General features: G+C 35.6%; 108 protein-coding genes and 1 rRNA gene (1 of these 109 running past the window's edge). 32 read left to right on the top strand and 77 right to left on the bottom strand.

Going from position 1 to position 115,343, the window contains the following annotated elements; translation table 11 throughout:
- The 17 genes from LKACC16343_RS09915 to LKACC16343_RS09835 all read right to left on the bottom strand — a co-directional run.
- Window positions 1-306, bottom strand: partial view of an ABC transporter permease gene (locus LKACC16343_RS09915; RefSeq protein WP_056953255.1) — the 5' portion only. It extends 2,217 nt beyond the left edge of the window; the window shows 306 of its 2,523 coding nt (coding positions 1-306); the start codon lies at window positions 304-306; the stop codon falls past the left edge of the window.
- A gap of 3 nt (window positions 307-309) precedes the next feature.
- The gene (locus LKACC16343_RS09910) at window positions 310-1,011 is read right to left on the bottom strand and encodes an ABC transporter ATP-binding protein (RefSeq protein WP_056953253.1); all 702 of its coding nucleotides are present in this window, start codon (window positions 1,009-1,011) and stop codon (window positions 310-312) included.
- Window positions 1,012-1,103: 92 nt separating this feature from the next.
- Window positions 1,104-1,868, bottom strand: coding sequence for a CPBP family intramembrane glutamic endopeptidase (locus LKACC16343_RS09905; protein ID WP_056953251.1), 765 nt, complete (start codon window positions 1,866-1,868; stop codon window positions 1,104-1,106).
- Window positions 1,869-2,301: 433 nt separating this feature from the next.
- Window positions 2,302-4,245 carry a M13 family metallopeptidase gene (locus LKACC16343_RS09900; protein WP_056953250.1) on the bottom strand — a complete coding sequence of 648 codons (1,944 nt, stop codon included), beginning with the start codon at window positions 4,243-4,245 and terminating at the stop codon, window positions 2,302-2,304.
- A gap of 130 nt (window positions 4,246-4,375) precedes the next feature.
- On the bottom strand, window positions 4,376-6,319 hold the full coding sequence (locus LKACC16343_RS09895; RefSeq protein WP_234032532.1) for a M13 family metallopeptidase: 1,944 nt from the start codon (window positions 6,317-6,319) through the stop codon (window positions 4,376-4,378).
- Window positions 6,320-6,478: 159 nt separating this feature from the next.
- Window positions 6,479-8,416, bottom strand: coding sequence for a M13 family metallopeptidase (locus LKACC16343_RS09890; RefSeq protein WP_056954027.1), 1,938 nt, complete (start codon window positions 8,414-8,416; stop codon window positions 6,479-6,481).
- A 384-nt stretch (window positions 8,417-8,800) separates the two neighbouring features.
- Window positions 8,801-9,265, bottom strand: coding sequence for a universal stress protein (locus LKACC16343_RS09885; RefSeq protein ID WP_025084749.1), 465 nt, complete (start codon window positions 9,263-9,265; stop codon window positions 8,801-8,803).
- Window positions 9,266-9,282: 17 nt separating this feature from the next.
- Complete coding sequence (locus LKACC16343_RS09880; RefSeq protein WP_056954025.1) at window positions 9,283-10,503, bottom strand: carboxylate--amine ligase; 1,221 nt, start codon at window positions 10,501-10,503, stop codon at window positions 9,283-9,285.
- Between the two features lie 304 nt (window positions 10,504-10,807).
- Complete coding sequence (gene asnB, locus LKACC16343_RS09875; RefSeq protein ID WP_056953247.1) at window positions 10,808-12,703, bottom strand: asparagine synthase (glutamine-hydrolyzing); 1,896 nt, start codon at window positions 12,701-12,703, stop codon at window positions 10,808-10,810.
- Window positions 12,704-12,715: 12 nt separating this feature from the next.
- Window positions 12,716-13,885: a metallophosphoesterase family protein gene (locus tag LKACC16343_RS09870; protein ID WP_056953246.1), complete on the bottom strand. Its 1,170-nt coding sequence runs from the start codon at window positions 13,883-13,885 to the stop codon at window positions 12,716-12,718.
- 117 nt (window positions 13,886-14,002) lie between these two features.
- Window positions 14,003-14,527, bottom strand: a complete 525-nt coding sequence (locus tag LKACC16343_RS09865; RefSeq protein ID WP_056953245.1) for a GNAT family N-acetyltransferase — start codon at window positions 14,525-14,527, stop codon at window positions 14,003-14,005.
- A gap of 68 nt (window positions 14,528-14,595) precedes the next feature.
- Window positions 14,596-15,270, bottom strand: coding sequence for a hypothetical protein (locus LKACC16343_RS09860; RefSeq protein WP_056953244.1), 675 nt, complete (start codon window positions 15,268-15,270; stop codon window positions 14,596-14,598).
- Window positions 15,260-16,081, bottom strand: coding sequence for an ATP-binding cassette domain-containing protein (locus tag LKACC16343_RS09855; protein ID WP_056953243.1), 822 nt, complete (start codon window positions 16,079-16,081; stop codon window positions 15,260-15,262). The genes LKACC16343_RS09860 and LKACC16343_RS09855 overlap by 11 nt, the downstream gene beginning before the upstream one ends.
- Window positions 16,081-16,569: a hypothetical protein gene (locus LKACC16343_RS09850; RefSeq protein ID WP_056953237.1), complete on the bottom strand. Its 489-nt coding sequence runs from the start codon at window positions 16,567-16,569 to the stop codon at window positions 16,081-16,083. Before LKACC16343_RS09850 ends, LKACC16343_RS09855 begins: the two co-directional genes overlap by 1 nt.
- Window positions 16,570-16,900: 331 nt before the next feature.
- A complete protein-coding gene (locus tag LKACC16343_RS09845) occupies window positions 16,901-17,446 on the bottom strand; it encodes a DNA-3-methyladenine glycosylase I (protein ID WP_056953229.1) in 546 nt (181 codons plus the stop codon).
- A 47-nt stretch (window positions 17,447-17,493) separates the two neighbouring features.
- A complete protein-coding gene (locus LKACC16343_RS09840) occupies window positions 17,494-17,982 on the bottom strand; it encodes a universal stress protein (RefSeq protein WP_056953222.1) in 489 nt (162 codons plus the stop codon).
- A gap of 83 nt (window positions 17,983-18,065) precedes the next feature.
- Window positions 18,066-19,175, bottom strand: coding sequence for a glycerate kinase (locus tag LKACC16343_RS09835; protein WP_056953216.1), 1,110 nt, complete (start codon window positions 19,173-19,175; stop codon window positions 18,066-18,068).
- Between the two features lie 65 nt (window positions 19,176-19,240).
- Between LKACC16343_RS09835 and LKACC16343_RS09830 the strand changes: the two genes are divergently transcribed.
- Complete coding sequence (locus tag LKACC16343_RS09830) at window positions 19,241-20,044, top strand: tyrosine-protein phosphatase (RefSeq protein WP_056953214.1); 804 nt, start codon at window positions 19,241-19,243, stop codon at window positions 20,042-20,044.
- Between the two features lie 956 nt (window positions 20,045-21,000).
- Here the strand turns inward: LKACC16343_RS09830 and LKACC16343_RS09820 are convergent.
- Genes LKACC16343_RS09820 through LKACC16343_RS09810 form a run of 3 tightly spaced genes read right to left on the bottom strand, consistent with a single transcriptional unit; the run spans window position 21,001 to window position 23,629 of the window.
- On the bottom strand, window positions 21,001-21,756 hold the full coding sequence (locus LKACC16343_RS09820) for an ABC transporter ATP-binding protein (RefSeq protein ID WP_082604550.1): 756 nt from the start codon (window positions 21,754-21,756) through the stop codon (window positions 21,001-21,003).
- Complete coding sequence (locus tag LKACC16343_RS09815; RefSeq protein WP_056953210.1) at window positions 21,704-22,654, bottom strand: ABC transporter permease; 951 nt, start codon at window positions 22,652-22,654, stop codon at window positions 21,704-21,706. Before LKACC16343_RS09815 ends, LKACC16343_RS09820 begins: the two co-directional genes overlap by 53 nt.
- A 9-nt stretch (window positions 22,655-22,663) precedes the next feature.
- Window positions 22,664-23,629, bottom strand: coding sequence for an ABC transporter substrate-binding protein (locus tag LKACC16343_RS09810; protein WP_056953208.1), 966 nt, complete (start codon window positions 23,627-23,629; stop codon window positions 22,664-22,666).
- A gap of 461 nt (window positions 23,630-24,090) precedes the next feature.
- Between LKACC16343_RS09810 and LKACC16343_RS09805 the strand changes: the two genes are divergently transcribed.
- Window positions 24,091-25,293, top strand: a complete 1,203-nt coding sequence (locus LKACC16343_RS09805; protein ID WP_056953206.1) for an MFS transporter — start codon at window positions 24,091-24,093, stop codon at window positions 25,291-25,293.
- Between the two features lie 47 nt (window positions 25,294-25,340).
- Window positions 25,341-25,730 (top strand): winged helix-turn-helix transcriptional regulator, encoded by a 390-nt coding sequence (locus LKACC16343_RS09800; RefSeq protein WP_054643462.1) that lies wholly within the window; start codon window positions 25,341-25,343, stop codon window positions 25,728-25,730.
- Window positions 25,731-26,198: 468 nt separating this feature from the next.
- Here the strand turns inward: LKACC16343_RS09800 and LKACC16343_RS09795 are convergent, their stop codons facing one another.
- The 5 genes from LKACC16343_RS09795 to LKACC16343_RS09775 all read right to left on the bottom strand — a co-directional run bounded on the left by LKACC16343_RS09795 (window position 26,199) and on the right by LKACC16343_RS09775 (window position 33,061).
- On the bottom strand, window positions 26,199-27,836 hold the full coding sequence (locus LKACC16343_RS09795) for a BspA family leucine-rich repeat surface protein (protein WP_056953204.1): 1,638 nt from the start codon (window positions 27,834-27,836) through the stop codon (window positions 26,199-26,201).
- Window positions 27,837-28,012: 176 nt separating this feature from the next.
- Entirely contained in the window at window positions 28,013-28,198 is a 186-nt protein-coding gene (locus LKACC16343_RS09790; protein ID WP_025085405.1) for a hypothetical protein, read from the bottom strand.
- A 442-nt stretch (window positions 28,199-28,640) separates the two neighbouring features.
- Entirely contained in the window at window positions 28,641-30,992 is a 2,352-nt protein-coding gene (locus LKACC16343_RS09785; protein WP_056953203.1) for a phosphoketolase family protein, read from the bottom strand.
- 100 nt (window positions 30,993-31,092) lie between these two features.
- Window positions 31,093-31,821, bottom strand: a complete 729-nt coding sequence (locus LKACC16343_RS09780; RefSeq protein ID WP_056953202.1) for a GntR family transcriptional regulator — start codon at window positions 31,819-31,821, stop codon at window positions 31,093-31,095.
- 250 nt (window positions 31,822-32,071) lie between these two features.
- On the bottom strand, window positions 32,072-33,061 hold the full coding sequence (locus tag LKACC16343_RS09775) for a choloylglycine hydrolase family protein (RefSeq protein ID WP_056953200.1): 990 nt from the start codon (window positions 33,059-33,061) through the stop codon (window positions 32,072-32,074).
- A 152-nt stretch (window positions 33,062-33,213) separates the two neighbouring features.
- On the opposite strand from LKACC16343_RS09775, the gene LKACC16343_RS09770 reads away from it, so the two are divergent.
- The gene (locus LKACC16343_RS09770; RefSeq protein ID WP_056953198.1) at window positions 33,214-34,158 is read left to right on the top strand and encodes a Dyp-type peroxidase; all 945 of its coding nucleotides are present in this window, start codon (window positions 33,214-33,216) and stop codon (window positions 34,156-34,158) included.
- Window positions 34,159-34,237: 79 nt separating this feature from the next.
- Here LKACC16343_RS09770 and LKACC16343_RS14335 read toward each other — a convergent pair whose 3' ends face one another.
- Complete coding sequence (locus LKACC16343_RS14335; RefSeq protein ID WP_156638761.1) at window positions 34,238-34,411, bottom strand: hypothetical protein; 174 nt, start codon at window positions 34,409-34,411, stop codon at window positions 34,238-34,240.
- A 63-nt stretch (window positions 34,412-34,474) separates the two neighbouring features.
- The gene (locus tag LKACC16343_RS14330) at window positions 34,475-34,627 is read right to left on the bottom strand and encodes a DUF6095 family protein (protein ID WP_156638760.1); all 153 of its coding nucleotides are present in this window, start codon (window positions 34,625-34,627) and stop codon (window positions 34,475-34,477) included.
- A 190-nt stretch (window positions 34,628-34,817) separates the two neighbouring features.
- Here LKACC16343_RS14330 and LKACC16343_RS09765 point away from each other — a divergent pair, with 190 nt between their 5' ends.
- Window positions 34,818-35,927: an SLC13 family permease gene (locus LKACC16343_RS09765; protein ID WP_056953197.1), complete on the top strand. Its 1,110-nt coding sequence runs from the start codon at window positions 34,818-34,820 to the stop codon at window positions 35,925-35,927.
- 160 nt (window positions 35,928-36,087) lie between these two features.
- Here LKACC16343_RS09765 and LKACC16343_RS09760 read toward each other — a convergent pair whose 3' ends face one another.
- Window positions 36,088-36,639, bottom strand: a complete 552-nt coding sequence (locus LKACC16343_RS09760; protein ID WP_056953194.1) for a ClbS/DfsB family four-helix bundle protein — start codon at window positions 36,637-36,639, stop codon at window positions 36,088-36,090.
- 240 nt (window positions 36,640-36,879) lie between these two features.
- Between LKACC16343_RS09760 and LKACC16343_RS09755 the strand changes: the two genes are divergently transcribed.
- From LKACC16343_RS09755 to LKACC16343_RS09740, 4 genes are read left to right on the top strand one after another with little or no spacing between them, the layout of a single operon-like run.
- Window positions 36,880-37,887, top strand: coding sequence for a LacI family DNA-binding transcriptional regulator (locus LKACC16343_RS09755; RefSeq protein ID WP_056953193.1), 1,008 nt, complete (start codon window positions 36,880-36,882; stop codon window positions 37,885-37,887).
- A gap of 56 nt (window positions 37,888-37,943) precedes the next feature.
- The gene (locus LKACC16343_RS09750; RefSeq protein ID WP_056953191.1) at window positions 37,944-39,620 is read left to right on the top strand and encodes an alpha-glucosidase; all 1,677 of its coding nucleotides are present in this window, start codon (window positions 37,944-37,946) and stop codon (window positions 39,618-39,620) included.
- Window positions 39,613-41,556, top strand: coding sequence for a sucrose-specific PTS transporter subunit IIBC (locus tag LKACC16343_RS09745; protein ID WP_056953189.1), 1,944 nt, complete (start codon window positions 39,613-39,615; stop codon window positions 41,554-41,556). Before LKACC16343_RS09750 ends, LKACC16343_RS09745 begins: the two co-directional genes overlap by 8 nt.
- 44 nt (window positions 41,557-41,600) lie before the next feature.
- Window positions 41,601-42,224, top strand: coding sequence for a GyrI-like domain-containing protein (locus tag LKACC16343_RS09740; RefSeq protein ID WP_056953186.1), 624 nt, complete (start codon window positions 41,601-41,603; stop codon window positions 42,222-42,224).
- 231 nt (window positions 42,225-42,455) lie between these two features.
- Here LKACC16343_RS09740 and LKACC16343_RS09735 read toward each other — a convergent pair whose 3' ends face one another.
- From LKACC16343_RS09735 to LKACC16343_RS09690, 10 genes are all read right to left on the bottom strand, one after another.
- Window positions 42,456-43,877, bottom strand: a complete 1,422-nt coding sequence (locus LKACC16343_RS09735) for a C69 family dipeptidase (RefSeq protein ID WP_056954021.1) — start codon at window positions 43,875-43,877, stop codon at window positions 42,456-42,458.
- Window positions 43,878-43,973: 96 nt separating this feature from the next.
- On the bottom strand, window positions 43,974-44,735 hold the full coding sequence (locus LKACC16343_RS09730; RefSeq protein WP_056953184.1) for a DUF1828 domain-containing protein: 762 nt from the start codon (window positions 44,733-44,735) through the stop codon (window positions 43,974-43,976).
- A gap of 2 nt (window positions 44,736-44,737) precedes the next feature.
- On the bottom strand, window positions 44,738-45,175 hold the full coding sequence (locus LKACC16343_RS09725) for a DUF6978 family protein (protein WP_056953182.1): 438 nt from the start codon (window positions 45,173-45,175) through the stop codon (window positions 44,738-44,740).
- Window positions 45,176-45,231: 56 nt separating this feature from the next.
- Complete coding sequence (gene sdaAA, locus LKACC16343_RS09720; RefSeq protein WP_056953180.1) at window positions 45,232-46,098, bottom strand: L-serine ammonia-lyase, iron-sulfur-dependent, subunit alpha; 867 nt, start codon at window positions 46,096-46,098, stop codon at window positions 45,232-45,234.
- 11 nt (window positions 46,099-46,109) lie between these two features.
- On the bottom strand, window positions 46,110-46,781 hold the full coding sequence (gene sdaAB, locus LKACC16343_RS09715) for an L-serine ammonia-lyase, iron-sulfur-dependent subunit beta (protein ID WP_056953178.1): 672 nt from the start codon (window positions 46,779-46,781) through the stop codon (window positions 46,110-46,112).
- Window positions 46,782-47,232: 451 nt separating this feature from the next.
- The gene (locus LKACC16343_RS09710; RefSeq protein ID WP_056953176.1) at window positions 47,233-48,660 is read right to left on the bottom strand and encodes a C69 family dipeptidase; all 1,428 of its coding nucleotides are present in this window, start codon (window positions 48,658-48,660) and stop codon (window positions 47,233-47,235) included.
- Between the two features lie 41 nt (window positions 48,661-48,701).
- Window positions 48,702-49,058, bottom strand: coding sequence for a PqqD family peptide modification chaperone (locus LKACC16343_RS09705; RefSeq protein ID WP_056953174.1), 357 nt, complete (start codon window positions 49,056-49,058; stop codon window positions 48,702-48,704).
- 12 nt (window positions 49,059-49,070) lie between these two features.
- A complete protein-coding gene (locus LKACC16343_RS09700; RefSeq protein WP_056953172.1) occupies window positions 49,071-50,987 on the bottom strand; it encodes an OPT/YSL family transporter in 1,917 nt (638 codons plus the stop codon).
- 717 nt (window positions 50,988-51,704) lie between these two features.
- Window positions 51,705-53,024, bottom strand: a complete 1,320-nt coding sequence (locus tag LKACC16343_RS09695) for a PTS sugar transporter subunit IIC (RefSeq protein WP_056953170.1) — start codon at window positions 53,022-53,024, stop codon at window positions 51,705-51,707.
- A 36-nt stretch (window positions 53,025-53,060) separates the two neighbouring features.
- Entirely contained in the window at window positions 53,061-54,443 is a 1,383-nt protein-coding gene (locus LKACC16343_RS09690) for a glycoside hydrolase family 1 protein (RefSeq protein WP_056953168.1), read from the bottom strand.
- Window positions 54,444-54,603: 160 nt separating this feature from the next.
- Between LKACC16343_RS09690 and LKACC16343_RS09685 the strand changes: the two genes are divergently transcribed.
- Window positions 54,604-55,329, top strand: a complete 726-nt coding sequence (locus tag LKACC16343_RS09685; protein ID WP_056953166.1) for a GntR family transcriptional regulator — start codon at window positions 54,604-54,606, stop codon at window positions 55,327-55,329.
- Window positions 55,330-55,432: 103 nt separating this feature from the next.
- On the opposite strand, the gene LKACC16343_RS09680 is transcribed toward LKACC16343_RS09685, so the two are convergent.
- On the bottom strand, window positions 55,433-56,455 hold the full coding sequence (locus LKACC16343_RS09680; protein ID WP_056953164.1) for an LCP family protein: 1,023 nt from the start codon (window positions 56,453-56,455) through the stop codon (window positions 55,433-55,435).
- A 153-nt stretch (window positions 56,456-56,608) separates the two neighbouring features.
- Between LKACC16343_RS09680 and LKACC16343_RS09675 the strand changes: the two genes are divergently transcribed.
- A complete protein-coding gene (locus tag LKACC16343_RS09675; RefSeq protein ID WP_056953162.1) occupies window positions 56,609-57,085 on the top strand; it encodes an isochorismatase family protein in 477 nt (158 codons plus the stop codon).
- 63 nt (window positions 57,086-57,148) lie between these two features.
- Here the strand turns inward: LKACC16343_RS09675 and LKACC16343_RS09670 are convergent, their stop codons facing one another.
- From LKACC16343_RS09670 to LKACC16343_RS09660, 3 genes are all read right to left on the bottom strand, one after another.
- Window positions 57,149-57,418, bottom strand: a complete 270-nt coding sequence (locus LKACC16343_RS09670; protein ID WP_056953160.1) for a hypothetical protein — start codon at window positions 57,416-57,418, stop codon at window positions 57,149-57,151.
- Window positions 57,419-57,533: 115 nt separating this feature from the next.
- Window positions 57,534-58,091 (bottom strand): magnesium transporter, encoded by a 558-nt coding sequence (locus tag LKACC16343_RS09665; protein WP_056953159.1) that lies wholly within the window; start codon window positions 58,089-58,091, stop codon window positions 57,534-57,536.
- A 544-nt stretch (window positions 58,092-58,635) separates the two neighbouring features.
- A complete protein-coding gene (locus LKACC16343_RS09660) occupies window positions 58,636-58,959 on the bottom strand; it encodes a thioredoxin family protein (RefSeq protein ID WP_082604548.1) in 324 nt (107 codons plus the stop codon).
- A gap of 165 nt (window positions 58,960-59,124) precedes the next feature.
- On the opposite strand from LKACC16343_RS09660, the gene LKACC16343_RS09655 reads away from it, so the two are divergent.
- Window positions 59,125-59,394 (top strand): metal-sensing transcriptional repressor, encoded by a 270-nt coding sequence (locus LKACC16343_RS09655; protein WP_056953154.1) that lies wholly within the window; start codon window positions 59,125-59,127, stop codon window positions 59,392-59,394.
- A 261-nt stretch (window positions 59,395-59,655) separates the two neighbouring features.
- Here LKACC16343_RS09655 and LKACC16343_RS09650 read toward each other — a convergent pair whose 3' ends face one another.
- Together LKACC16343_RS09650 and LKACC16343_RS09645 are read right to left on the bottom strand one after the other, a co-directional pair.
- Window positions 59,656-60,357 (bottom strand): VIT1/CCC1 transporter family protein, encoded by a 702-nt coding sequence (locus LKACC16343_RS09650; RefSeq protein WP_056953153.1) that lies wholly within the window; start codon window positions 60,355-60,357, stop codon window positions 59,656-59,658.
- A gap of 15 nt (window positions 60,358-60,372) precedes the next feature.
- Complete coding sequence (locus LKACC16343_RS09645) at window positions 60,373-61,062, bottom strand: VIT1/CCC1 transporter family protein (RefSeq protein ID WP_056953152.1); 690 nt, start codon at window positions 61,060-61,062, stop codon at window positions 60,373-60,375.
- A 199-nt stretch (window positions 61,063-61,261) separates the two neighbouring features.
- On the opposite strand from LKACC16343_RS09645, the gene LKACC16343_RS09640 reads away from it, so the two are divergent.
- The 5 genes from LKACC16343_RS09640 (at window position 61,262) to LKACC16343_RS09620 (ending at window position 64,714) form a co-directional block, all read left to right on the top strand.
- On the top strand, window positions 61,262-61,726 hold the full coding sequence (locus LKACC16343_RS09640) for a Fur family transcriptional regulator (RefSeq protein WP_056953150.1): 465 nt from the start codon (window positions 61,262-61,264) through the stop codon (window positions 61,724-61,726).
- Window positions 61,719-62,141: an arsenate reductase (thioredoxin) gene (arsC, locus tag LKACC16343_RS09635; protein ID WP_056953147.1), complete on the top strand. Its 423-nt coding sequence runs from the start codon at window positions 61,719-61,721 to the stop codon at window positions 62,139-62,141. Before LKACC16343_RS09640 ends, arsC begins: the two co-directional genes overlap by 8 nt.
- A gap of 196 nt (window positions 62,142-62,337) precedes the next feature.
- Window positions 62,338-63,243 (top strand): metal ABC transporter solute-binding protein, encoded by a 906-nt coding sequence (locus LKACC16343_RS09630; RefSeq protein WP_056953145.1) that lies wholly within the window; start codon window positions 62,338-62,340, stop codon window positions 63,241-63,243.
- A gap of 3 nt (window positions 63,244-63,246) precedes the next feature.
- The gene (locus tag LKACC16343_RS09625) at window positions 63,247-63,912 is read left to right on the top strand and encodes a metal ABC transporter ATP-binding protein (RefSeq protein ID WP_056953142.1); all 666 of its coding nucleotides are present in this window, start codon (window positions 63,247-63,249) and stop codon (window positions 63,910-63,912) included.
- Between the two features lie 4 nt (window positions 63,913-63,916).
- A complete protein-coding gene (locus tag LKACC16343_RS09620) occupies window positions 63,917-64,714 on the top strand; it encodes a metal ABC transporter permease (RefSeq protein WP_056953140.1) in 798 nt (265 codons plus the stop codon).
- Between the two features lie 160 nt (window positions 64,715-64,874).
- Here the strand turns inward: LKACC16343_RS09620 and LKACC16343_RS09615 are convergent, their stop codons facing one another.
- Window positions 64,875-65,306: a Fur family transcriptional regulator gene (locus tag LKACC16343_RS09615; protein ID WP_056953137.1), complete on the bottom strand. Its 432-nt coding sequence runs from the start codon at window positions 65,304-65,306 to the stop codon at window positions 64,875-64,877.
- A gap of 176 nt (window positions 65,307-65,482) precedes the next feature.
- Here LKACC16343_RS09615 and LKACC16343_RS09610 point away from each other — a divergent pair, with 176 nt between their 5' ends.
- From LKACC16343_RS09610 to LKACC16343_RS09585, 6 genes are all read left to right on the top strand, one after another.
- Window positions 65,483-66,175, top strand: a complete 693-nt coding sequence (locus LKACC16343_RS09610) for a response regulator transcription factor (RefSeq protein ID WP_056953135.1) — start codon at window positions 65,483-65,485, stop codon at window positions 66,173-66,175.
- A complete protein-coding gene (locus LKACC16343_RS09605; RefSeq protein WP_056953133.1) occupies window positions 66,172-67,551 on the top strand; it encodes a sensor histidine kinase in 1,380 nt (459 codons plus the stop codon). The genes LKACC16343_RS09610 and LKACC16343_RS09605 overlap by 4 nt, the downstream gene beginning before the upstream one ends.
- Window positions 67,552-67,992: 441 nt before the next feature.
- The gene (locus tag LKACC16343_RS09600; RefSeq protein WP_056953132.1) at window positions 67,993-69,480 is read left to right on the top strand and encodes an AMP-binding protein; all 1,488 of its coding nucleotides are present in this window, start codon (window positions 67,993-67,995) and stop codon (window positions 69,478-69,480) included.
- Window positions 69,481-69,498: 18 nt separating this feature from the next.
- Window positions 69,499-70,308 (top strand): ABC transporter permease subunit, encoded by an 810-nt coding sequence (locus tag LKACC16343_RS09595; RefSeq protein ID WP_056953122.1) that lies wholly within the window; start codon window positions 69,499-69,501, stop codon window positions 70,306-70,308.
- The gene (locus LKACC16343_RS09590; RefSeq protein ID WP_411762975.1) at window positions 70,278-71,033 is read left to right on the top strand and encodes an ABC transporter ATP-binding protein; all 756 of its coding nucleotides are present in this window, start codon (window positions 70,278-70,280) and stop codon (window positions 71,031-71,033) included. The genes LKACC16343_RS09595 and LKACC16343_RS09590 overlap by 31 nt, the downstream gene beginning before the upstream one ends.
- A gap of 102 nt (window positions 71,034-71,135) precedes the next feature.
- A complete protein-coding gene (locus LKACC16343_RS09585; protein ID WP_056953117.1) occupies window positions 71,136-71,546 on the top strand; it encodes a protein-export chaperone SecB in 411 nt (136 codons plus the stop codon).
- Window positions 71,547-71,593: 47 nt separating this feature from the next.
- On the opposite strand, the gene LKACC16343_RS09580 is transcribed toward LKACC16343_RS09585, so the two are convergent.
- The 8 genes from LKACC16343_RS09580 to LKACC16343_RS09545 form a co-directional block, all read right to left on the bottom strand.
- A complete protein-coding gene (locus LKACC16343_RS09580; protein WP_056953114.1) occupies window positions 71,594-72,127 on the bottom strand; it encodes a helix-turn-helix domain-containing protein in 534 nt (177 codons plus the stop codon).
- A 153-nt stretch (window positions 72,128-72,280) separates the two neighbouring features.
- The gene (locus LKACC16343_RS09575; RefSeq protein ID WP_056953112.1) at window positions 72,281-72,814 is read right to left on the bottom strand and encodes a helix-turn-helix domain-containing protein; all 534 of its coding nucleotides are present in this window, start codon (window positions 72,812-72,814) and stop codon (window positions 72,281-72,283) included.
- Window positions 72,815-72,921: 107 nt separating this feature from the next.
- Window positions 72,922-73,599 carry a CPBP family intramembrane glutamic endopeptidase gene (locus LKACC16343_RS09570; protein WP_056953110.1) on the bottom strand — a complete coding sequence of 226 codons (678 nt, stop codon included), beginning with the start codon at window positions 73,597-73,599 and terminating at the stop codon, window positions 72,922-72,924.
- Window positions 73,600-73,762: 163 nt separating this feature from the next.
- Window positions 73,763-74,278, bottom strand: coding sequence for a helix-turn-helix domain-containing protein (locus LKACC16343_RS09565; RefSeq protein WP_056953109.1), 516 nt, complete (start codon window positions 74,276-74,278; stop codon window positions 73,763-73,765).
- A 79-nt stretch (window positions 74,279-74,357) separates the two neighbouring features.
- Window positions 74,358-75,335 carry an aliphatic sulfonate ABC transporter substrate-binding protein gene (locus LKACC16343_RS09560; protein ID WP_056953107.1) on the bottom strand — a complete coding sequence of 326 codons (978 nt, stop codon included), beginning with the start codon at window positions 75,333-75,335 and terminating at the stop codon, window positions 74,358-74,360.
- A complete protein-coding gene (locus tag LKACC16343_RS09555) occupies window positions 75,332-76,849 on the bottom strand; it encodes an AMP-binding protein (RefSeq protein WP_056953105.1) in 1,518 nt (505 codons plus the stop codon). The genes LKACC16343_RS09560 and LKACC16343_RS09555 overlap by 4 nt, the downstream gene beginning before the upstream one ends.
- Complete coding sequence (locus LKACC16343_RS09550; RefSeq protein WP_056953104.1) at window positions 76,806-78,005, bottom strand: acyltransferase; 1,200 nt, start codon at window positions 78,003-78,005, stop codon at window positions 76,806-76,808. Before LKACC16343_RS09550 ends, LKACC16343_RS09555 begins: the two co-directional genes overlap by 44 nt.
- 253 nt (window positions 78,006-78,258) lie before the next feature.
- Window positions 78,259-78,984, bottom strand: a complete 726-nt coding sequence (locus LKACC16343_RS09545; RefSeq protein ID WP_056953102.1) for a GntR family transcriptional regulator — start codon at window positions 78,982-78,984, stop codon at window positions 78,259-78,261.
- Between the two features lie 143 nt (window positions 78,985-79,127).
- On the opposite strand from LKACC16343_RS09545, the gene LKACC16343_RS09540 reads away from it, so the two are divergent.
- Both LKACC16343_RS09540 and LKACC16343_RS09535 read left to right on the top strand, forming a co-directional pair.
- On the top strand, window positions 79,128-80,498 hold the full coding sequence (locus LKACC16343_RS09540) for a glycoside hydrolase family 1 protein (RefSeq protein WP_082604546.1): 1,371 nt from the start codon (window positions 79,128-79,130) through the stop codon (window positions 80,496-80,498).
- Between the two features lie 15 nt (window positions 80,499-80,513).
- Window positions 80,514-81,833, top strand: coding sequence for a PTS sugar transporter subunit IIC (locus LKACC16343_RS09535; RefSeq protein WP_056953100.1), 1,320 nt, complete (start codon window positions 80,514-80,516; stop codon window positions 81,831-81,833).
- A 56-nt stretch (window positions 81,834-81,889) separates the two neighbouring features.
- Here the strand turns inward: LKACC16343_RS09535 and LKACC16343_RS09530 are convergent, their stop codons facing one another.
- The 14 genes from LKACC16343_RS09530 to LKACC16343_RS09470 all read right to left on the bottom strand — a co-directional run bounded on the left by LKACC16343_RS09530 (window position 81,890) and on the right by LKACC16343_RS09470 (window position 99,812).
- Window positions 81,890-83,479 carry an ATP-binding cassette domain-containing protein gene (locus LKACC16343_RS09530; protein ID WP_056953098.1) on the bottom strand — a complete coding sequence of 530 codons (1,590 nt, stop codon included), beginning with the start codon at window positions 83,477-83,479 and terminating at the stop codon, window positions 81,890-81,892.
- A 220-nt stretch (window positions 83,480-83,699) separates the two neighbouring features.
- On the bottom strand, window positions 83,700-83,885 hold the full coding sequence (locus tag LKACC16343_RS14570; protein ID WP_234032614.1) for a fibronectin type III-like domain-contianing protein: 186 nt from the start codon (window positions 83,883-83,885) through the stop codon (window positions 83,700-83,702).
- Window positions 83,886-83,897: 12 nt separating this feature from the next.
- Complete coding sequence (locus LKACC16343_RS09525; protein ID WP_234032613.1) at window positions 83,898-85,925, bottom strand: glycoside hydrolase family 3 N-terminal domain-containing protein; 2,028 nt, start codon at window positions 85,923-85,925, stop codon at window positions 83,898-83,900.
- A gap of 21 nt (window positions 85,926-85,946) precedes the next feature.
- Window positions 85,947-87,212: a PTS sugar transporter subunit IIC gene (locus LKACC16343_RS09520; RefSeq protein ID WP_056953096.1), complete on the bottom strand. Its 1,266-nt coding sequence runs from the start codon at window positions 87,210-87,212 to the stop codon at window positions 85,947-85,949.
- Between the two features lie 101 nt (window positions 87,213-87,313).
- On the bottom strand, window positions 87,314-88,165 hold the full coding sequence (locus LKACC16343_RS09515; RefSeq protein WP_056953094.1) for a helix-turn-helix domain-containing protein: 852 nt from the start codon (window positions 88,163-88,165) through the stop codon (window positions 87,314-87,316).
- A gap of 139 nt (window positions 88,166-88,304) precedes the next feature.
- On the bottom strand, window positions 88,305-89,639 hold the full coding sequence (locus tag LKACC16343_RS09510; protein ID WP_056953092.1) for a PTS sugar transporter subunit IIC: 1,335 nt from the start codon (window positions 89,637-89,639) through the stop codon (window positions 88,305-88,307).
- Between the two features lie 171 nt (window positions 89,640-89,810).
- On the bottom strand, window positions 89,811-91,148 hold the full coding sequence (locus LKACC16343_RS09505) for a PTS sugar transporter subunit IIC (protein WP_056953088.1): 1,338 nt from the start codon (window positions 91,146-91,148) through the stop codon (window positions 89,811-89,813).
- Between the two features lie 181 nt (window positions 91,149-91,329).
- Entirely contained in the window at window positions 91,330-92,229 is a 900-nt protein-coding gene (locus LKACC16343_RS09500; RefSeq protein WP_056953078.1) for an ROK family protein, read from the bottom strand.
- A gap of 1 nt (window position 92,230) precedes the next feature.
- Window positions 92,231-93,667, bottom strand: a complete 1,437-nt coding sequence (locus tag LKACC16343_RS09495; protein ID WP_056953069.1) for a 6-phospho-beta-glucosidase — start codon at window positions 93,665-93,667, stop codon at window positions 92,231-92,233.
- A gap of 47 nt (window positions 93,668-93,714) precedes the next feature.
- On the bottom strand, window positions 93,715-95,091 hold the full coding sequence (locus tag LKACC16343_RS09490) for a PTS sugar transporter subunit IIC (RefSeq protein ID WP_056954016.1): 1,377 nt from the start codon (window positions 95,089-95,091) through the stop codon (window positions 93,715-93,717).
- Window positions 95,092-95,232: 141 nt separating this feature from the next.
- The gene (locus tag LKACC16343_RS09485) at window positions 95,233-95,976 is read right to left on the bottom strand and encodes a MurR/RpiR family transcriptional regulator (RefSeq protein ID WP_054643512.1); all 744 of its coding nucleotides are present in this window, start codon (window positions 95,974-95,976) and stop codon (window positions 95,233-95,235) included.
- A gap of 1 nt (window position 95,977) precedes the next feature.
- Window positions 95,978-96,796, bottom strand: coding sequence for an SDR family NAD(P)-dependent oxidoreductase (locus tag LKACC16343_RS09480; protein ID WP_056953062.1), 819 nt, complete (start codon window positions 96,794-96,796; stop codon window positions 95,978-95,980).
- Window positions 96,797-96,926: 130 nt separating this feature from the next.
- The gene (locus LKACC16343_RS09475) at window positions 96,927-99,263 is read right to left on the bottom strand and encodes a glycoside hydrolase family 65 protein (protein WP_056953050.1); all 2,337 of its coding nucleotides are present in this window, start codon (window positions 99,261-99,263) and stop codon (window positions 96,927-96,929) included.
- Window positions 99,264-99,569: 306 nt separating this feature from the next.
- Entirely contained in the window at window positions 99,570-99,812 is a 243-nt protein-coding gene (locus tag LKACC16343_RS09470) for a helix-turn-helix domain-containing protein (protein WP_056953042.1), read from the bottom strand.
- Window positions 99,813-99,957: 145 nt separating this feature from the next.
- On the opposite strand from LKACC16343_RS09470, the gene LKACC16343_RS09465 reads away from it, so the two are divergent.
- The gene (locus LKACC16343_RS09465; protein WP_056953033.1) at window positions 99,958-100,194 is read left to right on the top strand and encodes a helix-turn-helix domain-containing protein; all 237 of its coding nucleotides are present in this window, start codon (window positions 99,958-99,960) and stop codon (window positions 100,192-100,194) included.
- Between the two features lie 89 nt (window positions 100,195-100,283).
- Here LKACC16343_RS09465 and LKACC16343_RS09460 read toward each other — a convergent pair whose 3' ends face one another.
- The gene (locus LKACC16343_RS09460; protein WP_056953031.1) at window positions 100,284-100,790 is read right to left on the bottom strand and encodes a hypothetical protein; all 507 of its coding nucleotides are present in this window, start codon (window positions 100,788-100,790) and stop codon (window positions 100,284-100,286) included.
- A 579-nt stretch (window positions 100,791-101,369) separates the two neighbouring features.
- Here LKACC16343_RS09460 and LKACC16343_RS09455 point away from each other — a divergent pair.
- The 5 genes from LKACC16343_RS09455 (at window position 101,370) to LKACC16343_RS09435 (ending at window position 107,247) form a co-directional block, all read left to right on the top strand.
- Complete coding sequence (locus LKACC16343_RS09455) at window positions 101,370-102,386, top strand: ABC transporter ATP-binding protein (RefSeq protein WP_034543831.1); 1,017 nt, start codon at window positions 101,370-101,372, stop codon at window positions 102,384-102,386.
- Window positions 102,383-103,357, top strand: a complete 975-nt coding sequence (locus LKACC16343_RS09450; RefSeq protein WP_056953029.1) for an ABC transporter ATP-binding protein — start codon at window positions 102,383-102,385, stop codon at window positions 103,355-103,357. Before LKACC16343_RS09455 ends, LKACC16343_RS09450 begins: the two co-directional genes overlap by 4 nt.
- The gene (locus LKACC16343_RS09445) at window positions 103,357-104,316 is read left to right on the top strand and encodes an ABC transporter permease (protein WP_056953027.1); all 960 of its coding nucleotides are present in this window, start codon (window positions 103,357-103,359) and stop codon (window positions 104,314-104,316) included. Before LKACC16343_RS09450 ends, LKACC16343_RS09445 begins: the two co-directional genes overlap by 1 nt.
- Before the next feature lie 15 nt (window positions 104,317-104,331).
- Window positions 104,332-105,285: an ABC transporter permease gene (locus LKACC16343_RS09440; protein WP_056953025.1), complete on the top strand. Its 954-nt coding sequence runs from the start codon at window positions 104,332-104,334 to the stop codon at window positions 105,283-105,285.
- A gap of 141 nt (window positions 105,286-105,426) precedes the next feature.
- A complete protein-coding gene (locus LKACC16343_RS09435) occupies window positions 105,427-107,247 on the top strand; it encodes an oligopeptide ABC transporter substrate-binding protein (protein WP_056953023.1) in 1,821 nt (606 codons plus the stop codon).
- A 125-nt stretch (window positions 107,248-107,372) separates the two neighbouring features.
- On the opposite strand, the gene LKACC16343_RS09430 is transcribed toward LKACC16343_RS09435, so the two are convergent.
- From LKACC16343_RS09430 to LKACC16343_RS09420, 3 genes are all read right to left on the bottom strand, one after another.
- On the bottom strand, window positions 107,373-107,969 hold the full coding sequence (locus LKACC16343_RS09430; protein ID WP_056953021.1) for an NAD(P)H-binding protein: 597 nt from the start codon (window positions 107,967-107,969) through the stop codon (window positions 107,373-107,375).
- A gap of 11 nt (window positions 107,970-107,980) precedes the next feature.
- Window positions 107,981-108,436, bottom strand: a complete 456-nt coding sequence (locus tag LKACC16343_RS09425) for a flavodoxin (protein WP_056953019.1) — start codon at window positions 108,434-108,436, stop codon at window positions 107,981-107,983.
- Window positions 108,437-108,703: 267 nt separating this feature from the next.
- A complete protein-coding gene (locus LKACC16343_RS09420) occupies window positions 108,704-109,321 on the bottom strand; it encodes an NAD(P)H-binding protein (protein WP_056953017.1) in 618 nt (205 codons plus the stop codon).
- A gap of 192 nt (window positions 109,322-109,513) precedes the next feature.
- Between LKACC16343_RS09420 and LKACC16343_RS09415 the strand changes: the two genes are divergently transcribed.
- Window positions 109,514-110,083, top strand: coding sequence for a sugar O-acetyltransferase (locus LKACC16343_RS09415; RefSeq protein WP_056953015.1), 570 nt, complete (start codon window positions 109,514-109,516; stop codon window positions 110,081-110,083).
- A gap of 48 nt (window positions 110,084-110,131) precedes the next feature.
- On the opposite strand, the gene LKACC16343_RS09410 is transcribed toward LKACC16343_RS09415, so the two are convergent.
- The 6 genes from LKACC16343_RS09410 to rrf all read right to left on the bottom strand — a co-directional run.
- Window positions 110,132-111,193 carry a baeRF8 domain-containing protein gene (locus LKACC16343_RS09410; RefSeq protein WP_056953013.1) on the bottom strand — a complete coding sequence of 354 codons (1,062 nt, stop codon included), beginning with the start codon at window positions 111,191-111,193 and terminating at the stop codon, window positions 110,132-110,134.
- Between the two features lie 97 nt (window positions 111,194-111,290).
- Complete coding sequence (locus tag LKACC16343_RS09405; RefSeq protein WP_056953011.1) at window positions 111,291-112,883, bottom strand: cation:proton antiporter; 1,593 nt, start codon at window positions 112,881-112,883, stop codon at window positions 111,291-111,293.
- A gap of 150 nt (window positions 112,884-113,033) precedes the next feature.
- Window positions 113,034-113,879 carry an aldo/keto reductase family protein gene (locus LKACC16343_RS09400; RefSeq protein WP_056953009.1) on the bottom strand — a complete coding sequence of 282 codons (846 nt, stop codon included), beginning with the start codon at window positions 113,877-113,879 and terminating at the stop codon, window positions 113,034-113,036.
- Between the two features lie 65 nt (window positions 113,880-113,944).
- The gene (locus LKACC16343_RS09395) at window positions 113,945-114,487 is read right to left on the bottom strand and encodes a GNAT family N-acetyltransferase (protein WP_056953008.1); all 543 of its coding nucleotides are present in this window, start codon (window positions 114,485-114,487) and stop codon (window positions 113,945-113,947) included.
- Window positions 114,488-114,589: 102 nt separating this feature from the next.
- A complete protein-coding gene (locus LKACC16343_RS09390) occupies window positions 114,590-115,099 on the bottom strand; it encodes a DoxX family protein (RefSeq protein ID WP_056953006.1) in 510 nt (169 codons plus the stop codon).
- Window positions 115,100-115,258: 159 nt separating this feature from the next.
- Window positions 115,259-115,343, bottom strand: a 5S ribosomal RNA gene (gene rrf / locus LKACC16343_RS14725); the annotation flags it as partial.

Here is a 115,343-nt window from a genome sequence, read left to right as displayed (position 1 = left end):
CAGGGCAATCGCAACTTTAGATTTGCCACCCATGACATATTTGAATTTAGTTGTTTCAGCCTTAGCTCCCGCAACCTTTTCAGCCAACTGGATATCCTTTTTTCCAAAACCAGTCGTCGACAAGACTTGTACATCTGACAAATTCTTATCGGCAACCGTTTTATTCAATGAATCATTCAAACTAGGTCCTGTTGCTTTGACACCGACAAAGATCAATACACCTAGCATAATGATTAGGATAATCGCAATAAATCGTCCTTTGGCTTTGTTGATACTGCGCATCATATTTTTCGTTAAAGGTTTCATGATTTACCACTCAATATCTTTCACTGGTGTCGGTGTCTGATTATCTTCAACTGATTGAACTTTTGCATCATGAATCCGAATCACGCGATCAGCCATCTTGGCCAATGCTGAATTGTGGGTAATGACGATTACTGTTTTATTGTTCTTATGACTAGCATCCTGTAAGAGCGTCAAAACTTGCTTACCTGTCTCATAATCCAAAGCTCCGGTTGGTTCATCACATAACAGTAACTTGGGATTCTTGGCTAAAGCACGGGCTATCGCAACACGCTGCTGTTCCCCACCAGATAATTGAGAAGGAAAATTATCGATTCGATTACCCAAACCAACAGCTTTCAAAGTATCGGTCGCATCTAGAGCATCTTTAACAATTGCCGAAGCCAGTTCAACATTCTCTTTTGTTGTTAAATTAGGAATCAAATTGTAAAACTGAAAAATAAAGCCAACATCGTTACGACGATAGGTAGTTAACTCACGTTCGGAAAACTTTGCAATATCCGTACCATCGATAACAACTTGACCATCGGTTGGTGTATCCATTCCACCTAAAATATTTAAAACAGTCGATTTACCAGCACCACTAGGTCCCAGAATGACTGTCAATTTACCTTTATCGACATCAAACGTCAATTTGTCATTGGCGACAATCGTTGTTTCTCCCATTTGGTACTTTTTCGATTCATTCCTCACTTCGATATATGCCATACGCTCTCACCTTTCTTAATACATCTATTATAGTGGAAAGCGAATACATCTTTAAGGTAAAAATCTACAAATTATTTTATAGAAAAAGATTATTAAATCTTAATCTCACTATGTTTTTTAAAATGAAGATTATTTAGTTTCAATTGTAGGAATGCAATTAAAGAACAAATAGCAAAGATCACTAATGTTATCAAGAGAAACTGGACAAGCTGTTGTTTTGGAAATAAGGATTCAGCCGTTGCTGTACTTTTTGAAAAGAGCATTGGTAAATCATCAAAGATATGGAACATAATTGCTAATGACAAGTTATGTGTCTGATTGTAAAGCACTCCGTACAACATTCCTGAAGCGGCTGCCACTATCATTTGAGCTACTACGACCCATTTATTGGTTACATTGAACATATTTCCAATATGAATCAATCCAAAACTAACTGAACTTATCAGGATCACTAAGAATGGCTTCGAATGTAAAATTTTTTCTAGTTGTGCCATCAACAAACCACGATAGACATATTCTTCACCAATTCCAATTAACAACACGGTCAGAAATACACTCCACCCTGCTTTGGGAAATCCTAAATTATTGAATTTTCCAAAAAATAACATAAATACTAATAATGGAATCATATTCAAAACTTGTTTGAGAATATGGTCTGTATTGAAGAATGTAACTTTTAATTTCCAGAATTTAAGATTGCAGGTCACCGCAATCAAGATAAGTAATGCATCCAAAATTATTTGTGCATATTTTTGATCAAACTTCACAATCGGATATATTGCATCAACTATTAAAATCGTAACTGGTACTAACAAAATAATTAGAACGACTGATAACCAATCTTGTTTATGACTCATTTTCCCTACCTCCGTATTTGTTACCTTTAAGATAGATCTCTGTTAGATTGGTTGGAAAGTTATATCTTGAGTGTGCGAATTTTTGCTCTTGAATATAAAAAAAACGATAAAACTTTTATTTGTTTTATCGTTCTTTTTCTTAGTTGGTTGGATGTTCTGTTTTAAATAACTATGGTTCTATGCTTTATAGTGAAAACGAGCTACGCAGGCCAGATTCCTGTGCTTTGCCTGACTTCACGAACTGTCTGCTACGCAGCCAATTCGCAAAGTCCTGCAAATGCTCAGAATCTAAACGGGCCTGCTTCGCTCTCTATTGAAACGAGCTGCGCAGGGGCAACTCCTTCCGGTTAAGTCAACTTTCTCTGCCGGCACTTCGTTGCCGACTGAGAAAGTAGTCTTAATCCTCGGGAGCTGACCGCTCCTGCTTCGCTCTCTACCAAATATTTATTCTCTTATCTTCATCTAACCACATGCCATCTCCTGGTTTAACATCGAATGCATCATAGAATTCATCTAAATCCTGTGACATGACATTTGCACGTAATGGTTGTGGTGCGTGGACGTCTGTTGCCAACAATCTTTCATTATATTCTGGTGTTGCTTTGAACCGCCATGATTTAGCCCATGTGATGAAGAATTCTTTAGGACTATAATCGGCATCCATTTTGGCCGCTTCGATTGCACAACGTAGGCCTCCGACATCAGCGATATTTTCACTAACGACTAATTTACCATTAACCTCGCCTCCAGAGAATGGTATGTCATTGAATTGATCTATCATCTGTTGCGTTAACTTTTCAAACTTAGCGTAATCTTCCTTAGTCCACCAATTCTTCATATTGCCGTACTCATCAAATTTGGCACCATCATTATCGAAAGCGTGTGAGATTTCATGGGCAAATGTTGCTCCGATTCCACCGAAGTTCTCACTGGTTGTTTGTTGCAAACTATAGAATGGTGCTTGCAAAATTCCGGCTGGGAAGGTGATGTCATTTCTTGAAGGATCATAACAAGCGTTGACCATTTCTCCAGGCATCAACCAAACTGTACGATCAACAGGTTTGCTAAATTTATTTAATTCATTTTGACGAACAGTTCGATCAATTTGCGTAATGTTGTTATATAAGGATTGCGACTCATCAATCTTTAATTGCTTGAACACTTCTTGAATCTTGTCAGGATATCCAACTTTGATCACGATTTTGTTTAATTTCAAAATGGCTTTGTCTTTGGTTGCTTGACTGAGCCAGGTATTATCGGTCAATCTTTGTTTATAAATACCAATCATACGTTCAACCATGCCACGAACATCAGCTTTAGCTTTTTCACCAAAATACTTTTTACCATAATAAATACCAATAACTTCATCAAATTTGTCTTCAGCCAAATGGTAAGCAAATTTAGTCCTGTTTTGTAATTCTTTGGCTCCACTCAAAGCTAATTCGTATTCACCAGTTACTTGTCGGAAATCCTCATCCAGATATTCACTATTGGCTACTAAATATCTAACCAACATCCAAGCCTTCAAATTTTCAAAGGTATCGTTGTTTACTAATTTATCGAGATTCTTTAAAAATCTAGGTTGTACGATAATTACTTTTTCTGGTGTGGCATTGATTTGACCGACTACTAATTGTTTCAAATCTATATTTTCAGATTTAGTAACAAACTCTATAAATGGCATTGGGTTATAAATTTTGGAATACTCAGCCCATTCCTCAGAGGTTTTAACGATTGGAACTAAGGACTTGTCGAAGGCCAAAGCCTTATCAACTGCTTCTTTAGCTGACTCTTCTGAATAACCTACCATTGTCAAAAGTTTATTAGCTACTTTGGCATATTTAGCCAATAGCTTCTTACCTGATTGATTGTCCTCTGCATAATAAGTGTTATCAGGCAAAATCAAATCTATCCCATCAACGTAGGCAGCATTGTGCTTTGTATCCTTCATATCGGCATCAATCCAAATATTAGTTGGCAAAAAGAAGTTATCTTTTCCAAAATCAGCCAACTGATGATTCAAATCTTGCAAACTCGTTAAGTCCTCAATTCTTTGAAGATCATTCAAAATAGGTTTCTCATGTAATTTCTTTAAAAACTCAGTGTTTTTAGCGAGGCGATACAATTTGATAGCTTGTAAAAACTCGTTTCCTTCAACCTCAGACTCATTTTCAGCTAATTGTTGAAAGTCATCCATTAATTCCTTTTCAATCTTTATATCCAGATCCATTGAGGCACCGGCGCTAGATTTATCTGCTGGAACTTCGGCCTTTTCTTGCCAAGCACCATTAACGGCTAAGTATAAATTATCCTTATAACTAGTCTCTTTACCGTCAGTTAAATCTCCGGCTCCACCCATAATCTTACTTGTTAACATACTTTCACCCCGCGTTTTGATTTAGTAAATACTATAGCACTCATTTTAATATTATTAAAATTAATTTAATAATCAAAAAGTCGACAAATGAAATTTTTAATTTCACTCCTCGACCTTTATAACATAATTTTTACCAAATATTAACTCGCTTAGCTTTATCTAACCACATGCCATCTTTTTCAGTAACATCGAAAGCATCATAGAATTCATCCATATTTTGTGCTTGGACATTGGCACGTAATGGAGCTGGCGCATGGACATCCAAAGCTAACAACATCTCATCTAATTGCTTTGTTGACTTGCTTCTCCATACACGAGCCCAGTTTGTAAAGAATTCCTTGGCGTTATAGTCGTTTTCACCCTTAGCAGCCTCCAACGCACAACGTAAGCCACCAACATCAGCAATATTCTCACTAACAATCAACGTTCCATTAACCTTTTTCCCAATATAAGGAATACCGTTAAATTCATCGATCATTTTTTGAGTTAATTTCTTAAAGGTTGCATAATCTTCCTTTTTCCACCAGTTATTGATATTTCCTAACTCATCGAATTGAGCACCATTATTGTCAAAAGCATGAGAGATTTCATGAGCAATAACAGCACCGATACCACCAAAGTTTTCACTACTTGTTTGTTGCAAACTATAGAATGGTGCTTGCAAAATTGCAGCTGGGAAAGTAATGTCATTTCTCAACGGATCATAACAGGCGTTAACCATATGTCCAGGCATTACCCACTTGTCACGGTCAACTGGCTGATTAAGTTTACTCAATTCATCTTCATTCTTAATCTTATTGATTTGAGCCAAATTGTCATACAAAGAAGCATTTTCATCGACTTTAAATTTACTGAAGATAGCTTCAACTTTGTCTGGATAACCAATTTTTAGAACCATCTTCTTAAGTTTCAAAACGGCTTTTTTCTTAGTATCTTCACTCAACCAATCATTGTTAGAAAGGCGTTGTTCATAAACTCCAATCATCTTTTCGACCATTTGATGAACATCAGCTTTAGCTTTTTCACCAAAGTATTTCTTACCGTAGTAACTACCGACTACTTGGTCAAGATTCCTTTCAGCCACATGATAAGCAAATTTATCACGGCTCAACAATTCCTTAGTACCACGCAAGGCCAATTGATATTCGCCAGCTGTTTGACGGAATTCTTCATCCAAATCATTAGCTTTGGCAAATAAGAATCTCACTAACATCCATGATTTAACATTTTCAAATGTATCAGCATTAACCAACTTATCAAAATTTTCCAAATATCTAGGTTCACGATTAATAACTTTTTGAGGTGCCACTCCTACTGAATCGACAACCAATTTCTTCAAATCCAAACTAGATGACTTAGTAACGAATTCAGCAAAATCCATTGGGTTATAAGTTTTAATATCATCAGCCCATTCTTCGGGTGTTTTAACGATTGGAACTAATGTCTTATCAAAAACTAAAGCTTGCTTAACAATCTTTTGTGAATCTTCAAGACTGTAGCCAACCATCGCTAATAGATGGTTAACAACTTGAGCATACTTTTCTAATAATTTTTGCCCTGATTCATTACCGTCGGCATAGTAAGATTGATCAGGCAAAATAAGATTAGCACCTGTCAGATAAACCGCGTTCTTTACAGTATTCTTCATATCCATATCAACGCTTAGTTGTAATGGCAAGACAAAGTTATTCTTCAATAAATCAACAAAATTATCACTTAAATCTTCTAGATTATTTAATTTAGCGATCTTACGTAGATCATTCATGATGGGACTTTGATGATACTTGTGTAATTTCTCTGTGTCGTTTGCGACTTGATAAAGTTTAACAGCTTGTAGTAACTCACTGTCATCAATCTTGGTTTCATCTTTAACTAATTCATGAAAATCTTTGATCAGTGTTTCTTCAACACCCTTAATCAAATCGTAAAATCCACCTGTACTAGGACGATCATTAGGAATAACAGCCTTAGCCTGCCAAGCACCATTAATAGCCAAATACAAATTATCCTTAATATCTGTTTCTTTAGGGGCTAAAATATCTCCAGCTCCACCAACGATTGTTTTATTTAGCAATTCATTCACCCCACCAATTGATTTTGGTAATCACTATAGCACTTATTAGATATCATTAAAATATTTTTAATTATAAAAAATAGGCATAAGCCGCAGCCTATACCTATTTATCAATAATTGTATTTTATTTAGACAAATTGTCTTGACGATTTTCTAATTTTACCAGATGTTAACACGTTTATTGGCATCTAACCACATACCATCTTTTTCAGTAACATCGAAAGCATCATAGAATTCATCCATATTTTGTGCTTGGACATTGGCACGTAATGGAGCTGGAGCATGAACATCAATTGAAAGGAACATTTCTGTCAACTGTTTTGTTGACTTGTTTCTCCAAACGCGGGCCCAGTTGATGAAGAAGGCCTTAACATCAAAGTCACTTTCACCTTTAGCAGCTTCTAAGGCACAACGAAGTCCACCGACGTCAGCGACGTTTTCACTAACGACCAATTTACCATTAACCTTGTGACCGGCATATGGAATACCTTCGAACTCATCAATCATACTTTGTGTAAGTTTCTTGAACTTAGCATAGTCTTCATCAGTCCACCAGTTATTCATATTACCGTATTCATCAAATTGAGCACCATTGTTATCGAAAGCATGTGAAATTTCATGAGCAATAACGGCACCGATACCACCAAAGTTTTGGCTACTTGTTTGGTCCAAACTATAGAATGGAGCTTGCAAAATAGCAGCCGGGAAGGTGATGTCATTTCTTGATGGATCGTAACATGCATTAACCATGTGTCCTGGCATCAACCATTTTGTACGGTCAACTGGTTCATGATATTGATCCAAGTTATGTTGAGCAATTGCTTTTCTAATTTTAGAAACATTATCGTACAAGGAATCATTTTCGTCGATTTCAAATTTATTGTATAAATCATCAATCTTATCTGGGTAACCAACTTTGATAACAATCTTATCTAGTTTGACAACGGCCTTTTTCTTAGTATCTTCACTCAACCAAGTATTTTCAGAAAGTCTTTGTTCGTATACAGCAATCATTTTCTTAACCATACTGCGAACGTCTTCTTTAGCCTTTTCACCAAAGTACTTCTTACCGTAATATGCACCAACTACTTCACTGAAAATACTTGCAGCGAAGTTATAAGCATACTTAGTTCTGTTCTTTAATTCTTTAGCACCACTGAGGGCCAAATTGTATTCACCGATTACTTGACGGAATTCTTCATCAAGGATTGAGGCATTACCAGTAAGGAATTTAACCATCATCCAGGCTTTAATATTCTCAAAAGTATCAGCGTTAACAAGTTTGTTCAAGTTTGCCAAGTATCTTGGTTCAGTTACAATAACCTTTTTAGGTGTGTCATTAACTGAATCAACTACTAAACTCTTCAAGTCTAAAACATCAGATTTAGTAACGAATTCGTCAAAATCCATTGGGTTATAAACTTTGGTATAGTCGGCCCATTCCTCAGAACTCTTAACGATAGGAACTAATGACTTATCGAATTCCAAAGCTTTTTCAACGATTTCTTTAGCCTCATCCAACTTGTAGCCGATCATTGAGAGCAAACGTCCTGCAACATCAGCATATTTAGCCAACAATTGTTTACCCGATTCATTCTTTTCATCATAGTAAGTCTTATCGGGCAAGATCAAACCAGCACCATCGATATAAACAACATTTTTGGCTGTATCTTTCATATCAGCGTCGATACTAATATCGATTGGTAAAGCGAAACCATCTTTTGATAATTGAGCTAAGTTATCCCCTAAATCTTTAACGTTGCTCAAATCAGTAATACGTTGCATATCTTTCAAAATTGGTTGTTGATGGAACTTGCTTAAATGATCCACATTATTAGCAAGACGATATAATTTCACAGCTTGAAGCAAACGAGGATCGTCAACTTCACTTTCATTATTTGCAAATTCATGGAAATCTTTCATAAGAGTCTTTTCAACACCCTCATCAAGATCCGTAAAACCACCAGTACGAGATTTGTCAGGTGGAATCGTAGCCTTTTCCTGCCAAGCACCATTGACAGCTAAGTATAGATTATCTTTATAATCGGCGGGTTTAGCATCAATTAAATCCCCTGCACCACCGATAACTTTATTCATTAACAAATTTGTTCACCGCCTATTATTTTTAAAGACTACTATATCACTAATTACTTTTTATTAGAATAATTTTCATTTTTATCATTTCAAAAAAAATATAAATATGACGTGAAATATAATTTTTTTCGTCTAAAAAAGCTCAATGTTACGGTTACCTTCTTGATAACTGCTTCATTGAGCTTTTTTGATGTTTACTACTTTTTTTATAGTAGATTAAATTGCTTCTATTCTGATAAACCATTGTTCTACTATGAATAGTGGAAACGAGCTACGCAAGGGTAACTCCTTCCGGTTAAGTCAACTTTCTCTGCCGGTGCTTCGTCACCGACTGAGAAAGTAGTCTTAATCCTCGGGAGCTAACCGCCCTTGCTTCGCTCTCTATTTTTATCTAATAACACTAACAGAAACGCCAGCGCTATTCACAATCTTCGAAGCTTGTGAACCGATTGTATTACGGTTACGATTCTTCTTTTCAACACCAACAATTACTAGGTCAGGTTGGAACTTAGGAATAACCTTATCTACAATAACTGTTCCGGGTCCACCTTCTGTTACCATCATGTGAACATCTTTAACGCCATATTCTTTAGCTTTTTGACCATAAACTTCAAGAAGTTCTTTGATCTCTTCTCGACGTTCTGCTAGTACTTCTGGGTCTAGCGATTGAAAAATATTCAAGTCACCTGTTTCCAATACGGAAACAATACCTAGCTCGGAGTTATAGTGTTTAGCTAACGAACAAGCATAATTAAAGGCATTTTTTGATGACTCAAAATCATCTGAATCGACACAGATTAAAATTTTGGAATACTCAATTTTTCTAACTTTGTATTCTTTTAATTCATCCATATATTAAGCCCCCTCGGTTATTTAAAGTCGCGTCCTTTATTCTCTTGGAAGTATTTGTCAAATCTCTTAACATAATTGTGGAACATGTATGTCAAAAGTAACCAACGTCTAAAGGAGTTGTCTTTGTTATAGAAAACAGTTGTTCCAACGCGGTCTTGCTTGATTAATTCATCAGCATATTTAGTAGCATCATTATCAGCTGCATACTTATTGAAGACCTTGACTGGTACACCTAACCACAATTTATGTTGTGCTTTGTTCTTGTTGGCATAAACTGTTGGTTCGTTTTCTAAACTACCCTCAATATAATCTTCCACTACATATTTAGCAAGATTATAGCCATTGAGCGTAACAAAGAAACTACTTCTTCCTTGACGCAAGTTGATTTCAAAGAATTTGAAAGTATTATCACGAGAATCAAACTTCATATCAAAGTTGGCATAGCCTGTAAATTCAATATCCTCAAGGAATTTTTGAACTTGATCATAGACATCCTGATTGAACTCAGGAATGATAGCTACGTAATTACCAATTGATTGTGGTGTAGGATCTTCCAAAATTGGATGGCCTAAACACATCATCTTAACATGGTGATCTTGGTCAACATAAGCGTTGAGCACACGCATGTTAGAATCATCCCCAGGAATAAAGTCTTGGAGAATCAAATCAGATGTATAACCATTATCATAAATCTTACCAACAATAGTCATATATTCTTCTTGAGAGTGAATTATGAAAGCCTTTTTACGACCTTCAAAATGAATATCCAACCATTCCACACTGTTTGCTGGCTTCAAAGCCACTGGGAGATCAAATGGAACATCAAGATCATTCTTATTCTCATACATATCTTTTGTAATGATTTTTGTTAGTGGATGAGGTAAACCATGTTCATCAGCCACATGATAGAAACTCTCTTTATTATTCAATGATTTTAATAAATCATAATCGACATAAGGGCATACAAATGTCTTGGATAACTCTTCCTTATGTTTACTAATAAGTTCGGCATAACCATCCCCACAACCAATTAAAACAACTGGTTCTTCATGGTTTTGGTAAACTTTAGCAATTTCACGCATTTTTTCAATGAAAACAGGGTCTTCAGAAAAGCCTGAGTAAAGAGTCAAATCTAAGATTTTTGTATATCTTGTTGGTGCCAATTGGATTTCGGCATAGGCTTTAACAGTGCCCCCATAGAGTTCATGGAAAGCACGTGCCATTCCGTAAACATTCATATCACTACCCAAGAGAATGGGCGTGAATTTTTTTCCTGATTCAGTTTCGATAGGGATCAACCTCTTACTATATTAATTCTATTTTTAAAATTACACACATTTCACACAAAATTATACCATACTCAATTTAGCACAACGAGAGCGTCATTTATATTAAATCCGAGAGGCTTATTATTTTCTTAAATTATTATACTAATTTTATGAGTATCGAAATGAAAGACCGCAAACTCATCAAGCTGAATTTGCGGCCTTTTTTGTTCGTGTTGCTGTGATAATTAGATCACATTATTTTTATTTTCAAATATTAATTTACTAAAACTTTAGGATCAACATCTGGCTTCTTACCATCATCAATAAAGAAGACTTTATACCAAATCAAGAATGTGTAAATTGTCCAAACTTTACGGCGATCGTCGTTTTCACCACGGTAACAACCATCAAGCATCTTCAAAATAGCATCTTGATCGAAGAATTCAGCGGCAAAGTCAGCACTGAATAGATCACGGAATTGTTCGTAAACTTCCTTAGTCTTGATCCAGTCACGAATTGGCACTGGGAAGCCAAGTTTCTCACGTTTAGCCCATTCCTTAGGTAAAGCACGTTCAGCGGCTACACGTAAAGCATACTTACTATCTTTACTATTCAAAAGATACTTAGTAGGAATACCGGCAGCTACCTTAGCAACTTCTTTATCCAAGAATGGTACACGTAATTCCATGGAGTTAGCCATACTCATACGGTCGGCTTTAAGCAAGATATCATTTGACATGAATTGGTGAAGATCAAGATATTGCATCTTCTTAACTTCATCGTTATAACCACTAACCTTGCTATAACTTCTCATAACGATATCTTTAACAGAACGTGACTTCTCAAATTCGGGTTTAACCAAGTCAGCGGCTTCTTTTTCATTGAAGATCTTAGCTTGTCCAATAAAGAATTCTTCAGCTTTAGCAGTTGATTCATACAAATGTAAACGGCCTGGGAAATTAGGTAATTTCTTCAAACCATGAGCCAACTTGTACTTAACACCTTTTGGTAAGTGTTTCAAATCTTCCGCTACAACACGGATAACCTTTGAATGTGAGTGGAAACCATAATTTGCATAACCAGCAAACAATTCATCGGCACCTTCACCAGAAAGAATAACCGTTACATCTTTACTTGCTAACTTAGTTAAAAAGTAAAGTGGTATACATGAAGGATTTGAATCTGGTTCATCCATATAGTATTGAATTAGAGGAATTGACTTGACCGCTTCCTCTTTTGTAACGATACCACGTGTGTTTTCTAGACCTAATTTGTCAGCCAACATCTTAGCTGCAGTACCTTCTTCATATGTACTTGTATCAAAATCGATTGAGTACGTATGTTGTGGTTTCAAAACAGCTGTAACATAACTTGAATCAACACCACTAGATAGTAATGAACCTACTGGTACATCACTGATAGAGTGTTCATTAACTGATTCACGAATAGATTTGTCAATTCTTTTAACAGTTTCTTCAAATGACAAATTATTCTCTTTGAAGGACATATCCCAGTACTTCTTGATGCTTAGTTTGCCATTCTTATATGTAAAGTAGTGACCTTCAGGAATTCTGAAGACGTTCTTAAAGAATGTTTCGTTCAAAGCTGAATATTGGAAAGTCAAATATGGCTTCAAAGCAGCTTTGTTTAATTCTTTCTTGAAGTTTGGTTCTTTCAAGAAGGATTTGATTTCTGAACCAAAAATAAATGTACCTTCACGGTTGTAATAGTAAAGTGGCTTGATACCAAAGAAATCTCTAGCACCGGTAATGTCACCAGTCTTTAAGTCATAAATTACGAAAGCAAACATTCCACGAATCTTCTTAAGTAAACCTTCAATACCCCATTCTTCAAAACCATGTAGAAGAACTTCAGTATCTGTATCAGTTGTAAAGATGTGTCCTGCTTCTTTCAAATCTTTTCTAACATCTTTGTAATTGTAAATTTCACCGTTAAAAATAACAGCTTTTGATCTATCTTCGTTGTAAATAGGTTGCATACCACTACTAATATCAATAATACTCAAGCGGCGGAAACCTAAAGCAGCGTCGCCATCCAATAATTCACCAGAACTATTTGGACCACGATGCTTGATCGTATCCATCATAGCCTCAATTACAGGTTTCTTGTCTGTAATGTTTTTATCTACGAATCCGACAATTCCACACATAAAAATTCTCCCTTATATTTCAAAACTTACATATCTTGTAGCGGCTCCGTAACCGAAAATTTGTAAGCGCAATTTGTTCGGGTCGATATTAATGAAATAGCCCGCTAATTCTGAGATTTCATTATAACGTCTGTCCCACTTCTTGTTATAGTCAGTTGTTAAACCATGTTTCTTACCCATTAAGGCCGAACAATTTAATATTATATGATTAATTTCAGAAACTTTGTAGTTTTTTTCATAATGCATATGACCACAAATATAAGTTGTTACCTTAGAAATGCCCGTAGACGAGAAATCATAGCGTAAATTTACTCCAAAATCTCCTGTTAATTCATTTTTTAATTGGCCAGAAGTTTTGTTGTTGAAGCTTACTAATAGTTGTTGAACCAAATCACCATTAAAATTCAAAGCGCTCCGGCCACTTGGACTAACAATATTAGCATGCCCCATTACAATAACATGTTTATCAATAGTATTTTCTAAGATTTTCACCAAATCTTCTAACTGTTGTTCTCTGACGCCACGAACTTTCTTAAAATCATATTTCTTAGAACCATTACTAAGTATATAAGGAATATCGCTAGTATCAATAAAGACGATTCGTATATCGCCCTTGTCATACCAACCAACTTTAGATACTGGATTTAGTCTAAAAATATCTGGTTGTGCAAAATTATACTTTGTTACTAATGAGTCATAATCATCTCGTTGAAATGACGCTGAACTGAAAAACTTGTGTTCATCGTACTTGTCATTCTCATCATGATTACCTTCAAGAAGATAGAACGGTGCCTTGCTCTTTTGATAATTTTCAACAGCAAATTGTAATAGCCCTCGACTGATCTCAGGTTTATCACTTCCATCAATTAAATCTCCCAGATGGACATTTAAGTCCAAGTTGACAGCATCACTAACATTATTAGCTTCAATAATATGACGTGCACCATTGATACCGTAATAAGACGCACTGGCAATTGCTTTAGCATGTGTGTCGGTTAGTACGGACAACGTTACTGTATCACTAGTAACATTTGGCTTTACGTTATTATCATAAACGCCCTTTATATAATCAACAACGAAAGGACGTGGCTTTAGCCGCTTCAAAAACATATCAGTGTGTGCTGATATGAATTCTGATGGCTTTGGTGTCAACATTCTGCTTGCAATATTTTTGATTTTCAATTTTATGATCTCCAATATCCCATACTCTGGAAACAATTATAGTAAAAAAACCATCTCACGATGGTCTCATTATGGCTCAATTATATATCAAAGATATGAAAAATAATCCTTTGACGCTTACTTTAAGAGAATTTGATAAGCTTTTCTAATACCATGATCTTCATCCATCGTAATAGTTCCTTTTTCAACGAATCCATTACTTGTAATGACATGTTGCATTACCAAATTGTCAGGGTGAGTGTCAATTCTGACATCACTGTAACCTAGGTAATGTGAGATTGTTAATAGTTGTTGAATCAAAGCGGCTGAAAGATGTTGTCCTTGATGGCCTGGTTCAACAGCTATTCGGTGAATAATGGAATAAGTTACATCTGAATTTTTCGACCATGACCCTGAAGTCATATCCTGATAATTCTTATCGTAACCTTGTTGCAAAGCAGCTACTCCAACTACCTCACCATCTAGTATTAAAACATAACTTATATCTTCTTGAATATCTTGTTCTAGGATTTTCTCATCGGGATAACCCACTTGCCATTGATCAACGCCACGGTCCCGTAGGGTTCTTTTGGCGCCACCGATGATATCAATAATTCTTGGCAAATCGTCAACTGTGGATTGACGTAAATAAATATTGCTCATAAAATTTTGCCTCCTCACTTCATCAGGATATTAAAACAAAAAAGAATACCTCATTGCAATAGTTTTGTTCAACTTTTCTTATTTTTTTTATAAATAAACCAACTAATAACAAATAATATTAAAGCGTATAAAAAAGTTTGTCCCGCTAAAGGTAACAATTTAACGATGGAAGTATTACTATGCAAACTAATAATCATTCTCGAGAGAGGTGGAAATATCACCTCAATATTCTTAAAGATGCTGACGACACTACCTGACAAGGCCAAATAAACAAAGATTAATGTTCCAATTTGTCCCAAGCTAGAGTGTTTCTGCCATTGAATTTTGAATAAAGCCGCAATTGAACTGCCTAAAAATCCTACAGAAATCAAGGATACTATTCCAACAACATCTAAAAATATATCTTTACAGAGAATTAAACTAAATATAAAAATCAATATTCCTGAAATTATATTTAAAATTAATGCCGTCAAAAACTGACTGATGGCCTCTGACCAGTAGCTGTTCACTTTTTGTTTTAAATAATGGTTATAAACTTTATCATTATGATACAAATTCATCGTTGTAAATAATGATAAAAAAAATGTCCCCATTAATAATAGGCTATATTTCTCATGATAATCAATACTTAATAGATGATCTGCAGTTAATCCAAAAACAATAATGGAGAACAACAATGTTAAGTATAGAAAGTCTTGAAAAACAAATTGCAAATAATTTTTTAACAATACTTTAATTTTCAATATCATGTGCCTCCTCAAATTGATAATTGAGGGCAATCATTTTACCGATAATAGCGTCCTTTTGCTCTAAAGGAACCTTCATTTCTACTACCCCATTAGCATTTCTTGTCATATAGTCGACCAAGTCATGCGTTAAAGCGATGGAATTGTGGTGAACACTGAAGAATAACTGACTATTTTTAGTTTTTAAACTTTGTAGTTGATGCAACCTACCATTTTCGAAACGGTAACTATTATCTAAAATTTCAGATATTTCACCATTCTGCTCAGTTCCTGCAAGCAATATTCCCGAACTATTATCTTTTAAATCCTGTAACATACTTAACATGTTCTGAATTGTCTCATCACTTTGAAAAGCAAAAGGTTCGTCTAACAACAAAACATTGGGATGACCAACTACGGCTGCTAAGAAACTAACTCGACGTTTTAATCCTAATGAAAGTTGATCAACCGTCCTATCTAAATATGGTGCCAATTTCATATAAGTAACCATGGCATCCAATTGATCCTTCCGAACAGCTAAACCTTTAGACAGACGTCTGATATCTTCAAGATATTTGCGAACCGTCTGTTCAATGATTTGAGGATCATTTTGTGGCATATATCCAATTCTGACGCCAGGAGTGTATTCAATTTTGCCGCTATCGGCTTGTTCATAATTTGCGATTGTTTCTAAAAGCTGTGTTTTACCACTACCATTTTCGCCACTAATACCAACTATCTCATTTTGAGATAAAGAAAAAGCTACATGCTTAAATGCAAAGTAGCCCTCTCGTTGCAATGATAAATCATTGACTGATATTAATTCCATTATTGCCATTCCTCAACAGCATGTGCTGCTAGTCCGATTGAAAGGATTGCATCTTTAGAAACTGAATTTCTAACATCAGCGACAATGGTATTGTCATAAACTGCTCCGATAACGGTAAATGCAAAACTGACCAAATTGATGTCGGTCTTAACCTTATAATCACCACTTGCATATGGATCTTCATGGTTATATGTAAAGTTGATCTTGTGACCAGCCAAAGAACCATCGACATGGTTAACTTGTACTCGATCATGTAGTTCACTAAGTTTATGATCAGGGTTTTGCAAAGTTAAACGGTGGTCAGATTCATTTTGGTAATAATCGTCTTCGGTCATATCAAAATATTCTTTAATCGGTTTTCTTAAAACCTCAAGTGAATCTAAAATGTCATACACTGCTTGTGCGTCAAATTTTTGTGATTTATCTTCAATATCTTTTCTATCTTCATAAAGCTTTTCGGCTAATTTACTAATAGTCTCAGAATTCATAATCATCCTCCGTCTTTAATGGTTCTTTCTTGTATGGTTTGTTTAGGATTCCGTCTCCCGCTCGTTCCCAACTAGATAACGTTTTTTATTGCTTACCTCAAATAACTCAGAAAAAACAACAAATAGAAATATTTACTAGTCCGGAGCAAAAAGCTGATTGGCTCAGTAGTGAGATTCTCCTCAGCAATTTATTGCTGAGGAGAAGACCGAACTTGAAGACAATTTGAACTTCAATTGGCTCCAAGTCGTGTCCATTACGTTCCAGCCAAATCAGATTTTTGCGGAGGACGGCATATAAAGAAAGAACCCCTTAACACCATTATACTAATTTCTACTTGTAATTACAGGAGTCTATATGGTCATTAATGACTCCCACAGCCTGTAAAAACGAATAGATAATCGTTGGCCCCACAAATCGAAAGCCGCGTTTTTTCAAATCTTTACTGATCTGCTGTGACAATTTAGTTTGAGCAGGCATTTCGCTCATATCACTATAATGATTAATTATTGGTTTATTATCAACAAAATTCCAAATATAATCAGAAAATTTTTCATCTTTTTGATGCATTTCTTGAATTACACGAGCATTGCTGATCGAAGAATCGACTTTCAAGCGATTACGAATAATACCTTTATCCTGTAACATTGAATCTCGTTTTTCTTGATCATATGATGCCACTTTGTCTATTTCAAAATTATCATACGCCTGACGATAAGTCTCACGTCGTTTAATAATTGTCGCCCAAGATAATCCTGCTTGAGCACCTTCTAGTGTCAACATTTCAAAAAAGTAGCGTTCATCACGGCTAGGTTTGCCCCACTCATTATCATGGTATGCCTGCATTGCTTCAGAGCTATTAGCCCACTCACATCTCATCTTTTTCTCCAAACTAAAAAAGCTGGCAACCGCCAGCCTAATATAAATTATTTTTTCTTTTTATCAGTAAATCTTTTATTATCGATATCTGTTCTAACGATAATAACATCAGTTCTAGCATTTCTTGTAACATATTCAGAAACTGAACCAACTAATAAACGTGTTACAGCATTCATACCTGTTGAACCAATCATAATCAAGTCATTCTTGTATTCTTCAACGAATTCTTGAGAAATAACTGTCTTTGGTTCACCGAAACGAACGTGGATATCAATGTCTTCTTCTTTGAAGCCATCTTTAACAGCACCATCTTTTAATTCTGTAAGATACTTTTGCGCATCTTCGGAAAGTTGATAGATAACATCACCATTCAACATACCACCATGTAAACCGATGAATTGCTTTGTATCTAAGACTGTTAAAACATCGATGTGTCCACCGTTCATTTGTGCAACTGTTACGGCCTTTTTAAAAGCCATTTCTGCTTCTTTTGATCCATCTACAGGAACCAAAATCTTCTTATAGTCTTGTTCCATAATTCAATCCTCCAATGCGCTTATTGAATACCTTCTAATGTAAGATTAATGCATTCATATATTTTATTCAATAATTTACAAAATTATTTGAAAGCCATCAATGTCCGTGCTAACTGATTTGAAACAGATTCATAGTTCTCAAACATCGTCATTTCATCATCATACTCTGTCATCTGAGTTGAAAATATCCCTGTAAAAAGTTGTTCATAGCTTTGAAAGTCATCAACAAAATTATTACATAAGGCAAATGTCGGAACTTTTTGAGCTCCGGCAATTCGACTCAAGTGATACAACATATCATCATGCATTGCTTCACGTGAAATTTTATCGGTAGCGGTAATTAAAATATTTGCGGAACGAATTGTTTCTTCCATTCCTGTAACCTTTGCTACCCATTCAAATGATGACCTAGAAATTCGTGCATTAATCATTGCAAAAGCCCCAGCCAAAGTCTTAATCGAGTCAGAATGAGGCATTGGGTGTATATCTAAATTATACTTCTGATTCATTTTTTCAGTGATAAAAACTAAATTATCTTCCAAAAAACTTTCTTGTGCTTCATTCAAATATTCAACATTATCCGATAATTTACGACTTGAATAATTCAATAGAACGGTCAACCGAGTTCTTCCACCCAAAAGTTGATAAACATCTTCCATATCAATACGAAAGGCATTGATCAAAGGATTCTCACCTTCAGGAATCAGTTGTCCATTCTCATCATAAATTTTGGCTCCCAAAGCTTGTAAAGCTCCTAGACCACCATCAGCTACAGCCGTTTTTCCTAAACAGAGTACAATATCTTTAATTCCATTCGTGACTGCATCCATGATAAATTCGCCTAATCCATAACTTGTCGCATGAAACAAGTCGTTTCGGCTTTTATTTTTTGCTAAATCAACCCCAACTACTTGCTCTGAATCCATAATAGCGGTAAGTTGACTACCGATCTGGGTAACGAGATAACGTCCCATTCGATTTTCCCAAAAAGCATCAAAATAAGAAACTTCATCCCAATGCCCACCAATAGTATGCTCTATTAATGCTGGCATCCCATCTTTACTGTCAGTGACGGGCATGGTAATTATTTTTGCATCCGGCATAGCACGCGAGATGCCACTATAAATGGCCTGACCAATTTTAGTTGAGCTAATGTTTTTACTATATTTTCCAGGTGCAATAATAAACTTCATAATGGGATGACTCTTCCTTTTTGATATAATGATTATTAGAAAAATATGCAGAGGTAGTTAAAGGTATGGTTGAAAATAATAAGCGCGTTCTAAACCTTGAAAAAGGTGTCAATTTTCGTGAACTAGGTGGCTATGAAACCGTTGAAGGTAAAACAATTAAGTTCCACAAAGTTCTCAGATCAGCTGGTTTAAGTGATCTATCCGACAACGATCTTAATTTTTTAAGCAATTATGGTTTAAAGTATGATGTCGATTTCCGTTCACACGAGGAAGTAAACGATAAACCTGATCGTATTCCTGACGGTGCGGAATATGTCTTTGATCCTGTTTTTGAAGCCGATGAAACCGAAGCTTCTAAAGTTCAAAATGATAGTTTTATTCCCGAAATTGGTGGCGACCCTACTAACGGTTTTCATCATATGAAAGACGTTTATCGTGATATTATCACAGGTGACCAAGCGAAAGGCGCATATCGAACATTTTTTGATAAATTATTAACTAATGACCAAGAAGACGATGTTTTGCTCTTCCATTGCAGTGCCGGTAAAGATAGAACTGGTATGGGAGCTGTCTATCTATTAACTGTTCTTGGCGTTCCTATGGATGAGATCAAGAAAGACTACTTACTAACTAACAAGGCCAATAAAGGATTTGTTGACAATTTGATCTTAGACCTTGAAAACAAAGGTTACACTGACAAAAATGTTTTAAGTTCCGTACGTGATTTGATGACGGTTCATACTGATTATTTAGCAACAGCTGAAGATGAAATCGCCAAAATGTCTGGTAATATAGACAATTATATCAAAGATGAATTACAGGTAACCCCTTCTGAAATAAGAGATTTGAAGAAAATCTACTTGAATTAAGATTCAATCTTCTAATTTTCAGAATATTGTTATCACATTTTCTTCACATTTAGTGTTTAATATGTAGTTTGTAAGTTAAAGGAAAGCAATTGAGCTTAACTTACATCCCCCCTTTTTAAATATAGAAAACTAAAATAGATAAAAATCTCATAATAAAAAATATAATTCACTTTTCCTCCCTGATTTGTGAATTTCCCTTAAAACTAAAAACAACTACTGTTCCCCTGCAGCGGTTGTTTTTTTGTTTGATTGCAATTAAATACTAACTGATATAACTGAAACATGCCGTCGTCCGCAAAAAATCTGTGGGCCACTGGAACGTGGTGGACACGACTTGAAGCTAATAATTCCGCACTTTGTGCGAAATCATGGATCTCCAAGTTCGGTCTTATACTAACCTTGCTACGCAAGCTAAGTATAACTTCACCACTGAGGGGCCACAGATTTTTTACTACCGACTGTATCCTTGTTTCTAATATTATCAAGCAAAATTGCAGTATTTTGATAACCTCAACTCGACACAAGTTCAAATAGAATTTTTGAATCAAAAAACGGCCTCCATTAAGTATTCAAGCCATATATGTTTGAATACTTAATGAAGGCCGTCCTTATTTACTATTTAAACTTTCCAATAATTAGGATTTAATCCCCAGTAATAAAAAAAATTTACGTCATAGTCAAATTTAAGTAAGGACTCTAACTGGTTGCCATTATTTATTTCAAAAAATTAGAAGGAAGATAATAAATAGAGTCGTTTATCAGTCTGGAGTAAAAATTGAAAATGCGGTCAGTTGTGAAATCATTGTTAGCGGCTCTGCCGGTTACAATGAAGCTGATCTTGGAGATCCATTATTTTACACACAAAGTGTAAAATAATTAGCTTCAAGTCATGCCCACAGCGTTCCACCGCATTTTCAATTTTTGCGGAAGATGGCCTATTTATGTCCCCCATCTCTTTACTCAAAAGCTTGTAACAATTCAGCCTTATCCAAATTATCCTTTTGAGCACCGCTGACATCTAGTTTAATTTGTCCATCTTGTACCATGATCAGACGATTACCATACTTCAAAGCATCTGACATTTTATGCGTAATCATCATTGTTGTTAACTTTTGTTCTTTGACGATACTGTCAGTAATTGCCATTACTTCTTGACTAGTCTTCGGATCTAGCGCTGCCGTATGCTCATCTAGTAATAGTAATTTAGGTTTACTTAGAGTTGCCATTAGAAGCGACAAGGCTTGGCGTTGCCCTCCGGATAGATATTTTACTTGTGTATTCAAGAAGTTTTCTAAACCCATGTTGAGTGTTTTCAATAAGGCTAAATACTTCTCTTCTTCAGCTTTTTTCTGATACCACTTTAGACTGATTGTTTTCGTGTGACTTTGGGCCAAAACTAAATTTTGCATCACTGTCAAATCTCCAGCGGTTCCCATCTTGGGGTCCTGGAAAACTCGTGACATCCAACGTGATCGATAAGCTACTGACTTCTTGGAAACATTATGATTCACCAAATCAATTTCTCCCGCATCAGCACTTAAGGTTCCAGCGATGGAATTCATCAAAGTGGACTTTCCGGCACCATTATTTCCAATAACTGAAATGAAGTCGCCTTCGTAAACATTTAAATTAATATTTTCCAAAACGTGACGTTCGTTTCTAGTCCCGGGAAAGAACACTTTTTGCAGATGTTTTACTTGTAATATTTCCATCTTCTTCGGCCTCCATTTGTGCTAAATACTTTTTCAATTGGCGTTTAGTTCTAATTCGATTCTGAATAATTGGTACGCAAATAATAATAATCAGAATTATCGCTGATAAAATTTTCAAATCATCGGCTGGGAATCCTAGGCTCATCGCAACTGTCAAAAGAAAACGATAAACAATGGCACCTAAGACCATCGCTGACAATCTAACCAAAATATTGTTACCTCGTAGGAAAATTTCTCCGACTAGTACTGAGGCTAACCCAATAACGATGGTTCCAATCCCCATACCGATATCAGCGTAACCGTTGTTTTGTGCAATCAAGGCACCTGATAAGGCAATCAATCCGTTAGAAATCATGTAACCAAAAATAATCATCCCATCAGTATTAATACCATTGGCAGCGGACATATTTTTATTATCACCAGTTGCCATCAGTGACAAACCTAAACGAGTTTTGAAGAGCCAGTAAAGTACTGCCATCACAATAATAACTACGATGATTCCTAACATGATAGTTTGCATATCAACTGTCAAACTAGCTGGCATATAGCCTGTTAAAACTTTTTGAGTCAAAAGTGGCACATTGGATTTTCCCATGATGTGCATATTGATAGAATACAATCCGGTCATCGTCAAAATTCCGGCTAATAGTGAGGGAATCTTCAATTTAGTATCGAGAATTCCGGTAATCAACCCGGCCACACACCCTGCCAAGAAACCAACAATTGTTGCAGTAATAGCCGATTGACCTTTGATCATCAAGCTAACAGTAATAGCTGCTCCAAAGGGAAAACTTCCTTCAGTTGTCAAATCCGGTATGTCTAAAATTCTAAATGTAATGAAGACACCAATTGCTAGAGGCGCCCACAATAAACCTTGTCCTAAACTAGATATAATCATTTTTATCACCTATGGTTTCGTAATTTTACTTGGATCGATGCCGATAGCCTTAGCATTAGCCTTGTTAACGTAAAGTCTCAAAGTATGTGAAGTTTCAACAGGCATATCTTGAGGCTTCTTTTTATCGATCAAAATCTTGTAAGCCATCTTGGCAGTTTGTTTACCTAAATCATGGTAATTGATTCCGTATGTAGCAACACCACCATCTTCAGCCATTTCAATTGAACCTGTAACAACTGGCAATTTAGCCTCACGTGCTTTTTTACCGATTGTCTTCATAGAACTAGCCATTAAGTTGTCAGTTGGTAAGTAAATTCCAGAAACTTTATCAGCCATTCCAGATAATGCACTGGCAACATCATTAGTACTTGTGACACTAACCACATTCAATTTAAGATGATGATTCTTAGCATATTCCTTAACCATTTTGACCTGCAAAACTGAGTTCTCTTCAGATGAGTTGTACATAACACCAATTGGTTTAGAACTCTTAGTCAAAGTTGTTAACAGTTTGACTTGTTTATCCACGGGACCCAAATCTTTGGTACCAGTAACATTCGTTGCTGGCTTACGATCATCTTTTACCAATCCAGCACTCTTCAAATTAGTTACCGCTGTAACAACGATTGGAGTTGATTTAGTTTTCTTAGCAAGTGCTTGTGCTGAAGGAGTTGCGATTCCTAAAATCAAATCGTTCTTCTTTTGTGTTAATTGTTGAGCCATTGAATTTAAATTGGCCTGATCCCCTTGGGCATTTTGATAATTGTAATTAACTTTCATTGATTTATCGTGTTGTTTAATTTCTTTACTTAATTCTTCTTTGAACCCTTTACGTGCCTCGTCCAATGAACCATGAGGTACTATTTGCAAAATTCCCACATTGATTGTTTTCTTGTCTGCAGCTGAATTATTAGCACATCCTGCTAGAATAACTGCTGCCATAATTGTCATTAATCCGATTAAATATTTTTTCATGAAAAACCCTCCTGAGAATATAAAAAAACCAGCTAGATTCGTATTGAATCTAACTGGTTTGCCCGGGCGCAATTTATCTCCAGATAGATTCAACCCGTATCTATCTGGCTTCAAAGACATGTTTAATAGCTTTAGCCAATCAATAGATACGAACACGTACGCGTTCGCATCCAGAGACTGAATACAAACGCTATCTAAAGAAAAAGCTAAAGGCAAATTGATTATTCAAATGTGACAACTGTTTACTAATTTTCATAATAAAGTTCTCCTCGTTTGCAATTTACAGTCTCTAGTTAAACATTCAAAAATTAATATGTCAATAAGTTTATTAAAAAAATCTAATTTAGCCTTTACAGGTACTTTTTAGTACCTACTGTACTTTAAAGTACGTAATTGTTTATTTCTCCCAACCACATATAATGATTCACATACTCATTATTCGCTGTAGGAGGAAAATAATTATGAATAAAAAAGTTTCATCAACTTGGATACTTTTATCATTGGCTATCAGTGCCTTTGCTATCGGATCTACTGAATTTATCAGTGTAGGAATCATGCCACTATTAACTAAAACATTTGGTATCTCACTTGCACAAGGAGGCCTAACCGTTTCTATCTATGCTACCGGAATCATGTTTGGCGCTCCCATTTTAGCTTTGATCACTAATCGTTGGGACCGTAAAAAATTATTGATTGGTATCATGATTAGTTTCATCATCGGAAATACTTTAGCTGCCCTAGCACCCAGTTTTGCCATTCTTTTAGCTGGCCGTGTTATTGCCGCTCTTTCCCACGGAATTTTCATGACAATCGCATCATTGATTGCCGCTGACGTGGTAGCACCTAACAAACGTGCTTCAGCTATTGCTGTTATGTTTACCGGCCTAACAGTTGCCACAATTACAGGTGTTCCACTAGGAACTTTTATTGGTCAAACTTTTAACTGGCGAATGTCCTTTTTCTTCTTAGTAGCCTTAGGACTAGTCGGTTTGATCACAAATATCATCTTAGTACCAAATGAACTACCATTACCAAAACCAACTAGTATCAAAGGTATTTGGAAGATTCTCAAACAACCTCAATTACTCTTGATTTTGCTTATCACAGCCCTAGGCTATGGAGCAACTTTCCCCGTTTACACTTATCTAACAACTATCCTGAATAAAAATATGGGCTGGTCAGAAAGTGCCATTGTCATCATCTTGATTTTTTACGGAGTCGCTGTTGCTATTGGTAATACTCTTGGTGGAAAATGGGCTAACAAAAGACCTCTAAGCGCTCTTTTGAAAATGTTCCTTGGTTTAGGAATTGCCTTACTGATCACTCGTTTGGTTATCAATTTTCACTTCTTAGGCTTACTAGCCATTCTTTTATTAGGTCTATTTGCCTTTATGAACGTTCCTGGCTTGCAGTTATACATTGTTCAATTAGCTGAAAAATACACGCCTAACGAAGTCCCATTGGCTTCTGCGTTAAATATTTCAGCCTTCAACGTAGGAATCACTTTAGGTTCAACTATTGGAGGACAAGCAGTCGCTCATAATCAACTTATTAATACACCTTGGTTAGGAATTGCAATGCTAGTAGTTGGAATTATTCTGATTGCTGTTCTTATGAAAATGGAAAACAGTCCTGAAGTCGAACCAGAAGTAGAAAATTGCTAAGACTAAATAGTGATGTTAATATACAAATACTAAGGAGGATGGTTTTTATGAAACAAGCAATTTATAACATTGGCGTTGAAGATACAATGAGAATTATTGGTGGCAAATGGAAACCAATAATTCTTTGCCATCTCAAACATGGCATCATGCGAACTGGAGAATTGCGTCGAGCCATCCCAAATATCACTCAAAAAATGTTAACTCAGCAATTAAGAGAATTGGAAGACGACGGTATTATCAATCGTAAAGTTTACAGTCAGATTCCACCAAAGGTCGAGTATTCTTTAACTGATTACGGCGAATCACTCAACAAGATTCTCGAAGATCTTTGTGTTTGGGGCGAAAAAGATATCGAACGTCGCAAGCAAAAAGGTGAAAATATCATCTTACTGAACAAAGAGGACGTATCCGCAGATCCACTTCCCTATGCAGATTAAGGTTAAATATGCCGGCCTCCACAACAAGAAAACTTGGCTGGAACGCCATGGATCTTCAAGTTTGACCTTTATCTAAGCAATAAATTGCTAAGATAAATTTCATGGCTGAGCCAATTTTCTTGTTGCTCCGACCTAAATATTTATTCTATCCAAATTTAATATTCTAAATTTTTAATCCAAAATAATAGCACCTATTCTGAATTTCAATCCCTACTAAAAAGTAAAGATTGCTGTTCTAGAATAGATGCTATTATTTGTTTTTTGAGCTGATTGAGATAAAGAATAAAACACGTTCACTAGTCGGTAGCAAAATTTCCTGTAGACCCTCAGTGGTAAAATTTGCCTTAACGATTTATCGTTTAGGCAAAGACCGGACTTGGAGACAATTGTGATTTTCAATTGGCTTCAAGCCGTGTCTACCACATTCCAGTGGTCTACAGGAGATTTTGCGGACGACGGCAGTTAAACTCATTTTACAATCGTAACGTCTGTTGTAGGGACGAACTCATTTGTTGCTACTCGATAGTAAGTTTTTCCATCTAAATATGCTAAACGATCTACCTGCCAACTTGTTTGAGCTGAAAGATTTCTTTGAGGTACGGTCTGTCCTTGTGCATCAACTAGTTCATCATTTTGATTGCCTGTTTGCACGATAAATGTTTGAGGCTGATAAACATAAACATCATCATCCTTAACCCATTTGTCAGTTGCCACACGATAATAAGTGGAACCATCTTTCATACGTCTGTCACTCAACCAGTTTGTTTGTGAGGTCAATTTATCTGTTGTTTTCTGAGCATTATCATTATAAATTTCAACCTTTTTATTAGGTAGTGTCGTTACTAGATGGCTCACGGAGCTTACCTGCCCTCTTGAGATACTTTTCTTATAAATTACCCGTTCTGGTAAGGAAACGATGTAACGGCCCTTAGTAGCCTGCAATTTAGCTACATTAACTGTGAATGTAATTAAACTTTTATTAACTTTATAGCCACTTTTTTGCGGAATTTTAATTGTTAGAGTCGCAGTTCCGTTTTTGAGTGTTCCCTTAACATTCTTATTGACCAAATGTTGATTGAGATTATTAGGAATATTAACGTCAAACACTGCTAAGTTTTTAGCACTACTTGCAATTCCTACGTATCTTGCCTTAATTAATTGCTCACTCTTAACAACACGTTTATTACCATTCTTATCAGTAATCAACCATGTTTGTAAATTATCATTACCATTCTGATCTTGACCCAGATATGAATGTTTAAGTGAAAAATTAGGTGACAGAACCATTCGTTTTAAATTAGTTCCTGACAAAAGTCCAGTTGCTTTGACTTGTTTATTATCCCAATGACTAAAATCTAATTCTTTTAAATTCCTGGCGCCACTGAACATATGATTCATTTTTTCAACATTAATGATATTCCAATTAGAAATATTCAACGTCTTTAATTGATCAACTCGCATAAACATATCCGACATATTTTTCACATTAACAACATTCCAGTTGGAAACATTCAAAGACTCCAGTTCAGGATTAGAACTGAACATATTCTTCATATTCAAAACATTACTAGTATCCCAGTTAGTGACGTCGATCATAGCTAATCCGGTGTTATTGAACATGTAACTCATATCCATAACTCCAGAAACATCCCAAGTCGAAACATCAACTGATTTCAGACTACTTAAGCCATCAAACATATGACTCATATCTTTTACATTGCTAGTATTTAATCTATCGGCATTTTTGATTTCAATCAATCCAGAAGTTCCATCCAGATTATTTCCCAAACCTGTGAAAAGCCAAGATGAATCCTGTGGCAAATAAACATTTCCATCAAAAACGATTCTCTTTATATCCTGCTTTTCGTCAGCAAATTTAACTTTAGAATATTTAGTTTCATCAACTGCTAAACTTTTTCCCAAAGAACCACTAGCAAGGGTTCCTGACTTGATGTGTAAAACATCATCATTTGAGATGTACCACTGACTCGTTCCATCGACACCAGCATATTTAATGCTACTAAGTGTCACATTTGTATCGTCTAAATTAATCGGATCTGTCTGCGCTTGAACTTCAGTAGCATTGGCAAAAAATCCCAGAGCCATAAACAACCCCAGTGAACTAATCAAAATACTTAATTTGTGTCCCCTATTCAAATCATTTCAGCCCCTTCTTTTAATTAAAATTATTATAGCACCATATATTTTTGATAATAGTGAGTTTTTTCAAGACAAAAAAAGGAAGCCCATTTGGACTTCCTTAATTTACTAGTACTATTTGATTAAATAGTATATTTGAATGTGTGATGTTTTGAAATTCTATCTTCTGAGTATACTGCTAAAGCAATTAGTGCTAAACCAGCAACTGGAATGGAGTATCGGCTTTGTAAAACGAATAAAATCATTAATAACATGGCCACTACCGCCATTAGTGCAACTTTCATGAATTTTACGTTTCTTGTTGTCATAATATCCACCCCTTAAGTGTTCTTTCTCTTTTTTCCATAGATGATAATATCATGGTAAAAAGTGATTTACAACCCATCAGATCAGTACTTACAGCCGTTTTCAGAGTTCTATTTTTCTTTCTAATAAACCGTATTATTATCTTAGAAAAAATTAAGGTTAGAACTCTACTGCGACTAGGATTTCAGAAAACATTCAAAGTTTTCTAAGATATTTTCTTTTGAATATTAAAATTAAACTTATTCAATTATTTTTAAATTTATTTAGTCTATAAGTGCTGGTGTGACGGTCTTTACAAACAGTTGTTAACAATCCGTGAACACTTAATTATTATTGTTAACTTATATTCTTTTTAATTTCATTCATAATTTTTCAAAAAAAGGACTAGGCAATCAAAATATGATTACCTAGTCCCAATTTCTTAATGTTCAACGATTAAATATTTTATTCCCAAGTCCAGTTTCTTACTTCTGGCAAATCATCACCGTATTCACGGATGTACTTGTTGTGTTTATCAACAATAGCTTCCATTTCGTCAGCAAAGTCGCTAGCACCGTCGCCTTGTACAGCAACAGCAGCTTCTTCAGCCAAGTGGAATCTATCCATCTCATTAACAACACGCATGTCGAATGGTGTTGTGATATCACCATTTTCACGGTAGCCATGAACGTATAGGTTGTGATTTGCACGGTCAAAGAAGATATCTTTAATGATGTCTTCGAAACCATGGAAGGCAAACAAGACTGGCTTGTCAACTGTGAAGATTGAGTTGAATTGTTCATCAGTTAAACCACGAGGGTCTACTCTTGGTGATCTCAACTTCAATAGATCAACAACGTTGACGTATCTAATCTTAATTTCTGGTTTTTCTTTTCTTAGAATACTGATAGCAGCCAATGATTCAAGGTTAGGTTCTGTACCAGCAGAAGCGATAACGATATCAGGATCACCGTTGTCATTTGATGCCCAGTCAATAACCTTAAGTCCCTTATCAGCCAACTCTTCACCTTCCTCAATTGAGTAGAATTGAGGTCTTGGTTGTTTTGAAGTTACCAATAAGTTGATCTTTTCTTGGTCATCCAAAATCTTAGGCATAACAGCAAGCAATGAGTTTGTGTCAGCTGGGAAGTATTCACGGATGTATTCTGGTTTCTTTTCAGCCAAGTGAGTAATGATACCAGGGTCTTGGTGAGTGTAACCATTATGATCTTGTTGGAAAGCAGTTGATGTAGCAATAACGTTTAGTGAAGGATACTTGTTTCTCCAGCTCAATTCGTTAGCTTTTCTTAACCACTTGAAGTGTTGTGTCAACATTGAATCAACAACTCTTAAGAAGGCTTCGTAACTTGCGAACATACCATGACGACCTGTCAAAGTATAACCTTCGTTAAATCCTTCAGCTTGATGTTCTGAAAGTTGTGAATCAATAATACGACCAGCTGGTGCTTCGTATTGATCATTAGGTTCATGAACAGGTTCCATCCATTGACGAGGACTTGCTTCAAATGCACCATACAAACGGTTAGACATTGTTTCATCAGGCCCAAATAGTCTGAAGTTGTCAGGATTATCCTTGATAACACCGTTCAAATATTTACCTAATTCGATCATATCTTGAGCATTTGTTGCACCACGCTTGTCAAAGTTCAAAGCGTAATTCTTGTAGTCTGGTAATTTAAGAGGTTTTGGATCAACCCCACCATTAACGATTGGGTTCATAGCCATTCTGCTTTGACCCTTAGGTGTAATAGCAGCGATTTCTGACTTCAAAGTACCATTTTCATCAAATAATTCATCTGGTTTGTATGATTCCAACCATTCAACCAATTTGTCTGCATGTTGCATATCATTTTGGTCAACAGGAATTGGAATTTGGTGAGCTCTGAATGAACCTTCAATAGGTTCGCCATCCCATGTCTTTGGACCAGTCCAGCCCTTAGGTGCACGGAAGATGATAACAGGCCACTTAGGCATCTTAGCTTCTGAAGCTGGATGTTTTCTAGCTTCTTCTTGGATACTCTTGATCTTTTCGATAGCAGCATCAACAGTCTTAGCCATTTCTGGATGCATCTTTTGAGGATCTGTTCCTTCAACGAACATTGGATCCCAACTCATACCTTCGAAGTACTTAGTTAGATCTTCATCACTCTTACGTGACAAGATTGTTGGGTTAGAAATCTTGAAACCATTTAGATTCAAGATTGGTAAAACAGCACCATCATCAACAGGGTTAATGAAGACATTTGAGAACCATGAAGCAGCCAATGGGCCAGTTTCAGATTCACCATCACCAATAACTACTGCAGCGATTTCGTCAGGATTATCAAGAATTGCACCAACACCGTGTGATAGAGAATAACCTAATTCTCCACCTTCATGCATTGATCCTGGTGTCTCAGGGGCAGCATGAGATGCAACACCACCTGGGAATGAGAATTGCTTGAAGAGTTTTTGCATACCCTTAGTATCTTCTGTAATTTCAGGATAAGTTTCAGTATAGCTTCCATCCAAGTATGAGTTGGAAACCATAACTTGCCCACCATGACCAGGGCCTTCGATATAGAACATCTTTAGTCCGTACTTGTTAATAGCACGGTTCAAATGAGCATAAATAAAGTTTTGACCAGCAATAGTTCCCCAATGTCCGATTGGATGAACCTTAACATCACTAGCTTTTAATTCACGTCTTAATAAAGGATTATCTTTTAAATATAATTGTCCAACAGAAACATAGTTGGCTGCACGCCAATATTTATCAACTAAACTTAAATATTCTTTTGATGAGTAATCAGTCATTACCAGCACACTCCTTAAGTTTTTACAATGTAATCATAACTAGTTTTTAAGTAAAAGTCAACCACTTTTATAATTGGTTCGACCCAATTATTGTAAATGCTTACTTATTACCTAGATCAACAAACGAATCATACTTAAAGTACTTGTAATGAAGCTTCATTGTTGAGAATTCAAATGGAGTTCCATCATCTAGGAAGAAAATACCTTCCATGAGACCTACTGGTTCATTAGCTGACAAATTCAACAATTCCTTGCCCTCTTCATCAGATGGTTGCGCTGAAATTGTTAAGTAAGTTTTATTAACTTCTTTTCCTAACTCAGACTCTACATAATTAAAGATAGATTCGGAAGCAATTTGCTCAGACAATTCCGGAGCCAACTTAATAGGAATATAACCTGTTTCGATCATGAATGGAACATCGTCCAAAAAGCGTAAACGTTCGAATGAATAAACAAATTCACTTGGCTTTAAAAACAAATTGTCTTGCAAGTCCTTATCAGGATGAACAACATCGAATTTTAGTACCTTTACCCCTGGCTTTTGTCCGTTTGCATTGAAACTATCAGTGATACCCAAATTCTTACCACTATAGCTGAACGACGAACCTTGTTTCAAATATAAGGGATTAACAAAAGTACCCGAGCCACGCTTTTTAAAAATAATTCCTTGATCAGCCATTAATCCTAAAGCACGTTTGATAGAACTTCGACTGACGCTATAACTTTCAGCAAGAGAACGTTCATCGGGCAAGCGCATATCTGAATATTCACCGTCATCAATTGCCTTTTTTAAAGATGTAATAATTTTTTGATAAACTAAATCTGCCATAATTTTCCTCGTTTCATAAATTGGAACGACCCAATTTCATACATGGTAACTATCTTTCGAATCCAGTATACCTTATAATCAGTCTTATTTACATACCAGAAAAATATTGGTCTCTTGTTTTTTTACTTACTTTCCGATATTGCTGGAATATGATCGTTAATTTTAATAAAAAATGTCCACATCAACCAATATAATATCGATTGATATGAACATTTTTTAGTTGAGAATATACTCTCAAATTTTTGACCTATTAATTTAATGCTTCGAATTCTTGATCTAAGTTAACTGGGAATTCTTTTGGTTCTTTTTGATTTTTAATCAAATCATCAGTCATCTTAACTGAATAAACTTTACGATTACCATAAGGCACAAAGTACATGGCACGGTTAGTCATATCAAGTACAGTTTGATATTGAGTATAACTTGATTCACCATTAGCCTTGATATTAACGCCACGAGGAATTGTTACACTATCGAGCATATGCAAAATAGTATTAACAGCTTGATGACTGTCCTTAGGTGTTTCAGTATTTTGACGCATGAAAGCTGTTCTAACAAATCTATCAACGGCAGTGTAACCACCAGGCAATCTGAAGGTACCATTTTGACCTAATGGAATAACTTCTTGGTCACCAAATGTTTTTGCAGAAAAGTTAGTTGTTTGAGCGCCTAAATAATTAGCCAAGTTAGTCTTATGCCAATTGTAGTCCGGTGTATTAGTCATAACTCCAACTTTATCTTCTTGAAGAGTTAGACCATTTCCTTCTGGTTCAAGGATGTAAGTGGCGCCAGTAGCGTCACTAAAAATCCAGTGTAGTGGTTGATTCTGTTTCATAACACCACGATCTGATTCGATTAAATGAACTTGTTTGAGATTCTCTTTCAAATCTTCAATTGATTTATTATTACCCAAAGCCCAGAGGATAAATTCTTCGGCAACCAGATTCATTTCACCTTCAACGGGGTCTTTGTCATATTTAGCAGCATTGGCAAAATACAATTCAGCGGCTGACAAACCGTATTCATTGAAACCATCAGCCACCATGTAATTAGCACCATACTTAGCACCCGTTCCCATGACAGCGTATTTGCTGTTATATTCTTTCTTATCATATGAAGAAACCCATTGATAATTTTCTGGTAAAAATGTTGGACGACCATTCAATTCAAAAGCAAAATCCATTGTTCTGGCTAAAAATTTTGAACCATCCAAAGCTTCGAGACTAAGACTAGTACACATATATTATTCTTCCCTTCAACGACCTTATTAAAATTATTATTATCTTAATTTTTAACATTATCAAGAATTTTATTTTACGAATTTTAATAATAACTACTTTTTGAATAGTATGATAAGCTGACTGTATAAACAGATTTTCTGGAGGTAGATTCATGACTGTAGATATTAAAAAAGCCCAAGACGTGTACAAAGACGCTGGGGAAAGTGTTATTTTTACAACATTGATGTTGAAGCATGACGATTTAGAGGCTGACCGCGACGCCATTGCTGAATTTTCCGATATGTCTAATTCAATTATCAACAGTATGCGGATTCGTGACCCCGAAGCTCAGGCACATATTGCTTGGGGATTTGGATCAGATGCATGGGATTATCTTTTCCCAAATGCTCCAAAGCCAAAAGAACTAGAAAACTTTAAAGAAATCAAGGGACCTAAATATACGGCCGTCTCGACGCCTGGTGATTTATTCATTCATATTCGTTCCAAAAAAATGGCTGTTTGTTATGAATTAATGGATCAATTCATGGAAATTTTACGTCCTATTACAACTGTTGAAGACGAAACTCACGGTTTCAGATATATGGAAGGACGTTCTATTGTCGGTTTTATCGATGGAACCGAAAACCCTGCTGGCATCGAATCAATGGATTACACTCTAATTGACGAAGAACAAGATCCCGAATTTACCAACGGTTCCTATGCTTTTGCTCAAAAGTATATCCACAATATGGATGCTTGGAAAAAGTTAAAGACTGAAGATCAAGAAAAAGCTATTGGTCGTCACAAATTCTCTGATCGTGAATTAACTGATGAAGAGAAGTTACCTAATGCTCACAATGTCGTTTCTAAAGATGAAGAAGGTGGTGTTGAACACAAGATTGTCAGAATGAATGTGCCATTCTCAGATCCAGCTAAAGACGTAACTGGTACCTACTTCATTGGTTACTCTAAAGATTTTGCAATTACTAATCGTATGTTAACTAATATGTTTACTAAGAGTGACCGTTTGTTAGACTTCAGTACTCCAATTACCGGTAATTTATTCTTTATTCCTTCTAAGACTACCTTAGAAAAAATTGCTGACGGCGACTACTAGTGTTCCCTGTGAAACATTTATGAAACAAAAAAGGAATCATTTCCATTCATTTGGAGATGATTCCTTTTTTGACCTCATTTTAGTTTGTATACTTCCACAAACGTCTAACAAATAGCAATGATAGTAAAAACATCAACGATCCAGAAAATACTAAGGAAGCTCTGCCCAAAATAAATGCGGGATCGACGGTCATTTCAATCATGCTTAGAATGATTGAAACTAAAACCAGAAGAGCTGTCTTTTTTAGAATCATGGAAATTACCTCCCCTATTTGATACGACTAGATTATATCAGTCTCATGTCCACTTGGCATTATTTATTTTGGGAAGATAAAATAAATACCTGCGAAAAACAAAACTAAGCCCGCAGCAAGGAGTGCATAATAAACTACTTCTTTTTTTGCCTTGAAAGAAACCGCCATGACAGCAATCCCCACAATGAATAGTAAGATTGATAAAATTATTTGCATATATTAACACTCCTTATAATTGATATTTAGTATACTTAGGTTATGATATATTATGCTTTTCATCTAAATAATTTTTATATTATTTAACTTTTCAAAAATATTTCGTCGAATTTTACATAATTATCTTTTTTAACTCTACTTTTATCTTTATACTAGATAGGGTACTTCTTTTTTGTAGGGGAAAACATAAATGGCTGTATTAAAACGTGTATTTTCAGATAAGGTGTTATGGATAGCTGGGGCAGCAGCAATTCTAACATCGATCTTTATTAGTCCACCTCAATTGATGGATATTAATTGGAAGACACTTGCTTCACTATTATCTATGATGATTATAATCCAGATTTATGACTATTTGGACTTTCTAAAATATTATGCCGCGTACATGACGCATAAAGCGAAAACTACACGTCAAATGATATTCATGTTAGCCTCTTTAGCATTCTTTGGAGCTATGTTCTTAACTAATGATGTTACAATTTTAACCTTAGTTCCTTTATTTTACCAACTATCTAAGCATATTAAAGTAAATCCAATTTTCCCAGTCATTATTATTACTATGGCTGCTAACCTTGGTAGTATGTTTACACCGTTTGGTAATACTCATAATTTATTCCTGTTGACGCATTTCAATCTAGGAATCAAACAATTCTTTATCATGTCTACACCGATAACGATTGTCACTTTCCTAGCAATTTTTCTCTCAACTCGTTTTTTCGCTAAAGATCCAATTGAATTAACTGAGTTGCCTGCTGTTGAATTAAACATTCCAAGTTTAACCTTAACAGTCGCTGTCACAGTGATTATTTTTTTGGGAATTTTTTCTGTAATTCCTATGTGGGGTTCTTTGATTGCCGCAATATTGTTAGTCATCTTTATCAATCCGCATATTCTTGAATCGGTTGATTACTCAATTGTCTTGATCTTCATGTGTTTCTTTATTGCCGTTGGTAATATCAATCGTGAACCAGCAATTGTTAATAATTTGCATCAATTTTTGCAAACAAGAACAAGCACATATTTAACTTCAATCATTACTAGTCAATTCATTAGTAACGTGCCAACCACAATTTTAGTTTCCAAGTTCTCCAAATTCGTCCATGCTATTTTCTTAGGTACGAATATTGGTGGTCTTGGTACTGTAGTAGGTTCATTGGCTAACTTGTTGGCTTTCAAACAATATCGATTTTTCTTTAAGAAAAATCCAGGAAAATACTTATTGTATTTCACAATAATCAACTTTGCTATGTTGATCATTATTGGAACAATTGGTTATTTCCTAATAGATTTCGGATTGTAAAAGTCATTCAAGTGGATGGCTTTTTTATTATCGTTATTTTTCGAACCTTACAGGAAAAATTAGAAGTAAAACAATGATCCTTGCTGTGGAGAACAACATACTTAGACAAAAAAAGGTCCACATCAACTATATAAAACCTAGTCAATACGGACTTTCTTAATTATGAATTAACGGTACTCTTATCTCTTAAATTAAAGTTCTTCCATTTTCTAACTTGACGACTGTAATTATTAAATGGTGAAACAGCGTTGATTCTGATCCACTTAGCAACAGGCCACATTGCTTTAGTTGTAGCCCACTTGCGTTCGCCTGGCTTGAACAATTCATCATGTGACATCTTGTCGACCCATGAAATAAGTTCGTCTACAGTGCTGCTTAGTTCTTCTTTCTCATTAGCTATGCCATCTGAACCATATTTGATATTGAAATCATGATAAAGCTCACGCATTTGATCCCATTTATATCCAGGAGTTGGAGTAGTGATCTTTTCCCCACCAGCTTCAGCTTTTTCCCATGACAAAATCATATTAATCCATCCGACTTGATATGAGAGCATTTCACGTGGAGTCTTATCCACTTGCTCAATTCTTTCATCGGCAACATCATCTGTTATACCCTCATATTCATCAATGAACTTATGATAACTCTCTTTAATTTGGTCTATTAGTTCTGCGGAATTTTTATATACCTGCATACCTTCGCTACCTTTCATTGATTTTAAAACTCAAACGAAAACATCCCAATGTCTATTATAGGCCTGAAATTGTCACTTTGGGTAAAAAAAGCTCATGATATAGCAAAAAAATAGTGAGAAAGCGTTTTAATTGTGGTATATTAAAAAGTTATACAAAAAATTGATGATTTTTCACATAAATGAAAGCGCTTGACATTTTAATTTTTTCTGTTAAATTAATACATGGAATCGATTCCATTAAACGAAGGATAGATATAAATGGCAACTATTAAAGAAATCGCAAAAAAAGCCGGTGTCGGTGTAGGAACTGTTTCCCGTTATCTCAACGATCACCCCTATGTTTCTGAAGACAAACGTAAAAAAATTCAAAACGCAATTGATGAATTAGATTACACACCTAGTGCTATCGCCACTCAACTACGTTCTCAATCAACTAAAAATATCGGTGTACTTGTTTCAAGATTGGCTAACCCCTTCTTTGCTGAATTATTTGATTCAATCGAAAGAAAGCTCAATCTATATGGATATCAAGTATTAGTCTCACAAACACATGACGATTCGGCTGCCGAACAACGTTTTTTGGATCAATTAAAGAACCATCAAGTTGATGGCGTCATCCTTGCCTCTGTGGAAAATCATGAATTGGTTCGTTCTTTTGCCCAGACTTATCCACAAAAGGTAATCCTATTAAATGAAGAAAACAAATATCAGGATATCCAATCTGTCACCCTTAACCATTATCAGGCTACGCTTGATGCTCTGAATTACCTCTTCACTCAGGGACATCATCACTTCGCCTATATCACTGGTGGTAACTATGCCGTTAAGAGTCACGGATATTCTCGAACTAAGGCTTTTCAAGACTTTTCTAAGCAACATCAACTTCCCATCAATCAGGATTGGCTCTTTTCTCAAAAGCATACTGCTGCTGATGGTCAGGAAGTTGCCCGCAGTCTCATTAAAAATTCCAATAATACTTTGCCAGATGCAATCTTCACTAACTCTGATGAGGTCGCAATTGGCCTAATCGATGAATTACAAAAAAATAATATTTCGGTTCCTAAGGATATTGCAGTTATAGGTTATGATGATCAACCATTCGCTCGTTTCGCAGCTGTTCCCCTAACAACTATTAGACAACCAATTAACGCTATGGCTAACAAAGCTGTTAACATCTTGTTGAAAAATCTAACCGGTCAAGATGTTCCTGAAGATATTACTAATGAAGATTTGAAATTAAAATTGATAATTCGAAAAAGTGCCTAAGCATTTTTTTATAACTAATATGGAATCGATTCCATATAACAATGGAGAAATTATTTATGATAACAACAAACAATAATTGGTGGAAAAAAGAAATTTTTTACCAAATTTATCCCGCCTCATTTAAAGACTCAAATAACGATGGTATCGGCGATATTCGAGGTATCATCCAGGAACTACCAAAAATTCATACTCTAGGAATCACAACTATCTGGTTATCTCCCGTTTATCAATCACCAATGGTCGATAACGGTTATGATATTTCAGATTACAAGTCCATCAATCCAATGTTTGGGACTATGAAAGATTTAGATGAGCTAATTCAAAAAGCCAAAGATTTGAATATCAAAATTATTATGGACTTAGTACTCAATCATACTTCTGACCAGCACTATTGGTTCCAAGACGCCATCAAAAACTCCGACAGTCCTTATCGTAAGTTTTATATCTTTAAAGAAGGTAAAAATAATTTACCACCTAACAATTGGCGTTCCAATTTTGGAAAGGGTTCTTCTTGGACATTAGTACCCGGTGAAACCAATCTTTATTATCACCACGTTTTTTCTAAACAACAACCCGATTTAAACTGGGAAAATAAAGAATTACGATTCGCACTTTATGACATGATCAACTGGTGGCTTAAGAAAGGTATCGCCGGTTTCAGAATTGACGCGATTACCTTCATCAAAAAGGATCAAGATTTTGCTTCAATTACACCTGATGGCAACGATGGTTTAGGCAAAGTTAAGCGTAAGGCCGAAAATCGTCCCGGCATTGATGTTTTTCTAAATGAGTTGAATGAACACACCTTTAAACCAGCTAATGCTGTAACAATTGGTGAAGCTAGTGGCGTTCAATACGACCAACTAGATAAATTCATTGGTAAAAAAGGTTACTTCTCAATGATTTTTGATTTCCATTACGCCGACATTGATGTCCGTTCTGGATCAGAGTGGTATCACCAAACCAACTGGACTGCCCAAGAACTAAATGATGCCATTATTAAGAGTCAGTTGGCCATTCAGAAATACGGATGGGGTGCTAATTTCTTAGAAAATCACGATCAACCACGAAGTATCAGCAAGTACATTAAGGATCCCACTTATCGTAATAAGATTGGTGCTAAAGCCCTAGCAATGCTCTTCTTCTTTCTTAGAGGCTGTCCTTTCATCTACCAAGGTCAAGAATTAGGCGTTCAAAACGCACAGAGAACTTCCATTGAACAATTCAACGACATCTCTAGTCCTGATAACTATTATCGAGCTATTGAGGAAGGTTTCAGTGTTAAAGAAGCTCTAAAATTTGTCAATGATCGTTCTCGTGACAATGCCCGTCTGCCATATCCTTGGAGTAATGGAATCAATGACGGTTTCAATACTGGTCACAAAACTTGGATTGGCTTAAACAAACATGATCCAGAAACAAATTGGCAGACTGAAGATAAAGATGAAGCATCAATTTTGAATTTTTATCGTACAATGATCAAAATTAGACAGACCTCATCACTTAAAGATGACCTATTGAATGGTGAATTCCTTCCAGTCAAGAATTCCACTCCAAGTGTTATCGCTTATCAACGTGGCCAGCACGCACAAGTATTCGTCAACCTTAGTTCTCAAGTTACGCAAATTCAGCTTCCCCAAGGTAAAGTTCTTTTAAACAATTATTCGGATTTAAAATCAGAGGAATTGCTTCCTTATCAAGCAGTTCTCATTGAGGTGAATAACCATGGCTAAAGATTATAGTAAATTAGCACAACAAATCGTTGACCTTGTTGGCGTCGACAATATTGAATCTGTTACACATTGCCAAACAAGATTACGTTTTGTTGTTAAGAATCGTAAACAAATTGATGATAAAAAAATTGAAAATCTCGATCTCGTCAAAGGTGTCTTCTTTGGTTCAGGTCAATATCAAGTTATTATCGGTACAGGTTTAGTCAACGATGTCTATGCCGCAATCGATAAATTAGGTACTGTTAACGCCATTTATGGAAAAGATGACGTCGATACTACAGATAACGACGATAATTCCAATAAAACTAAATTACAAAGATTCATGGCTATGTTGTCTGGTATTTTCATCCCTATCATTCCTGTTATCGCCGCAACCGGTCTTTTCTTAGGACTCCAAAGTGCCTTCACTAATGCTCAAGTTTTAAAATTATTCGGTGCTGTTCCATCTGATATTCCTGCCAATGTCAACACTGTAATATCAGTTTTAACTGGAACTGTCTTCTCATTCTTACCAGCTTTAATTGTTTGGTCCACTTTTAGATACTTCAAAGGAACTCCTATCATCGGTATTGTCATTGGACTAATGCTTGTTTCACCTAGTCTACCTAATGCCTATGATGTTGCTGGCGGTAGTGCTAAAGCTATCATGCTTTTCGGCCACATTCCCGTTATTGGTAGTCAAGGTTCTGTTCTAACAGCTTTAGTTGCTGGTTTCATTGGTGCTAAAATGGAAAATTACTTCCACAAACATGTACCAAACGTTTTAGATCAAATCATCACGCCCTTCTTAACCATGCTTTTAACTTTCGGTATCATGATTCTTGGTGTTGGACCAATCGTTCACTGGATTGAAAACCTTATGGTTGCTGGTGTTGAAGGTGTCATTGATTTACCATTCGGTATCGGTGGTTTCTTAATTGGTGCTGCTTATCCACTAATGGTTTTAGTTGGTATTCATCAAATGATGATTGCCATCGAAACATCACTTCTAGCCGCTACTCATTTGAACCCACTAATCGTTTTGGAGGCCATGTACGGCTTTGCTAACGTTGGTGTTGCTCTAGCTATGATTATGAGAACTAAGTCTAAAAAAGCCAAGGCAACCTTTGTTGGAGCCTTCTCATCACAACTATTCGGTGTTTCTGAACCAACACTTTTCGGTATTCTCATTAGATACAACTTCAGACCATTAATTGTCACAGTCCTTACTAGTGGTTTCGGTGCAGCTATTCTAAGTATCTTCAAAGTAGCTGCCAACTCTTATGGATTAGCCGTTGTACCTTCTTATCTAATGTACATTTACGATGCTCGTGATTTAATTATTTACACAATCGTTTCATTATTAACTGTTGTAGTAGCCTTCGTTGCTACCAACATGTTTGCCATTCCAAAAGAAATTTTAGTAGCTGACACTAAAGACAAAGATCCGATTCAAGACAATACAGTTTATGCACCTATTGATGGTCAAACTGCTGATTTAAAGACTGTTAACGATCCCGTTTTCTCATCTGGAATGATGGGTGAAGGAATTGCTATCAAACCTAATGCAACTGGAAAAATTAATATCTACGCTCCTCAATCAGGTAAATTAAATGTTGTAGCCGAAACTGGTCATGCTTATGGATTAACCACCGACAGTGGCATAGAAATATTAGTTCACATCGGCATTGATACAGTTTCCTTAAACGGTAAAGGTTTCACTACCGCCGTTAAAATGAATCAAGAAGTCGTTAAAGGTGATCTACTTGGTACTTTCGATCCTAAAGTCATTCAAGATAAAGGCTTAGACGATACAGTCATGGTCATTATTACCAATAGTAAAGATTATTTCCGTATCGAATCTGAACCTGATGAAACTATTAGTAACGGCTCCGCTTTGATTGCTTTACAACAACAAACAGAAACATCACAAACACCATTGGCTACCCAAGGATAAAAGTTTAAAATACATTTTAAATAGTCTTTTGGAGGCCAACTATTATGAAATACGAATGGCGCAAACAGGAAAAAGAATTATATTCAACTAAAAAGAATCCTCAAATTTTATCGATTCAAAGTCAAAGGTTCACCTCTCTACATGGTGTTGGCAATCCTAACGGCCCAGAATTCAGTAAAAAAATTCAAACACTGTATCCCGTAGCCTATGGTATTAAAGCGGCCTATAGAAAATATGCAATCGATAAGGATTTAGAATTTGATGATTATGTAGTTTTCCCATTAGAAGGTGCCTGGTCTTTAACTACTAAGGGTCAACAATTAGATCACTTGGACAAAAACGAATTTAGCTATGATATTATGATCCGTATTCCCGATTTTGTGCCGGATAATGTAGTTTCTACGGCTTTAGAGACTGTTAGAGAAAAGAAGAATCCTTCAGAGTTAGATAAATTAGAAATCAAAACTTATCCTGCTGTGGAAGTGGCGCAAGTTTTGCACGTAGGTAGTTACGATGACGAACCCGCTAGTTTTGAAAAAATTGATAATTTCGTTTCTGAACAGAATAAACAACGTGCTTCGAAAATTCATCGTGAAATCTATTTATCAGATGCTCGACGTGTAGCACCAGATAGATTAAAAACCATTTTACGTTATCAGATTAAGTGAAATTTTCATTCAAAATAGCCCAGTACGATGACCATCATATGGTTGTCATACTGGGCTATTTTGTTGTTATTTCTAATTTTTATTGTAGAAACGGGCCTGCCGCACTCTCTATTGAAATGAGCTACGCAGGGGCAACTCCTTCCGGTTAAGTCAACTTTCTCTGCCGGCACTTCGTTGCCGACTGAGAAAGTAGTCTTAATCCTCAGGGGCTAACCGCCCCTGCTTCGCTCTCTAAAGATTTGGATCCATCTTGAATGTTAACTTACTTAACTCTGTTCCTTGTGTAACTAAATCGGCCAAATGGGCTCTAGTAGCCTCATTAAAGTGTTTAGCAATGATTTTATTCTGGTCAGTCAAATAGTCTGTTAAAGCAGTTCCTGAAAGTTTCTGAGATTCCTTATCTACTTCTGCTATTTTTTGACGTGCCCATTGAGCTAATTCTTTTTGATAATCCAAATTTGGTTCAACGAATTCTTGATAGTGGCTTTCCACAACAAACTCTAAAGCTGTGTATAACCAATAAGCACTATCTAAGTTCATTGTTTCCGGCACAAAACTGTACGATTCATCAATTGCATTGGCATTGGTAAAGAATGGCACATAAGCACTAAAACAAGGCATCCCTAACCCTTTCCATTCAACTGCTTGATTACCTGTATCTGTATCACGCATTTGTAAAATATGTGAATTCATTGTTCTTGATAAACAAATAGCACGATAACGTTTCTTATCTTCTTCACTACCACTGCCCAAAGGATCAAACTTAGTTTCATTATAATGTGAAGCTAGGATAGCTTGAATATCTTCAATAGCAATCTTCTTTTCTGGTTTTCTTAAAAATGGCAAATTAGATGATTCTGGATTTTGTTCAATGGATGGATTCAACATTTTTTGACCATACCAAACACGTGGTGTGTTGTAATGGCGATCCTTCTTAGTGTCAGTTCCAAAAATATGTCTGAAATTCCAACCGTCAAAATCAGGATTCAAATTGTTTTTTTCAACAAACTCTTGAATACCTTCGGACCACATATAATTCTCTGGATCGGAAAAATCAATTTTTTCAATACCAATTTGATTAGCGGCTACGGCGTAAGAATCATCAGGAATACGAATAGCAACCCAATGGTGTCCTGTAGCAATTTCCATATACCAAATATCATCTTTATCAAAAAATTCAACACCATTACTCTCGGTAGAGCCATACTTTGCAATCAAATTGCCCAAATATTGAACACCTTTACGTGCAGAATCAATGTAAGGCAAAACTAAAGTAGTCATGGAATCTTCAGCTACTCCATTTTTAATCAAAGGATCATAGGCCAAAACTTTTTCGTTGGCAGTAACACTTTCAGTTGCGCTCATTCCTACATTCTTTTCGTTGATACCATCTTCTTCGTAATAGCCCTCGTCCTGATTTGCATCTGGAGAAGTTGTATAACGATAACCAGTTTCTGGCAATTCAACCGTTAACTTATTGTAGGGTGAAACGTAAGTCTCATGGCGATTTTGAACCGCCTTTTGTACATAAAATTTCTTAGGCCAATTTGCCACAAAGTTATCTTCGTTACGAGCAATGTAATTAGAGCCGTCAATTGAGGCTTTTTTGCCGACCATAATTGAAGTACAAGCCGCATGTGTATGTCTTTTCATTAATAAATTTCCTTCCATTAAAAAATTTTCTTATATAATAGTTTACTTCTGAATAACTAAAAAAGCTGAAAGATTTTCTCTTTCAACTTTAAAAATCTATTTAAGCGCCATTATTTTGGATTTATCTTCCCACGAAATTAATTTTAAATCATATCGTTGAGCTATATTAATGCTTTTATGACTAGGACGTGATACTTGGGAATTGTATATAATAACAAATTCTGAATTGCTTAAATTATACTCCGAGCCAGTGGCAATATCTCCATACATGGCACCGGCCATGGCTATTGTAGAAAATGAAGAAGTATTAGTAAAATTGATAAATCTAAATGGACGATTACCTTTTAGTGGAATAGTATAATCCACTACATAGTTATTTCCACTTTCACCATAGGGCCTATAGGTTTTCAATCCACCAAAGTCATTTTTTTCAAAGAATTGATAGACATCTGATTTAAAAAAACTTGTGTAATTCTCTTTACGAGTCATCAATAAATCATCAATCCGAATTATTGCCTGCATTAAACGTTGTTTCATTTCAGGAAATTCTATCTTATCCCCCATAACAAAAAGTTCTTTATTAACACACTGCACATTGTAATTATTTAATATACTATTTAAATACTTCTTTCTAACAATCGTATCAAAATTTATTCCCATCATTTCCAAATCACCAATTGTATCAAAATCATCCGTCAAAGTTATTTTTCCATCGGAGTTTGAAGAAACATAAATGGTTATATTATCTCCTATCGAATTGGTAAATGGCGTAACTATTTCCTGACTACCATTTAATTGTTCAATAGAATATTGTCCTTTTAACCAATTCAAATAGTCGTCTACTAGCGAAGAATCCATTATTAATCTTCCTCCTTTACAAAAACAACATTGTCTAATTTGATTTTATTATAAGTGAAAAACACTTCTAAGTCTTTCTGGAAGTCCAAGGAATTATTTATAATCTCATTGAGCGGAAATGGAAGTTCAGATTCTTCAACAAACTCGCACTCAAAAATATTTTCAGCATTGAATATATGTAAGTGAGGTGTTGGATATCCATGATGAGGTTTACCTATAATATCAAACCTCATCATATTCCCATCGCTAGAATTTATCATTAAGGATAATTTTCTTTTTTTATGTCCTTTACAATTCATAACAATAGTAAATTTTTTTCTTATATCAAATAAGCCACGAGCAAGATAGCTTTTTTGCTTATTAACATTTGCTAACCTCACTTTAGGCTTATTTAACACTTTATCTAGATTAAATAATTTATTATATGTATTTCTATCCACAAATAGACTCCTAAAATATAGTAGATTTTTGTACACCATTAATAAATTACGTTTTTTTATTCACCAAAGATTTCTTTTTTCAACTTCAAAGCTGTTGGTGTTGTTGCTAAACCGCCTTCAGCTGTTTCTTTAAAAATAGAAGGCATTCTTTGTCCAACTTGATGCATAGCCTCAACTACTTCATCAGTCGGTATAACACTTGCGATTCCCGCTAAAGCCATATCAGCTGAAATCATCGCTTGAGAAGCTCCTAAAGCATTACGTTTAACACAAGGAACTTCTACCAATCCCGCCACAGGATCACAAACTAAACCCATCATATTCTGTAAAGTAATAGAAATAGCTTCAGCTGCCATTTGAGCTGTTCCACCTTTAGCACAAACCAAAGCAGCTGATGCCATTGCGGCAGCGGAACCTACTTCAGCTTGACAACCCCCTTCAGCACCAGCAATCGATGAATTATTTGCAATCACTAAACCAAAGGCTCCTGCGGTAAATAGAAAGTCAACTTGTTGGTCACGAGTTAAATGAAGTCGATCTCTAGTCGCTACTAGAACACCGGCTAAAACACCAGCACTACCAGCAGTTGGTGTTGCACAAATCAAGCCCATTTTGGCATTAACCTCATTAACAGCTACTGCATTACGAACAGCCTCCAGGATCGGTTCACCGCTCAAGAAGTCCCCTTTTTCAATGTAGGCGTTCATCTTTTTAGCGTCGCCACCAGTTAATCCAGTTACTGATTTTACACCAGCAACACCTTCTTTAATGGAATTTTCCATAACTTCCAAATTACGTTCCATCGTTGAACGGATGAATTCTTTACTACGATCAGTATTTTCCATTTCCGTTTGTACCATTAAGTCAGCGACAGAATCGTAATCAGCACTTTGTTTGACTAATTCTTTAATTGTATAAAACATTAGTGTTACCCCTATTCAAAATATGTGGCATTATCGACATTTGGCAATGCACATAATTTCTGTAAAATTTCATCACGTTGACGACGTTCATCGACCTCAATAATCATGATAGCTTTTTCACCTTTGGAAGCACGAGTAACTGTCATGGTTCCGATATTAATATTAAAGTTTGAAAAAACATCAGTAACTTTAGCAATCATCCCTGCAACATCCTGATGCACTGTAATATAAGTTGGTGTTCCCAAACTAAGTGACATCTTAAAACCATTGATTTCTGAAATCTGAATATTTCCTCCACCAATAGAAACACCTGTCACGGTTAAATCATGATCACCTTTAACCAATTTAATTTTGGCAGTGTTAGGATGATCAACTTTTTCACTCTTTGGGACAAAGGCAACTTTGATTCCTTGCTCATAAGCTATTTTCAAAGAATCCGCTAATCTCTTATCATCTGGTTCCATCCCCAGAAGTCCACCGACCAGAGCAACATCGGTTCCATGACCTCGATAAGTCTTGGCAAAGGATTCATACAAATAAATGGTTACTTTATCAGGTTTTTCACCAAAAATATCATGGACAACTTTCCCGATTCTAGCAGCACCCGCAGTATGTGAGCTACTTGGTCCTACCATGACTGGTCCAATTATGTCGAAAACACTTTTAAAACGTAATTCTTTCATATAAATTACTCCCGATTAACTATATTATTTATAAGTTTACATTTTTTAATTGTTAAATATATCACTATTTTATTACGATTTGTATTTTCTGAAAAAAAGCGACAAATGTTTGATTCAACATTTGCCGTTTTTTCGTTATTTAGTATAGAATGACTATTCTTTTACAGAGCCTTTTTATATTTACGATTTTTTTATTTTGGATTGAAGGATTTTGATATGTTATGAATTTCTTGGTTCTGTCCGGGATTGTTGGTTTTGTTGGGAATAATCATTGTTCTACTTTTTATGGATTTGGTTCTTTCTTTTATAACCATGGTTCTATGTTTGATAGTGGAAACGAGCTGCGCAGGCCAGATTCCTGTGCTTTGCCTGACTTCACGAACTGTCTGCTACGCAGCCAATTCGCAAAGTCCTGCAAATGCTCAGAATCTAAGCGGGCCTGCTTCGCTCTCTAAAGATTTGGATCCATCTTGAATGTTAACTTACTTAACTCTGTTCCTTGTGTTACCAAATCTGCTAGATGTTTCATTGTCTCTTCATTGTAATGTTTTACAATTTCATGGTTTTGCTCTGTTAGGTAATCTGTTAGGGCATCTCCTGTCATTTTGACTGCTTTTTCATCTACTGCTGCAATCTTTCTTCTTGCCCATTCTGACAATGCTTTTTGATAATCTAGGTTTGGTTCTACGAATTCTTTGTAGTGACTTTCTACTACCATTGCTAAGGCTTCATACATCCAATATGCACTCTTTAGATCCATCTTCTCTGGTGTGTAGCTGTATGACTCATCAATGTCATTGGCATTTGTAAAGAATGGTACTTGTGGGCAGAAGCTTGGAATTCCGAATCCTGTCCATTCTACTCCGGCTGCTCCATTCTTATCTGAATCTCTCATTTGAAGGATATGGGAGTTGGCTGTTCTTGATAGTGAAATAGCACGATATGTCTTCTTGTCATGTTCACTACCACTGCCTAGTGGATCGTATTTTGTTTCGTTGTAATGTGACTTCAATAGATATTGAATGTCTTCTACAGCAATCTTCTTTTCGGCTTTTCTGATAAATGGTAGTTCTGCTGACTCTGGATCTTGTTCAATTGATGGGTTCAAATAACGTTGTGCAAACCATACTCTTGGTGTGTTGTAATGATGGTCTTTTTCGGTATCTGTTCCAAAAATATGTCTGAAGTCCCAACGGTCGAAGTCTGGATTCAAGTTATGTTCTGATACAAATTCTTGGATTCCATCGGCCCACATGTAATTGTCAGGATCGTTGAAGTCGATATCTTGAATGGCTACTTGGTTAGCGGCTACGGCATAGCAGTCATCAGGAATACGTACGGCAACCCATTGATGTCCTGTTACTACTTCCATGTACCAAACTTCATCTTTGTCATTGAATTGAAGTCCATTACCTTCAGCAGAACCATATTTAGCAACTAATCTACCAAGATATTTAACTCCATCACGTGCTGAGTTAATGTATGGCAAAACTAAGGTTGCAAGTGAATCTTCAGCTAGTCCATTCTTTACGTATGGATCAAAAGCTAAAACTTTTTCATTAGCGTAAACACTTTCAGTAGCACTCATACCAACGTTCTTTTCATTGAAACCATCTTCTTCGTTAGGTCCTGTACTTTGGTTGGCATCAAGTGTTGACGTGTAACGATAGCCACTTGTAGGATATGGTGCTGTCATCTTGTTATATGGTGAAACATAAGTTTCGTCACGTCCAGAAACAGCTGGTTGAACGATGATACGTTTTCTATAAATAGCATTCAATCGATCTTCATTTCTTGAAATATAAGTTGCTCCATCCATCGAAGCTTTCTTACCAACCATGATTGATGTACATGCTGATAATTCAATACGATCTGTCATTTTAATATCCCCCATTAATAAAAATTATGATTATTTAATTATTATGATACTCGTTCTATTAGGTGATCGACACTCTCAATTTGCTGCAGGAACAAAATCAATCTTGTGTAACGATACTTATCGGCGTCTGGAAACTTTTCAGCAAGCTCTTTTCCGATTTCGTAAGCATTGCGACGTCCATTAACCTTAGTAAAAACATAGCTACCATATTCATCCATCTCTAAATAAGATTTTTCAGGAATATGCATGTGTAACTTACGGAAAAGCTTCTGAATCGGATGATTCTGTTCGCGAACAATTGTTACAATTCCTGCTTTTTTCTTATAGGTAACTTCAGGATTCTTCTGAAATACCATGTGTTTCAAATCTTCTTCAGTTAATTCTGGACGTTTAGCCATCTCCATCGCCCCTTACTTATTTGTTTCCTTCTTGATATTTAACAATGGAGCTACGATAGCAATTACTAAGATTGCCAACAAAATCAGTCCCATTTCGTTACTACCGGCAAATCCAGCTGGAGCTTTATCTCCAAGCACACCGGTCACATGTAGAATAATTCCGATTAAACCAATAATTGAACCACCAGCAATTAAACCTGATGATAAACTGACACCACTTTGGATACGTCTGTCTTTTAGAGCCTTATCTTTTGTAACTTTATCAATCAATAATTTGATTAAGGCACCAACTAAAATAATTGAAGTTGTTGAGATTGGTAGATAGAATCCTAAAGCAACAGTCATAATTGATAGACCTAACATCCAGCAAACAATAGCCATGACAACACCGATAATAATCATGATCCAAGGAAGATTTCCTGACATGATACCAGTTGTCAAAGTGGCAATTAAATTAGCTTGTGGTAAACCAAATGGTGGATTTGAACCTGTAATTTTTAATTGAGGTTCAAGAAGTACAGTCGTTCCGACAACCACGATGACACCAATCATTGCAGCAACCATGAAATACTTCATCATTTCATTCTTGTTGCCACCAATGACATAACTAACTTTTTGAGTCTGCATATAAGCACCACCAACTGAAATGGCAGTAACAATGAAGACTCCAAATAATAGAAGAATTTGATTATCTGCATTACTCTTCCATCCGAAGATAACGAAGACTAATGTCATGATAACTAGTGAAGCAATGGTCATCCCTGATACTGGCGCATTTGAACAACCAATTGTTCCAGCCAATCTAGCGGAAACAATTACGAATAATAGTGCCAAAATAATAGAAAGAATACCGCCTACAATAGCCATGGCGATGTTGCCAGAAATGAAGAATCCAACAACAAAAATTGCAATAACAGCAATAACTAATGACCAAATACCTAACATATTACGATCATCACTGCCACCATTTCTAGCATTCAAAGTTTTCTTGATTGATGTGACGATAACAGGAATCAACTTAATGGCTCCGACAATACCACCACAGAGCATCATACCGGCACCAATGTATTTCGAATAAGAACCGGCAACTTGGTCAACACCCATTTGATTTACAGCAATTGTCACATCGTTCCAATCTTTAGCATTGTTAGTTGCCATTTGAGTAAAGTTAGCAATTAATGGCGTTATAGCAAAGTTAGATAGAATTGAACCAGCAAACATCGTTAAAGAAACATCTAGTCCAACCACGAATCCAATACCAGCTAACATTGGATTGACTTCAGTCGACATCTTCCAACGATAGAAAGAATTACCAACATAAGTGATTACACTATTAACCCAACCAAAAACTTGAGTTGTCAAAAGTGTCAATAAACCACCAATTCCAAAACCAATTCCCATAAATTTCAAGGAATCCCCTCCGGCTTCGGAGGCAACCAAAGCTTCAGAAATAGCCATAGATTCTGGATAAACTAATTTTCCGTGTTCTTCAACTACCAAGTAGTTTTCAACCAGTGAAGCCGTTCCGATTGCAAACAGTACAGCCAAAGCCCCAACTAAAACTCCGGCAATAAAGTTGACCCGGCCACCAATAATGATAATGGCAGGTAAAACATAAATCATTCCACTGGCAATAGATTCACCACCACTGGACATTCCTTGGAGTAAATTCTTACCCAGCATGCCTTTCTTTTTAGCAAAGGCGGCAATAAGTCCAGAACCAATAATTGATCCTGGAATCCCCGCAGCAACGGTTAATCCAGCTTTCATACCAGAATATGCTGTTGAAGCGGCAAAAATAACTGCTAGTATGGCACCCATAATCATAACGACTGAGCTGCCACCGTGATTATCTTTATCAGTCACATACGGTACATATTTTTCACCCGATACACCACCGTAAGCGGACTGAGATAAACTCTTTTTCATCTCGATACCTCCCCTTAAGTCAACTTATGCTATCCCAAAACCACTAGGGGAAAACACTTGACTCTTTTGTGATAATTCCAATTATTTATAGAAGGTTCTTCATAGCCTTTATTCATAAACAACACCTATGAGTATTAATTTCCTCCTTTTTTCTGTCGATTCATTTTCATGATAACGGTTACATTTGCAAAAATCAATAGAATTTTGTGACATAGCTCACATTAACATTTCAAACATAAACAACACTTTTTCAGAGTGTTCACAGTTAGTAAACACTTGTCTTTCCTATTTAGCATAGGGTTTGGCGCTTGTCTTTTATTAATCATGGTCTAAGAATTTTAATTTTAAATATACGTATATTAGCTTTTTACTAATAAAGCCATATTTATCACAAACTTTTTCATAAATTTCTGGTCTGTTGTTTTCATATCTATTTCTTCAAAGAATATGAATAAAGTACCTCTATGATTTGACTAATCATTAATTAGTTTGAGAGTTTCATTATATATACAAAACTTTGTTCATTTTTTAAGGTGTACTTTTATTAATAATTAGTGTCATGAAACTGACTTCTTATCTATCTATTATTAGCATTCACTACAGATGGCATATTAATTTCACACATTATCCACCAAGTTAATTAACTTTTTTAAACAAAAAAATACTCTATGAATTTTTAAATTCATAGAGTATAAGTTAAGTGATTAAAACATCTAATTAAGCTTCTTTGACGTCCATATCTTGGTTTTCCTTTGAAAGAACCTTATCGTTGATCATAACGAATGGAATGTATACTAGAACGCCTAATACAAAGGTGATCAGTTGAATAACAACAGCACGCCAGTCACCAGCTGTAGCTAGGAAAGCACTGAATCCAATTGGCGTAGTCCATGGAACTTGAATAACACAAGGGCTCATCCAACCTAATACAGTTGTTACATAACTAATTACAAGACCCATAACAGGTACAAGTACGAATGGAATAGCTAGTGAAATGTTATAAACGATTGGGTAACCGAAGATAACAGGTTCGTTGATGTTAAAGAATCCAGGTGCAATTGATAATTTAGCAACGTTCTTAGTTACGGCACTGTGTCCAACTAGGAATGTAGCAACTAGTAAACAAAGTGTTGAACCGGAACCACCCATCAAACCATAAGTTTGAACTTGGGAAACGTTGATGATATTAGGAATTGCTTTACCAGCGTTGTATGCGGCAATATTTTGTGTAATATTGATGATCAAAAGTGGCTCTAGAATTGAACTGTAAATAACTGATTGGTGAATACCGAATAACCAGAGTAAGTTACCTAGTGAGTAAAGAATAATAACTCCCCAGATACCTGTTCCGATATGACGAAGTGGTTCTTGAATGAATGTTGTGATCAAATTGATCAAGTTCATTCCTGATAAATTGTAAAGTAGTGCTGAAATAATAGCTGAACATGATAAAACGATGATCATAGGAATCAAAACATCGAATGACTTACCAACAGCTGGTGGAACATTTTCACCTAAGTGAACTTGTAATTTCTTAATTCTAGAAATTCTGACAAAGGCCTCAGTAGCAATCAAACCAACGATAACACCGGCGAACATTGCCCCTGTACCTAAGTTAGTAAATGGTAAAACAGCTGAAACATCGACTGCTTTTTTAGCACCATCTGGAATCAATTTAACTGTGTTTGGCATCATTGTTACCAAAGCAGACATTGATACTAATGCAGCAGAAATTGGATTATCAAAGCGTCTGTTTTTAGCTAAGCAGTAACCAATCATAGCTGCAATTAAAATACCTGAAATATTTAGTGTCGCATTACTCAATAAGGTTCCCCAATATTGAACATGCAATAATGTCTTACCCTTGAAAATCCAAGTAAAGACTGTGTTATTTAATAGAACCGCTAATCCAGCAAGGATATAAAGCGGCATGATAGTGGCAAACGCATCACGTAATGAACGTAAATGAATTTGGGCACCCATTTTGGCTGCAAATGTTGCAAATTTATCCGCAGCTTTTGAATTCTGTAATGACATACTTTCGCCCCCGAAAAAGTTTTTTAAATCAATTACTTACTTCAAATCTGATAAATCACCCCCATTAGTCTCAATAACGTGCTTCAACCACCAATAACTCTTCTTTGGCACACGTTTCATATCCTTAAGATCATGGTTCGTACGGTTGACGTAAACAGTTCCGTAACGCTTGTCCATATTTCCACTTGAACTAGGAATATCAATTAACCCCCATCCCAAGTAACCTAAGACTTCAACGCCGTCTTCAAAGATTGCGTCTTCCATAGCTTGAATATGGTCACGATGATATTTAATACGATAGTCATCCTCAATTTCACTGCCATCGAATTCTTCACGAACACCGATTCCATTTTCAATTGGGAACATTGGTACACCATATTCGTTGTAGACTTTTGTCAAAATATCTCTGAAGCCTAATGGATCAATTTGCCAACCAAATTCTGATATCTCCAAAAATGGGTTCTTCTTAACACCTTTATCAAGGTAATAATTAGGAAGTGTTCCTTCAGGAACCATTTCAGAACTGATCGTATCGCTACGGTAATAACTGAAAGCAATGAAATCAGATGTTACCTTGATCAAAACTTTGTCATCGTCCGGTTGGTAGTCCATATCAATATGATGATTTTTAACAAAGGTCAAAACTTCATTTGAATAACGTCCATAAACGAATACGTCCAACAAATTACGGTTAAGAAATTCATTGATTTGACGCGCGTACAAAATATCTTTAGGATTTGGTGATGCTGGATAAACCTCACTGTATGCCAACATCCCACCGATTAAACAATCAGTATTCTCATGAATGTAATTAGCTACACCAGCATGAGCTAACATAACATGATGACTGATTTGATATAATTCGTCGTCAGTTTCGTCACCCTTTAAATAACCGGCAATTCTGAAAGCTTCACTCATGGAATAAAGATTTTGTTCATTAAACGTAATCCAATATTTTACACGATCACCAAAACGTTTAACCATTTCAGTACTATAACGAACAAATGCATCCACTACATGACGTGACAAAAATCCATTATATTTCTCAGCCAGATTCAATGGCATATCGAAATGATACAAACAAATCATCGGTGTAATGTTCTTTGCTAACAAGGCATCAATTAATTTATTGTAAAATTCAATACCCTCTTCATTGAAATCACCATCGCCAGTAGGATTTACACGACTCCAAGAAATTTGGAAACGATAGCAGTTCATCCCTTGCTTAGCCATCAAATCAAAATCTTCATTGTAACGATGATACTCATCAATAGCATCGTGCCAATCGGAAGAATTCTCTGTAGCAGGTCTTACATCATAAACGGATTTACCTTTACCATCGACATTCCAAGCACCCTCAGTTTGCATACTTGAAGTTGAATTACCCCAAAAGAAGTTTTCCGGTAATTTATTTGTCATTTTTTTCACCCCACGTTTTTTGAATACGTTTACAGTATACAATATTTTTTCATCATGTAAACACTTTATTTTGAAAAAGTATATACTTTTAAATTAAAGCGAAAAACTTTTATTTTAATGCTAAACTTAGGACGAAGAGTGAGTTTTAGGAGAAGATATCATGGCGTACAAATATAAGGAAGTTGCTGACGGTTTAAGAAAAGAGATCAATTCCGGAAAATACGCACCCGGGGAATTGATGCCCGACCAAAACCAAATTGCAGCAGATTACAATACAACAAGAATTACCGTTCATAAGGCACTACAGCTTTTAATAGTTGAAGGTATGGTCTATTCAAAGCGTGGCTCTGGAACTTTCGTAAAAAAAGATTACGAACCGGGAAAAAATTCCAGTAAATTTGGAAAGGTTTCACCCATTGATAAGCCATTTGGTGCTACTTTAACTAACCAAGGTAAAAAAGTTACCAGTAAAGTTCTCGAATTATCGGCTCGCATTCCTACTGCTAAAGAAGCTGACCAATTAATCATTGCACCAACCGAGCCAGTCTATGTTATTCGTCGTGTACGTTTCGTTAATGGTGAAGTCTTCGCGTATGAACATACTATTATGCCTACTTCCATTACGACGTTGACTAAAACTGTCCTTGAGGGTTCAATCTATGCCCATCTTCAAAAAGATGGTTTAAGTATTGAGGGCTCACACAGAATCATTAGTGCCGGGGCCGCTACTGAAGAAGACGTTGAAAATGGTATTGCTACTAAAGTAGAACAACCTGTCCTAGTTATCCGTCAATTAAGTTATCTTGACGATGGCCAGCCATTCGAAATTTCTGAATCTCGTTTCCCTTACAAAACCAGTTCAATCACTGCCGATATAACGCTATAAATAATTTAAAAATAAAAAACGACATCTATTACAAGAATTCAATTTTCCATATTAAGGTACCGGAAGATTATATTCTAAATAGATGTCGTTATTTTTTGTTTTCTTAATAAGTACTATCAGTATAATGCGTAGTATCTAAACCAAATGTATCATAGTCAATATCATCTTCATCTGCGAAGAATTTTTTATTTTTAGCATTCAGTTTTGTTTCAGTATTACTCAAAGTTTGAGGTTCCAAACCTAGGTTATCTCTCAAATTATTAGAGGCATTTTGCATAGTTGAAGTTGGTAAGATTTGATAAGAACTTTGATTGATCCAAGCCGTTTTCCCTTGAATCTGATTAAAGTCCATATTGTCAGCACTACTATGATATTTCATAATAATCTCATCGATTTCTTTTGAAGTTAAATCTGTGCTTATATCCTTACCTAAATCCTTAATCAAATCTGGAATCTTCACTAAGTATTTTGGTGATTCTAATTTATCAACAACCGCTTTTAAAACTTGTTGCTGTCTAACTTGACGACCATAGTCACCACGTGGGTCTTGATAACGCATTCGAGCATAAGTTAATGCTTGTTTACCGTTCAAATGATGTGTTCCTTTAGGAATCGTTATACCGTCAAAAGAAACCTTCAAATCACTTTTAACCGTTACACCGCCAACAAAGTCAACTGTCTTCTTCAATGCATCCATGTTGATTGCAACGTGATAATCAACTGGCACACCTAGTAAACTACCAACTGTGTTTTTAGCCATATCGGACAAACCAATATTGTATGCCGCATTGATTTTTTGAACATTCTTTTGCTTATCGCCGACCATTTCAGCCAAAGCATCACGTGGAATCGAGTAGGCAACGGTATTCTTTTTCTTTGGATTCAAAGTCAATAACATCATTGTATCCGAGTTACCACGATCAACACGACCGTCAGCCCCTGTATCAGCCCCTAGAAGTAAGATAGAAAACGGCTTACCTTGACTGATCTTCTGCGAGACACTGGTTTTATTTGTATCCAAAGAATTCAACGCTTGTTGAGTCCGGTAGACGAAAACTCCCCCTATCGCCAAAACAATGACAAGAATTACACCTATAATAATAGAAACTATTTTTAATTTTTTCATTTTTTTACCTTAAAATTTATTATTCCCCATTATAAAACGAATTAATCACAGTCGCCAATTTTTTAATGCGATGAAAAGCAACGGATATCGCTTCCATATTGATTACGTTAATGTTAGTCTCAAGTTATAAAAAAACTTTAAGGAAGTGGTCTTATGCCAAAAATGGCGGAAGCACTTTTAGTTATAGATATGCAGAAAGCTCAACAATATAGTTACAATTTCAATAATCTGATTAATAATATCAATCAACGTATCAAAGAATATCGACAAGCTAATTTGCCTATCATTTTTATTCAGCATCACGACCAAGACCTAGAACGTGACAGTGATTTGTGGCAACTATCCGACAAATTAGACCGAAAAGATGACGACAAAATTGTCGAGAAGACTCATCCTAATGCCTTTTACAAAACTGATTTGGAAAAGGTTCTCAAGGATAATGGCATCAAAACAATCGAAATCTGTGGTGCTCAAACAGAATATTGCTGTAACGCCACGATTATCATGGCTCATGGATTAGGATACAAAATCATTATGGAACATGATATGACGACCACTTTTGACAATAATTATATGATTGCTGAAAATACAATTTCATTTTTTGAAAATATCTGGATCAAAAATATGTAACTTTTCAATAACAAATAGGAGCAAGTAATCAATTACGATTACCTGCTCCTATTTAGTTTAATCTTATGCATATGTAGCGTTACTGTGAATCAATTCGTAACCATTCAAGTTCAACCTACCTAAAACTTGATTGATAGTATCATCCGGAAAGACTGCCTCAGCCTTTTTAACTAAATAAAACTTCGATAGATCATCAGCATCTATCCAGCGCCCCAACTTAGTTAGTTCCGAATACTGTTTTGGATCAAATTCAACTGAGCGACCAAAATCAATCGTAATGATTTCTCCCTCAAACCAGCTTATTTGTTCAACCGTCTTTGGTACATCATCCATTATTCATCATCCCTTTGAATAAATTATGTAACCGTTTTTCCATATGACAATATACCACGTTTTACTATGAAAAAATATTCAGATTCAAAGTATTTATGACAATTGGGACAAATCCTTATACACTCTTCAAGCCTGAGAAATCACCCATAAAACTATTAATTTCTTTAACCGTCTTTTCTTTGTTATAAGCGTAATCTCTGGAAGCATTCAAATGAATTTTCTTATTGTCAGTAGTTGTAATCTCAATGCCTACAGGGTTCTTCATCATTGACAAGCGAGAATAGAAAATACTATAAGCATTAGAAAATGGCACCATTGAAGGAAGTTCTGTTTGATTCTGAACATTTCCCATCAATTTAACTGACTTTATCTGATTCTTTTTAATTGTATCCATTTTAGTAAAACTCGGAAAAAGCATCATACCTAATCTCTTCTTGGGACTAGTCATATTATTGTATCTAAGAGTTTCGCCATCGAATTGCCAGTAACTGAACAATTCAGGTAATTCTGGGTAATAATGAGCAAAAAATATAATACTGAAGAAACAAAGTCCAATGAAAAAACCTACCCATCCATTTTGAGAAAATACATAAGCAACATTGCCGGGTATAAAACCAATAATCAGACTAATCAATAATGGTCTGAGACTAACTTTTTTTCCAAATTGCATCATAATAATCGCCTCTATTATTTTTCAGGATCATTATAGCACCAACATTTGTAGCTATTTACAATTAAGTTCTAATTTATTTTTACGTGCCAAAAGTTCATTTTAAGGACAAAAAAATGGGCAAACCCGCCTACTGATTTGCCCATACTTTATTACTTATATTCGTCTAATTTTTAGTGTATTTCTTATATTTAAGTAGTTTTTATATTTATTGGTTTAACAATTTCTTTTGGAGGAGCTTTTAATCTTGGAGTAGAATGGTTACTTTTTTAATAACCATGGTTCTATGGTTTGTAGTGAAAACGAGTTATGCAAGCCAGATTCCTGTGCTTTGCCTGACTTCACAAACTGGCTGCTGCGCAGTCATTTCGCAAAGTCCTGCAAATTGCTCAGAATCTAACCAGGCTTGCTTCGCTCTCTGTTTTAAATGAGCTGCGCAGGGGCAACCCATTGCGGTTTGCTACAGAATTGAAATCATCCGCAAGTTCAGCGGCTAATTCCAATTCTTAGGCAAATCCTCGTGGGCTGACCGCCCCTGCTCCGCTCTCTACATATATTTCTCTAGTTCTAAACGGAACTTCTCTTCTGGTTGATATCCAACCATACGTCCTACTACGTTACCATCTTTCTTGATGATAAATGTAGGAATTCCTTGGATTCCAAAGTTATTTGGTGTATCTGGATTATGATCTACATTCATTGATGTAAACTTGATCTTATCGCCTAACTCATCTGTTGATGATAACTTCTCAAGAATTGGGTTCATCATTTTACATGGAGGACACCAGTCTGCATTAAAATCTGTAATAACTAGACCTTTGCTTGTCTCGTCATTGAATGTCTTATCTGATAATTCTGTAATATTAGCCATCATTCAATCTCCTTCTCATATCTATGTAAAATAATATACCCCCTAGGGTAATTTTTGGCAACTATTTTGTTTTATCAATGATTAAGGAAAAAATAAAGTAATTATTTGCTACCCGGTACCCGCATAGGTATAATTATGACATGAAATCAATTTGGGAGGTTAATTATGACACAAACGCCCGAAGAAGTTGCTAGTAAAAAAATTACTAGTCGTCTTAAACGTTCTCGTGGTCAACTTGATGCTGTGCTTAGAATGATGGATGAAGGTAAGGCTTGTAATGAGGTCCTTATGCAATTATCCGCTGTTAAGTCTAGTGTCGATAAGGCCATGAAATTAGTTATCGCACAAAATATTCGTCGCAACTCTAATTGTACTGACGAAAAACAATTGGCCGAATTACAAAAATCTTTGGATCTTATGTTGAAGACAAAATAATAGGATGCTACCCTTTCTTCTTTTGATTGGGTACATCCTATTTTTTCTTCTATTTTATTTAATGTTGTAGTTCTTTCATTCCGTAATGTGTTTTCCTTCTATTTTAGAATAACCAATGTACTTGGCAATATAGTGGAAACGAGCTGCGCAAGCCAATTTCTTCCGGTTTGCTACAGTACTGGAATTGCCCGCATAGTTCGCGGGCGATTTCAGTACTTAGGCAAATCCTCGGAAATTCCCGGGCTTGCTTCGCTCTCTGCTTTATAGCATTAATCCGACTGAATAGTGTATTGCCATGGTAATTATTCCTACAATAACATTTCTAATAATGGCGGTTTTAACTAATCCGTCTCCTAACTTGGCACTTAAATATCCGGTTAGAGCAACTGATAATGTTACGGCTAATATTGTTCCTGGCCATTTTATTGCTGCTGGTAACAATGTCATTGCTACTAATGGGAAAATACCACCTGACGCAGCTGACACTAATGATGAGAAGGCTGCATCCCATGGGCTCATGTAATGTCCTAATTGTAGGTCATACTTAACTCTTACTACTGTTCCTAAAGCATCTTTTTCCATCAATTCTTTGGCAATGCTGTTAGCAGTATCTTTTTTAACGCCACGTTCTACATAGTAATTAGCTACTACGTCTAGTTCGTCTTGATAATTAGTTTTGATCAATTCACGTTCTTTTTCAATTGCAGCTCTTTCAGTATCCTTTTGAGAGCTAACTGAGGCGTATTCCCCAGAAGCCATTGAAAAAGCACATGCTAAAAGATCTGACAAACCGGCAATAAAAATTGTAAAGGTATTGGTTGTAGCAACAGCAACGGAAAATAGTACTCCGACAACGGTTAAAATCCCATCATTAGATCCTAATACACCAGCACGAAGGGTATTCGAACGTTCCGCCATTGTTTTCTTTTGCTTCTTTGGTTTTGAAACTGACATAGTTTTCATTCTTCTTCCTCCTTACTAATGTGCAAATAGTGATCCAATTGCATAAGTTACAAACATTGTTAACAATCCTGAAACAACATTTCTAATAACAGCCTTGCTACGTTTAGCTCCACCAAGAGTTGCAGCAGCGTATCCTGTAATCATTAAAGCGATAATAACGGCAATCACAGTCGCAAATAATTTAATATTTTGAGGAAACATCGTAATTGATACCAAAGGTAAAATTGATCCTGTTGGGAACGAAATCATCGAAGCCAATGCCGCCGCGATGGCACTTGTTTGTTCCTTGGGATTGAAGCCATATCTTTCACGAACTGCCACATCTAAAGGATCATCGCTCAACATTTCCGTTGTGGCTTGAGTAGCTAATTCTTTTGAAATACCAGTAGCTTGATATTTGTCGCGGATATAGCCAAATTCTTCATCATAATGACCATCTAATTGAGCAGATTCCTTTTCAATCGCACGTTTTTCAGTATCACGTTGCGTACTTACAGAAACCCACTCACCCATTGCCATTGAAATGGTTCCGGCTAACATACCGGCAATTCCAGATAGAAAAATAGCATGATTATTACTTTGTGCACTAGCAACACCGATAACGATTCCGGCAACAGAAATAATTCCATCATTAGCGCCCATTACACTGGCACGCATTACGTTGATCTTCTCGGCTAAGCTCTGTTTCTTCTTTGTCTTAGGCATGGTGCTCACTCCTTAATTTTTCATTACATTGGAATGGTTCTCATCTATTAACGAATACATAATAACGCTTATTTTCTGAAAAGTAAACTATTCACGTCATTAAAATGGTTTCACAATTAAACTCAAATTATTGCCATTCTTCAAACTTTAGTAATATAATTACCTTGTAATGATTCTCAAGTAGAAAGGAAGATTGCTCATGGCTAGTAATGCCGTAATGGAAGAAACGTTACAAATCCTAAAGGATCACAAGCTTCGGGTTACTCCCCAACGTCACATTATCTTGGCCTACTTAGTTAGTCATCATAATCATCCTACTGTTGAAATAATTCGTGATGCCTTAGGTAAAGAACTACCTAATATGGGGGCATCTACGATTTATAATACCCTCAATACCTTTGTTGACCACCATTTAGTCGTGGAGCTTCAAAATGGTGACGGAAGTACTCACTATGATTACTTCGGAACACCCCATTACCACGCTATTTGTACTAATTGTGGACGTATTGTAGACGTTACGTATCCAGGTTTCAGTGATACCGAAAAAGGGCTCGAAGAAAAGACCGCTGAAATTTCTGGATACATGATTTCTGGTAATCACATGGAAGTTTATGGTCTCTGCCCTGAATGTCAAATCAAACTAGGAATAAAAAATAATGAATAAAAAATTATATTTTCTTTGTTCCGGAAACTCCTGTCGGAGTCAAATAGCTGAAGGTTATGCTAAGAAATATTTACCAACATGGGACGTTAGAAGTGCTGGTATCCGCATTGGTGGTCTCAATCCATTAGCTGTTAAAGTTATGGCTGAGGATGGTGTTGATATTTCACAACAAACATCCAAATTAATCGACAATGACTTTATGAATCAAGCCGATCTTGTCGTGACTCTTTGTGGTGAAGCACGCGATAAATGTATTATTCCCCAGTCAACTCGTTGGCTACATTGGCCTATCAATGATCCCGCTGAAAGTACTGGTGATGAAACGGAAGTTATGGAAGATTTTCGTGACGCTCGTGATGACATTAAAAGTAGAATAATTAAATTGGCTAAAAATATTCAAAAATATTCTGAATAAGTAAACGTGGCCTGTCAATTCAATCACGAATTGGCAGGCTTTTTTGGTGCACAATGTTGGGATTTTAGTTTTTTCTGTGCTATAAGGAGTTATAATTATTTTTTGGTAACAGAGTAAATGATAAATATTATCATTTACATTTAAAGACACTTAATTTATGATTGAATAGTAATATTTATCATTAAGGAGTTTTAATATGCATTTAAAAAAATACCGTCTACTAGGTTTCTCTCTTCTAATTTTTCTATTTGTTTTAACTGGCTGTTCAAATAAATCAGCCACTAAGTCTAATGATTCTAAAATTAAAATCGTTACTACTACTGATTTTTACGCTGAAGTCGCTAAAGCCGTTGTAGGTAACAAGGGTTCTGTTACTTCTATTATTAATAATCCCGCTATTGATCCCCATGACTACGAACCAACCACTAATGTGGCCAAGCAAGTTAGCAATGCAGATATCACCGTTGCTAACGGTTTAGGTTATGACTCTTGGATGAACAAATTGAATCAAGATGACAATAGTACTTACATCAAAATTGGTGAAAATGTCATGAATAAAAAGGTCGGTGACAATCCTCATATTTGGTACGAGCCACAGACTATGCCTAAGTATGCTAAATATTTAGCCAAAGAATTAGCTAAAAAATATCCCGACGACAAAACTTATTTCGAAAACAATGCTCAAAAATATATCAGTTCTCTTCAACCTATTCAAAATGAATTAACTAAGTTACGTCAAAAATCACAAAATTCCAAAAACAAAAATGTTTATGTCAGTGAACCAGTTTTCGATTACTCACTGAAATCGACCGGCTTTAAGGTTGCTAACAAATCCTTCGAAAAAGCTATTGAGAATGGTACAGATCCAACTCCAGCCAACATTAAACAGATGAACCAAGGTATCAAGAATAAGAAAATTGCTTTCTTCGTCCTTAACACACAGACTGACAGCAAGATCATCAATAATTTTGTCAAAAAGGCTCAAGCCAATAACATCCCGATTCTAAAGGTTACAGAGACTCTCCCTAAGGGTAAAACTTATAAACAATGGATGTTATCACAATATAAGGACCTCAACAAAATTTTACAAAGTGAGAAATAACATATGATTAAAGCAGAAAATTTATCAAAAAGATTTGGCAATCAATTAGTCTTTGAGAACCTTAATTTTCAAATTAATGATGGTGACTTCATCAGTCTTGTCGGTCCCAATGGTTCAGGTAAAACCACTTTAGTTAAAATAATTATTGGCTTAGAAAAATCGTCTAGCGGAACCATCAAGACTTCCGGACAAACGATTGGTTACGTTCCACAGTTCCGAAATATCGATTCTGATTATCCGCTCAGTATTGAACAATTCATTCGTTTGAATCTAAAAGTAACGTTAAATCCTGAAAAGCGTCGTCAAAATAATAATTTGATCAATACAATTCTTCAAAGAACTGGGCTAACGGAAATCAAGGATCGACCATTAGGTTTGGTCTCTGGTGGTGAAAAACAAAAAGCTTATCTGGCTCAAGCACTACTGAATGACCCTAAAACTTTAATTTTGGATGAATCAACGGCCAGTTTAGATGTAGAAGTCAAAACCCAACTAATGGATTTAGTTCAAGAATTGAATCAAAAATATCATCTAACTGTCATTTTCATCACTCATGATTATGATTTAACCAAAAAATACACCAAACGAGCTCTTCTCTTTAAAAATAAGACCATTGAGCCCATCGATGTACAAAAAGTTTCTAAAGATATGTTCGAGATGGAGGGGTAATTTTATGTTTGGATATGAATTTATGCGTGAGGCCTTTATTGCCAGTACTTTCATTGCAATAACAGCTGGATTAGTGGGAGTTTTCGTAGTTTCAAGAAATATGTCATTTCTTTCTCACACACTATCAGAAATTGGATTTGCTGGAGCTTCATTTGGTATCTTAATTGGAATTTCTCCTTTAGCTGGAATGATTCTCTTCACCCTAATTAGTTCAATTGCTGTCGGTAGTTTAAGTACTGAATCATCACGACGTGAAGCTTCAATCAGTGCCATTTCTTCATTATTCATAGGTCTAGGAATTCTGTTCTTATCGTTATCCTCTGAATCAAGTAGTTATGCCACAAATATTTTATTCGGAAGTATCGTCGGTATCAGTGCTAAAGAAGTTCATCAACTAATGATTTTGGCTATCTTTGTCATCTTGATTTTCATCATTTTTTACAAACCTCTATCCTTTGATTCCTTCGACCACATTGGTGCCCAAGCAGCTGGGCTTAAAACCAGACTACTCTCAATTACTTTCTTAGTTACTCTCGCTTTGAGTGTCAGTATCGGTGCTCAAATTGTTGGTTCATTACTAGTTTTCGTACTATTAACATTACCAGCCGCTACCGCTAAATATATCGTTCACTCCGTTCCAAAGATGATCATCGTTTCAGTGGGACTTTCGTTGATCGGAGTTTGGTTAGGATTATACTTAGCCTTTATAACAAATTGGCCCGTAACCTTCTTTATTTCAACTTTTGAAGTAATTGCTTACTTCCTAGGGTTAAGTTATAAAAACTGGCGCTTAAATCACTAAAAAATCAAACTATCAATCAAAAAAGAACGGCCTCCATTAAGCATTCAAGACATATCCTGTACTTGAATCACTTAATAGAGACCGTTCTTATTTATTATTTAGATTTTATGATATTACTTAGCAAAATAGGATTTAATCCGGAGCAACAAGAGAATTGGCTCTACGCTTCTTTCTTCTCCAACTTCTTAGTACAGTCAGCACACAATCCATAAACTTCTATCGCATGCCCTTCAACTGTATACCCTGGTAATTGATCGGTGAAAAACTCAATTGGACAGGCTTTTAACTCTGTCACTCGACCGCAGTTTTTACAGACAAAGTGATGATGATGACGATGTTCAAAATCACATTGATACTTTACCAGTGTTTTATTTTTTTCCTGATATTCAACTAACCCAATATCTGCAAACTCTTTTAGATTACGATAAATTGTATTATTGCTCATTCCGGGATAAAGATTGCGCATGTAGTTGACAATATCGTTGATGGCAACGTAGTGAATTGTAAAATTTTTGAGATAACTAATTAAATCTGTTCTCTGTTTAGTTACCTTGTAATTATTTTTTTTGAGAATCTCAATTGCTTTTTCCATTTAAGTCATCCTTTTTAACTGATCAATTGGTAGTGTAACATAAACCGATTCAAAAAAATGATATATTCTCTTACCCACAGTTTTCTCGGAAACAAATATCATACGCAATGGAATTTTTAGCTTTCTTTAATAAAAGATGTTTATAATGAACTAAATAATTATTGGGAGATTTATTGATGAAAAACACAATTTTAATCGTTGAGGATGAACGCAGTCTTTCAAGTTACGTTAGTAAGGAATTACAGTTTGAGGATTTTAAAACAGTTATCGCCAATGATGGTGCTGAAGCTATGGACTTATATGAAAAACATCAAAATGATTTGTTACTGATTCTATTAGATTGGATGTTGCCTAAACTCGACGGTATGGAAGTTCTACGTCGGATCAGAAAACACGATCAAGTTCCCGTTATCGTTATGACAGCTCGTGATTACATTGGTGACAAGGTTGCCGGATTAGATAATGGTGCTGACGATTACATTACCAAACCGTTTGAAATCGAAGAATTATTGGCAAGGGTTCGTGTTATTCAAAGACGCGCTGAACATTTATCAGAACCTGACCAAACCTATCAAATTGCTGATTTAATTTTGAATACTAAATCACATCAAGTAACAAGAAATAACGAAATCGTTCAATTAACTAGACGAGAATACGATCTTTTGCTATTCTTCCTTCAACATATTGGCAAAGTTTTCACTCGTGACGAATTATTAGACAATGTTTGGGGCGAAGATTTCTTAGGTCAACAAAATGTCGTTGATGTCTACGTCGGTTACTTACGAAGTAAAATTGATGGCAAAAAAAATAAGCCTCTTATTCAAACTATCAGAGGCGTTGGTTACTCACTCGAGGACGTGACAGAATGAATGACAAGCAACTTACTTATCAAGAATTAATTAACAATGGTATCAAAAAATTAGTCATCATCATTACTTTATCAATCAGTGCCTTAATTTTAATTATTGTTGGTGTGCAGCAATCTTTGCTGACAGTCCACGAAGCTCAAGGACAAATGATGAGTTTGAATCGAGCTAATATTGACGATATCCCCAGTTTTATCCACTGGAACAACCAGAACAATCGTCATTCCAAGCAAAATACTGTTATTAGAGTTAAAACTAATCAATCCTCCATTACGGCAACATCTGGTCGTGAAGGACAGATTATCATGACTTCTTCAGCTTCCAAAAAATTTATTGCTCAAAAGAAATTCAGTATTTTTGGTAAAAACGTTGTTTACGTTGACGGTTTTGGATTTTTTTTATTCTTTTCACAAAAGGATTCCAACACAACTTATCAAATATGGGTCAGTTTGAACCGTCTGATCAATAGTATGATTCTACTAATCATCATTATCAGTATCGTTGTCTTCATTACGTTGGGTTTTGGAACGTGGTGGGCTCAGCAATTAGCTGCCAAATTAAGTGCCCCTACTATTCAATTAGTTAATGAAACTAGAAGTACCATTAAAGATTCCGAAGTCGATCAACCAACTCTAACTGTTCCCAAGAGTCCTCAAGAGATCAATGAATTGGGTAATGCTTTCAACGAATTGCTGACTGCTCAGAATCAAAGATTACAACGTGAAAAAGATTTCGTTTCTAACGCTTCACATGAACTGCGTACACCGATAGCGGCAGTTCGAGGCAATATTAATCTAATCAAGCGTCATGGTGACAAACATCCCGAAGTCATTCCTGAATCACTTGATTTTATCGACGAAGAATCTTTGAGAATGCAGAATTTAATTGAAAATCTCCTACATTTGTCTCGAGCCGACCGAGCTAAAGTCATTTTGCAGGATGAAAATCTATCAGAGATCACTGAACAAATCGGTCAGCACTATGAACCATCTATTCCCCATGAAATGAAATTAGACATTGATCCCGACTTACATATTTCAGGTAATTGTGACACCTTGAAACAGATTATTGTGGCTCTTTTGGATAATGCTAATAAATATTCTGATGACAATACCCCTATTAGTTTAAGTTTGAAAAATATCGCTGATAAGGTTGAATTATCAGTTGCTGACTTAGGCATGGGTATTCCCGATGATCAGAAAAAACTTATTTTCCAAAGATTCTACCGAGTTGATACTTCTCACTCTACCGAAATTAAGGGTAGCGGTCTGGGACTATCTATCGTGGCTCAACTGGTTAAATTGAATAACGGTACTATCGAGGTTTTGGATAATCAACCTCGTGGTAGTATTTTTAAAATTACTTTTGATAAAATCTAATCCTTCCTTAGGATTGGATTTTTTTATTGGTTTGAATTTTACAATAACTGATAAACAAAGCTGGATTTAGTCCGAAGCAACAAGAAAATTGGCTCAGCCCATGGCGTTCCAGACAAATTTTCTTTTTGCGGAGGACGGCAGTTCTTTTATTGATTTAAATCTTCTCGGTCTGGCTATGTTTCTCAAGTATGCTGCTTAAACGGGTTCCACAGACCAATTTCTTCCGGTTTGCTACAGTCCTGAAATTGCTCGCACAATTCGCGGGCGATTCCAGGACTTAGGCAAATCCTCGGAAATTCCCGGGTCTGTGGAACCCTCTCCTCTTTCTAAGATTTTCTTATAAAAACCTTATCGAACCTAAGTAGTTACTTCGCCATCTTCCTTGTAAACTATGTTTATTCAATCGAACAATTAAACAAGTGAAAGGACTTGGTATTACTTATGTCAGAACTTACAGAAAGATTAAAACAACAATTGATTGCTGGCTCTTCTCGTCCTTTGATGCAAGATGCCGGTCAACACTGGTACACGGGTAGTCAACTTAACTTAGAAGAAAATGTTTGGAAAAACTATTGGCAAAACAAGGGTATTGGTCATAACGATATCGTCTTAGTCGCCTTATCTAATTCAGTTTCTTACTCTATCGTTATTCAAAGTCTCTGGGATATTGGTGCTATTGTACAACCTATTAATCCCGTTTCTACTGAAATTCAAATCAGTGAACTGGAAGATCAATATCATTATTCAGCAATTATTCTAAATGAAAACATTAAAGAACTTTCCATCTTAAAAGATACTTTTACTAATCAACCTCGTTTAACTACTTTACATGAATCTGAGGTTCAAATCTTTATCCGTAACAAACACATTGCTCATCTTAATGAAACTCCTGATGATGATCAATTGGCGGTTATCATGCATACTTCTGGTACAACGGGAAAACCTAAACGGGTCGGTTTAACACATTATCAACTCTTAGCTGGTGCCTTCCACGTTATTGATAGTGAGTTACTCACCAGTCACGATAGTACTTTTATCTTGATGCCAATGTTTCACATCAATGCCTTGGTAATCTCTAATTTAGCTACCTGCTTATCTCATGGACAATTACTATTCCGTCCAAAATTCAGTGCCCATTTATTCTGGAAGGAAGTCAGTAGTGAAAAGATAACTTGGGTCTCACTCACACCGGCTATTATCGCCATTTTGTTACAACGTGACGAACAACCCACTGACAACAATTTAAGATTTCTCAGAACTGCTTCGGCACCTTTATTACCAAGTACTCACGAAGAATTCAATCGTCGTTTCAACGTTCCTTTAATTGAAAGTTACGGTATGACGGAAGCAGCTAGTCAAATTGCTCAGAATCCGTTGAACAAACCTCTTCAAAATAGTGTCGGTTTGCCAGTTGGTACTGAATTAAAGATTCTTGGCGCCAATTATGAAGAGATGGCTGTCGGTCAAGTAGGTGAAATTGCCATTAAAGGTGAAAGTATTATTACACACTATCTCGATCCACAACCGGAGGCTTTCCATGATGGTTGGCTTTTAACTGGAGATTTAGGTTCCCTAGATGAAAATGGTTATCTTCAAATTTCTGGACGTAGTAAAGAAATGATCATCCGTGGTGGCGAAAACGTTAATCCACTTGCTGTTGAAGATTGTCTTAACGTTTTGAAATTTGTCCGTGAAATGGCTGTAATTGGTGTTCCTGACAAAATTTATGGTGAAACCGTTACTGCTGTTATTGTTCCAAATGAAATCAGTCAAGATCATCGACACCAACTCGCATTGTTGAATGAATTAGCAAATGAGCAGTTATTACCTGTTGAACGTCCTACAAAGTATATCTTTAGTAGTCAATTACCAAAGAATGCTACTGGAAAAATTCAACGTACACTTCTAGCTCAAGAAGTGACTCAATAATTAAAGGAGGCTTAGTCGATGCAAGATTCTTTGACTATAGCACGCAAAAAAAGGAAATTTGTTCTTCCTGTAACCAAACTATTGCCATTTCTCTTGCCGATTATTCTGATTCTCTTTTGGCAGGTCAGTTCTACCCTTGGTTGGCTATCGAGTTCCGTTTTACCATCACCTCTAGCGGTGTTTCAAGACGGAATCAAGTTAACCCAAAGTGGCGAACTGCCTAAAAACTTAAGTATCAGTCTTTATCGTGCTACCGTCGGTCTTTTGATTGGTGGTGGTGTTGGTTTTATCCTCGGATTTATCAACGGAATGTCAAAGACTTGTCGTTTACTATTCGACTCCTCTATTCAGATGTTTCGTAATATTCCTCATTTGGCACTTATCCCATTAATTATTTTATGGCTTGGTATCAATGAATCAGCCAAGATCTCTCTAGTGGCTATCGGAACAATGTTCCCAGTCTATATCAATACATTCCACGGTATCAGTTCCGTCGACCCTGATTTGATTGAAATGGGAAAATCTTATGAACTTTCCAAAGGCCAAATGTTCTTCAAAATTATTTTTCCAGCTGCCTTACCACAAATTCTCGTTGGTATCCGTTATGCCTTAGGTGTGATGTGGACCACATTAATCGTCGCTGAAACTATTTCAGCCAGTTCTGGTATTGGTTATATGGCTAATAATGCTGAAGACTTTATGGATATGGAAACTGTTATTTTATGTATCGTCGTCTACGCTGTCTTAGGTAAAATTTCTGACTTAGTTGCAAAGAGTTTTGAAAGTTTACTGCTTGAATGGCAAAAGACCGGAAGGAGCAACGTTTAATGATTAAAAATTCAATGATTGAAATTAAAAATGTTAATAAAATGTATCAAGACCTAACTGCCTTGAAAAATGTGAATCTCAATATTAATCAAGGCGAATTCATTGCCTTAGTTGGTATGAGTGGTGGCGGTAAAAGTACCCTCTTGAGATTGATTGCCGGATTGGAAAAACCAACTAGCGGATCGATCACTGTTGGTGAAGACAACTCTCGTTCCGTTATGAGAATGATGTTCCAAGAAGATCGTTTACTTCCCTGGATGAATGTTTTAGACAATTTATCATTTGGTTCTAAAGATAAAAATACTAAAGCACATGCCAAAGAACTATTAAATCTTGTTGAACTAGGCGACTATGCCGACCACTTTCCCAATCAATTGTCAGGTGGTCAAAAACAACGAATCGCTCTAGCTAGAGCTTTAATGACTAATCCTAAAGTCTTATTGTTGGATGAACCGCTTGGTGCCTTAGATGCTTTGACTAGAAGAAAAATGCAAGATTTGATCCTTGATGTTTGTCAAAAGCAACATCTCACCACTATCCTTGTAACCCATGATGTCGATGAAGCTGCTCGTATGGCAGACCGTATCGTCGTTATGAAAGAATCCACTAATTATTATGAGGAAACTTGTCCTAAAAATCGCAATGCCGGTCAAATTGGTATCGTGGCCGATCGAGTCCTCAATGAGATTCTGGGTGAAAAGGAAATTCAAAAACAGACTGCCTAAAAAAATCGACTCTCAAAGTCGATTTTTTTATTGGAATAGCAAATAAATATCTCTTTTTTCGGCAACATGCTAAACTTACGAAAAATATATGGAGGAAAAATCATGAATAAAATTGATCGATATTTACAATTTGATGATCCCACTGTTTCAGAATTCGATCTCAAAGTTAATGAACAGTTCGATATTGTCGACGGTCTCGAACAATTAGACATTAAAACGATGATCGAAATGCCTCCGGAATTAGAAATCGACTGGAGTTCGGCTGTTCCAGTTTACTTGAGCCTCTTTGTTAACCTAGACCGGGATCAAGTACCGTATAAAATATCTAGCAAAATATCTTCATATTTCAAAGTCGATGATGAAATATCCAATGTAGATGCCTTACAAATTTTACAAACAGATGCTGCAACAATTTTATTATCTTATTTACGCCCATTAGTCTCAATGATGACTGCAGCAAGTGGTTTCCCAGCTATGACACTTCCCATGATTGACTTTAATTCTGAAGATTAACGATAATAGACCCAATAACTCGATTTTGAGCTATTAGGTCTATTTTTTTAAACATTTTTCTGTAATCTAATCGATTCCTGTAAGAAACCACTAAAAATTCCTATGATAAATGGCACCAAAATTGTAACTAATAATAATATTCCAAAAATCACGGTCTTCTTATTAAGACTTTCATTAAACTTCTTTCGATTAATGCTATTAGCAAAGAGAATAAAAAATATTAAAGAGAATCCTGACATCCAATCACTCACATCATCCATGGATATTCCCGTTCCATAAATAATTGCCAGAGCAATAGCTACGAATACGAGTCCCGTAATGACAATCGTTTCCAGCTTGGTCAATCTAATCTTTCCATCATCTTTAAGTTTATCCATTAGAGCAGCATCTCCTTTGATTAACTCATCCAAAGAGACACCAAATATTTCACTAATGGCAATTACGTTAGCAAAGCTAGGCAACGTCGTTCCATTTTCCCACTTTGAAATCGATTGTCTGGTTAAATGAAGTTTCTCTGCCAATTCGTTCTGTGACATATGATGTAATTTTCGCTGTTTTTGTAACTGATCACCAATCTTCATTTTGGTGCCCCCTTTATTTAGTTACAATTCTAGATGTAATTATCTAATTGGACGAGAACCTAGAGGTTGCTTTTACTTTGTCACTTAAATATACAAAAAGAATCGACCTAAAGTCGACTCCTTTATAAAAAATATATCGTTATGCATTCGTTATTAACTACCGTAAGAAATACCTTGATCTATTCCTTTAATAATTTCAGGAATAGCATTCATAATCTGGGGTATCAGGAATAAAGCCAATAGCAATATTCCAAAAATAACTGCTCTTTTATTGAGTGATTTGTTGAATAATTTCCATTTAATATTAGTTAAAAAACCAATACCAGTAACTAATTCAAATAACGAAATCCAATCCATCATCTCATGTGAAGTAACTCCATAAAAATAACAAACTCCTAAGACTATAAATGCCAACACAAATCCGACCGTAATAATTGTTTCTACTTTAGTTAATCCTATTTTTTCATGCTCAAATTTTTTGATCAATGCCGGATCCTCTTTGATAAGCTCGTCCAAAGAAATATCAAACAAATTACTTATAGCGATCACATTGGTGAAACTAGGTAAAGAAGTTCCATTTTCCCATTTAGAAATTGCTTGACGAGAAATATTTAATTTAGCTGCTAAATCCTCTTGTGACATATTATGTTGCTTACGTTGATCCTGTAATTGTTTGCCTATTTTCATTAAGTCCACCTCATTTAATATTTAAAAGCTTATCTTAAGTGGATCTCATTGAACAGAAACCCCCGGTTGCAATTACAATAAAGTTTATTTTTGACGTTATAGTATAGTTATAAGAACATTAAAATAACAGCAATCAAATTATTAAGCACATGTAGTGAAATATCGTACCTAATATCATCTAATAACACATACGATATAGAAAAAATAACTCCCATTACAAGATAAGGAACCATCTGTGAATTAAATGGTGTTCCGTGAATCCATACAAAAAGTGCTGTCGAAGCAATAACATACAATATCATTTGCCACTTAGTTTTAATTTGATTAAAGAATAATTTTTGCAGGGCTCCACGAAAAATCAATTCCTCAATTACCGGTCCTAAAATCACAACAGAAATTGTCATACTCCATTTATCTTTTCCAAACATACTATTAATCTCTGTCTGATTATCAGAAGTCGGAACGACGCTTGAACTCCAGCCTACTAGTCCAATAAGTAATATCATTAAGATTATATAAATGATAATTTTCTGTTTTCTATTAAAAGAAGGTAGAAATTTAATTTCTGGATGAAAATCACCTGCAAAGTAATTCCAGAGGTGCCTTATCAGTAATATGGATAAGACAAATCCTAAAATAAATAATACTAACCTAAGCCATAATTCCTTTACAGTTTTAACAGATGGAATTGCCATTAGAACTGACGATACCTGATATAAAAAGTAAAACCAAATCATTAATAGTATCTTTTTCCCAGTTGAATAGTTTCGTTCTTTAATGTTCATAAACAACACCTCGTTTTTTGATAATCAAATCTTATCGATAATGTGCTGTTTACAATAGAAGCCTATGGTTGCATCAATCAATGTAAATCTAAAAATTCATCGATTGGGCGTTTTAATATCGTTATGCTCTTATCAAAACTATAGATTTAATTAAATCCATATCTTAACCATTGTATCCGACAATGAAGCCAGCAATAAAATCATTTATTATAGGAATCAAATACAACCCTAACCAAATAATTCCCCAAAAGATAAGTTTCTTACTTATTCCCTTATTAAATTTTTTCCAATTAATGTTATACATTAAAAAACCGAAAGCAATAATTTCAGGAACACTAAATAAGGTATCAATTCGATCATCTGATATACGAAAGGCCCTAAGAATTCCCATTATAATTATGGCAATCGTGAAACTGATGATTACAATCGTCCAAGTTTTACTAATTTTAGGCTCATTGGTTTCAAATTGATCCATCAACTCGCTATCACCTTTAATCAACTCATCTAATGAAATATCAAATAGATCACTTATAGCCACAACATTACTGAAACTTGGCAAAGATTTTCCATTCTCCCATTTAGAGATCGATTGTCTCGATATATGCAACTCATCCGCCAATTCATCTTGTGACATACCATTTAATTTACGTTGGTTTTGAAGTTGTTCACCTATTCTCATACAATACTCCCCCTTATATCTTTAACATCATAACAAAAAAGCCGACTATTTAGTCGACTTCCTTAATTCAATATTATTTTTACTTATAATCACCTGAATCGCTAACAGTTACTTTATTATCGATCAGTCCTGCATCATAGAAGGTATCTGCAATCTTTTGTTCTTCCTTAGCATAACTGGCATTCATAGTGTAAATACCATAAGTCCGACGTTCCACCATTCTTTTAACTACTGTTTTAGAAACTTTCAAGGACTTACTCATCATCGTTATGAGCTCGTTATGGTTATTATTAGCCCATTGCATATCTTCTTCAAGGTATTTAATTAAGTACTTAGATACCTCTTTATTTTCTTTAGCATAACTTTGTGTTGATAGAACAAAATCACGATTATTAGTAATTCCAGAGCCATCAACTATCACTTTAGCATTCTGATTAGTTTCAGCTTGTGAAGTGTAAGGATCCCAAGTGGCCCAAGCATCTACCTTACCTTTAGAAAAGGCTACACTGGCACTTGATTGGTCCATATTGACCCAAGTAACGTCGCTAGCACTCATTCCAGCCTTCTTCAAAGCTGCCAATAACATGTACTGTGAACTAGTTCCTTTGGTATAAGCAACCTTCTTACCTTTAAGGTCTTTTACTGAAGAAATACTTGAAGATTTCTTAACCAAGATTCCTGAACCTTTGGCTTTAGAAGATCCAGCCGCTACATAGGTCAACTTAGTTCCTGTTGATAGGGCAGAAACGGGAGGTGTATCACCAGTTCTAGCGTAATCGACACTCCCTGCTTTCAAAGCTTGCATTAGAGAATTACCGTCTTGGAACTCTTTGAAGACCACTTTATAGCCTTTAGCCTTCATCTTCTTAACAAACTCACCACGTTGTTTGGCAATATCGAAAGGATCACCTTTTTGATAACCAATTGTCACCGTTTGTAAGCCTGAACTGGAACTACTTGTATCAGTCTGTTTAAAACCATACAAAGCAACTACAGCCCAGAAAAGTAGAACGACACTGATTAAAATCTTTTTTAGAGTCCGTTTTCTTTTGCTCATGCACGCTTACCTACTAACGCTGACATTACTTGTTCACGTAACTTCAAGCGAATTACTTTGCCAGTAGCATTACGAGGATAATCCTTTACAAAGAAGATCCGAGTTGGTTGTTCGTAGTTAGCCAAACTAGCTTTAGCATGTGCCATAATCTTTCGACGTTCCAATTCTTCATCTTGGTCTCCACGAGTGATAACAACTGCCGTAACAGCTTCACCATATAGAGTATCAGGAGTTCCAATAACTGAAACTTCTCTGACAAAATTTAATTGACTCAGGATATTCTCAACCTGGGCAGGCGCAACTTTTTCCCCACCATGATTGATAATATCTTTCTTACGACCTTTAACAAAAAGATAACCGTCATTATCCAGATAACCTAAATCACCAGTTAAGAACCAACCATCCTTAAATGAATCTGGATGTGGATCTAAGTAATCGCTGATAACATGATCACCTTTAACCACGATTTCACCTAATTGATTACTTTCAGATACCACTTTTCCATCAATCATAATAGCGACATCAGTCTTAAATGCCTTACCGGCTGAACCAACCTTAGGTGCATCGAAAGGATTAATTGTACATTGACTGGCAGTCTCCGTCATACCGTATCCCTCAAGGATTCTCGTATGGAATTTAGTTTGAAATTCAGTTAGTTTATCAAGTGGTAAAGCAAATGATGAGCATCTCACAAAGCGTAATTTAATATTTTGATCATAGGCAGCTAGCGCATTTTTATTTATCAATAAGATATTTACAATTGTCGGAACCACTGAAACCCACGTAACGCCGTTATCACGGATTTGATTCCAAAATTTAGAAGCGCTAAACTTCTCAGTTATAACAATCTTGCCACCGGACAATCTGGTTGAAAGAATCGAAATAGCTTGAGCATTAATATGAAACATTGGCATTACTATCATTGTCGTATCTTGAGCATTCATATTATGACTTTCAATATCATGTTCAGCGGCATTCTTCAAAATACGATGTGTTAACCCTACTCGTTTAGGCTTTCCCGTAGTACCGGAAGTATTAAGAATCAAGGCCAAATCATCTTCTTTTGGTAATGCCGGCTCGTGTCCCATCAATTGACGGTCACGAATGACGTGCAGAATTGAATAAGTTTGTAAATGTAACACCGTTACAATTGCCATTCTTTCATCTAAAACGGCATTAACTAAATTTTCACCTACGATTGAGGCCACATAATCGTGATCACTCAGTTCTTGTTGTAGTTCTCTTTCAGGTGTTGTGGCAGAAACAGGATGCATAATTGCTCCCACTTCCCAAAGAGCTTGCGTTAAGACTGGGTAAGCGGCTGTATTGGGTAAACATACCAAGACAACATCACCTAAACCAATGTGCAGATCAATCAATGTCTTTTTCAAGTCATTAACATCCTCCGCAAATTCAAGTCCTGTAAACCACTTATTTGTAGTTTCATCTTTAATGATTTTTTCATTTTTATTATTCTTTAACTGTTTGTTTAATAGATTCGTTATTTCTGACATATTTTTTAACTCCTTTTGTTAGATGCCATTGTGGACGTCCAATTAAGATTCCAAATGGAGGAACTTTGTAGCAGAACCATGAGATAAGAAAGGCTCCACCTAATACAAATGCGTATCCTAATGGTAATAGTAACAACATGACGATTGATGGAAGCTTAATCATGCTGAGAATTCCATATAACAATGTAATCGGAATTGTCTGAACTAGATAAATTCCAAAGGACACTTTAGCCATATTACTTACCATACGATCAATTATCTTTGGCAAGCCGTTGTTTCTAGCATGAGCATATTGCCGCCCAATCCAGAAAACAAAAGCAATCATGAATGTATCGTAAATGAAGATAAATGGTTGATGAATCGATTCAGTTGCACTCATACTTAGCTTTAAAATGTTCTGGTTACCAAAGAATAAGAACACCGTTCCGATTGCCATAACCAAAGTCGACCAGCCGATTACACGATGATTCTTTTCAATGAATTTATCTACCTGATCATAGTGAATTGCCACGAAGGCTCCAGCTATAAAGTAGAATTGGTAAACCAAAACGTTCATTCCGTAGGCTCTAAATAGGTACCACCAACTGTCACGATCGACACCAGGCAACCAATACTTAATTCCTATCACTAGTAACAATTGAATAATGGCACTCACCGCTAAAATAGCCGTGTGATGTTTGGGTAATTTCTTAAACATATAAACTATCAATGGAAAAATTAGATACAACTGGAACGTCACCAAGATGTAGTACATGTAATACTTGTTACCATGAATGATGGCATCAATTAAATTTTTATAATAATCCGGCCAATTTATCGCTACACCAGCTGTAACGGTGGCAAACCACATTAAGATTGCATTCCACCCAATGTACGGTATACCTACGCTGATATAACGTTTCTTCCAAAAGTGCAGCCAATGATTATCTCGATTGTAATAATTTAAAACCAAAACGAGTCCGGTCATGAACATAAAACCCATTCTGGTAAAGTGAAGCATCAAGTGAGTCGCTTCAATAAATAATTGACTACCTGAACCATTACCAACATTATTCTTAAAAGCGGTTGTTGTATGGTTAAGTAGAACTCCGCCGATAAAGAGAACTCGCATTAAATCGACTTCATATAAGTATTTCTTTTTTTTCTTCGTTGCCAAGAGTTCACCTCTATTGCGATTATTTACTTGCTGTTAAAAAGCATAGTTAAGTTATAGCATCGCAACAGTAGTATGGTCTTGATGATTCATTAAGGTTAAAATAAGAAATTCTTAGATGCGTGCCGTCCTCCACAAAAAGCCGATTGGTCTGGACTAATGAGTTGTTCTATTATTTGTTACCAAAAATAAAAAAAGAGTGTTCATATCAACCAATATTTACATTGGAAATGATATGAACACTCTTTTATTTTTATTAAAAATCACTTTTATGTGAAAGAAATACCCTATAACCACCAGTGTCATAAGATCTATCCGTCGAAGACTTTTCAAATGGAGTTCCATCGTCTAAATAAACTACTTGGCTTACATTCAAAATAGGATCTGTTTTATCTATCTTCAGATACTTAATATCTTCACTATTAGGCTTTTTTGCCATAATGGTCCTATCTGCCGCACCGATTGTTAATTTCAGATCTTTTTGAATATATCCATAGATTGATTTATGTAAAACATCATCGTTAACTCCCGGAATGACATTTACTGGCATCTTGGTGAACTCTAATGCATATGGTTCTCCATCTACTATTCGCAATCTTTTTATATCATAAATCGCATCAGTAGCTGAAATCTTCAGATCCTTCTGTTCATCATCACTGGGATATCTCAAATTAAATTCAATTATTTTACTAACCACTTTGTGATCTTTTCCTAAAAGACTAGAAGTACCAACGTACTGATCCACACCAATATCCATGTTAGCGATGCTGTCGGCATTATTCTTCACATAAGTTGCTGAGCCCTGTTGACTATAGACATACCCTTTAGTTTTTAATATCGCCAAAGACTTTTGCAGTGTCATTCGACTCGTTGAATATTCCGTTGCCATCGTTTTTTGATCAGGAAGTGGACTACCAGATTTATAAGCACCGGATCTAATTTTTTCTATGATATCGTTAGCTATTTCCTCATATTTTGACATGGTTCTCTACCTCAATCTTATCTTTAACCTTATAATACCCGTGTTTAACTGGTTTGAAAACGTGATAATTCAATTTAATAATTTGGGTTTACAAGTTAACTGTAAGCGTGTACAATTCGTGTTGTAAAAGGAGGACAATTTTTATGAATGAATTAAGAAAAGACTTTTTATGGGGCAACTCAACATCTAGTATGCAAACAGAGGGTGCCTATAACGAAGGTGGTAAGGGTAAATCAGTTTACGATATTCGAAAAGCCACTGATGACGCTTCAGATTGGAAAGTAGCTATCGATGAATATCATCGTTATCCAGAAGATATCAAATTGATGAAAGACATAGGTATGAACTGCTACAGATTTCAAATTTCTTGGAGTCGTGTAAATCCTGATGGTGATGGCGACTTTAACGAAGAAGGTATCAAATTTTACGACGATTTAATCAATGAATTATTGGCCAATGACATTCAACCAATGATTTGTTTATACCATTTTGATATGCCACTACACTTGGCTGAAAAATATAATGGTTTTGTCAGTCAACACGTAGTCGACGCTTTTATCCGTTATGGAAAAGAAATGCTTAAACGCTTTGGTAACAAAGTTAAATACTGGATCACTTTTAACGAACAAAATCTTTACAGTGTTCCTGAAGCTTTCAAAATTAGTGGTTACAAAGGTGACAATTCAATTAGAGATCTATATCAAATTCAACAACATGTATTCCTTTGCCACGCTGCCGTTGCTAATGAAGTTCATGAAAATTATCCAAATACACAAATTGGTGGCATGCTAGCCTATCAAGAAGTTTATCCTGCAACAGCATTACCTACAGATGTTGCCGCTACACGAAAATTCCTCGAATTTGCAGATAACAACCTAATTCGTCTGTTTACTGAAGGAAAGTACTCCGACGAAGTTGTTCACTATATGAAATTAAATCAACTTGACGATATTTTAGATCCTAAAGAAATGGAAATCATTTCTCATACTAAGAGTGACTTTATCAGTTTCAGCTATTATTCAACTTCAACTATCGACAGTACTTTGATTCCAATAAATACCTGCCCTAACTTCTACAGTATCGAAGGTCATAAACCTAATCCTTATCTCTTGACTAACGAATGGGATTGGCAAATTGATCCATTAGGTTTCAGAACTGTTTTAACTACTATTTCTAATGAAACCCACCTTCCACTCTTCCCAATTGAAAACGGAATTGGTGTTAGTGAAAAATGGGACGGCAAGAATCCTATCAACGATGATTATCGTATTAAATATCACAGAGACCATATTCAAGCTATGAAAGATGCCGTAAGCATTGATGGTGTTGATGTTATGGGTTATCTCGGTTGGGGATTGATTGATATTCCTAGTTCACAAGGAAATATGGAAAAACGTTACGGAATAGTTTATGTAAATCGTGGCAATCATGATCTTAGAGATATGAAACGTGTCCCTAAAAAGAGTTTCAATTGGTTTAAAGAAGTTATCAAATCAAATGGAAATATTCTATAGAATGGAGTGATCAAGATGGATGCTAGTAAAAGCAAAGGTCAAAAATTCTTTGATAAATTTGCCGCTGTATCCGCACGTATTGGATCTGAAGTTCACTTAAGATCATTACGTGATGCTTTCGCCGTTATCATGCCCCTATTCATCCTAGCTGGTGTCGGAGTTCTGATTAATAACGTAGTTTTCCCTAAATTAGCAAGTGGCACTACTTTAACCAATCTACAAGTTTGGGGAAATTTAATTTCTAACGGTACTTTAAACATTGCCGGTCTAATGTTGGCTCCCGCAATCGGATTCTGTTTAGCACGTAACAAAAGCTATAGTAACCCTATCGCAGCTGCAATTATTTCATTAGCCAGTTTAATTATGACAATGCCTATTTCATTAAGCGTAATCCCTACAGGTGCTAAAAAGGCTGTTGACGTGTCTGGCATGCTTTCATTTAGTAATTTAGGAACAACCGGTATGTTTAGTGGTATTATCGTTGGTTTATTAGCTACTGAAGTTTTTATTAAACTATCAAATATTAAACATTTACAAATCAATTTAGGTGATAATATTCCACCTGCTGTATCTGCATCATTCAACTCTTTAATTCCCGCAATTTTAACAGCTAGTCTCTTTGCATTAATTGCTGCACTCCTAGCCGTTTTTGGAAATACTGATCTTGTTACATTGATTACTAATGTAATCCAAGAGCCTCTTAGAAAAGTTAATACCAGTCTATTCGGAATGTTATTTATTTACTCAATTGGTAACTTTCTATTCACACTTGGTATTCACCAAACAGTTATCAATGGTACCTTGCTTGATCCCGTTCTATTAATAAATATGAACAAAAACACAGCCGCTTTTGCTGCTGGACATCAAGCACCATACATCTTAACTAATACTTTCCGTGATACTTTCGGAATGATGGGTGGAACTGGATCAACAATTTGTTTATTGATTGCCATTTTCTTATTCTCCAAACAAAAATCAGGTAGAGAATTAGGCAAACTAGCCATTGCTCCCGGACTATTCAACATTAACGAACCAGTTATCTTTGGATATCCAATCGTCTTCAACATTCCTATGATGATTCCATTCGTATTAACTCCAGTTATTGGTATCCTAATTGCTTACTTCTTTACTGCAATTGGATTTATGAATCGAGTTGTCGTAATGGTTCCTTGGACTACTCCACCATTGTTATCAGCCTATCTAGCAACTGCTGGCGATTGGCGAGCCGTCTTAGTTCAAATACTTACAATTATAATTGGCGTGTTCTTCTACTTACCATTTATGAAGATAAGTGAACGTGTTCAAGCAAAACAAGCTGAACAAGCATTAGATTAAAAAAATCGTATTAGTAGAATCCATCTACTGATACGATTTTTTTGCGTAATAACCTATTAAATATTTTCCAAATTTATAGTTTGAGTAAAATACTTTTTGTTCTCCTTATTAAACTTATGAGCCACCTCTATTACTGTTCTCTTCTGATCATCAAGCAAGTTTCTTTCTACTATTGAAGACGTATCGTAATCTAATGCCGACGTACCTTCATCTAACAATGCAATCGGCGTTCCTTTAATATAATACCTGGCCAAAGCCACTCTTTGTTGTTGCCCTATCGATAGATTCAAGCCATCGTCTTGAACAACTACATCATCGTTATTAAGAAAATCTACTTTTGCCATATTCAGAGATTCTTTGAATAGTTTCTCCTCAATATTTTGTTTCCAGAGAGTCACATTATTCTTAATACTCTCAGCGAAAAGATATGGTTTCTGATCAATATATGTAACATTTTTATTTAATGATTTATAATCAATATCTTTCAAATCTAATCCATCAATTAAAACTTGCCCCTCATAGTTCTTAATCTGTCCACTAATTATCTTTAAGAGAGTGCTTTTACCGACCCCACTATTCCCAGTAATCAGCACTTTTTCACCTTTATTTATTGATAAATTAAGATTTTTTAAAATATCCTTTCCACCAATCGAATAAGATAAATTTTTAATCTGAATATTCTTTTCAAAGTTAGGTAATTCTGACTGAGAATTCGTAATTTCCTTTTGGCGAGTTAAATTAACTTTTAATTTTTCTATGATAGGATTGATTGCCTTAATTTGCGTATATTCACTGCCAATTTGAGATAACGAATTAAATAAAGTCGCTGCCAAATTACCAGTAGAGCTAATAGCTCCCATGGGAATTATTTGCCCAATTGCTAGAATCCCCGTTAATAAATCTATCCCTATCTGACAGAAAATACTTATACTACCAATGGAATTCTCAACGCGCTTAGAAGTCTTTATATAATCAACCTTATTTTTCGAATATTGTCGAGAATATTTATTAACCAATTTAGGCAAAACTGATAAACGATTATAACTATAAAGTACGTCAAAGCCATTCAAAATATTAGAAATTTTACTATTTAATTTTTCATTGGAACTGGACAATTCTTCAGTAACCTTCCCCATTGGCTTGGAAAGTAAATTAGGCAAAGTCATGAGAATTCCTGCTAATACTACAGTTGCCGCCAATAAATAGTAACTATAAAGAGCCAACGCAATCGCCGATGATATGATCGCAAAGATGTTGGATAAAACCAAATAAAGATTGTTCAAGTAATTTTTTTCGATCATCCCAACATCATTTGTATATTGAGAAATATATTGCCCCGTATTCATTTTATGAAAATGTGAATAAGTATCCTCTGACATATCGGTAGCAATCTTCACACGCAAATCTGCACAGATCTTTTGAACAAATTTTTCTTGAAAGAATGCCTGATAGTAATCACTCAATAATAATAGAATCCATACTGCAAGATTGATTAAACACCAGAAAAACAATTTCTTGATATTTCTATCAAAAATGGCATTCGTTGAATATGTTAATAAAACTGCTGTGAATGCTGATAACACTGCATTAATAATGATCCAAATTATATTTAACCAATGATTTTTAGTATTCAAATATTTCCCCATATAATCTCCCCACTTTCAGCACGTTGTTTTCGTGTTTCCTTGGGCATTATATTATTACTATTGGTCATGTAAATCAATATTAATGTTAAAAAATATTATATCATTTTATTTTTTTTAAATGTAATTGGAAAATACACACACAATTTCTTCTTAATTTTATTTTTAGATAAATAAAAAAGTAAACGGGATAAAAAATTCCATTCACTCTTTTATTTATTTTCTATTTCAATTCAAATGAATCATATTGATCAGTATCGCTATTCGGTCCAACAAACACATTGAATTCTCCAGGTTCAAGCGTCAACTTATTATTAGTCCCATAGAATTTAAGCATATCTGAGGTTATATCAAATGAAACATTTTTTTGTTCCTTTGCTTTTAAACTAACTCTCTTGAAACTCTTCAATTCCTTAATTGGTTAAACTACCGAAGCAAATTTATCTTGTAAATAGAGCTGAACTATTTCAGTAGTATCAACATTGCTTTTATTTTGTAAATCTATAGTAGCCACAATTTTATCTGACTCACCATTCATTTCTTTGGATGATAGTCTTAAGTTATCGTAACAAACTTCGCTATAAGAAAGACCATAACCAAATGGATACAATGGATCATTAGGAATATCCAAATATTTAGACATAAATCTACTACTGTGAGTAGATGTTCTTACTGATCTACCTGTACTGAATTGACTATAATAAACTGGCAATTGCCCCACTGCATAAGGGAAACTCATTGATAATCTCCCTGAAGGGTTGGCCTTACCAAAAATAATATCGGAAATGGCATTACCACCCTCTGTTCCTGGGAACCACGCCTGAATAATTGCCTCTAACTTAGGTTCAATATCGGTTAAAATCATAGGACGACCACTAATATTTACTAAAATGATTGGTTTATTCAATTCAAATAATTTATTCAACAAATGCAATTGATTATCAGGTAATGTCAAATTCCCCCTGCTACCAGCTTCACCACTTTCAATAGTATGCTCTCCACCAGCAAATACAATAATGTCAGCCTTTTGGGCAGCTTCTAGTGCTTTATCGTTATTTTCTTTTTCAACTGCATCTGATGAAACTATTTTTTTGATTTGTTCTTCATTCAAACCAATGCCTTTAAACATTGCCTTATCACGTAAAATATCAGTTCCTTTGGCAGTCAACAATTTATCTGAGTTCAAATATGTTTTAAATCCATCCTCAATTGTCACTGTTTCTTTTCTATCACCGTGTACTGCCCATAGTCCAAGTAATTCATGTTCATTTTCGTATGGACCAATGAGCGCAATCTTTTTATTATCCTTAGGATTTAATGGCAAGATGTTATTCTTATTTTTAAGTAGCACCATTGCTTCAGTGGAAACTTTTCGAGCCAATTGTCTCTTCTCTGGAGTTAAAACAGATTTCTTTTCAAGTTCTTCAGATGAACCACGATATGGATCCTCAAATAATCCTAATTCATTCTTGAGTTTTAGTACTCTCCAAACGGCATCGTCAATTTTCTTTTCATCTAATTCTCCTTCACTAACTAATGGCTTCAATTCGTTAGCGTAACAGGGAGACTTCATATCAATATCAACAGTTGCATTCATTGCCAATTTTGAAGCTTGTTTATTATCTTGTGCAAAACCATGTGCTACTAATTCAGAAATAGCCGCATAATCACTGATAATAATTCCATCAAAATTCCATTCTTTACGGAGTATATCTTTTAAAATCCATTTATTTCCTGTTACTGGAACACCATTTAGAGTATTAAATGATGACATGACCATCTTGGCACCCGCATCGACAGCAGCCTTATATGATGGTAAATAATATTGTCTCAATCTATTTTCAGACATATCTGTGGCATTATATTCTCTACCTGATTCAACGGCACCATATGCTGCAAAGTGTTTTATACAAGAGGCTATCCCATACTTAGGTAAATCCTCTTGAAATCCCTTTACCATAGATTCTGCAAATCTAGAATTCAAGTATGGATCTTCTCCAGTAGACTCTAGAACTCTCCCCCATCTGGCATCACGTGCCAAATCTATCATTGGAGCAAATGTTACCTGATTACCACTCGCATAAGCTTCCTCAGCTGTATTACGATATGCCTTTTGAATCAAATCCGGATCCCATGTAGCGCCTAACCCTAATGGAATTGGATAAACAGTCTTTAATCCATAAATAATATCTGACATAAATATCAAAGGAATTGGATGTTTCTTATTTTTCAAATTATCATCTTGAATTCTATGTGTTTCCTTGGCACCAACGACGTTCATAACCGACCCACATAAATCAACCATTTCCTTTGTGATACCTAACTTCTTCTGTGGACCAAGCGAAACATCTTTAGCACTAAAAAATTCACCTGATAATTGAATTAATTGCCCAATCTTTTCATCTAAGCTTAAACTATTTAGTAATTCTCGTAATTTTCTTTCTTCCATGAATCACAAATCCTTTACTAATTATTTACTTTCTTGTTCCAATTTATATGCTTTATTATCTAGATGTTTGAACCATGGATACCATAACAATGGTGAAAGAACTAATTGTAAAAGAACTTGTAAGATGATAATTGAAACATGTCCTTCAACTGCAGCATGGAAACCTAATGGCAATCCAAAGACGGCCTGTGCACCAATAAATCTAGAAACAATTCCTACTTTTGTTAACAGATATGAAATAACTAAAGCAATTGTATTATTTGTAATGAATGGTACGGCTAAATCAAAGTTTAATACTAATGGTGTTCCAAATATAACTGGCTCTGTAATACCGAATAATGCTGGAACTATCGATAGACGTCCCAATTCTTTATATTGTTTACTCTTAGAAGCGAACATCATCAATAGAACCAAACCTAGTGCTAAACCACTCCAAGTAATAACATTAAAGAATGCTAAGCCAATAATATTTGGAGGTGTTTGGCCTTTGGCAACCGCACTCAAATTCTCCATATCCATTGAAAGCCAAATAGGTGTAACTAATGGCAAGATAACATTTGTACCATGGATTCCAAAGAACCATAAGATTTGCATCAACAAACTGACTAAAATCATTGCCCAGATAGAGCCACCCACGTTACGTAATGGTTGCTGAATAAGTGAGAAGATCATCTGATGGACGCTACCCCAACTTGTTAAAGCAAATAGATAACTAATGACACCAAAGACGGCACCAATTACGACTGCGGGAATTAGAGCACTAAAAGCATCTGAAACCATTGGTGGAACACTAGATGGCATTTTAATTGTCCATCCATGTTGTTTAATATAAACGTAAAATCTTCCTACAATTAAACCAACAATCATTGCTGAGAACACACCTTGTGCTGATAACCATGTTGTCGGAATGGCGGCAATATCGCCACCTTTATGAGTTATTTGACCTAATGGAGTCAAAATTAAAAATGACATTATTGAAATAATTCCGGCCATTGAACCATCATCATTTTTTAAGAAATGTGGTACTAAAAACTTAGCCATTAAAAAGGCAATATATAAGGCTAAAGATCCAATTGTAAATGTGTTAATTGCTGTCAAAACATTTGTTAACGGAGCAATTTTTAATTTACCGGTGAAAATAGATAATAATACCGCTATAGAACCTAAAATTACTGGACCAAGGGTTGCCATCATTGCACCCATTATGGTCTGTAAATATTTATTAGTACTAAACTTATCAAGCGCCGGAGTTATCTTATTGAAAAACGCTTGTATTTTATCTTTCATTATTTTGTCCCCCTAAATAATATTTCTTTATTACATTCCTTATATTAAGCGCTTTCATATACTGAATCTTGCTCTATATTTACCAAAAACATGTAATATATCTACTTTTTTTGATATAAGTTTCGATATTCTCTAGGAGACACTTGGTACGTTTTTTTAAATAGATTATAAAAATTTCTGTAATTAACGAACCCGACATCTAAAGAAATTTCTAACAAATTTTGATCTGAGTTTATCAACCTTTTAAAGGCATCATCTAATCTAATAGCATTGACATAATCAGTGAAATTAATTCCCAAATATTTTTTGAAATAACGTGAAAAATATTCTTTAGAATAATTAAATTTTGCTGATACATCATCTAAACTGATCTCTTGTTTATAATTTTCGTTTATGTATGTAACAACTTTAGATAAATGACTCAAATTTTTATCATTCTTTTTAATAGTTGCATCGTCTACCTCAATTATTGAAGTGACAACCAGTCGTGCTAATAAATTATAAACATTGGCCATTTTTTTCAAATTATTTTCTATATTATTCGATGACTCATAATTAACCTCCTCTACGAGATTATTTAAATATTTAAATATTGATTTGTTCTTTAAAGGACTTTTAAGAGTATTAACGTCAAAAAGCCATAATCGATTATATTCACCCGTCGAAACCGTCTTCATAAAATCCAACGGAAATTGAATAACTAAAACCAAATTCTTTTCTGGACTTTGCGTAGCATGTATTTGATTAGGATTAATCACTATGACGTCATTACTTTTCAATAAATATTCTGAGCTTCCCTCCCATACTCTTAAACTACCTTCGATGCAAAATAATAACTCGGTATTTTGATGCCAATGTTTGGGAATATATCTATCCAAATTTTGAGCAGAAAAAGAAAATATATTAACGGGTAAATTATTTTTATTAGTTATAATTTCATGATTTATAGACATTGCTTTATCCTTTCCCTTAATTTTTCACTTAATCAATATAACGATTAATAAAAGTAATGTATACATACTCTAATAAATTGCAGTAAATAAAAAAACTCATGAGCTTACAATACCCATGAGTCTTTAACAACCTAATATATTAAGCTTTAGCACTAGCCTCAGCTTGTTCTTGTTTATAAAGGATTGCATCTTGTTTGTGTACAAATGGATAGTAAACAAAGAATGATGCGGTAATGATGATAGCTTGCCAAATCATAACTTTCCAACCACCAATCAAGAATCCTGAAATTACTGGTGGTGTAGTCCATGGTACTTGTACACCATTCAGGTATGGTAAGATACCAATCTTAATTAAGAAGTATGTTGAAAGCATTGAAAATGTTGGCATGAACATGAATGGCAACAACATGATTGGATTCAAAACGACTGGTAAACCAAAGAGGATTGGCTCATTGATATTGAATATGGCTGGAACAAATGCCAATTTACCAATACTCTTTAATTGTACTGACTTAGCGAAGAACAAAAGATAGACAGCTAATCCAAACGTCATTCCGGCCCCCGTAACGGTACCAAATTGATCCATTAATGATTGTGTAAAGATATGTCCACCTAAAGCTTGGGTTACAACACCGTGAGCTTTAAAAATTTGAGCATTTTGGAGTGCATTAGCTTGTAGTAGTGGTCCCATAATTCCTCCAACAATGATGGAACCATGAACACCAAAGAACCACAAGAATGGTACCAAAATACCAACTAAGAAGACACCTCCGGCTGTATCAGTTATTCCTTGTAAAGGTGTTTGAATTGTTGTATAGATCCATTGTGTTACAGTTTCATGTACTACTAAATCAAAGAAGATATAAACGAGCAAGAAGCCTGTCACGATTACAAAAGCTGGAATCAAAGCGATGAATGATTCAGCAACTGCGGGTGGTACGGCATCAGGTAATTTAATTGTTATATGATGTTTTAAAAACCAAGAGTAGATCCAACCTGTCAACAATCCAACTAGGATTGCAGCAATCATCCCTTGACCACCTAGCCAAGTTCTATCAATAAATCCACCTAACATTGTAGGTGCTTGTTTTGCAGCAATAACTGTTTTAGTACCATTCATAACTGCTGTAGTTGGACGCATAATCAATAGAAAACTGACTAGAGCTGTCATTCCAGCTGGAAGTGGTTCGAACCCAGCATCCTTTGCCCAATTATAGGCAATACCAACAACAGCAAAGATTGCCATAACACCAAATGAAGCATTATAAGCCTGTGTCCAATATGGCGTTAAACCAACCTTGTTCATCCAATTAGCAACCGCTGGAACTGGAAATGAACTAAGTAGCAAGAAAACAGAACCCACCATGATGAATGGTAAGGAAACTAACATACCATTTTTGATTGCGGTTATGACACGGGTATTAACAAATTTCATCATACCTGGCATAATCCTTTTATTGAACCAATCATTCATATTCTCACCCCCATCAGATAAAAATATTTAATATTTAAAATTATTTTGGTTCGACACAAATCCTATCATCTTTATTTATTATTGATAGTTATTATGACAAGGGGGAAACATACAAATTGGACAAAAAAACTCATAAACCATGAATTGTGGTTTATGAGTTTTCCGTTTTTATTAAGCTTTAATACCTGCAGCTTCATCTTTTTCTTGCTTGTAAAGAATCATATCCTGCTTGTGTACGAATGGATAGTAAACGAAGAATGATAAAGCAATAATAATTGCTTGCCAAACCATAACTTTCCAACCACCAACTAAGAATCCTGAAACAATTGGTGGAGTAGTCCATGGTACCTGCACACCATTTAGATATGGAAGAATACCAATCTTAATTAAGAAGTATGTTGAAAGCATTGAAAATGTTGGCATGAACATAAATGGTACAACCATAATAGGGTTCAAAACAACTGGCATACCAAAGAGAATTGGCTCATTAATATTAAAGATAGCTGGAATAAATGCTAATTTACCAATACCTTTAAGTTGCGCTGATTTGGAGAAGAATAAGATATAAATAGCAAGTCCAAATGTCATTCCGGCACCTGTAACGGTACCAAATTGATCAAGTAATGATTGTGTAAAGATATGGCCACCTAAGGCTTGTGTTACAACTCCATGTGCTTTGAAAATAGTTGCATTTTGTAAAGCATTAGCTTGTAGTAATGGACTCATAATACCACTAACAATAGTTGAACCATGAACACCAAAGAACCATAAGAATGGAATTAAAATACCAACTAAGAAGACACCACCGGCAGAATCAGTCAAACCTTGTAGAGGTGTTTGAATTGTTGTATAAATCCATTGTGTAACAGTTTGATGTGCTACTAAATCAAAGAAGATATAGATAATCAAGAAACCACACACAATTACAAACGCAGGAATCAATGCAATAAATGATTCTGCAACTGCAGGTGGAACTTGTTCAGGCAATTTGATAGTAATGTGATGTTTTAGGAACCATGAATATACCCAACCAGTAATCAAACCAACTAGAATTGCGGCAATCATACCTTGACCACCTAGCCAAGTTCTATCAATGAATCCACCAAGCATTGTTGGTGCTTGATTGGCTGAGATAACAGTCTTTGTTCCGTTTAAAACAGCAGTTGTGGGACGCATAATTAAGAAGAAACTGACCAAAGCAGTCATTCCGGCTGGAAGTGGTTCAAAACCAGCATCCTTAGCCCAATTATATGCAATACCAACAACAGCAAAAATTGCCATAACTCCGAATGAAGCATTATATGCTTGGTTCCAATATGGAGTTAACCCCGTAGCATCCATCCAGTGAGCAACTGCTGGAACTGGAAATGAAGCCAATAGTAAGAAAACAGAACCAATCATAATAAATGGCAATGATACTAACATACCATTTTTAATGGCAGTTATAGCTCGAGTATTGACAAACTTCATCATACCCGGCATAACTTTTTCGTTAAACCATGTTTTCATAAATTTCACCCCTCAGTGTTTTTGCAAACACTTAAATTTTGAATCCTCAAAATGAATGAAATCATTTTATGTTGGAACACAGTCTAAAATACGATTTCCATAGAACAACACACCATTCAATTTGAATAATACAGTAACCAAAATCATTGTTATCAATATCCCCTCATTATCTTCATAATTTTTAGGCGTGAATCAATTGATAAACTGCACCGATCATCCCAGCATCATTCTTTAACTTTGCTGCTTTGACAAGTGGTAAATCTATATCCTTAATACTATTATGTGTAGCTTTAACTTCTTTAATCGTCTTATTTAGATTATCGATGAATTCAGTATTGGCACTAATTCCACCACCAACAATTACTACTGCTGGATCAAAAGAAACTTCCAAATTGATAATTCCCTTTGCCAGACTATGATAGTAACTCTTCAAAACGTTCTGAGCTAAAACTTCCCCATCATCAGCACGTTTAAAGATTAGGCGGGCATCTTCAACTGGTTGACTACTGAACTGATTATATCGTCTGATCAAGCCAATGACAGTTGCACCACGGAAATTTAGACTGCCCATCTCAACATCAATATCATCATCTTCAACAATCATCCAACCGAATTCACCAGAACGAGCATGAGCACCACGATAGATTTGATCATTAATAATCATCGCACCACCGACTCCAGTTCCTAGAACTAAGCCAATATAGTCGTGGACTCCTTGAGCTGAACCAATCCACTTTTCAGCGATTGCTGCAGCATTAGCGTCATTTTCGATTTTAGCAGGCAAGCCTGTTTTTTCCTCTAATAATTGAGCCAAATTGATACCTGTAAAACATTTCACAGCACCAGAAGTTGTTAGGAAGCCATCTACTTGAACGACACCAGGCATACTGACACCGATTCCTAAAACGTCCTTATCAAGTGATTGAATTTCTTTAACAGCGGTCACCAAGTCATTTAATAACCCAGCTTGATCATCGACGTTAGTTTTAAAATGTCCTTTATTGGATACAACTCCATTTTCATCAACTAAACCATACTTGACTGAAGTTCCTCCAATATCTAAACCTACATAATTTTTCATCTTAATCTATCTCCGCACCATTGGTTTTGATGACATCCTGGAACCAATAGAATGAGTCTTTCTTATAACGATTCAAACTACCTGTTCCATCATCATTCTCATCAACGTAGATCATACCATAGCGTTTAGACATTTGACCGGTACTTGCGGCTACCAAATCAATACAGCCCCAAGGGGTATAGCCAATCAAATTAACACCATCTTTCAAAACAGCTTGTTTCATTGCACGGATATGATCAGTCATATAGTCAATTCGATAATCATCGTGAACTTTGTTGTCACTAGCCTTTTTATCGATAGCGCCAAGTCCGTTTTCAACGATAAATAATGGTAAGTGATATCGATCATTAAACCAGTTTAGAGCATATCTCAAGCCAACTGGATCGACTTGCCAACCCCATTCACTAGCTTTGACATAAGGATTTTTAACGCGATCATGACTTTCATTGTATTCAAGCTTGCCAGTATCCTTAACTGCAAAGGACATGTAATAACTGAAACCAATGTAATCAACTTTACCTTGGCTTAACACTTGCAAATCATCGTCGTTCATATCCAAATCAAAATTACGTTCTTGGAAATGATTCAACAACCATTGTGGATAGAATCCATTTACGTGAACATCAGCGAACCAGAACCTTGTTTGCATCGCGCGTTGAGCAAATAGGATATCTTCTGGTTTAGATGTAAGTGGATAAATTGGAGTCATTGCAATCATGCAACCAATTTGAAAATCAGGATTGATCTCGTGACCAATTTTGACAGCTTTGGCACTAGCAACTAACTCGTAATGAGCTGCTTGATACATCAATTTTTCATTATTTTCTTCTGGTTTAGGAACAATTCCTGAATCAGTGAACAAAGCGTGAGTTGATTCATAATCAGTTTGATTATTGATCTCATTGAAAGTCATCCAATATTTAACTTTATTCTTATAACGTTTGAAGACAACTGTAGCAAATTTAACAAAGAAGTCGATTACCTTACGACTGCGCCAACCACCATATTTTTTAACCAAATGATATGGCATTTCAAAATGGGACAACGTAATTACAGGTTCAATGTTGTATTTGTGTAGTTCATCAAACATATCGTCATAAAACTTTAATCCGGCTTCATTAGGTTGTTCATCGTCACCATTGGGAAAAATTCTTGTCCAGGCAATTGATGTTCTAAAACACTTGAAGCCCATTTCAGCAAATAATTTTATATCTTCAGGATAACGATGATAGAAATCAATTGCATTGTGATTAGGATAAAATTCATTAGGATCAATTCCATCAGTAATTTTTCTAGGCACACCGTTGGCTCCAATAGTCATCACATCAGCTGTACTGATACCTTTACCACCTTGATCAAACCCACCTTCTAATTGGTGAGCAGCTACAGCGCCACCCCACAAAAATCCATCTGGAAATGTTTTTCCTTTTAATGTCATAAATTTGTCCTCCTCAAATGCGTTACATCATCGTTATATATTTATAATTAAGCTTCTACAGTACCGTTGATGTCTTCATCTTCGGCACCTTTTTCAATTTTTTCATCTTTGTCTTCATCATCGTCAGGAACAGCCATCTTGTTAGCTGCCAATACGAATGGGAAGTACATAGCTACGGAAATTGCTAAACAAACAAATCCAATTACTAACCCTAACAAATTACCACCAGTTCCTAAGAACGGCATTAAAGGTCCAGGGGTCGTCCACGTCATACCTATGGCCGGCGATGGTATCCAATTAAAGACAACAGTTACAAAGTAACCAACCAAGATATTAACAACAGGTGTTAATACAAATGGAATAGCCATGATTGGGTTTAAAACGATTGGTAGACCAAACATCAAAGGTTCATTGATATTGAATAGTCCTGGAACAAAAGCCAATTTAGCAATAGCACGGTAATCTTTTCTTCTTGATACTAAGAAAATTGCAATGATAAGACCTAAAGTCATACCAGAACCACCCATGTTAGCAAATACATCGTTTAGAATTCCCCATGTAACACGATGTGGAACACCTACAACACCATGAAGGTTGATATATGTTTGATTACTCATATCAGCTTCAGTAAAGATCATTGATCTCAAAGCATTCAAAGTATTTGGACCATGAATACCTACAAGCCATAGTAAGTTTTGAACAATGGCAATAATGATAACACCGTACAAGTTAACTCCGATATGTGTTAATGGTGTTTGAATTGATTTGTAGATAACATCATTAATACCACCGGGTGCAACTAATTGAATAAGATAATTCAAAATTGAAGCAACCATAATAACAAAAACAATTGGAATCAAGCCGTTGAATGAACGAGCAACAGCAGGTGGAACCATTTCAGGCATCTTAATTTGTAGTTTCTTGATCTTTGTTAGTCTTGGTAAGAATTCACCAACTAAACCACCACAGAGCATAGCAACGAACAAACCTTGAGCACCAAGGTATGTTGTTGGTAGATATGTAACTCCACCCTTCATGATTGAAGGTGTGTACATAATCATAAATACTGCGATACCAGTCATACCAACTAGCATATCATCGGCTTTGAAATACTTAGCCAAGTTTCTAGCAACTAGATAGGCAATGAAGATTGAAAGAATATTCATTGTTCCGTTAGTTACAGAAGTAAGAAGCTTTTGTGCTTCTTCCAAATGTGGGAAAAATTTCGGTAAGAATAAAATTTGTGCAATGAAACCTTGTTTTGAAAAAATAAGATTATTAATCAAAATAACCAGTGAAGCAGCCATTGTGATTGGAAATGTGTACATGAAAGCATCACGGATAGCAGCGATGTGACGTTGTTCGTTTAACTTAGTAGCAAACGGAACAATGTGTTTTTCCATGAACGCATTGAAACTGTTCATCATAATATTGAATCCCCCTTTATTTGATTACAAATACTAGTATAGAAAAACGCTTACAAGATGTGAATACTTTGTAAGCGTTTTGAATTGCTGTACCTAGGCTTTGAATGATATTCCAATCGTGGTACAGCATGTTCCTTATTATATTTTTCGACTAATATCTTGATTATGCAGTTCCATCAATAAACCATCAACGATATAAACACACGGTACCTGACTTGTTAAATCATAGTATTTATGAATTCTAGTTTCTGGAATATTATAGCTAAGCGCATAGCGACCAATTCTAGCGATGGGACTCTCAATATTTCCCGTCACGCTGACCAAAATTGTATCCGGACTATTAACAAAATTATTTAAAGTTTCCAAAATCTCACTAGTTCGTCCCGAAACTGACAGGGTAACAATAACATTATTGGAAGTATTGTGTAATTGTTGAATCAAAGGATAAAACGGATCTTTAACCGCATATGAATTGAATCCTAATGACGCCGCTTGTCTGGAGGCATATTCAGCAATTGCACCAGATCCCCCCATTCCAAAGAAGACAATATTATCAGCATCTAACATCAAATGAGCTACCAACTTAATTGTCTTTTCAATATCATTGGGAAAAGCATTTCGATCAATAATATTCAAAACATCACTCTTTGAACGCATTAAATCCTGATTCTCACTTTTAAATGAAACCTTGAACTCAGGAAAACTACTATAGCCAATCTTATGAATAAAGCGCATAACGGAAGAATTTGATACATGTGCTCCCTGAGACAAGTCACGTACTCTCATTAAAGGAACTTGTTCATCGTGATCAACGATATATCGATAAATAGCCATATCGACTTCTGACAATTTATCAATATCTTTAAATCCAAAAAATGCCATATTAAATCCCCTTCATCATCTTGGATAAAACTGCTCGATAAGTATTAGGCATCGTTCTAGCCACTAGGACCATCCCATGATCAACGATTGAATGATAGTATCGACGTTTTGGCTTAATATCAGTTGCAGCTCTATAGAATACTTTTGCCAAATCCTCAGCCGTTGCTTCACTGAAAGTAATCTTTGAAAAGAGTTCCTCTGTTTTATCAAGCATATTCTCATAGGGTGAATTCTCAACTAAATTCTTCTTAGCATTTTCAAAGGCAATCTTGCTCCATTCAGACTTAGTCAAACCCGGTTGGACGATAACTGAACGAATTCCAAATTGTTTGACCTCTTGATCTAAGACATCACTCCACATATTCAAACTAGCTTTAGTTGTGTAATACCAACCACCAAGAGGACTGTAAATATTAGAACCAACTGAAGAAATATTGACGATACGGCCTGAACCTTGTTGTCTCATCTGTGGCAAAACATATTTTGTTATTTGAGCAGCTCCAAAGACATTGACATCAAATTGCTTTTTAGCATTCTCAATTGGCACCTCTTCAATCGGACCAAATTCACCATAACCAGCGTTATTTACTAAGACGTCAATTTGGCCTTGTTCACTAATAGTACGATCGACTAAGGCACGCACTGAAATAGCATCAGTCACATCCAAACTCTGTGTGTGAATACCTTGTTCCTTTAAATCAGTTAATCTCTCAATTCGACGTGCGCCACCATAGACTTCAAAACCTTGTTCCTTAAAGTACAAAGCCGCCGCTTTTCCCATCCCTGAAGAAATACCTGTGATTATCGCTACTTTTTTCATAATTTCCCCTCCTATACTATTACGTCAATTCTATTATAGAAAGCGGTTTAATTATTCAAAAATATAAAATTAATTAGTTAATAACAAAAAAGTCTTATCAACTCCTCAACAGAATTGATAAGACTCTTCTTTAATCCTCTACGTTCACTTCAATCGATATAGGGATTTCTATTTTTGAATTAGCAGCAACGTGATAAATCTCATTGTGGTTAATAAAAGTAATGGCGTCTCCTAAAACAGATACTTGGAAGGTATCCTTGTACACATCAATCTTCAACAGACTGCCATGCCAATTAATTTCAAAATGCAAACTATTCCATTTGCTTGGAAGATGCGGTTCGATTCTCAATTGACCATCAAGAACTCTGATACCACCGAATCCTTCAACAATCATGTTCCAAATACCACCAATTGAGGCCATATGTAACCCTTGAGCTGATTTACCGACGCCTGTCCCTAAATCGACCTCACATGCTCTCTCAAAATAATCATAAGCTTTATCAGCCAAATTTAAATCACTGGCCAAAATACTATGAGTTGAGAAAGATAGTGATGAATCGTGTGTAGTCTTGGGTTCATAGTAATTCCAATTGGCAAGTTTAATATCGTCGCTAAATAAATCTTCAAATAAGAAGACTAACAATAAGACATCAGCCTGCTTAGTAACCTGTAAGTCATTGATTTGTTGCAAATTGTAATCCTTGAAGATCTTTGCATGACCTCCATCGGATTGGTACTGAGTTGTTTCAATTATTTTCTTTTGTAAATATGTATCGTCTTCTGGAATAACATCGAATTCATTAGGCTTTGGTAGAAAAATTAAATCTACCTTAGATATCCAATCCTGATAAGCGTCATCGAGTTTTAATCTCAAATTCAATTCGTTATATATTTCTGGATTAGAGTTCCTCAATAGACCGACCACAGCAATGGCTTTTTGAATACACCAGAAAGCCGTGTAGTTAGTAAACGCACTGTTATCAATATGCTCCTTGTACTCATCAGGTCCAATCACATTATCGATCACAAACTTCTTACGTGCGGGGTCCCATTCTAGACGACTAGCCCAGAACTTAGCAGCATCTAAAATAATTTCATAGCCCATTTCCTCAGCAAATCGCTCATCTTTAGTAATTGATAAGTATTGCATTACGGCAATAACTACATCACTGGTAATGTGCTGTTCCAAAGAACCAGAAAGAATCCGCATTGGTTTCCCAGTTACGATATCAACTGAACCCCAAGGTGGTGTCATTTCACCATCCGTCGACCAAGCAGACTCCCAAGGAAATTGAGCTCCCCAGTAACCGTTGGCTTTAGCTTTCTTTCTAGCACCATCTAGTCCTAAATAACGATATTTCAAAAGATTACGAGCCATCTCCGGCATTGTAAAGGTAAAGTATGGCAACATATAGATCTCTGTATCCCAGAAAGTATGTCCTTTATATCCTTCACCAGTTAAACCTTTAGCCCCAATATTCATCCTTGAATCCTTTGGAGTATTAGCTGCTAACTGGTAACGAGCAAAGTTAATCGCTACTTGTGGTTTGACATCATCTGAATCAATACTGATCAAACTACGTTGCCAAACGTTGATATTCCAAGCATTAGTTGATTTATTCAATAATTCATCATAATTGAGTAAACTGGAACGTTTAATCGCATCCATTGATATGTCTGAGATAGTGTCATGACCCACATCATTATCAATAGTCGTATAAACATTGGCATATTTAACAAAAGTAAATTTCTCACCTTTAGTTAAATCAACATTGTATTCGTCAAAAATTTGGCGGCGATCCATTCTAATATTGGGTTTAACTTTTAACAATACTTCATCTATGTAGGCCTTTTGTGTCACATTAAAAGCAAAACCAATATTCGTCTGTTGCGTCTTTTCCTGCATTTGCAGAATTTTACCATCAAATAAACGTTTATCGCCTTCAACTAAATGTTGAGTTCCACTATTGGAATATTGACCATCAATCCCCGAATTGAGCTTAATACTTAAGTCACTTTGATCAGAGGTGATTTCCAATTTGGAGACAAATAAATGAACATCACTCATTGAAACAAAACGTGAAAACTTAAAACTGATTCTATTACCGTCAATTAGCCAATCAAATGACCGAACTAACTCACCATTCTTTAAATTGAGATGTTTATGATAGTTTTCTATCAATCCCGTGCTTAAAGAAAACGCTCGTTGATTGATTACGATTTCCATATTTAATAGATCAGGTAAATTAGGAAGTTCTGTGACTTCATCGTTGAACGCATCAAACGTTCCGGCCACGAACATATCACGTCTTTCGTTCAAGTTTCTTTCTTCAGCAGTTGCTCTTATACCTAGATAACCGTTGCCTTGAAACATTATTGCTTCGGTTTTATCAGCCTTGAAGAGGTCGAAGTCGTTGGTACCAATATACCAACTGTCATTATTTTTGGTGGTTACACAATATTCCATAAGTCATCATCCGTTCATTAAAGATATTTTGCCCTCAATATCAGTAATGTCGTTCACATAAATCGAATCCTCTGCCTTTATTGTACTTATTTTTTTGTAGATGTGAACTATTTCACTTGTGATTTATCATTCAAACTTTTGGCAACTAAAAAAGCTCACTCGTTATTCAAGATATTCCTACGAGTGAGCCATAATTCAATATTCATTTATTTTGTTTTTGACCATATTTAATATAATTATTAAACAATATAGATTTATTTATATAGAAGTATCTGCTAATACAACTAATTTTTGAAAGTAAATTTTTTATTTAATCTGCAAATTTTTTAGAATTAATCCTTGTAATTCTTTTAAATCAATCTCGTAAAAATCGGATAATACAAATAAGAGTTCACCATCGATGATCTTATTTTTGTCCGTTTCAATTGCACTCAAAACCGAAGTTGATGTCGTGCAACCATACACTGTTTTTGTAGAATCAACCACTTGTTGGAGCGTCAAATCTTTCAAAAGTCTTTTTTTACGCAAATACTTTCCAATCGTTATCATGTGTCAAATACAACCTATACCTTTCATATATGATATTTTAACTTAAAATATGGTTTTTTCAAAAAAAGTTATTGAAAAAAAAGAATTTCTAGTTTACCATGTTCTTGTCCTTGATTAAGGAAAACTTAAAAAAAGGGAATTTATTATGTATAGTAATCAATATTTAAAAGCATATTTTACGTTAAAGAACATCAAACAAAGTGATATTGCCAAACTTCTCGACAAATCAACATCTACTATTCGTAGAAAGAATGATGACTTAGGGTTCACTCAAAAAGAGATATTATTAATTCATAATAAATACAACATCCCCATTCAAGCATTCTTCTATGATGCCGATAACGATAATACGGATAATTCCACATTTCCAGAAAATTCTTAAAATTATTCATTTGAAATATGCCATCACTAGATAGTTTATTTCAAATTACAAAAAAAGTGCAAATTTTGATTTGCACTTTTTTGTTATCTTCATTTCTGATTGATATCTTGTTGCAATTGATTTAACTCTCCATTATTAGAAAGTTTCTGATATTGTTGATATGCTTGATACCAATTTCCATTATTAATCGCAGTTCTCAATCCAGAATACTCATCATTAGAAAAAATTTCCTGCGCAGCCTTTTGGGATTGTTCCTTTGTCAAAGCAGACGAATCCTCAATAAGTGTAGCTGTCTTTTTCTGACTATCCGCAGCTGACATAATTTCAGACATCTTTTTCTTACCCAAAACCGAAGCAGCTCGATTGATTTTCTCGTCATTCTTGGCATCACCGGTTTTACGAGCCTTAACTCTTTTGACCAGCTCGGACTTCACAGCTTTATCGCTAGGAGTATCATTACCTGTCGCACTGCGCAACATATTGTTTAATGGGAAAAAGAAAACAACACATAAAACTATTAAGACTAGTAGTGAAATGATGATTGTTAAAATTAATGGTTTCTTAGTTTTCTTTTGATGACGCATTTGTTGACGCATAAGATCACCCTTCTTCACGGATATATTACCACCATTTTCATTCAGAATTCATTTTTTTAATACCGTGTTTTCATATTCTGACACGTCAATGATAGCGTTTCAACTTATTTTACTAACTAATTTTTCATGAAAATAATAAAAATTTTCTTTAAAGGAGTTTCAGAAACTAATTTTTCTGAAACTCTTTTTTATTTCTAAGATAATTGGTTCAAACCATTGCCGTTATAACGTCAATTAATTAGTCTATTCTATCTTCTCCTATATTCTATGAATCTCTTTGGTATCAATAATTAGACCAGTGACCTGAAAATATACGTATCGTCATTTATAAGTTAACTTTTTTCTAATCTTTCTAATTTAATTGTATAGTCTGTTCATACAGATAAAACAAAGTTTATAGCCCGATTATGAATAAATAATAAAGTTTTTTAATATTATTTTAATATTGGGGGTTGTAAATTAGAAAATGATTAACTATAATCGAACTCAATTATTAAAAAAGTTCAACAGAGCACTGGTACAGACGTATCTTTGCATCTTAGGGTTTAAATAAGAAGATTATTAGAATCAGGAGGGGATATCTTGGAAACTACATCAGATTTTCTAAATATTAAAGATGTTAATACTGCTTTTAAGATTAACGGTAAATATTACGATGCTATTTCTCATATTAATCTCACAGTTCATCATGATGAGATTCTCGCCATTGTTGGTGAGTCTGGATGTGGAAAGAGTACTTTAGCCACAACCATTATGGGATTGCATGATCCATCCGAAACAAAAATTTCAGGTGAAATTGATTTTGAAGGCACTAACCTTTTAAAACTTGATGAAGCTGGATACAACAAATTCCGAGGAGCCAAAATCGGAATGATCTTCCAAGATCCACTATCTGCTTTAAATCCTCTAAAAAGGATTGAAGATCAAATTAGTGAGGTCATGACTTACCATACTAAATTGACTGCCGAGCAAAAGCATGATCGAGTTTTGGAACTATTAAAAGAAGTAGGAATTGTTGATCCTAAAAGAACTGCTCATCAATTTCCACATCAACTCTCCGGTGGTATGCGTCAACGTGTTATTATCGCGATTGCCATTGCTTGCAAACCCGATTTAATCATCGCTGACGAACCAACAACTGCTCTTGATGTAACAATTCAAGCTCAAATCTTGGATGTTCTAAGAAAGATTCAATCCGAAAATCACGCCGGTATCATCTTAATCACTCATGATTTAGGAGTTGTTGCTGAAACAGCGGATCGTGTAGCAGTTATGTACGCCGGACAAATTGTTGAAGAAGGTAGCGTCGAACAAATCTTCAATACTCCAAAGCATCCTTATACACGTTCACTATTAAGATCAATGCCTCAACGTGACAATCAAAACGATGACTTATATGTCATCCAAGGTAATGTTCCCTCATTACAAAAGATGTCTAAGATTGGTGATCGATTTGCACCACGTATTCCTTGGGTCAAACCTGAAGAACACGAAGAAAATCCAACAATGCATGAAATAGAACCTGGACATGAAGTTCGTTGTACTTGTTACAAGAACTTCTCGTTTCCAGATCAGGTTGGGAGTGTGAAAGCATGAGTTTAGTTGAAATCAAAAATTTAAAAGTTCACTACCCTATCCGTTCTGGATTTTGGAATCGAATTACTGATTCTGTAAAGGCTGTCGATGGTATCAGTTTCAATATTGAAGCTGGTGAGACTTACGGATTAGTTGGTGAATCTGGTTCAGGTAAATCAACCACTGGTAAATCAGTCGTTGGCCTAGAAAAAATCACAAGCGGTTCAATCATGTATCAAGGTAAAGATATTACCAAAAAGATCAACCGTAAAGAACTTGATTACAACCATGATGTTCAAATGATTTTCCAAGATTCCCTTTCTAGTTTGAATCCTAGAAAAAGAATTGAAGATATTATCGCAGAACCATTAAGAAATTTCGAGCATTTAAGTAAAGATGAAGAGAAATTAAGAGTTTTACAACTACTAGATATCGTTGGTTTGGATCCTGATGCTTTATACAAGTATCCTCATCAATTCTCTGGTGGTCAAAGACAACGTATCGGAGTCGCTCGTGCCGTTGCCACTAACCCTAAATTGATCATCGCTGATGAACCGGTTTCCGCTTTGGACCTTTCCGTTCAAGCTCAAGTTCTAAATTTCATGAAGAAAATTCAACGTGAATTTGGAATTTCTTACCTATTCATCTCCCATGATTTGGGTGTTGTCAGACATATGTGTAACAACATCGCTATCATGAACCGTGGCCGGCTAGTTGAAATTGGAACTCGTGATGATATTTATAATCATCCCGTTCATATCTACACTAAGCGTTTACTAGCCGCCATTCCTGAAACAAGTGTTAACAACAGACAACAACATCGTGCTAATCGTTTAGCCGTTGAAGAAGTCTATCGTGAACAACAAGACAAGTATTACGACAAAGATGGTAAAGCTTTCCCACTAGTTCCAATTAGTCCAACTCATTCAGTTGCTCTACCAAAAGAAGTTGCCAACAAGATCATCAAACAAGAAGGAGAGGTGAAGGCATAATGTGGAAAACAGTTCTCCGTCGTATCATGATTATGATTCCTGAAGTTATTATTCTTAGTCTTTTAGTTTTCCTATTAGCTAAGGCAATGCCTGGTGATCCTTTCACCGGTTCCATTAATCCTAAATCTGATCCTGCTCAACTTCATCATTTGATGAAAATGAATGGTTTGTACGATCCTTGGTATCAACAATATTGGAATTGGGTTGTCCATCTATTCCACGGTAACTTGGGTAACAGTTATCAATATCAAGAACCAGTTACTCGTTTAATTGGTAGCCGTGCCGTTAATACCATTTGGTTAGCCTTACTTACAACAGTTCTTACTTACTGTTTTGCTCTACCAATGGGTATGTTTGCTGCTAAGCATGAAGGTAAACTTCCTGACAATATCGTCAGAATTTACACATATGTAACTTACAGTATTCCTTTCTTCGTTGTTTTAGTTATTGGTATCTGGATCTTCGGTTACGTTCTAGGCTGGTTCCCAACTACAGGTTCCGTTTCAGCTACCGCTAATCCAGGACTTCCAACCGCTGGATCTCATTTGTACCACATCTTATTACCAAGTATCTTGGGTGCACTATTTGGAACTGTCAACGTTGTTCAATACCTTCGTTCAGAAGTTATCGACGCCAAACGTTCCGATTATGTCAGAACTGCTCGTTCTAAAGGTGTTCCTGAAAAAGATATTTACAAACATCATATTTTTAGAAATTCATTATTACCTATCGCCGCATTTGCCGGTTATTCAATTACTGGATTGTTAAATGGTTCTATCTTTACTGAAACAGTCTTCTCTTATCCAGGTATGGGACTACTATTTATCAATTCAATCAATTATCGTGATTACACCGTTATCACTGCTTTAGTTTTAATTTACGGAATTTTGAATCTATTGGGTACGCTACTTTCAGATATCATCCTAAGTATCGTTGATCCTAGAATCAGAATCGAATAAGGGGGCCGTTAATTTATGGAAGAGAATCTAAATAAACATTCAAATATTTCAGCGGCTGACTTAGACCGTTTAACTAAAGAAGCTAGCGAAGAAGCTACTCCATCATCTGCCAAGATTGTTTGGAACGAGTTCAAGGCTGACCGACCTGCTTTCATCGCCTTGTTTATCGTTGTTGGCTTTATACTTTTCGTTATGATTGCATCACTATTCATTAATACTCCAAAAATGATGGAGACCAACATCATGAACTACAATATCAGTCCAGGAACCAATGGTTATACTCTCGGTGCTGATGCTGGTGGTCGTTCAATCGCTCAACAGCTTATCGTTGGTTCACGTAATTCAATCGGTATTGCTATCGGACTTACAATTATTTCTTCAACCTTTGGTATTTGCTGGGGATTAATTTCAGGTTACTTCAGTGGCTACATTGATTGGGGTATGCAACGTGTGTACGACTTCATGATGATGTTACCAATGACAATGATGATCATTGTTTTAGTTACTATCATTAAAAACTACAATGCTGTTTCATTGACACTTATCTTCTCTATCTTCTATTGGGAAGGTACTTCACGTTTGATTCGTTCACGTACTCTTTCAGAATCTGAAAAAGATTACGTTGCTGCTTCTAAGACTTCTGGTACTAGCAGTCTCAAGATTATTTTCCGAGAGATCATGCCTAACATTTCATCATTGATCATCGTTGATACAACTTTATCATTTGCTGAAAACATTGGTGTTGAAACAGGTCTTTCCTACTTGGGATTTGGTCTTCCAATTCAAACTCCATCACTTGGTACTTTGATTGCTAATGCTAATGATCCTAATAACATCACCGAATATTGGTGGACATGGTTACCAGCTGCCTTGTTGATTATCGTCCTTTGTTTATCAATTAGTTACATTGGTCAAGTTGTTAGACGTTCAGCCGATGCATCTCAACGTCAAGGAGCTGCAGAACAATAATTATTTCGTAATTTTACAAAAAATTAAGGGAGATGGTGCCTTTTCCTAATCACGGGTTTTATAAGTCTTCTGGATACAAATTTTCTTAGCCAATTCTGTAATTGGTGAATATAGGGTTTTTTAACTTAAGGGGGAAACACAATGGTTAAAACTAAAAATAAGGTTATTCTCTCAGCTGTGACACTTTTGGCTGCCGTCACATTAGCTGGTTGTTCTAACGGAAATAGCAGCAGTTCTTCATCTGGTACAACTGCTCAAATTAAATTAAAGTCATCATTTAAGAACAGTGCTGCTACAGATAAAAATGCAACTAAGAATGGTACTTTGAAGTTGGCCGAAGTCGCTGACTCACCATTCCAAGGAATCTCAGATCCAGTCCTTGCTTCAAACGCCGCTGACTCACATGTCTTCTCTCCTGGTGGTTTGAACAACTTGTTCAACGTCGATAAGAACTACAAGATTATCGATGGTGGTCTTGCTAATCAAAAGCTTGATCGTAAAGCTAAGACAGCTACAATTACAATCCGTAGTAATGGTAAATGGTCAAATGGTGACCCTGTAACTGCTAAGGATGTTGAGTACGCATATGAAGTTCTTGGTAATAAAGAATCAACAACAAGTCAATATTCATCTGACTTTGAAAATATTGAAGGTATGGCTGCATATCATAAGGGAACAGCAAGTACTATCTCTGGTATCGAAATGCCAGATGGTGAAAAAGGTAAGAAAGTTGTTATTCACTTCAAGCATATGTCACCAAGTATGAAATTCTCTGGTAACTCATTCATTTGGGGCGCCGCTGAACCTTACGAATACATCAAAAATGTTCCTATTGCTAAACTTGCATCTTCAGAACAAATCCGTAAGAACCCTATCTTCACTGGTCCTTACAAGCTAGATAAGATTGTTACTGGTGAATCAACAAGTTGGGTACCAAACAAGTTCTACTATGGTAAGAAAGCCCAAATCGGACACATTACTATCAACGTTGTTTCATCAAACAACATTGTTAAGGCCATTCAATCTAAGAAGTATGACTCCGTAGTTCCTTCAGCTTCTGGTGAAGTTGGTGGTACTTCATACAAGAAATTGAAGAACCTTAAAGGTTATACAAAAGTTGGTCAACCTGCCCTATCATACAGTTACTTTGCCTTTAACTTAGGCCATTTCGATACTAAGACTGGTAAGAACGTTGCCGATTCTAATAAGAAGATGGCTAACAAGAGTCTACGTCAAGCTATGATGTACGCTCTAAACGTCGATGATGTTGCTAAGAAGTTTGGTAATGGTGTTGCATGGCGTGGTAACACTTTGATTCCACCTGTATTCACTAAGTACTACGATAAGTCAGCTAAAGGTTATTCATTGAATCTTAAGAAAGCCAACAAGTTACTTGATGACGCTGGATACAAGAAGCGTAACGGTAGCAAGTGGCGTTCAGATCCAAAGGGTAAGAAACTTACTATCTACTTCGGTGGTATGAGTGGTAACTCTATTACAGAAGCTACATACCAAGATTATCTACAACAATGGCACAAAGTTGGTTTGAACGTTAAATTATACGGTGGCAAACCAATGGAAATGAATAGCTTCTATGACTTGCTACAAAAACCAAGTCAAAACAAGATTGACCTTTGGACAGCTGCATGGTCATTATCATCTGAACCATCACAATCACAACTTTATGGTGAAACTGCTCCATTCAACATGGGTCACTTCGTAACCAAGAAGAATACTGAATTGATCAACAAGATGAACGATTCATCTGCTTGGAATGACAAGACACGTACTAAGACATTCAAACAATGGCAAGAATACATGAACGATCAAGCTGGTGTTGTACCAGAAGAATTCAACTACGTATGGCAACCAGTTAATAATCGTGTTAAAGGCTTCGACTTCAGTCCTGCCAATAACGAATTATTCAGTGATCTAACATTGACTTCTTCTAAATTGAAGTAGTCAATGCAACTCCATTAATTAACTCTTCTCCCACATTACACACATAATCAGTTAATTAATCGAAGAATCCCGACAAAAAAAGCTTCTCAAGACTAGAAATAGTTTTGAGAAGCTTTTTGATTTGCCTAAAGAATTGGTGCATCACGTTTAATTCCGTCACTAACACCTACATTTTGTTTCGATAAGTATGCTGGATCGTCGATTATTCTTAAAATAAGTTCAGCTACACTCTTACGTGAAATACTATTACCCTGAACCGGCTTATTAGGCTGTGTAACCTGATAACGTACCTCATTAACATTATTCAACCAAGCCAATCTTAAAATCGTGTAATCCAGTCCTGATTGCTCATACAGATGTGCAACCTGCGTTCCAATTTGACTAGTTGTCTTACTATGAGTTCCTAAACCACAGATAGAAATCACTCTCATAACACCATTAGCCTGCATGGCCCTAATAATATTCTGTGTCGGAACAATTGATTTCGTAGCTCCCGTTAAGTCAAAAACAATATCTTGATCCTCCACTGCAGCTTCCACAGCTGAGTTGTCCCTGACATCCCCTTCAATAGCGATTGATCGATTAACTATTAAATCATCAGCCCGAGTTTTATTACGCAAGAGCATCGTTAATTTAACTTCTGAGAAGGCTTTGTCACTCAATAGCTGTTCTTCAACTAGACGTGCGACTTTACCATTAGCTCCTAAAATCAAAATATTCATAGGACTACCTCCTAATCAAGTTGTTCAATAAACTCTTTCAATTGGGTATCGTTATTATTGTATCTAAAACCATCTGTTACCTTACTTGTAGCAGCCAATTCTTGAACGTAAGGCATCGATTCATTAACACTTGAACCAGCAGTCGTTGTAAAAGGAACAATAGTCTTATTTGAAAAATCGTATTTATCAAAAAGACTATAAAAAATCATTGGCACACGACCATTCCAAGTTGGATATCCTAAATAGATTGTATCGTATTTATTCAAATCTGGAAGCGTCGCTTTTATCTCTGGATGAATCTGTTGTTCAAATTCATTTTGAGCCACCGGTACATAATTACTATAACCCTCCGGATAAGGAGTTTTTGGTTCCAAATTGACAATGTCAGCGCCAGTCAACGCTTGAATCTTTTGAGCCACCCTCTTAGTGTTACCTGAGAGTGAAAAATAAATGATTAATTTTGCCATAATTACACCTCTTATTTAGTATCCTATACCCTCAAGTCAGGTTGAGGTCAAGAGATAAGAGAGCGAAGCAGGGGCGTTTAGCCCACGAGAATTTGCCTAAGTACTGAAATCGAACGCGTACTTGGCGGGCAATTTCAGTACTGTAGCAAACCGGAATGGGTTGCCCTTGTGGAGCTCGTTTCCACTATTAAACATAGAACAATGGTTATTTAAAGCAAAAAAGTGAAGCCAGAAAAAAATCCAGCTTCACTTAAAGTCAAACAGTCATTACTTAACAGCAACAGCCCTACGACTAATCTCTACATTCTTATGTGATTCCAACTTACCATTGTTAACTAATCTAACTGCGTAATCGACAACACTATCATAAGAAACATCCTCACTAGTTGGTGCCTCACCCTTATCAACTAGATCATAATTAATATCTTTTCCAGCATCTAAACGAGTTGCTCGAAGGATCGTATAATTCAATTCAGAATCCTCAATCAAACTAACAGCTGTACGATATGGCTGTAAAAGAGCATCTTGTGCTAAATTACCTGAGGCACCATCAGTAACGGGCATCTCATTGTAAAGACCCATTGATGTAATGAAGATCAGACGCTTAATCTTTTTCATCTTCATCCCATCAATAATTCTTTGAACCGACAAGCCCAGATTGCTATCCGTTGCCATTAGAACAATATCATTGCCATCTAAAGCTTCATTCAAAACCTTATCGTCTAAGACATCCCCATGAACCTCACGTTCACGTTTTTCATCGATTGATAAGATACTAGTATTACGAGCCAACAATGTTAAATAATCATCCGTTTTATCTAAAAGTTGTCTTGTAACCTTTTGACCAATTATTCCAGTTGCACCAACTACCAATACGTTTGTCATACCAAATTACCCCCGACTTCCAAATTTTGTTCCAGCTCTATCCTAACTCTTTTAAAGAAATCTAGCTAAATTCCTAATCACTCATTTTCAATTTCTTACATTGGCCGGCCTATTTTCACTCATATTTCAGTGTTTTCAAAAGTTATGCTATGCTTAATGTACACTTTTATTTAAAAGAGGAGAGATTTGAGAATGGAAATTGAACAAGACCCTGCGTATCAGCAGATGATAAATGGAGAACTTTACTTAGAATCAAAACCTTTGGTTAACTTGCGTAACGATGTACGAACAAAATTAATGGAATATAATTTGATTGCTGACAACGATCAAAGAAATACCAAAATTAAAAGTTTAATGAAATCAGTTGGTAATAGATTTTTCGTTGAACCAACAATTTACTTTAGTTATGGTGTCAATATCACTATCGGTGATCACTTCTATGCTAATCACGATGTCATGCTTTGTGATGAAGGCAGAATTACTATTGGTAATGATGTTAAATTCGGTCCCAAAGTCGGTTTATATACACCAAAACATCCCATGGACCCAGCCGTTCGTCGTACTGAAGCCGAAAGAACTGCCCCAATTACAATCGGAAACGATGTTTGGGTCGGAGGCAGCGCAAGTATTCTTCCAGGAGTAACTCTAGGAAACAATGTCATCGTTGGTGCAGGATCAGTTGTTACAAAATCCTTCCCTGATAACGTTATTGTTGTCGGAAATCCCGCTCGTATCTTAAGAAAAAATGAACCTAAAGATTAATTAACCAGCAAAAAAGGAATCTCAAGTTATTCACTGAGATTCCTTTTTTTAGTACACAATAGCACTCATACTTGGTACTGCTGCATCTTTTGAATAAACCACTTGCGAATTGGTTTTATTCAAAATAGATTGAACTAGCATTTTATTATGCTCTACAGAATAAGATGTTCCATCATTGAATGAAATCAGTGATTTAATATCTCGATTCATTAAAGCAAAATTAATTGTATCTAAATCATTGATCACACGCTCCTGATTATCCGCCCTATGCAAATCATGTTTGATTTTTTCTATCAATGCGACAGTTTCAAAATTCTTATACTCATTAACTTTTTCCAACATTTCTCTATGTGATAAATTAAGCATTGAACTGTGAATCACACCATCGATATATTTGCTATTCCCATAATTATTTAAGTAAACATCTAACACTTCTGGTAAGCCTGTTAAAAGAAAAGTCGTGCCCTCACGTTGATACATTGATCCCAATTTACGATCTAAATATTGGTAATAGATCAATTGATCTTTCTGCTGCTCTTCTGATTTTGTTCGATGACCATGATAAATCGCATTCTTCCCACCGTAGGAGCCAGAATTAAGATTAGCATTAACATCAAAGTCTGGATAATAGTCCGCAAAATTACTATGAACTCCCTCAAGTTCAACTTCTTTAAGATTATCCATATTAAAAACATTGATTCGATCACGACTGAGGTTGATCAAATACTCTGGATCAGCACCACTCTCTTCGGGCAAGAGCAGATCCTGAACTAGGAACGTTGTCCCAACATGTGCCTTAGGTAAAACTTGATGTTCCATGCGTGAAATTTCCATAGCCTCATTATTAGCAAAAATAATCAAAGCCTTTTTGGAGGTACTAAATAATTGGCGATCCAGTAATAAATTTTCTAATCGTTCAATTGCTTGGTCCCACTGACGTCTTGGATAATTCAATTCCAAATCTTTTTTAACGTCTTTCAATAAGTTTTTATAATTAAGAATGTTTTCTTCAATTTGAGGAGTTTCTGGATGAATTGGTAAGATAATGCTGATTTTTGGTTCCACATTTGAAGCTAAAAGTCTCATTAGGTTATCATTATTTATTCTCATAGTTCATCTCCTTGAATAATTCTTATGAACATCATTAGTATATATTTATATTATCATGAAGATATACAAATAGTCTAATAATAACTTCAGGAGCATTTTAGATTTCTGGTTGATTACGTGGATCTAAAATCAGCGATTCAGCTAAAAGTAATTCACTAAATATATCATCGACATCATCCTGATTTAATAATTTCTGTTCAGACACATCACACAGGTATTTCTGTTCTACATTAAATGCATGCAATAAAACTTGGTGCTCTTGTTGGTGCAAATTCTTTTCAAAAATGCCTACAGAACCATTTACGCTATTCCATTGTTTCAAATAATCCTTTACGGTATTATCCCGTAATTGATCTTTCAAATCATAAATAACACTATTTTTAACTTCTGTATTCAATTCGTCGAAATCATCAATACTGGCGATCCCACGACCAACCATTTCTTGCCACACTCGTCTAACTTTAGTAGTTGCATCTTCTTTTTTATCACCTTTAAGAATAAATTTAAAAATAAAGGTTGGTACCAGCATACTCATGATGATAATGGCCGACTCTACTAGAATAATTAAGTTAAAAGTTGCTGAATTATCCTTAATACTCAATCCGATAACTGAAAAAGCCATGGCCAAAGTAACTGACCCATGTACTCCCCCAAGTGAAAAAACAACCGCATCATAATAACTTAACTTACTTATATATTTACCATACAAGAAACGAACTAATAATGAAGACACATAAATAATAATCGCTATCCATAACCAATCCCACGATGTTCGTAAATTAGTTTTCTGCTGAACGACGATTCGTTCCAATGTAATTCCCAACACTACAAAGACAAAACTATTCAAAACTTCATTTAAAAAGTTTATCAACTGAACTCCTAAATGGACCTGTCGAGGTGATGTAAAGCGGCTACGTCTTATTTCACTGTTGAATACTAATCCAGCACTGACAACTGCAATAATACCGGAGACACCTATTCTTTCAGACAATAGGTAAATAATAAAAGGTGTCAGGATAAAAATAAGTGTTTGTGATGAAATAACGTTCATTTTGGTTCTAACTAACCATTGACGAAAGAGCATTGTAACAAACGCAAAGATTACTCCAAAAAACATTCCACCAATACCCGAAATTAAAAAGGCTTTAGTATTAGCCGCAAAAGAGAATGTACCAGTATGAAACCAAATCATTCCGGCCTGCAATAGGACAATCCCAGTAGCATCATTAAATAGAGATTCCATTTTTAACATAGAATTAACCTTTTTAGGCAAAGTTACACCTGCGGAGACTGATTCTAATGCCGTTGCATCAGTGGGTGTACTAATGGCTGCCAAAATCAAAGCTAACGGTAATCCTATTTTCATAATTAAGTTAACCGAAATCATTCCAACCGCCGCAATAATAACCGCCAAAACTACAGCCGTACTTATAATATTCCGATACTTTTGCCAGACAATAAAATTCATTGTTCGTTGACCTTCAAAAAATAATAAAGGTGCAATAATTAATAACATAAATATTTCATTATCAAAGCCCAATATCATGTGATTGGTTAACGGAATAATTCCAAAAATGATTCCCATTATTAAATTAATATACGTCGATGAAACCTTAGGAACTAACTTAGAAATAATATTAGCAAATGCCACCGCCACTAAAATGGCAAATGTTGATTCGTAAAGTGCCATACCCTCATCCCCTTTTTTCAATAACAATATTACAATACGTCTTCCAGAAATGTAGAATATTAGTTGAAAAATAATTTTTCAAATTATGATTACGATACAATCATGTTTTTTAAGCAAAAAGCCCAATTCAAATTGAATTGAGCTTTTTCTTTATCCTTGAGTAGAGTTATGGAAATGTGATGGTGCTGTATCAGACATGTTATTCAAAGTTTCCATATCTTCAGCACTGATTTCAAAGTCTAACTTAGCATTATCTTCAATATGAGCCTTGTGAACTGCCTTTGGTAAAGGCAATACTCCATTTTGGATAACAAATTGAATAGCTAATTGTGGAACACTGACATTGTATTTTTCAGCAATTTTGAGAACATCTTGGTTGTGAATCAAGCCACCAGTTGCTAATGGTGAATATGCTTCAACCAAAATATCGTGTGCTTGAGCAAATTTAGTGATCTTAGGTTCTGTGAAACCAACATAATATTGGATTTGATCAACCATAGGCTTAACCTTGGCTGTTTGTAAGACATTTTCCAAATCATGCACATTAAAGTTAGAAACACCAATTGCTTTAACGCGACCTGAAGCATAGATTTTCTCCATTGCACGCCATACGTCTTGATTCTCCTTGTCGTAATTAGCGCCAATTTGACCCCATGGCCATGGAGCATGAATCAAATAAAGATCCAAGTAATCTAAATCAAGATTCTTCATTGTAGTTTCAAAGTCATTTAAAGCATCATCATAATTTTTGGTCTCAGCTGGTAATTTAGAAGTTACGAACAAGTCCTCACGTTTAACACCTGAATCTTTAATACCTTGTCCAACTTCTTTTTCATTTTGATAAACCAAAGCTGTATCAATATGTCTGTAACCAGTATCAATAGCATCATGAACGGCCTGTCGAGCATCCTCTGCAGGGATCTGCCATGTACCAAAAGCAACTTTAGGAATTTTCACACCATTATAAATCTCAAATGTATCCGTTAATTTCGTCATAAAAAATGCTCCTTCCATTTAAACAAGCTCATGATACTCCTTAGAGTTAACTCTAGGTCAATTATTTAATCCAATTCTTTCCAAGGAATAATTGGTGACATTTCTTGAGGACGATCGTTCAAATCCTTTTGTAACCAAGTTACATCTAACCAGCGATTGAATTTAAAACCGACCTTATGAAAAGTTCCAACCTCTTTATATCCTCTCTTTTCATGAAATTTGATACTATTAGCATTTTCCTCAGTAATGCAGGCCATTAAATTAACGACCCCTTGTCTTTTCAAAATGTCCTCAAGCTTCTGGTAAAGAGCCGTACCCAGACCATGTCCCTTAAAGTTTTTATCAATATAAATACTAGTTTCCACGGTCCATGCATAGGCAGCTCTGGGTCCGTATAGATGGGCATAAGCATATCCTAGTACCTTATTGTCATCGTCCTCAGCGACTAAATAAGGGAAATTTTGAGAAATATCACGAATACGCTGTTTAAAGTTTCCAACAGATGGAATAACATCTTCAAAAGTTATCGTTGTATCAGTAATATAGGGTGCATAAATATTTAATAACGCTTGGGCGTCATCCTCTGTAACACGTCTGATTCTTGTCATTCAATCTGCCTCTTCTTAATAGATTTAATAGTTTAATATTATAGTACTTTTTGGCACAAAAAAACTTGCTGATTTACATCTACACAATCAACAAGTTTTATTTCAATCCCAAATACTGGATTGTTTCTTTTGTTTAAAGATGTGGGTTCTGATCCAAGGAATGACCCAGTAATCTAATCCAATTTTACCAGCGTTAAAACCAGCAATAATAATGAAGTATTCTAGAAAAATATATTCAGGGTTAACTGAAATAGCTTCAGCTAACATGTATGAAAAGTTCATCATTAGTCCAAAGAATACAGCTGCGGTTGTTAAACAACCAAAAATTAGACCTAAACCAACGAGGAACTCACCCCAAGAAACCATCATGCTCATACCCTTATAATGAGGTAATATGGCACTTAACATATTATTGAACCAAGGGTAAAGAACTTTACCCGTAGGTCCTTTAACAGGATTCTTAACGGCATTGCCGAGCAAACCCTTAACAGCTCCGGCGGCACCACCAGTGATTTTTTCCCATCCAGCCATTGTCCATAGAACACCTAAGTACACTCTAATAATAGCCAAAATGATTGAAGCAATTTTATTAGTACGTAAAAACTTTACCATAGTAATGTTTTCCCCCTTTTTACTAATAATTCCTTACTCCTATATTATAAGTCTAATTTGGCTTAATGAAGATTTTTTAGACTATACTTGTAGACTAATTATTAACAAAACGAGAGCACAAAAAAAGGAACCAACCATTTGGTTGATTCCTTACCATTAGCGTGGCAGCTACCTATCCTCGCGGGTAGTTTCCCACCAACTACTTTCGGCGTGGAGAAGCTTAACTTCTGTGTTCGGCATGGGA

Source organism: Companilactobacillus bobalius (assembly GCF_002179915.1).
GTDB classification, from domain to species: domain Bacteria; phylum Bacillota; class Bacilli; order Lactobacillales; family Lactobacillaceae; genus Companilactobacillus; species Companilactobacillus bobalius.
Note: the sequence above shows the minus strand (reverse complement) of the source record. Positions and strands in the feature narration are given on the sequence as shown.

Excerpts from the sequence above, each read along its gene's own strand:
- LKACC16343_RS09910 (WP_056953253.1), bottom strand. The coding sequence starts at position 1,011 with ATGGCATATATCGAAGTGAGGAATGAATCGAAAAAGTACCAAATGGGA.
- LKACC16343_RS09905 (WP_056953251.1), bottom strand. The coding sequence starts at position 1,868 with ATGAGTCATAAACAAGATTGGTTATCAGTCGTTCTAATTATTTTGTTA.
- LKACC16343_RS09900 (WP_056953250.1), bottom strand. The coding sequence starts at position 4,245 with ATGTTAACAAGTAAGATTATGGGTGGAGCCGGAGATTTAACTGACGGT.
- LKACC16343_RS09890 (WP_056954027.1), bottom strand. The coding sequence starts at position 8,416 with ATGAATAAAGTTATCGGTGGTGCAGGGGATTTAATTGATGCTAAACCC.
- LKACC16343_RS09885 (WP_025084749.1), bottom strand. The coding sequence starts at position 9,265 with ATGGATGAATTAAAAGAATACAAAGTTAGAAAAATTGAGTATTCCAAA.
- LKACC16343_RS09880 (WP_056954025.1), bottom strand. The coding sequence starts at position 10,503 with ATGAATGTTTACGGAATGGCACGTGCTTTCCATGAACTCTATGGGGGC.
- asnB (WP_056953247.1), bottom strand. The coding sequence starts at position 12,703 with ATGTGTGGAATTGTCGGATTCGTAGATAAAAACATTACAGACAAGAAA.
- LKACC16343_RS09865 (WP_056953245.1), bottom strand. The coding sequence starts at position 14,527 with ATGAGCAATATTTATTTACGTCAATCCACAGTTGACGATTTGCCAAGA.
- LKACC16343_RS09855 (WP_056953243.1), bottom strand. The coding sequence starts at position 16,081 with ATGGAATTAATATCAGTCAATGATTTATCATTGCAACGAGAGGGCTAC.
- LKACC16343_RS09850 (WP_056953237.1), bottom strand. The coding sequence starts at position 16,569 with ATGAATTCTGAGACTATTAGTAAATTAGCCGAAAAGCTTTATGAAGAT.
- LKACC16343_RS09845 (WP_056953229.1), bottom strand. The coding sequence starts at position 17,446 with ATGAGATGTGAGTGGGCTAATAGCTCTGAAGCAATGCAGGCATACCAT.
- LKACC16343_RS09840 (WP_056953222.1), bottom strand. The coding sequence starts at position 17,982 with ATGGAACAAGACTATAAGAAGATTTTGGTTCCTGTAGATGGATCAAAA.
- LKACC16343_RS09835 (WP_056953216.1), bottom strand. The coding sequence starts at position 19,175 with ATGAAGTTTATTATTGCACCTGGAAAATATAGTAAAAACATTAGCTCA.
- LKACC16343_RS09830 (WP_056953214.1), top strand. The coding sequence starts at position 19,241 with ATGGTTGAAAATAATAAGCGCGTTCTAAACCTTGAAAAAGGTGTCAAT.
- LKACC16343_RS09820 (WP_082604550.1), bottom strand. The coding sequence starts at position 21,756 with ATGGAAATATTACAAGTAAAACATCTGCAAAAAGTGTTCTTTCCCGGG.
- LKACC16343_RS09815 (WP_056953210.1), bottom strand. The coding sequence starts at position 22,654 with ATGATTATATCTAGTTTAGGACAAGGTTTATTGTGGGCGCCTCTAGCA.
- LKACC16343_RS09810 (WP_056953208.1), bottom strand. The coding sequence starts at position 23,629 with ATGAAAAAATATTTAATCGGATTAATGACAATTATGGCAGCAGTTATT.
- LKACC16343_RS09805 (WP_056953206.1), top strand. The coding sequence starts at position 24,091 with ATGAATAAAAAAGTTTCATCAACTTGGATACTTTTATCATTGGCTATC.
- LKACC16343_RS09800 (WP_054643462.1), top strand. The coding sequence starts at position 25,341 with ATGAAACAAGCAATTTATAACATTGGCGTTGAAGATACAATGAGAATT.
- LKACC16343_RS09795 (WP_056953204.1), bottom strand. The coding sequence starts at position 27,836 with ATGGCTCTGGGATTTTTTGCCAATGCTACTGAAGTTCAAGCGCAGACA.
- LKACC16343_RS09790 (WP_025085405.1), bottom strand. The coding sequence starts at position 28,198 with ATGACAACAAGAAACGTAAAATTCATGAAAGTTGCACTAATGGCGGTA.
- LKACC16343_RS09785 (WP_056953203.1), bottom strand. The coding sequence starts at position 30,992 with ATGACTGATTACTCATCAAAAGAATATTTAAGTTTAGTTGATAAATAT.
- LKACC16343_RS09780 (WP_056953202.1), bottom strand. The coding sequence starts at position 31,821 with ATGGCAGATTTAGTTTATCAAAAAATTATTACATCTTTAAAAAAGGCA.
- LKACC16343_RS09775 (WP_056953200.1), bottom strand. The coding sequence starts at position 33,061 with ATGTGTACTAGTCTTAGTCTCGAAGCTTTGGATGGTTCAAAATTTTTA.
- LKACC16343_RS09770 (WP_056953198.1), top strand. The coding sequence starts at position 33,214 with ATGACTGTAGATATTAAAAAAGCCCAAGACGTGTACAAAGACGCTGGG.
- LKACC16343_RS14335 (WP_156638761.1), bottom strand. The coding sequence starts at position 34,411 with ATGATTCTAAAAAAGACAGCTCTTCTGGTTTTAGTTTCAATCATTCTA.
- LKACC16343_RS14330 (WP_156638760.1), bottom strand. The coding sequence starts at position 34,627 with ATGCAAATAATTTTATCAATCTTACTATTCATTGTGGGGATTGCTGTC.
- LKACC16343_RS09765 (WP_056953197.1), top strand. The coding sequence starts at position 34,818 with ATGGCTGTATTAAAACGTGTATTTTCAGATAAGGTGTTATGGATAGCT.
- LKACC16343_RS09760 (WP_056953194.1), bottom strand. The coding sequence starts at position 36,639 with ATGAAAGGTAGCGAAGGTATGCAGGTATATAAAAATTCCGCAGAACTA.
- LKACC16343_RS09755 (WP_056953193.1), top strand. The coding sequence starts at position 36,880 with ATGGCAACTATTAAAGAAATCGCAAAAAAAGCCGGTGTCGGTGTAGGA.
- LKACC16343_RS09750 (WP_056953191.1), top strand. The coding sequence starts at position 37,944 with ATGATAACAACAAACAATAATTGGTGGAAAAAAGAAATTTTTTACCAA.
- LKACC16343_RS09745 (WP_056953189.1), top strand. The coding sequence starts at position 39,613 with ATGGCTAAAGATTATAGTAAATTAGCACAACAAATCGTTGACCTTGTT.
- LKACC16343_RS09740 (WP_056953186.1), top strand. The coding sequence starts at position 41,601 with ATGAAATACGAATGGCGCAAACAGGAAAAAGAATTATATTCAACTAAA.
- LKACC16343_RS09735 (WP_056954021.1), bottom strand. The coding sequence starts at position 43,877 with ATGAAAAGACATACACATGCGGCTTGTACTTCAATTATGGTCGGCAAA.
- LKACC16343_RS09730 (WP_056953184.1), bottom strand. The coding sequence starts at position 44,735 with ATGGATTCTTCGCTAGTAGACGACTATTTGAATTGGTTAAAAGGACAA.
- sdaAA (WP_056953180.1), bottom strand. The coding sequence starts at position 46,098 with ATGTTTTATACAATTAAAGAATTAGTCAAACAAAGTGCTGATTACGAT.
- sdaAB (WP_056953178.1), bottom strand. The coding sequence starts at position 46,781 with ATGAAAGAATTACGTTTTAAAAGTGTTTTCGACATAATTGGACCAGTC.
- LKACC16343_RS09710 (WP_056953176.1), bottom strand. The coding sequence starts at position 48,660 with ATGACAGATCGTATTGAATTATCAGCATGTACATCAATCATGGTTGGT.
- LKACC16343_RS09705 (WP_056953174.1), bottom strand. The coding sequence starts at position 49,058 with ATGGCTAAACGTCCAGAATTAACTGAAGAAGATTTGAAACACATGGTA.
- LKACC16343_RS09700 (WP_056953172.1), bottom strand. The coding sequence starts at position 50,987 with ATGAAAAAGAGTTTATCTCAGTCCGCTTACGGTGGTGTATCGGGTGAA.
- LKACC16343_RS09695 (WP_056953170.1), bottom strand. The coding sequence starts at position 53,024 with ATGTCATTACAGAATTCAAAAGCTGCGGATAAATTTGCAACATTTGCA.
- LKACC16343_RS09690 (WP_056953168.1), bottom strand. The coding sequence starts at position 54,443 with ATGACAAATAAATTACCGGAAAACTTCTTTTGGGGTAATTCAACTTCA.
- LKACC16343_RS09685 (WP_056953166.1), top strand. The coding sequence starts at position 54,604 with ATGGCGTACAAATATAAGGAAGTTGCTGACGGTTTAAGAAAAGAGATC.
- LKACC16343_RS09680 (WP_056953164.1), bottom strand. The coding sequence starts at position 56,455 with ATGAAAAAATTAAAAATAGTTTCTATTATTATAGGTGTAATTCTTGTC.
- LKACC16343_RS09675 (WP_056953162.1), top strand. The coding sequence starts at position 56,609 with ATGCCAAAAATGGCGGAAGCACTTTTAGTTATAGATATGCAGAAAGCT.
- LKACC16343_RS09670 (WP_056953160.1), bottom strand. The coding sequence starts at position 57,418 with ATGGATGATGTACCAAAGACGGTTGAACAAATAAGCTGGTTTGAGGGA.
- LKACC16343_RS09665 (WP_056953159.1), bottom strand. The coding sequence starts at position 58,091 with ATGATGCAATTTGGAAAAAAAGTTAGTCTCAGACCATTATTGATTAGT.
- LKACC16343_RS09660 (WP_082604548.1), bottom strand. The coding sequence starts at position 58,959 with ATGGCTAATATTACAGAATTATCAGATAAGACATTCAATGACGAGACA.
- LKACC16343_RS09655 (WP_056953154.1), top strand. The coding sequence starts at position 59,125 with ATGACACAAACGCCCGAAGAAGTTGCTAGTAAAAAAATTACTAGTCGT.
- LKACC16343_RS09650 (WP_056953153.1), bottom strand. The coding sequence starts at position 60,357 with ATGAAAACTATGTCAGTTTCAAAACCAAAGAAGCAAAAGAAAACAATG.
- LKACC16343_RS09645 (WP_056953152.1), bottom strand. The coding sequence starts at position 61,062 with ATGCCTAAGACAAAGAAGAAACAGAGCTTAGCCGAGAAGATCAACGTA.
- LKACC16343_RS09640 (WP_056953150.1), top strand. The coding sequence starts at position 61,262 with ATGGCTAGTAATGCCGTAATGGAAGAAACGTTACAAATCCTAAAGGAT.
- arsC (WP_056953147.1), top strand. The coding sequence starts at position 61,719 with ATGAATAAAAAATTATATTTTCTTTGTTCCGGAAACTCCTGTCGGAGT.
- LKACC16343_RS09630 (WP_056953145.1), top strand. The coding sequence starts at position 62,338 with ATGCATTTAAAAAAATACCGTCTACTAGGTTTCTCTCTTCTAATTTTT.
- LKACC16343_RS09625 (WP_056953142.1), top strand. The coding sequence starts at position 63,247 with ATGATTAAAGCAGAAAATTTATCAAAAAGATTTGGCAATCAATTAGTC.
- LKACC16343_RS09620 (WP_056953140.1), top strand. The coding sequence starts at position 63,917 with ATGTTTGGATATGAATTTATGCGTGAGGCCTTTATTGCCAGTACTTTC.
- LKACC16343_RS09615 (WP_056953137.1), bottom strand. The coding sequence starts at position 65,306 with ATGGAAAAAGCAATTGAGATTCTCAAAAAAAATAATTACAAGGTAACT.
- LKACC16343_RS09610 (WP_056953135.1), top strand. The coding sequence starts at position 65,483 with ATGAAAAACACAATTTTAATCGTTGAGGATGAACGCAGTCTTTCAAGT.
- LKACC16343_RS09605 (WP_056953133.1), top strand. The coding sequence starts at position 66,172 with ATGAATGACAAGCAACTTACTTATCAAGAATTAATTAACAATGGTATC.
- LKACC16343_RS09600 (WP_056953132.1), top strand. The coding sequence starts at position 67,993 with ATGTCAGAACTTACAGAAAGATTAAAACAACAATTGATTGCTGGCTCT.
- LKACC16343_RS09595 (WP_056953122.1), top strand. The coding sequence starts at position 69,499 with ATGCAAGATTCTTTGACTATAGCACGCAAAAAAAGGAAATTTGTTCTT.
- LKACC16343_RS09590 (WP_411762975.1), top strand. The coding sequence starts at position 70,278 with ATGGCAAAAGACCGGAAGGAGCAACGTTTAATGATTAAAAATTCAATG.
- LKACC16343_RS09585 (WP_056953117.1), top strand. The coding sequence starts at position 71,136 with ATGAATAAAATTGATCGATATTTACAATTTGATGATCCCACTGTTTCA.
- LKACC16343_RS09580 (WP_056953114.1), bottom strand. The coding sequence starts at position 72,127 with ATGAAGATTGGTGATCAGTTACAAAAACAGCGAAAATTACATCATATG.
- LKACC16343_RS09575 (WP_056953112.1), bottom strand. The coding sequence starts at position 72,814 with ATGAAAATAGGCAAACAATTACAGGATCAACGTAAGCAACATAATATG.
- LKACC16343_RS09570 (WP_056953110.1), bottom strand. The coding sequence starts at position 73,599 with ATGAACATTAAAGAACGAAACTATTCAACTGGGAAAAAGATACTATTA.
- LKACC16343_RS09565 (WP_056953109.1), bottom strand. The coding sequence starts at position 74,278 with ATGAGAATAGGTGAACAACTTCAAAACCAACGTAAATTAAATGGTATG.
- LKACC16343_RS09560 (WP_056953107.1), bottom strand. The coding sequence starts at position 75,335 with ATGAGCAAAAGAAAACGGACTCTAAAAAAGATTTTAATCAGTGTCGTT.
- LKACC16343_RS09555 (WP_056953105.1), bottom strand. The coding sequence starts at position 76,849 with ATGTCAGAAATAACGAATCTATTAAACAAACAGTTAAAGAATAATAAA.
- LKACC16343_RS09545 (WP_056953102.1), bottom strand. The coding sequence starts at position 78,984 with ATGTCAAAATATGAGGAAATAGCTAACGATATCATAGAAAAAATTAGA.
- LKACC16343_RS09540 (WP_082604546.1), top strand. The coding sequence starts at position 79,128 with ATGAATGAATTAAGAAAAGACTTTTTATGGGGCAACTCAACATCTAGT.
- LKACC16343_RS09535 (WP_056953100.1), top strand. The coding sequence starts at position 80,514 with ATGGATGCTAGTAAAAGCAAAGGTCAAAAATTCTTTGATAAATTTGCC.
- LKACC16343_RS09530 (WP_056953098.1), bottom strand. The coding sequence starts at position 83,479 with ATGGGGAAATATTTGAATACTAAAAATCATTGGTTAAATATAATTTGG.
- LKACC16343_RS09525 (WP_234032613.1), bottom strand. The coding sequence starts at position 85,925 with ATGGAAGAAAGAAAATTACGAGAATTACTAAATAGTTTAAGCTTAGAT.
- LKACC16343_RS09520 (WP_056953096.1), bottom strand. The coding sequence starts at position 87,212 with ATGAAAGATAAAATACAAGCGTTTTTCAATAAGATAACTCCGGCGCTT.
- LKACC16343_RS09515 (WP_056953094.1), bottom strand. The coding sequence starts at position 88,165 with ATGTCTATAAATCATGAAATTATAACTAATAAAAATAATTTACCCGTT.
- LKACC16343_RS09510 (WP_056953092.1), bottom strand. The coding sequence starts at position 89,639 with ATGAATGATTGGTTCAATAAAAGGATTATGCCAGGTATGATGAAATTT.
- LKACC16343_RS09505 (WP_056953088.1), bottom strand. The coding sequence starts at position 91,148 with ATGAAAACATGGTTTAACGAAAAAGTTATGCCGGGTATGATGAAGTTT.
- LKACC16343_RS09500 (WP_056953078.1), bottom strand. The coding sequence starts at position 92,229 with ATGAAAAATTATGTAGGTTTAGATATTGGAGGAACTTCAGTCAAGTAT.
- LKACC16343_RS09495 (WP_056953069.1), bottom strand. The coding sequence starts at position 93,667 with ATGACATTAAAAGGAAAAACATTTCCAGATGGATTTTTGTGGGGTGGC.
- LKACC16343_RS09490 (WP_056954016.1), bottom strand. The coding sequence starts at position 95,091 with ATGAACAGTTTCAATGCGTTCATGGAAAAACACATTGTTCCGTTTGCT.
- LKACC16343_RS09485 (WP_054643512.1), bottom strand. The coding sequence starts at position 95,976 with ATGGCATTTTTTGGATTTAAAGATATTGATAAATTGTCAGAAGTCGAT.
- LKACC16343_RS09480 (WP_056953062.1), bottom strand. The coding sequence starts at position 96,796 with ATGAAAAAAGTAGCGATAATCACAGGTATTTCTTCAGGGATGGGAAAA.
- LKACC16343_RS09475 (WP_056953050.1), bottom strand. The coding sequence starts at position 99,263 with ATGGAATATTGTGTAACCACCAAAAATAATGACAGTTGGTATATTGGT.
- LKACC16343_RS09470 (WP_056953042.1), bottom strand. The coding sequence starts at position 99,812 with ATGATAACGATTGGAAAGTATTTGCGTAAAAAAAGACTTTTGAAAGAT.
- LKACC16343_RS09465 (WP_056953033.1), top strand. The coding sequence starts at position 99,958 with ATGTATAGTAATCAATATTTAAAAGCATATTTTACGTTAAAGAACATC.
- LKACC16343_RS09460 (WP_056953031.1), bottom strand. The coding sequence starts at position 100,790 with ATGCGTCAACAAATGCGTCATCAAAAGAAAACTAAGAAACCATTAATT.
- LKACC16343_RS09450 (WP_056953029.1), top strand. The coding sequence starts at position 102,383 with ATGAGTTTAGTTGAAATCAAAAATTTAAAAGTTCACTACCCTATCCGT.
- LKACC16343_RS09445 (WP_056953027.1), top strand. The coding sequence starts at position 103,357 with ATGTGGAAAACAGTTCTCCGTCGTATCATGATTATGATTCCTGAAGTT.
- LKACC16343_RS09440 (WP_056953025.1), top strand. The coding sequence starts at position 104,332 with ATGGAAGAGAATCTAAATAAACATTCAAATATTTCAGCGGCTGACTTA.
- LKACC16343_RS09435 (WP_056953023.1), top strand. The coding sequence starts at position 105,427 with ATGGTTAAAACTAAAAATAAGGTTATTCTCTCAGCTGTGACACTTTTG.
- LKACC16343_RS09430 (WP_056953021.1), bottom strand. The coding sequence starts at position 107,969 with ATGAATATTTTGATTTTAGGAGCTAATGGTAAAGTCGCACGTCTAGTT.
- LKACC16343_RS09425 (WP_056953019.1), bottom strand. The coding sequence starts at position 108,436 with ATGGCAAAATTAATCATTTATTTTTCACTCTCAGGTAACACTAAGAGG.
- LKACC16343_RS09420 (WP_056953017.1), bottom strand. The coding sequence starts at position 109,321 with ATGACAAACGTATTGGTAGTTGGTGCAACTGGAATAATTGGTCAAAAG.
- LKACC16343_RS09415 (WP_056953015.1), top strand. The coding sequence starts at position 109,514 with ATGGAAATTGAACAAGACCCTGCGTATCAGCAGATGATAAATGGAGAA.
- LKACC16343_RS09410 (WP_056953013.1), bottom strand. The coding sequence starts at position 111,193 with ATGAGAATAAATAATGATAACCTAATGAGACTTTTAGCTTCAAATGTG.
- LKACC16343_RS09405 (WP_056953011.1), bottom strand. The coding sequence starts at position 112,883 with ATGGCACTTTACGAATCAACATTTGCCATTTTAGTGGCGGTGGCATTT.
- LKACC16343_RS09400 (WP_056953009.1), bottom strand. The coding sequence starts at position 113,879 with ATGACGAAATTAACGGATACATTTGAGATTTATAATGGTGTGAAAATT.
- LKACC16343_RS09395 (WP_056953008.1), bottom strand. The coding sequence starts at position 114,487 with ATGACAAGAATCAGACGTGTTACAGAGGATGACGCCCAAGCGTTATTA.
- LKACC16343_RS09390 (WP_056953006.1), bottom strand. The coding sequence starts at position 115,099 with ATGGTAAAGTTTTTACGTACTAATAAAATTGCTTCAATCATTTTGGCT.